98 protein-coding genes and 1 riboswitch (1 of these 99 running past the window's edge) are annotated in these 113,867 nt (G+C 70.4%); of the genes, 47 read left to right on the top strand and 51 right to left on the bottom strand.

Annotated features, from left to right (window positions below; genetic code table 11):
* The 6 genes from ABZX90_RS28910 to ABZX90_RS28885 all read right to left on the bottom strand — a co-directional run.
* Positions 1-1,298, bottom strand: the 5' portion of a protein-coding gene (locus ABZX90_RS28910) for a glycoside hydrolase N-terminal domain-containing protein (protein ID WP_355209515.1). 1,135 nt of this gene lie to the left of the window's left edge; the window shows 1,298 of its 2,433 coding nt (coding positions 1-1,298); it begins with the start codon at positions 1,296-1,298; its stop codon lies beyond the left edge, outside the window.
* Positions 1,299-1,417: 119 nt separating this feature from the next.
* Positions 1,418-3,235: a carbohydrate-binding protein gene (locus ABZX90_RS28905; RefSeq protein WP_355209513.1), complete on the bottom strand. Its 1,818-nt coding sequence runs from the start codon at positions 3,233-3,235 to the stop codon at positions 1,418-1,420.
* A gap of 36 nt (positions 3,236-3,271) precedes the next feature.
* A complete protein-coding gene (locus ABZX90_RS28900; protein WP_355209566.1) occupies positions 3,272-4,096 on the bottom strand; it encodes a carbohydrate ABC transporter permease in 825 nt (274 codons plus the stop codon).
* Positions 4,097-4,194: 98 nt separating this feature from the next.
* Positions 4,195-5,133, bottom strand: a complete 939-nt coding sequence (locus tag ABZX90_RS28895) for a sugar ABC transporter permease (RefSeq protein WP_355209510.1) — start codon at positions 5,131-5,133, stop codon at positions 4,195-4,197.
* A 26-nt stretch (positions 5,134-5,159) separates the two neighbouring features.
* Positions 5,160-6,473 (bottom strand): ABC transporter substrate-binding protein, encoded by a 1,314-nt coding sequence (locus tag ABZX90_RS28890; RefSeq protein WP_355209507.1) that lies wholly within the window; start codon positions 6,471-6,473, stop codon positions 5,160-5,162.
* A gap of 121 nt (positions 6,474-6,594) precedes the next feature.
* A complete protein-coding gene (locus ABZX90_RS28885; RefSeq protein ID WP_355209504.1) occupies positions 6,595-7,773 on the bottom strand; it encodes an ROK family transcriptional regulator in 1,179 nt (392 codons plus the stop codon).
* A gap of 183 nt (positions 7,774-7,956) precedes the next feature.
* Here ABZX90_RS28885 and ABZX90_RS28880 point away from each other — a divergent pair, with 183 nt between their 5' ends.
* Positions 7,957-10,068 carry an alpha-galactosidase gene (locus tag ABZX90_RS28880; protein ID WP_355209501.1) on the top strand — a complete coding sequence of 704 codons (2,112 nt, stop codon included), beginning with the start codon at positions 7,957-7,959 and terminating at the stop codon, positions 10,066-10,068.
* Between the two features lie 56 nt (positions 10,069-10,124).
* Here ABZX90_RS28880 and ABZX90_RS28875 read toward each other — a convergent pair whose 3' ends face one another.
* The 4 genes from ABZX90_RS28875 to ABZX90_RS28860 form a co-directional block, all read right to left on the bottom strand.
* On the bottom strand, positions 10,125-10,754 hold the full coding sequence (locus tag ABZX90_RS28875) for a hypothetical protein (protein WP_351123250.1): 630 nt from the start codon (positions 10,752-10,754) through the stop codon (positions 10,125-10,127).
* A gap of 131 nt (positions 10,755-10,885) precedes the next feature.
* Complete coding sequence (locus tag ABZX90_RS28870) at positions 10,886-12,730, bottom strand: GMC family oxidoreductase (RefSeq protein WP_355209498.1); 1,845 nt, start codon at positions 12,728-12,730, stop codon at positions 10,886-10,888.
* Complete coding sequence (locus tag ABZX90_RS28865) at positions 12,727-14,109, bottom strand: hypothetical protein (protein WP_355209495.1); 1,383 nt, start codon at positions 14,107-14,109, stop codon at positions 12,727-12,729. The genes ABZX90_RS28870 and ABZX90_RS28865 overlap by 4 nt, the downstream gene beginning before the upstream one ends.
* Positions 14,106-14,792 carry a GntR family transcriptional regulator gene (locus ABZX90_RS28860; RefSeq protein WP_355209492.1) on the bottom strand — a complete coding sequence of 229 codons (687 nt, stop codon included), beginning with the start codon at positions 14,790-14,792 and terminating at the stop codon, positions 14,106-14,108. The genes ABZX90_RS28865 and ABZX90_RS28860 overlap by 4 nt, the downstream gene beginning before the upstream one ends.
* Before the next feature lie 355 nt (positions 14,793-15,147).
* Between ABZX90_RS28860 and ABZX90_RS28855 the strand changes: the two genes are divergently transcribed.
* A complete protein-coding gene (locus ABZX90_RS28855) occupies positions 15,148-16,311 on the top strand; it encodes a glycoside hydrolase family 64 protein (RefSeq protein WP_351123364.1) in 1,164 nt (387 codons plus the stop codon).
* Between the two features lie 134 nt (positions 16,312-16,445).
* Here ABZX90_RS28855 and ABZX90_RS28850 read toward each other — a convergent pair whose 3' ends face one another.
* Together ABZX90_RS28850 and ABZX90_RS28845 are read right to left on the bottom strand one after the other, a co-directional pair.
* Entirely contained in the window at positions 16,446-17,573 is a 1,128-nt protein-coding gene (locus tag ABZX90_RS28850) for a sulfite oxidase (protein ID WP_355209489.1), read from the bottom strand.
* Between the two features lie 219 nt (positions 17,574-17,792).
* Positions 17,793-18,455, bottom strand: coding sequence for a TetR/AcrR family transcriptional regulator (locus ABZX90_RS28845; protein WP_355209486.1), 663 nt, complete (start codon positions 18,453-18,455; stop codon positions 17,793-17,795).
* A 158-nt stretch (positions 18,456-18,613) separates the two neighbouring features.
* Here ABZX90_RS28845 and ABZX90_RS28840 point away from each other — a divergent pair, with 158 nt between their 5' ends.
* Together ABZX90_RS28840 and ABZX90_RS28835 are read left to right on the top strand one after the other, a co-directional pair.
* Positions 18,614-19,177, top strand: coding sequence for an NAD(P)H-dependent oxidoreductase (locus ABZX90_RS28840; protein ID WP_351123234.1), 564 nt, complete (start codon positions 18,614-18,616; stop codon positions 19,175-19,177).
* Between the two features lie 125 nt (positions 19,178-19,302).
* The gene (locus ABZX90_RS28835) at positions 19,303-19,980 is read left to right on the top strand and encodes an AIM24 family protein (protein WP_351123232.1); all 678 of its coding nucleotides are present in this window, start codon (positions 19,303-19,305) and stop codon (positions 19,978-19,980) included.
* Positions 19,981-20,038: 58 nt separating this feature from the next.
* Here the strand turns inward: ABZX90_RS28835 and ABZX90_RS28830 are convergent, their stop codons facing one another.
* The 3 genes from ABZX90_RS28830 to ABZX90_RS28820 form a co-directional block, all read right to left on the bottom strand.
* On the bottom strand, positions 20,039-21,814 hold the full coding sequence (locus ABZX90_RS28830; RefSeq protein WP_355209482.1) for a M4 family metallopeptidase: 1,776 nt from the start codon (positions 21,812-21,814) through the stop codon (positions 20,039-20,041).
* 350 nt (positions 21,815-22,164) lie between these two features.
* Positions 22,165-23,229, bottom strand: coding sequence for a polyprenyl synthetase family protein (locus ABZX90_RS28825; protein ID WP_355209479.1), 1,065 nt, complete (start codon positions 23,227-23,229; stop codon positions 22,165-22,167).
* Positions 23,229-24,281, bottom strand: a complete 1,053-nt coding sequence (locus ABZX90_RS28820) for a hypothetical protein (RefSeq protein ID WP_351123361.1) — start codon at positions 24,279-24,281, stop codon at positions 23,229-23,231. Before ABZX90_RS28820 ends, ABZX90_RS28825 begins: the two co-directional genes overlap by 1 nt.
* 326 nt (positions 24,282-24,607) lie before the next feature.
* Between ABZX90_RS28820 and ABZX90_RS28815 the strand changes: the two genes are divergently transcribed.
* Entirely contained in the window at positions 24,608-25,495 is an 888-nt protein-coding gene (locus tag ABZX90_RS28815) for an aminoglycoside phosphotransferase family protein (protein ID WP_355209476.1), read from the top strand.
* 77 nt (positions 25,496-25,572) lie between these two features.
* On the opposite strand, the gene ABZX90_RS28810 is transcribed toward ABZX90_RS28815, so the two are convergent.
* Positions 25,573-26,412 (bottom strand): helix-turn-helix transcriptional regulator, encoded by an 840-nt coding sequence (locus tag ABZX90_RS28810; protein WP_351123221.1) that lies wholly within the window; start codon positions 26,410-26,412, stop codon positions 25,573-25,575.
* Positions 26,413-26,514: 102 nt separating this feature from the next.
* Here ABZX90_RS28810 and ABZX90_RS28805 point away from each other — a divergent pair, with 102 nt between their 5' ends.
* Both ABZX90_RS28805 and ABZX90_RS28800 read left to right on the top strand, forming a co-directional pair.
* Positions 26,515-27,222 carry an SDR family NAD(P)-dependent oxidoreductase gene (locus ABZX90_RS28805; RefSeq protein ID WP_355209473.1) on the top strand — a complete coding sequence of 236 codons (708 nt, stop codon included), beginning with the start codon at positions 26,515-26,517 and terminating at the stop codon, positions 27,220-27,222.
* Between the two features lie 57 nt (positions 27,223-27,279).
* A complete protein-coding gene (locus tag ABZX90_RS28800; protein ID WP_355209470.1) occupies positions 27,280-27,906 on the top strand; it encodes an alpha-ketoglutarate-dependent dioxygenase AlkB in 627 nt (208 codons plus the stop codon).
* 26 nt (positions 27,907-27,932) lie between these two features.
* On the opposite strand, the gene ABZX90_RS28795 is transcribed toward ABZX90_RS28800, so the two are convergent.
* From ABZX90_RS28795 to ABZX90_RS28785, 3 genes are all read right to left on the bottom strand, one after another.
* A complete protein-coding gene (locus ABZX90_RS28795) occupies positions 27,933-28,655 on the bottom strand; it encodes a TetR family transcriptional regulator (protein ID WP_355209468.1) in 723 nt (240 codons plus the stop codon).
* Positions 28,652-30,097 carry an MFS transporter gene (locus ABZX90_RS28790; RefSeq protein ID WP_351123209.1) on the bottom strand — a complete coding sequence of 482 codons (1,446 nt, stop codon included), beginning with the start codon at positions 30,095-30,097 and terminating at the stop codon, positions 28,652-28,654. Before ABZX90_RS28790 ends, ABZX90_RS28795 begins: the two co-directional genes overlap by 4 nt.
* Positions 30,098-30,208: 111 nt before the next feature.
* Entirely contained in the window at positions 30,209-31,411 is a 1,203-nt protein-coding gene (locus tag ABZX90_RS28785; RefSeq protein ID WP_351123206.1) for an FAD-dependent monooxygenase, read from the bottom strand.
* Positions 31,412-31,749: 338 nt separating this feature from the next.
* Between ABZX90_RS28785 and ABZX90_RS28780 the strand changes: the two genes are divergently transcribed.
* Positions 31,750-32,154: a tyrosinase cofactor gene (locus ABZX90_RS28780; protein WP_351123203.1), complete on the top strand. Its 405-nt coding sequence runs from the start codon at positions 31,750-31,752 to the stop codon at positions 32,152-32,154.
* Between the two features lie 32 nt (positions 32,155-32,186).
* A complete protein-coding gene (locus tag ABZX90_RS28775) occupies positions 32,187-33,011 on the top strand; it encodes a tyrosinase family protein (protein ID WP_351123201.1) in 825 nt (274 codons plus the stop codon).
* 172 nt (positions 33,012-33,183) lie between these two features.
* On the opposite strand, the gene ABZX90_RS28770 is transcribed toward ABZX90_RS28775, so the two are convergent.
* The 4 genes from ABZX90_RS28770 to ABZX90_RS28755 form a co-directional block, all read right to left on the bottom strand.
* Positions 33,184-35,190 carry a serine/threonine-protein kinase gene (locus tag ABZX90_RS28770; RefSeq protein WP_351123198.1) on the bottom strand — a complete coding sequence of 669 codons (2,007 nt, stop codon included), beginning with the start codon at positions 35,188-35,190 and terminating at the stop codon, positions 33,184-33,186.
* A 283-nt stretch (positions 35,191-35,473) separates the two neighbouring features.
* On the bottom strand, positions 35,474-36,181 hold the full coding sequence (locus ABZX90_RS28765) for a ribonuclease H (protein WP_351123196.1): 708 nt from the start codon (positions 36,179-36,181) through the stop codon (positions 35,474-35,476).
* A 39-nt stretch (positions 36,182-36,220) separates the two neighbouring features.
* On the bottom strand, positions 36,221-37,219 hold the full coding sequence (locus ABZX90_RS28760) for a helix-turn-helix domain-containing protein (RefSeq protein WP_351123193.1): 999 nt from the start codon (positions 37,217-37,219) through the stop codon (positions 36,221-36,223).
* A 111-nt stretch (positions 37,220-37,330) separates the two neighbouring features.
* On the bottom strand, positions 37,331-38,128 hold the full coding sequence (locus ABZX90_RS28755) for a VOC family protein (protein WP_351123190.1): 798 nt from the start codon (positions 38,126-38,128) through the stop codon (positions 37,331-37,333).
* Positions 38,129-38,272: 144 nt separating this feature from the next.
* Between ABZX90_RS28755 and ABZX90_RS28750 the strand changes: the two genes are divergently transcribed.
* Together ABZX90_RS28750 and ABZX90_RS28745 are read left to right on the top strand one after the other, a co-directional pair.
* A complete protein-coding gene (locus ABZX90_RS28750) occupies positions 38,273-39,289 on the top strand; it encodes a zinc-binding alcohol dehydrogenase family protein (protein WP_351123358.1) in 1,017 nt (338 codons plus the stop codon).
* Positions 39,290-39,350: 61 nt separating this feature from the next.
* Positions 39,351-40,574 carry a GAF domain-containing SpoIIE family protein phosphatase gene (locus ABZX90_RS28745; RefSeq protein WP_351123187.1) on the top strand — a complete coding sequence of 408 codons (1,224 nt, stop codon included), beginning with the start codon at positions 39,351-39,353 and terminating at the stop codon, positions 40,572-40,574.
* 58 nt (positions 40,575-40,632) lie between these two features.
* On the opposite strand, the gene ABZX90_RS28740 is transcribed toward ABZX90_RS28745, so the two are convergent.
* Together ABZX90_RS28740 and ABZX90_RS28735 are read right to left on the bottom strand one after the other, a co-directional pair.
* Entirely contained in the window at positions 40,633-41,028 is a 396-nt protein-coding gene (locus tag ABZX90_RS28740) for a nitroreductase/quinone reductase family protein (RefSeq protein ID WP_351123184.1), read from the bottom strand.
* 122 nt (positions 41,029-41,150) lie between these two features.
* The gene (locus ABZX90_RS28735) at positions 41,151-41,633 is read right to left on the bottom strand and encodes a VOC family protein (protein ID WP_351123181.1); all 483 of its coding nucleotides are present in this window, start codon (positions 41,631-41,633) and stop codon (positions 41,151-41,153) included.
* A 209-nt stretch (positions 41,634-41,842) separates the two neighbouring features.
* Between ABZX90_RS28735 and ABZX90_RS28730 the strand changes: the two genes are divergently transcribed.
* The 3 genes from ABZX90_RS28730 (at position 41,843) to ABZX90_RS28720 (ending at position 44,479) form a co-directional block, all read left to right on the top strand.
* Positions 41,843-43,039 carry an epoxide hydrolase gene (locus ABZX90_RS28730; protein ID WP_351123179.1) on the top strand — a complete coding sequence of 399 codons (1,197 nt, stop codon included), beginning with the start codon at positions 41,843-41,845 and terminating at the stop codon, positions 43,037-43,039.
* A 182-nt stretch (positions 43,040-43,221) separates the two neighbouring features.
* On the top strand, positions 43,222-43,875 hold the full coding sequence (locus ABZX90_RS28725; RefSeq protein WP_351123176.1) for an ATP-dependent Clp protease proteolytic subunit: 654 nt from the start codon (positions 43,222-43,224) through the stop codon (positions 43,873-43,875).
* 1 nt (position 43,876) lies between these two features.
* A complete protein-coding gene (locus ABZX90_RS28720; protein WP_351123173.1) occupies positions 43,877-44,479 on the top strand; it encodes an ATP-dependent Clp protease proteolytic subunit in 603 nt (200 codons plus the stop codon).
* Between the two features lie 39 nt (positions 44,480-44,518).
* On the opposite strand, the gene ABZX90_RS28715 is transcribed toward ABZX90_RS28720, so the two are convergent.
* Both ABZX90_RS28715 and ABZX90_RS28710 read right to left on the bottom strand, forming a co-directional pair.
* The gene (locus tag ABZX90_RS28715; protein ID WP_351123170.1) at positions 44,519-45,013 is read right to left on the bottom strand and encodes a helix-turn-helix transcriptional regulator; all 495 of its coding nucleotides are present in this window, start codon (positions 45,011-45,013) and stop codon (positions 44,519-44,521) included.
* Between the two features lie 123 nt (positions 45,014-45,136).
* Positions 45,137-46,495 (bottom strand): DUF6777 domain-containing protein, encoded by a 1,359-nt coding sequence (locus tag ABZX90_RS28710; RefSeq protein WP_351123167.1) that lies wholly within the window; start codon positions 46,493-46,495, stop codon positions 45,137-45,139.
* Positions 46,496-46,657: 162 nt separating this feature from the next.
* Between ABZX90_RS28710 and ABZX90_RS28705 the strand changes: the two genes are divergently transcribed.
* Positions 46,658-47,950, top strand: coding sequence for a streptophobe family protein (locus ABZX90_RS28705; protein WP_351123165.1), 1,293 nt, complete (start codon positions 46,658-46,660; stop codon positions 47,948-47,950).
* Between the two features lie 33 nt (positions 47,951-47,983).
* Here the strand turns inward: ABZX90_RS28705 and ABZX90_RS28700 are convergent, their stop codons facing one another.
* From ABZX90_RS28700 to ABZX90_RS28685, 4 genes are all read right to left on the bottom strand, one after another.
* Positions 47,984-48,988 (bottom strand): serine/threonine-protein kinase, encoded by a 1,005-nt coding sequence (locus ABZX90_RS28700; RefSeq protein WP_351123162.1) that lies wholly within the window; start codon positions 48,986-48,988, stop codon positions 47,984-47,986.
* Positions 48,989-49,022: 34 nt separating this feature from the next.
* The gene (locus tag ABZX90_RS28695; protein ID WP_351123159.1) at positions 49,023-49,760 is read right to left on the bottom strand and encodes a hypothetical protein; all 738 of its coding nucleotides are present in this window, start codon (positions 49,758-49,760) and stop codon (positions 49,023-49,025) included.
* Positions 49,761-49,766: 6 nt separating this feature from the next.
* Positions 49,767-52,109, bottom strand: a complete 2,343-nt coding sequence (locus ABZX90_RS28690; RefSeq protein ID WP_351123156.1) for an FHA domain-containing protein — start codon at positions 52,107-52,109, stop codon at positions 49,767-49,769.
* Positions 52,110-52,177: 68 nt separating this feature from the next.
* Entirely contained in the window at positions 52,178-52,588 is a 411-nt protein-coding gene (locus ABZX90_RS28685) for a hypothetical protein (protein ID WP_351123153.1), read from the bottom strand.
* Positions 52,589-52,943: 355 nt separating this feature from the next.
* On the opposite strand from ABZX90_RS28685, the gene ABZX90_RS28680 reads away from it, so the two are divergent.
* Entirely contained in the window at positions 52,944-53,321 is a 378-nt protein-coding gene (locus ABZX90_RS28680; RefSeq protein ID WP_351123151.1) for a nuclear transport factor 2 family protein, read from the top strand.
* A 129-nt stretch (positions 53,322-53,450) separates the two neighbouring features.
* Here the strand turns inward: ABZX90_RS28680 and mgrA are convergent, their stop codons facing one another.
* Complete coding sequence (gene mgrA, locus ABZX90_RS28675; RefSeq protein ID WP_351123148.1) at positions 53,451-54,443, bottom strand: L-glyceraldehyde 3-phosphate reductase; 993 nt, start codon at positions 54,441-54,443, stop codon at positions 53,451-53,453.
* A 145-nt stretch (positions 54,444-54,588) separates the two neighbouring features.
* On the opposite strand from mgrA, the gene ABZX90_RS28670 reads away from it, so the two are divergent.
* Together ABZX90_RS28670 and ABZX90_RS28665 are read left to right on the top strand one after the other, a co-directional pair.
* A complete protein-coding gene (locus ABZX90_RS28670; RefSeq protein WP_351123145.1) occupies positions 54,589-55,482 on the top strand; it encodes a LysR family transcriptional regulator in 894 nt (297 codons plus the stop codon).
* 79 nt (positions 55,483-55,561) lie between these two features.
* A complete protein-coding gene (locus ABZX90_RS28665; protein ID WP_351123142.1) occupies positions 55,562-56,071 on the top strand; it encodes a DUF664 domain-containing protein in 510 nt (169 codons plus the stop codon).
* Here the strand turns inward: ABZX90_RS28665 and ABZX90_RS28660 are convergent.
* Together ABZX90_RS28660 and ABZX90_RS28655 are read right to left on the bottom strand one after the other, a co-directional pair.
* On the bottom strand, positions 56,059-57,123 hold the full coding sequence (locus ABZX90_RS28660) for an adenosine deaminase (RefSeq protein WP_351123138.1): 1,065 nt from the start codon (positions 57,121-57,123) through the stop codon (positions 56,059-56,061). The two genes, ABZX90_RS28665 and ABZX90_RS28660, sit on opposite strands and share 13 nt — an antisense overlap.
* A 59-nt stretch (positions 57,124-57,182) precedes the next feature.
* On the bottom strand, positions 57,183-57,575 hold the full coding sequence (locus ABZX90_RS28655; protein ID WP_351123136.1) for a VOC family protein: 393 nt from the start codon (positions 57,573-57,575) through the stop codon (positions 57,183-57,185).
* Between the two features lie 281 nt (positions 57,576-57,856).
* Between ABZX90_RS28655 and ABZX90_RS28650 the strand changes: the two genes are divergently transcribed.
* From ABZX90_RS28650 to sph, 12 genes are all read left to right on the top strand, one after another.
* Positions 57,857-58,639, top strand: a complete 783-nt coding sequence (locus ABZX90_RS28650) for a phosphatase PAP2 family protein (protein ID WP_351123133.1) — start codon at positions 57,857-57,859, stop codon at positions 58,637-58,639.
* A gap of 321 nt (positions 58,640-58,960) precedes the next feature.
* On the top strand, positions 58,961-60,559 hold the full coding sequence (locus ABZX90_RS28645) for a recombinase family protein (protein WP_355209450.1): 1,599 nt from the start codon (positions 58,961-58,963) through the stop codon (positions 60,557-60,559).
* Positions 60,560-61,002: 443 nt separating this feature from the next.
* Complete coding sequence (locus ABZX90_RS28640; RefSeq protein ID WP_355209447.1) at positions 61,003-61,404, top strand: hypothetical protein; 402 nt, start codon at positions 61,003-61,005, stop codon at positions 61,402-61,404.
* Between the two features lie 1,183 nt (positions 61,405-62,587).
* The gene (locus ABZX90_RS28635) at positions 62,588-63,454 is read left to right on the top strand and encodes a hypothetical protein (RefSeq protein ID WP_355209444.1); all 867 of its coding nucleotides are present in this window, start codon (positions 62,588-62,590) and stop codon (positions 63,452-63,454) included.
* A 1-nt stretch (position 63,455) separates the two neighbouring features.
* Positions 63,456-63,968: a hypothetical protein gene (locus ABZX90_RS28630; protein WP_355209441.1), complete on the top strand. Its 513-nt coding sequence runs from the start codon at positions 63,456-63,458 to the stop codon at positions 63,966-63,968.
* A 524-nt stretch (positions 63,969-64,492) separates the two neighbouring features.
* Positions 64,493-64,897, top strand: coding sequence for a hypothetical protein (locus ABZX90_RS28625; protein ID WP_355209438.1), 405 nt, complete (start codon positions 64,493-64,495; stop codon positions 64,895-64,897).
* A gap of 663 nt (positions 64,898-65,560) precedes the next feature.
* Positions 65,561-70,354, top strand: a complete 4,794-nt coding sequence (locus ABZX90_RS28620; RefSeq protein ID WP_355209435.1) for a peptidoglycan DD-metalloendopeptidase family protein — start codon at positions 65,561-65,563, stop codon at positions 70,352-70,354.
* 563 nt (positions 70,355-70,917) lie between these two features.
* On the top strand, positions 70,918-71,442 hold the full coding sequence (locus ABZX90_RS28615; protein WP_355209432.1) for a DUF6879 family protein: 525 nt from the start codon (positions 70,918-70,920) through the stop codon (positions 71,440-71,442).
* A gap of 13 nt (positions 71,443-71,455) precedes the next feature.
* Positions 71,456-72,304, top strand: a complete 849-nt coding sequence (locus tag ABZX90_RS28610) for a helix-turn-helix transcriptional regulator (protein WP_355209429.1) — start codon at positions 71,456-71,458, stop codon at positions 72,302-72,304.
* A gap of 155 nt (positions 72,305-72,459) precedes the next feature.
* Complete coding sequence (locus tag ABZX90_RS28605; protein WP_355209426.1) at positions 72,460-72,612, top strand: hypothetical protein; 153 nt, start codon at positions 72,460-72,462, stop codon at positions 72,610-72,612.
* Positions 72,609-72,863 carry a hypothetical protein gene (locus ABZX90_RS28600; RefSeq protein ID WP_355209423.1) on the top strand — a complete coding sequence of 85 codons (255 nt, stop codon included), beginning with the start codon at positions 72,609-72,611 and terminating at the stop codon, positions 72,861-72,863. Before ABZX90_RS28605 ends, ABZX90_RS28600 begins: the two co-directional genes overlap by 4 nt.
* 289 nt (positions 72,864-73,152) lie before the next feature.
* Positions 73,153-73,992: a sphingomyelin phosphodiesterase gene (sph, locus tag ABZX90_RS28595; protein ID WP_355209420.1), complete on the top strand. Its 840-nt coding sequence runs from the start codon at positions 73,153-73,155 to the stop codon at positions 73,990-73,992.
* Between the two features lie 41 nt (positions 73,993-74,033).
* On the opposite strand, the gene ABZX90_RS28590 is transcribed toward sph, so the two are convergent.
* Positions 74,034-74,948, bottom strand: a complete 915-nt coding sequence (locus ABZX90_RS28590; RefSeq protein WP_351123127.1) for an aldo/keto reductase — start codon at positions 74,946-74,948, stop codon at positions 74,034-74,036.
* Positions 74,949-75,408: 460 nt separating this feature from the next.
* Here ABZX90_RS28590 and ABZX90_RS28585 point away from each other — a divergent pair, with 460 nt between their 5' ends.
* From ABZX90_RS28585 to ABZX90_RS28575, 3 genes are all read left to right on the top strand, one after another.
* Entirely contained in the window at positions 75,409-75,834 is a 426-nt protein-coding gene (locus ABZX90_RS28585) for an STAS domain-containing protein (RefSeq protein WP_351123124.1), read from the top strand.
* 70 nt (positions 75,835-75,904) lie between these two features.
* Positions 75,905-76,666, top strand: coding sequence for an ANTAR domain-containing protein (locus tag ABZX90_RS28580; RefSeq protein WP_351123122.1), 762 nt, complete (start codon positions 75,905-75,907; stop codon positions 76,664-76,666).
* A 170-nt stretch (positions 76,667-76,836) separates the two neighbouring features.
* The gene (locus ABZX90_RS28575; RefSeq protein WP_351123119.1) at positions 76,837-77,553 is read left to right on the top strand and encodes a GAF and ANTAR domain-containing protein; all 717 of its coding nucleotides are present in this window, start codon (positions 76,837-76,839) and stop codon (positions 77,551-77,553) included.
* A 464-nt stretch (positions 77,554-78,017) separates the two neighbouring features.
* Here ABZX90_RS28575 and ABZX90_RS28570 read toward each other — a convergent pair whose 3' ends face one another.
* Positions 78,018-78,293: a hypothetical protein gene (locus tag ABZX90_RS28570; RefSeq protein ID WP_351123116.1), complete on the bottom strand. Its 276-nt coding sequence runs from the start codon at positions 78,291-78,293 to the stop codon at positions 78,018-78,020.
* Positions 78,294-79,576: 1,283 nt separating this feature from the next.
* On the opposite strand from ABZX90_RS28570, the gene ABZX90_RS28565 reads away from it, so the two are divergent.
* Both ABZX90_RS28565 and ABZX90_RS28560 read left to right on the top strand, forming a co-directional pair.
* On the top strand, positions 79,577-80,194 hold the full coding sequence (locus tag ABZX90_RS28565; protein ID WP_355209414.1) for a DUF5994 family protein: 618 nt from the start codon (positions 79,577-79,579) through the stop codon (positions 80,192-80,194).
* A gap of 252 nt (positions 80,195-80,446) precedes the next feature.
* Positions 80,447-81,022 carry a DUF5994 family protein gene (locus ABZX90_RS28560; protein WP_351123112.1) on the top strand — a complete coding sequence of 192 codons (576 nt, stop codon included), beginning with the start codon at positions 80,447-80,449 and terminating at the stop codon, positions 81,020-81,022.
* 192 nt (positions 81,023-81,214) lie between these two features.
* Here the strand turns inward: ABZX90_RS28560 and ABZX90_RS28555 are convergent, their stop codons facing one another.
* From ABZX90_RS28555 to ABZX90_RS28545, 3 genes are all read right to left on the bottom strand, one after another.
* Entirely contained in the window at positions 81,215-81,610 is a 396-nt protein-coding gene (locus tag ABZX90_RS28555; RefSeq protein ID WP_351123110.1) for a DUF5994 family protein, read from the bottom strand.
* A 468-nt stretch (positions 81,611-82,078) separates the two neighbouring features.
* Complete coding sequence (locus tag ABZX90_RS28550; RefSeq protein ID WP_351123108.1) at positions 82,079-83,446, bottom strand: phospholipase; 1,368 nt, start codon at positions 83,444-83,446, stop codon at positions 82,079-82,081.
* A gap of 213 nt (positions 83,447-83,659) precedes the next feature.
* Positions 83,660-84,493, bottom strand: a complete 834-nt coding sequence (locus ABZX90_RS28545) for an alpha/beta hydrolase (RefSeq protein ID WP_351123105.1) — start codon at positions 84,491-84,493, stop codon at positions 83,660-83,662.
* Positions 84,494-84,712: 219 nt separating this feature from the next.
* A riboswitch (TPP riboswitch) is annotated at positions 84,713-84,807 on the top strand.
* Between ABZX90_RS28545 and ABZX90_RS28540 the strand changes: the two genes are divergently transcribed.
* From ABZX90_RS28540 to gndA, 3 genes are all read left to right on the top strand, one after another.
* Positions 84,799-86,199, top strand: coding sequence for a cytosine permease (locus tag ABZX90_RS28540; RefSeq protein WP_351123102.1), 1,401 nt, complete (start codon positions 84,799-84,801; stop codon positions 86,197-86,199). Its footprint overlaps the riboswitch before it by 9 nt.
* Before the next feature lie 161 nt (positions 86,200-86,360).
* Positions 86,361-87,158 (top strand): bifunctional hydroxymethylpyrimidine kinase/phosphomethylpyrimidine kinase, encoded by a 798-nt coding sequence (gene thiD / locus ABZX90_RS28535; RefSeq protein ID WP_351123100.1) that lies wholly within the window; start codon positions 86,361-86,363, stop codon positions 87,156-87,158.
* Positions 87,159-87,460: 302 nt separating this feature from the next.
* On the top strand, positions 87,461-88,903 hold the full coding sequence (gndA, locus tag ABZX90_RS28530; protein ID WP_351123097.1) for an NADP-dependent phosphogluconate dehydrogenase: 1,443 nt from the start codon (positions 87,461-87,463) through the stop codon (positions 88,901-88,903).
* A 119-nt stretch (positions 88,904-89,022) separates the two neighbouring features.
* Here gndA and ABZX90_RS28525 read toward each other — a convergent pair whose 3' ends face one another.
* The gene (locus ABZX90_RS28525; protein WP_351123094.1) at positions 89,023-89,460 is read right to left on the bottom strand and encodes a pyridoxamine 5'-phosphate oxidase family protein; all 438 of its coding nucleotides are present in this window, start codon (positions 89,458-89,460) and stop codon (positions 89,023-89,025) included.
* A gap of 567 nt (positions 89,461-90,027) precedes the next feature.
* On the opposite strand from ABZX90_RS28525, the gene ABZX90_RS28520 reads away from it, so the two are divergent.
* Complete coding sequence (locus ABZX90_RS28520) at positions 90,028-90,612, top strand: hypothetical protein (protein ID WP_351123091.1); 585 nt, start codon at positions 90,028-90,030, stop codon at positions 90,610-90,612.
* 37 nt (positions 90,613-90,649) lie between these two features.
* Complete coding sequence (locus ABZX90_RS28515) at positions 90,650-91,327, top strand: DUF4389 domain-containing protein (RefSeq protein ID WP_351123088.1); 678 nt, start codon at positions 90,650-90,652, stop codon at positions 91,325-91,327.
* A gap of 186 nt (positions 91,328-91,513) precedes the next feature.
* Here the strand turns inward: ABZX90_RS28515 and ABZX90_RS28510 are convergent, their stop codons facing one another.
* From ABZX90_RS28510 to ABZX90_RS28490, 5 genes are all read right to left on the bottom strand, one after another.
* A complete protein-coding gene (locus ABZX90_RS28510) occupies positions 91,514-92,398 on the bottom strand; it encodes a universal stress protein (protein WP_351123086.1) in 885 nt (294 codons plus the stop codon).
* Between the two features lie 319 nt (positions 92,399-92,717).
* Positions 92,718-93,341, bottom strand: coding sequence for a hypothetical protein (locus ABZX90_RS28505; RefSeq protein ID WP_351123083.1), 624 nt, complete (start codon positions 93,339-93,341; stop codon positions 92,718-92,720).
* 275 nt (positions 93,342-93,616) lie between these two features.
* Positions 93,617-94,402, bottom strand: a complete 786-nt coding sequence (locus ABZX90_RS28500) for a universal stress protein (protein ID WP_351123080.1) — start codon at positions 94,400-94,402, stop codon at positions 93,617-93,619.
* Between the two features lie 45 nt (positions 94,403-94,447).
* Positions 94,448-97,078: a pyruvate, phosphate dikinase gene (gene ppdK, locus ABZX90_RS28495; RefSeq protein ID WP_351123077.1), complete on the bottom strand. Its 2,631-nt coding sequence runs from the start codon at positions 97,076-97,078 to the stop codon at positions 94,448-94,450.
* 22 nt (positions 97,079-97,100) lie between these two features.
* Positions 97,101-98,009, bottom strand: a complete 909-nt coding sequence (locus ABZX90_RS28490; RefSeq protein ID WP_351123074.1) for a universal stress protein — start codon at positions 98,007-98,009, stop codon at positions 97,101-97,103.
* 262 nt (positions 98,010-98,271) lie between these two features.
* Between ABZX90_RS28490 and ABZX90_RS28485 the strand changes: the two genes are divergently transcribed.
* From ABZX90_RS28485 to ABZX90_RS28470, 4 genes are all read left to right on the top strand, one after another.
* Positions 98,272-98,736, top strand: coding sequence for a cyclic nucleotide-binding domain-containing protein (locus tag ABZX90_RS28485; RefSeq protein WP_351123072.1), 465 nt, complete (start codon positions 98,272-98,274; stop codon positions 98,734-98,736).
* A 206-nt stretch (positions 98,737-98,942) separates the two neighbouring features.
* On the top strand, positions 98,943-99,650 hold the full coding sequence (locus tag ABZX90_RS28480; protein WP_351123069.1) for a response regulator transcription factor: 708 nt from the start codon (positions 98,943-98,945) through the stop codon (positions 99,648-99,650).
* A 398-nt stretch (positions 99,651-100,048) separates the two neighbouring features.
* Positions 100,049-100,798 carry a dienelactone hydrolase family protein gene (locus ABZX90_RS28475; RefSeq protein ID WP_355209561.1) on the top strand — a complete coding sequence of 250 codons (750 nt, stop codon included), beginning with the start codon at positions 100,049-100,051 and terminating at the stop codon, positions 100,796-100,798.
* Between the two features lie 130 nt (positions 100,799-100,928).
* Positions 100,929-101,408: a universal stress protein gene (locus tag ABZX90_RS28470; protein ID WP_351123067.1), complete on the top strand. Its 480-nt coding sequence runs from the start codon at positions 100,929-100,931 to the stop codon at positions 101,406-101,408.
* Positions 101,409-101,520: 112 nt separating this feature from the next.
* On the opposite strand, the gene ABZX90_RS28465 is transcribed toward ABZX90_RS28470, so the two are convergent.
* Positions 101,521-103,899: a glycosyl hydrolase family 65 protein gene (locus ABZX90_RS28465; RefSeq protein ID WP_351123064.1), complete on the bottom strand. Its 2,379-nt coding sequence runs from the start codon at positions 103,897-103,899 to the stop codon at positions 101,521-101,523.
* Between the two features lie 76 nt (positions 103,900-103,975).
* Positions 103,976-106,360, bottom strand: a complete 2,385-nt coding sequence (locus ABZX90_RS28460) for a phosphoketolase family protein (protein WP_351123061.1) — start codon at positions 106,358-106,360, stop codon at positions 103,976-103,978.
* An 86-nt stretch (positions 106,361-106,446) separates the two neighbouring features.
* On the opposite strand from ABZX90_RS28460, the gene ppk2 reads away from it, so the two are divergent.
* Positions 106,447-107,250 (top strand): polyphosphate kinase 2, encoded by an 804-nt coding sequence (ppk2, locus tag ABZX90_RS28455; RefSeq protein ID WP_351123058.1) that lies wholly within the window; start codon positions 106,447-106,449, stop codon positions 107,248-107,250.
* A 47-nt stretch (positions 107,251-107,297) separates the two neighbouring features.
* On the opposite strand, the gene ABZX90_RS28450 is transcribed toward ppk2, so the two are convergent.
* The 4 genes from ABZX90_RS28450 to ABZX90_RS28435 form a co-directional block, all read right to left on the bottom strand.
* Positions 107,298-108,194 carry a universal stress protein gene (locus ABZX90_RS28450; RefSeq protein WP_351123352.1) on the bottom strand — a complete coding sequence of 299 codons (897 nt, stop codon included), beginning with the start codon at positions 108,192-108,194 and terminating at the stop codon, positions 107,298-107,300.
* Positions 108,191-109,213, bottom strand: a complete 1,023-nt coding sequence (locus tag ABZX90_RS28445) for a zinc-dependent alcohol dehydrogenase (RefSeq protein WP_351123056.1) — start codon at positions 109,211-109,213, stop codon at positions 108,191-108,193. The genes ABZX90_RS28450 and ABZX90_RS28445 overlap by 4 nt, the downstream gene beginning before the upstream one ends.
* A 64-nt stretch (positions 109,214-109,277) precedes the next feature.
* On the bottom strand, positions 109,278-110,183 hold the full coding sequence (locus ABZX90_RS28440) for a universal stress protein (protein ID WP_351123054.1): 906 nt from the start codon (positions 110,181-110,183) through the stop codon (positions 109,278-109,280).
* 446 nt (positions 110,184-110,629) lie between these two features.
* The gene (locus tag ABZX90_RS28435) at positions 110,630-111,076 is read right to left on the bottom strand and encodes a MarR family transcriptional regulator (RefSeq protein ID WP_355209400.1); all 447 of its coding nucleotides are present in this window, start codon (positions 111,074-111,076) and stop codon (positions 110,630-110,632) included.
* Positions 111,077-111,154: 78 nt separating this feature from the next.
* Here ABZX90_RS28435 and ABZX90_RS28430 point away from each other — a divergent pair, with 78 nt between their 5' ends.
* On the top strand, positions 111,155-112,267 hold the full coding sequence (locus ABZX90_RS28430; protein ID WP_355209397.1) for a substrate-binding domain-containing protein: 1,113 nt from the start codon (positions 111,155-111,157) through the stop codon (positions 112,265-112,267).
* 247 nt (positions 112,268-112,514) lie between these two features.
* Positions 112,515-113,771, top strand: coding sequence for an urea ABC transporter substrate-binding protein (urtA, locus tag ABZX90_RS28425; protein WP_351123046.1), 1,257 nt, complete (start codon positions 112,515-112,517; stop codon positions 113,769-113,771).
* The last annotated feature ends 96 nt before the right edge of the window (positions 113,772-113,867 follow it).

Here is a 113,867-nt window from a genome sequence, read left to right as displayed (position 1 = left end):
TCGGGCAACTGGACGAGGCAGTAGTCGGCGAAGGCGTCGAAGCAGTCGGACAGGCCCGCCCGGTCGGCCATCCAGTAGTTCATCTGGAGGTTCACGTCGGTGTGGTAGTCGGCCATCCAGTCCGGGTCGTTGCCGTCCAGCCAGGGGCCCTGGAGGCCCATCGGCAGGCTGCCCCGGGATCCGGAGATCATGAGGTAGCGGCCGAACTGCAGGTAGGCGGCCTCGAGTTCCGGGTCGGGGATGTCGTCCCGGTGGCGTGCCCGCAGCCGCTCCAAGGTGTCCAGTTCGCGCTGCGCGGCGGAGGACGTACCGAGGTCGATGTCCAGCTGTCCGAACACGGCCCGGAAGTCGGCGACATGTGTGTGCAGCAAGGTGCTCGCCGAGTGACCGGCGGCGTTCAGGACCTTGGTCCTGGCGAGGCGCTCCGGGGCCAGGGACGGGTCGCGGAACTTCGCCGCCGCGTCCGGCGCGTAGTTGGTACCGCCGCTGACGACGACGGTGAGGTCCTTGCAGCCGCTGAACGCGATCGACGTACCGTCGACGCGGACCCTGCCCGTGCCGCTGTACGCGGTGACGGCGGCGCCGTACTTCAGGCCGTTGGCCAAGGAGGCACCGAACGACGTGTAATGGCCCTCGCTGTTGGCGGTGGTGGACTCGCCGTGGGTGCCCGTGAGGGAGACGGTACCGGTGTAGGAGCCGCCGCCCTGCTGGGAGAAGTACAGGACGATGGCGTCATCGGGCCGGCTGGCGAAGATCTGCCGCCGGTAGGTGACGCCGGAGATGTCGTACGAGGTGCTGATCAGGCCCTGGGCCAGGTCGAGGGTGCGCCGGTAGTTGTTGACGTTGCCCAGGTCGTGGTCGGGGAGGGCGACGGTGAGTTCGGCCAGCATCGTCAGGGAGCCGAAGTCGTCCCGGCCGTACGGGAACTGCCCGTCGCTCTGCAGCTTGTCGTTGAGATCTCCGGTCCACAGGGTGGCGTCGGTGATCATCAGGAGTTCGGCGGCGGGGCCGTTGCTCGCGAGCACCCCGAGGCGCCCGTTCCCGACCGGCAGCCCCTGCTCGATCATCGACTTGGAGGAGCCGGGAGCCCCCCACCACAGCTGGTTCTTCGCGGCGTCGGCCGCGGACAGCATGGGCGACGCGGTGGGGCGCAGGGGGGCTGCCGAGGCGGTGAAGGCGGGCAGACCACCGAGTGCGGTGGCCGCGCCGGCTGCGGCGGCGAGGGCGAGGAAGCCTCTGCGGCTGGGGGTGTTGTCGCGTGATGCGGTGTGCTGAACGTCCACGGTTGTGCACTCCATATCCGGGAGCTGCTCATGCGGGAACGACGGCTGCGGACCGTCGGCGTGGGGCAGGTCCCCGCGGGGCCCGGGTCGTGTCACCGGGCCCCGCGGGAAGCGGGTCGGACGGACCGCTGAACTCAGACCGACTGCGGGACGACGATCCTGTCGATGTCGGGGGCGTATCCGCTGCCGCTGTCGAAGGTGATCGTGTTGGAGCCCGCCTTCAGCGCCAGTTGGACGCTGACCGTCTCGGCCGTGCTCCAGTCGCCCGTGGAGGGGAACTTCTCGCTGGTGCCGTTGCCGCTGTTGGAGAAGGCGGTCACCGAGCGGGGGTCGCCGCTGACGTAGGCGACCTGGACGGTGTAGATGCCGTCCTTCTTCACCGTGACGTCGTTGAACCGCAGCTTGCCGCCGGTGTAGAGGTTGCCGACCTTCTTGCCGCCGGAGCAGGCGTCGCAGTTGGCGACCGAGGCGTTGCCGGACAGTGTGTTGGCGGCGGACTCGGCCTCGTAGCTCGTGGTGGTCGGCGTGCCGCCGCCGGGCTTGACGGTGAACAGCCGCGAGCCGTGGGCGGGCAGCGCCTCGGTGATCTTGTTCTTGTAGGTCCCGAGGTTCGCCTTGTTCCACAGGTCGCGCACGGAGGCGTTTCCGGTGAATCCGAGGGAGGCCCACTGGGCGGTGACGGAGGCCGGCGAGTCGGCGAGGTTGAACAGGGCGACGGTGTAGCTGCCGTCGGCGTTCTTGGTGCCCCAGACCTGCTGGTCGCCGACGGTGGTGACCGGACGCGCGACGGGCGAGTCGTTCTGGTCGACGGCGATGACTTCCCTGTTGGTCAGCAGGGAGACCCCGTAGCTGTCCAGCTTGGTGAGGTCGTCACCGGTGAACAGCGGCGACTTGTTGATGGCCCACAGGGTCATGTAGCTCTGCCGCTCGGCCTTGGTGAGGCCGTCCATCTCGCCGTTGCCGACGTCGATGCCGTCCAGGTCGTTCCAGCCGCCCGGGCCCGCCTTGCGGCTCCACGCGGGGGCGTCGTCCCAGCGGTCGTTGACCGAGTTCTCCCAGGTGACGAGGGTGTTGCAGTAGCACTCGACGTCGGTGTCGATGCGCCAGCCGTTGGAGTACTTCTTCCAGTCGGCGGCGTGGCCGATGTCGAGCGACCAGGAGAGTTCGAGGTGGATCGGGCGCCCCGCTGCGGCGATGGCCTTCTGCCAGGCGGCGACGTCGGGGACGTTGTCGTAGTTGTCACCGGACTTGAAGGAGCCCGGGCCCACGCCGTCCAGCTTGAGGAAGTCGTAGCCCCAGTCGGCGAACTGCTGCGCCTGCGAGTCGATGTACTTCTGCGCGCAGGGGTTGTCGAAGTTCAGCTTGTAGGCGCTGTCCCAGCCGTTGGTGGTGCGCAGGTCCGAGTGGACGACGTCGGCGGTGGTGCAGCCGGGGGCGTTCCAGATCTGCGTCTTGCCGTCGCCGTACGCCCCCTTCTCCAGGCCGGCGGGCAGGTAGATGCCGGCTTTGAGGCCCTTGGAGTGGATGTGGTCGGCGACCGACTTCATGCCGTGGGGGAAACGGACCGGGTCGGGCGTCTGGCGACCGTACTGGTCGAAGCCCGTCTTCCAGGTCTTGTCCATCCACCAGCCGGCGTCGATGTTGACATGGTCGTAGCCGTAGTCCTTCAGCTTGGCCGCGAGGGCGTCCGTCTGCTTCAGGACGTTCGCCTCGGTGAGGTAGCTGTAGTCGCCGTCCGGGTTGAGGCCCGGGTACTTCGACGACTGCATGCTCCAACTCGACCAGCCCATGTACGGCTTGGCGGCGACCGGGGTGGTGGCGGGGGTCTCGCGCGGCACTGGGGTCTTGGCCTGTGCCGCCGGGACGGTCGCCGCGAGGCCTGCCGTGAGGGCTGACACCACCACGGTTCTCAGGATGCGTGCGGGCAGGACGGAATACGAGGATGACCGCATGGGTCGTGCCTCCTGTGGGTTCAGGGTTGGGGCGGCTCAGCCCTTGCCCGAGCCGATGGTGAGTCCGCTGATGAACTGGCGCTGGAGCGCGAAGTACACCAGGAGAGTGGGGATCGCGGTCATCAGGGCACCGGCCGCGATGAGGTTGGGATTGGTGAAGTACGCACCTTGGAGGTTGGCCAGGGCTGAGGTGATCGGGCGCTTGTCGCCGCTCTGGATCAGCGCGAGCGGCCAGAAGAAGTCGTTGTAGATCCAGATCGATTCGAGGGTCGCGAGGGCCGCGAACGCGGGGCGGCACAGCGGCAGGATGATCTGGAAGAACTGGCGCCAGACGGGGGCGCCGTCCACGAGCGCCGCCTCGGAGATCTCTTTCGGGATCGTCTTCATGTAGTTGCTGAGGACGAAGGTGCAGAACCCGGACTGGTAGGCGATGTGGATCGCGATGATGCCCCAGGCCGAGTTGTAGAGGAGGAGGGAGTCGCTCATCCACTGCGGCAGTGGGATGAGGAGGTAGAGGCGGTACAGGGGGGTGATGAGGACCTGTGCCGGGAGCAGGTTGCCCGCGGTGAACAGCATCAGCAGGACGATGTTCCAGCGGAAGTCGAAGCGGGAGACGAAGAAGGCGACCGCGGCCGAGAACAGCAGGGTGCACAGGACGGACGGCACCGTGATGAGGACGGAGTTCCAGAAGAAGTGCGGCATCCCGGACTGGTTCCAGGCGTCGCCGAAGTTGGCGAGGCTGAGACTGTGGGGCCAGGAGAGATAGCCGTGCTTCGCGGTGTCCGAATAGGGCCGCAGCGAGGTGTACATGGCCCACAGCAGCGGGACGAGCCACAGCAGGGCGATGCCGCCCAGCATCAGATGGCGGCCGGTCTGGCGGCGCGGCCCGGACGGGGTCTTCGGCGTCTGCTGCGCGCGCCGGGTCCGCGGTCGGGAGACCGGGCGCGGCACGGTCGTGGTCACTGGTCCTCCTTGCGGAAGTTCTGGACGAGGAAGGTCCCGATGGCGGCAAGGGAGACCACGAGCAGGACGACCGCGAGGGCGGACCCGTAACCGATGTGACTGGACTCGCCGATGATGTTGTCGGTGATGAGGAGGGACAGGAGCTCCATGCCCGGCTTGCTTCCGACGCCGCCGCCGAGGACGTAGACGACGTCGAAGGAGCGCAGGGACTCCATGACCGTGATGACCAGGATGATGACGTTGACCGGTTTCAGGGCCGGGAAGACCACCCGCAGGAAGGTCTGGCGTCCGTTGGCGCCGTCGAGCGCGGCGGCCTCCTTGAGCGCCGGGTCGAAGCCCTTCAGGCCGGCCAGGTAGAGGATCATGATGTATCCGGTGTGCCGCCAGCTGGAAGCGACCAGGACGGCCCACAGGTTGAGGTCGGGGTTACCCAGCCAGTCGATGTGGTGGCTCGATCCGGCGGCGCCCAGGATGCCGTTGAGGAGCCCGGTGTCGGGGTTGTAGATGATCTCCCAGATGAAGCCGACGACGGCCAGGGAGAGCACCATCGGCAAGAAGACGGCGGTCTGGTAGATCCTCGTGAAGCGGATCTTCCGGTCGAGCTGGTAGGCGAGGAAGATGCCGAACGGGGTCGGCAGCAGTGACGTGAACAGCAGCCAGATCACGTTGTGCCGCACCGCGGGCCAGAACGGCGGGTAGTTGGTGAAGATCTCCTTGTAGTTGTCCAGGCCGATCCAGTGGATGTCGGCCAGGTCGATGCCGTCCCAGGTGGTGAACGACAGCCCCAGGGAGGCCAGTGCGGGCAGCCAGACGAAGAAGAGCAGGGCCGCCAGCGGGATGCCGATGATGACGGTGAGGAAGATCCGGTCGCCGGTGCCGAGGCGGCGCGGGCGGGCTCCCCGCGGGGCGGGGGGTGTGGTGGGCGCGGAGGACACGGTGCGTGCGACCTTTCCGGTCCTGGTCAGGCCGTGAAGAAGCGCGAACGCTGGGACTCGATCTTCTTCAGCGTTCCCGAGCCGTCGTCGGGGTGGCCGAGCCACTCGGTCAGGCCGGGGAGTACGACGGTGGAGATGAAGCCGGGGTCGCTGTCGCGGTCCGCGAACTGGCTGATGTGCTTGGCGGAGGCGATGAGGTCGGCGGACTTCTTCTGGAGCGCGTTGTACGAGCCGGTGCTCGCCTTCTCGTTGACGGCGAGGTTGCTCGGGTCGACGCCCATGTACAGCTCCTCGGCGTGGGCTCCGCCGAGGAACTCCAGGAACTTCTTGGCACCAGCCTCGTTCTTGGGCCGGCGGCTGAGCATGAAGCCGTCGGTGGGTGCCTCGACGGCGTCCTGACCGTGCGCGGCGTCGATCTCTGGAAAGGGGAAGAAGTCGATGTCGGCGCGTATCTTCTCGTCGGTGATCTGTTGTCCGAGGAAGAGGCCGATGACGGCCATCCCGGACTTCTTGTCGAGCAGCGACTGGGCGGCGTCCTGCCAGGAACGGCCGGCGGCATCCTGCTGGTAGTAGGGGGCGAGTTCGCGCCAGTGGTCGAGAGTGGCGAGAGCGCGCTTGTCGGTCCAGGAGACCTTGCCGCGCATCAGGGACATGTGGAAGTCGTAACCGTTGGTCCGCAGGTTCACGTAGTCGAAGGCGCCGAGGATGCTCCAGCTGTCGCCGCCGCCGTATCCGGAGGCGATCGGGGAGAGCCCGTCCTTCTTCGTCCGCTTCGCGAGCGCGATGAACTCGCTCCACTTCTGCGGGACTTGGTAGCCGCGCTCCTTGAAGAGGCTCTTGCGGTAGAAGACGGCCCACGGGTAGTTGTACAGCGGCACGAAGTAGTACTTGCCGTCCTCGCCGCGGGAGAGCTGCTTGGTGGCGTCGCTGAAATCGGCGCCTATCTTGTCCCACACGTCGTCGAGGGGGCTGCAGAGCTTCTTCTTGGCGAAGTACTGCATGCGGTAGCCGGCGAACCAGGTGAAGACGTCGTCGGGGGTGCCCTGCAGATAGGTGGAGATGCTCTTCTGGAAGGTGTCGTGGTCGACGGTGTTCGTCTTCACCGTCAGACCGCTGTCCTTGGCGAACGCATCGGTGGCGGAGGCGTATGCCTTCTTGGGGGTGGCGTCGGCGCCGTTGGATCCGAAGGTGACCGTCTTCGGGTCGGCCCCCGCTCCCCCGCCGCAAGCGGTCAGAACGGGCGCGGCCAGTGCGGCGGCGCCGAGTCCGAACAGTCCGCCGACGACTCTGCGGCGGCCCGGGTCACGCGCAGCCAGGGGATTGCGGCTCTGCTGCGTCATTGTTGCTCCTCACGCGTGTCCGTACATGACTGATCTTCAGTAGGTGGCTGTTCTTCAGTACGTGCTGGTCGGTGCGTGTGCGCTGTTCAGCGCGCGCTCGCCCCTCAGGGCGTGGTGCTCTTCAGCGCGCTTCCGAGGTGATGAAGGACTGGATCGCGGTGGCCGCCGCCCCGCGCGCCCACTCCTCGAAGGGCAGCGGCCGGGTCTGTACGTCGCAGTCGGCGGCCGAGCCGAAGGCAGCCGCGGCGAACGCGTCACGGATCTGCTCGGCGAACAGGTCGTAGGCGGCCAGGCCCTCGCCGGAGATGATCACGCGCTCGGGGCCGAGGAGGTTGGCCACGGTCGCGATGCCGCGGCCGATCGCCGCTCCCGCCCGGGCGTACACCTCCCGGGCGCCGGGGTCGCCGTCGTGGGCGAGGGCCAGGGCCTCGGTGGCGTCGGCGACGCTCACGCCGGTGACTTCCCGGATCCGGCCGACGATCGCGGGGTCCGCGGCGATCGCCTCGACGCAGCCTCGGTTGCCGCAGTGGCAGCGGGGACCGGCCGGGTCGATCGCCACGTGCCCGATCTCACCGGCCACGCCGTGCGCTCCCGCCACCACCTGTCCGTGCACCACCAGACCGCAGCCGATGCCCGCGCCGACGGTCACCAGCGCGAAGTCGGACAGCCCCACCCCGGCCCCGAACCACTGCTCGGCCACCGTCAGCGCCCGAACGTCGTTGTCGAGGGTGACCGGCAGTCCGGTCGTGGTCGCGGCCAGTTCGGCGAGGGGAACGTCGCGCCACTCCAGGAACGGCGAGTAGCGCACCACCCCGGCCGCCCGGTCCACGTCACCTGAGACGGCGATGCCGAGCCCTCGGACCTGCACCCCGAAGCCGTCCGCCTCCGTCAGCAGTTCCTGTACGAGCCCCGCGACGGAGGTCAGTACCGCCTTGGGGTGGCGGGAGGTGAGCGGAACGCGCCGGGCGACCCGGATGCGGCAGCACAGGTCGGTGAGTACGGCGATGAGCTCGTCGCCCGTCACCTTGATCCCCAGGAACAGGGCCCTCCCGCCGTCGACCCGCACCGGGTTGGCGGGCCGCCCGAGGACGGGCTGCCGTGCGTCCTCGGCGATGTCCTCCACGAGGTAGCCGGCCTCGATCAGCGGCCGGACCGCCTTGGTGACCGCCGCCGCCGAAAGCCGGGTCCGCCCCGCTATCTCCGACCGCGTGAGCGGGCCGTGGGACAGCACGGTGGTGAAGATCTGGGACGCGGCCGGCGTGTGGGCCGGGAACGCCTCGGTGAGAGAGGTCGAGCGCATGGCCGGAACCTATGACCCTTATTTTCTGCTGTCAATGAAAGAAACAGGAATCTCTTGAGGATGCTCCATGAGGCACCTACTACCTGTGAATTACAGAATGCGACCAGCCATTGACACGTGATCCAAGGTCAGGGTTGGCTTTTCCTTGTCTCGTACGTGAGTACCACTCGAACGCGAGGATCCATGTCGCCGATCTCCTTCGCCCCGGACACCGGGGTCTGGCTGCTGTCCACGCCGCGCACCTCGTACGCGCTGCGGATCGACGAGACCGGAGCGCCCTGCCATGTCGCGTGGGGCCCACGACTGACGCCGGCGGAGGCCGAGGAGCTCGCCGTGCCACTCGCGCCCGAGGCCAGCAGCTTCGAGGGCAGACCGCCCGTCGGGGAGGAGCTGCCCGTCGACGGCGGCACGCGCTACGGACCGCCGTCACTGCAGGTGCGGTTCGCGGACGGCTCCCGCGCCTTCGAGTGGCGGCCGACCGGCCACCACACCGACGAGGGCGAGCTGACCCTGTCGTTCCGCGACCGCCGCTACCCGTTGCGGGTGGCGCTCCACTACCGGGTACACGAGGACACGGACGTCATCGAGCGCTGGACCGTCGTCCGCAACGACGGCGACGAGCCCGTCACCCTGCTCCGTGCCGACTCCGCCGCCTGGACCCTGCCGCCGCTGCGGGACTACCGGCTCAGCCATGTCACGGGCCAGTGGTCCGCCGAGAGCCAGTTGCGACGCGACCGACTGCCGTACGGCGAGACCGTGTTGACCAGCCGTCGCGGGATCACCAGCCACCACGCGAACCCGTGGCTGATGCTCGACGCGGGTGAGGCGACGGAGGAGCACGGGCGGGTGTGGAGCGCCGCCCTCGCATGGAGCGGGAGTTGGCGCGTCACCGTGCAGCGCACCCCCGACGGGCGGGCGGGATTCACCGGCGGCCCCGGCCAGGACGGCACGACCGTGCCGCTCGCGCCGGGCGAGGAGTTCGCCACTCCCCCGTTCGCGGGACTGTGCACCGACGGCGGCTTCGGCGCGGCCAGCCGCGCCTGGCACGCGTACATCCTGGCCCATGTCCTGCCCCATGCCGACGAGTTCGCCCCGGTGCTCTACAACTCCTGGGAGGCGACCGGCTTCGACGTCGACGAGGTCGGGCAGAAGGCGCTCGCCGATCGGGCGGCGGCGCTCGGGGTGGAGCTCTACGTCGTCGACGACGGCTGGTTCGGGGCGCGCCGCAGCGACCGGGCGGGCCTGGGCGACTGGACACCGGCGCCCGACCGCTTCCCGGACGGGCTGGGCCCGCTGGTCCGCGCGGTGCACAGGCTCGGGATGCGCTTCGGCCTCTGGGTGGAGCCCGAGATGGTGAACCCGGACAGCGACCTGTACCGCGAACACCCCGACTGGGTCCTGCACTTCCCCGGCCGCCCCCGCTCCGAGCTGCGCAACCAGCTGGTCCTCAACTTCGCCCGTCGCGACGTCGCCGACTGGGCCTACGGCTGGCTGACCCGGCTGGTCGGCGACCACGGCATCGACTTCCTCAAGTGGGACATGAACCGCGCGTTCAGCGAGGCCGGCTGGCCCGACCGGCAGGACGGCGCCGACCGCCTCGGCCCCGCGTACGTGCGCAATCTCTACGGCGTCCTCGACCGTCTGCGAGCGGACCGTCCGGCGCTGCGGATCGAGACGTGCAGCGGTGGCGGCGGCCGGGTCGACCTGGGCATTCTGGCCCGCACGGACCAGGCGTGGGCGTCGGACAACACCGACGCCGCCGACCGGATGGGGATCCAGCAGGGCTACGGCCAGATCTACCCCGCCCGCACGATGGGCGCCTGGGTGACCGACGTACCCAACCAGCTCACCGGCCGTACGGTCCCGCTGCGCTTCCGCTTCCACGTCGCGATGGCCGGGGCGCTCGGCATCGGCGGCGATCTCACCCGCTGGTCCGAGGAGGAACTGCGGGAGGGGGCCGACCTGGTCGCCACGTACAAGAAGGTCCGCCATCTCGTCCAGCACGGCAGGCCGGACCGGCTGTCGCCGCCCGCCGAGGACTCGGTCTGCGTGGTGCAGTACACCGCCGCGGACGCCTCGGAGACGCTGCTGCTCGCCTACCGTCGCGTCTCCCGCCACGGCGCGCCGAGGCTGCCGGTCCGTCCGCGCGGTCTGGCCCCCGGGAGCCGCTACCGCGACGCCCGCACCGGCGCCGTGCACCACTCCACGGTGCTCGGCGAGTACGGGCTCGACCTCGACCTGCCGGCGGGCGACTGGTCCAGCACGGCGGTGCACCTCGTCCGGGAGGAGGACTGACACTCCGTCAATGCGCCGGTGGGCGCCCGATGTCGCTCTCGCGCGTCGGGCACCCGTCAGTACCGCTGGGCCTTGGCCAGCACGGGAGTGAGCTGGGGTTCCGCGGGCTGCCTGCTGATCACGACCGGCTGCGCCTTCTTCCCCGGCTCAAGGTTCTCCTTCCCGACGAACGCCGTCTCCACGACCTTCCCGTCGGGGTTCTTGAAGTCGACCTGCACGGCGTACGACGCCGTCTTGTCGGTGTTGTTGGTGATGGTGACGACCACGGCGCGCAGCCCACCGGTCTCCGCCGTGGGCAGACCGGTCATGCTGACGTCCGACGTCGCGTTGCCGCTGCCCTTGACGTTCTTCAGCTGCTTCTCGGCGGTGGCGGCGGCGCGGGCGGTGTCGGCGGAGACCGACGCCGCGAACTCGGACGCCCTGGCCGAGACGGAGGCGGCCGCCGACGAGGCCCGCCCGGTCGCCGACTCGATGATCGAGGAGGCGGCCGAGGCGATGGCGGAGGGCGCCGTCCCCGTGAAGTTGGACGCGTTCGGCGGGGTGGGCCGCGGGCTGACGGAGCCCGAACTGCTGTCGCCGCCGCTGTCCGTGCTGCACGAGACGAGAACGGAGCCGCACGCGATCGCGGACAGCAGGGCAGCGATACGCCGTGATCCGCTTCGGCCGTGGAGAACGCGTCTGCTCATGGGGGCTCGCCTCTTCCTCCCGTACAGGGCACGGGGGCTCGTCCTCTTTCTGCCGTACGGGCTCCCTCATGCTCCGTGCCTCACCCGGCGACGGCGAACCGCGGGGGCCCATTGGGGTGGTTCGGGGCGGCTCAGCGCCCCTGCCGTGTTCCGTCGAGCCACGCGTCCGAGATCGCCAGGGCCGCGGCCATGATGCTCACCTGCGGGTTGACCTCCGGGCAACTCGGCAGGACCGAGCCGTCCGCGACCAGGACTCCGTGGACGCCGCGGAGCCTGCCTTCAGGGTCGGCGGGCGCCCGCTGCGGATCGGCGCCCGCGGCCACCGTGCCGGTCGGGTGGAACGCCGACAGGTGCAGATCGCGGGCGCGCACCGAGGTGAGCTGTTCGTCGAGCGCGTCCAGCGAGCGGGCGCGGGGCGCGGCCGGGACTCCGGTGAGGACCTCCTCGGCCCCGGCCGCGAAGAGCAGACGGCCCATGGCGCGTACGGCGGTCATCAGACGGTCGCCGTCGCGGGGGTCGAGGTCGTAGCGGACGAGCGTCCGGTCCCGGCCCCGGACCTGTCCGGAGGGGCGGTCGGCGATCATGGCGCCGAGGGTCGCCAGGTGGTCCGCGCCCTCCAGTTCGCGGCGCAGTTCCCGGCCGAGGCCGGGCAGGACGAAGCTGCCCATGCCGGGCGGGCTGGCGGTCGCCTCGACGAGGACCCCGCGCGCGTGCAGTTCCTCGACCCCGACGCTCTGCAGCACGCCCCGCCAGGCCGTCACCGGCTCTGCGAAGCGCCCGGCGACGCTGGTGGCCGGGTGCACGCTGAGGTTGCGGCCGAGGCGGGGGTGTCCACCGAGGCCGGAGCGGCGCAGCAGGGGCGGTGTCTGCAGGGTCCCGGCCGCCGTCACGACGAGGGGGCTGAGGATCTCCAGTTCGCTGCCGTCACTGCGGCGGGCCCGGACTCCGGCGGCGCGGGGCGGGCCCGGCACGTCCTGGTCCAGCAGGATGCGGCGGACCTGAACGCCGGTGACGATCCGGGCGCCGGCGGCGCAGGCGTCGGGCAGGACGGAGAGCTGCACGCTCTGTTTGGCGCCGGTGGGGCAGCCCACCACGCACTGGCACGAGCCCTTGCAGCCGGGGGCGTTGCGGCGCAGCGGGGCGGCCCGCCAGCCGAGCCGTTCGGCGCCGGTGAGGGCGAGCAGCCCGTTGTTGCCGAGGACGTCGAGGGGCTGGGGCGCCACCCTGAGGGTGCGCTCGACCTCGTCGAGGAGAGGGCCGAACCCGTCGGCGAGCCCGAACCCGAACACGCTGCTCCAGCGGGCCCGTACATGGTCCGGAGTCCGGTAGCAGGTACCGGAGTTGACCAGGGTGGTGCCGCCGACTGCGCGGCCGACCGGCAGCAGGATCGGCGGATTTCCGACGGCCACCGTGGCGCCGCCGTCCCGGTACAGCTCGGCGAACCGGTCCAGCGGTGCCCGTCGCCCGAAGGATTCCGTCGTGTGGTGCCGGCCCTCCTCCAGGACGACCACGCTCAGTCCGGCGCGCGCGAAGGTCCGCGCGGCCATCGCGCCGCCCGCGCCCGATCCGACGACGACCACGTCGGCGGTGCTGCGGGCCGGCCACTCCTCGGCCGGAGTGCAGTCGAGGGGCGGATCCGTCGGCGCGGGCGTGGGCGCGGGCGCGACCGGCATCCTTTCGGTGCCCGCGGCCAGCAGCACGGGAACCTTGAGGAGGTCCAGCAGCGGGGCGAGCCGGGGTCGTGCGGCCAGGGAGCGGAGCACGTTCTCGCGTTCGTCGGGGCCGAGGGCCGCCAGCCGTCTGCCGGTGCGCAGCACGGTGTACGTCTCCAGGGCGGCGACGGCGGTGTGCACTCCGGCGCGGGCGGGCCGGGGCAGTGCGGCGAGGACCGAGTCGAGGCGGTGCGGCACACGGGCGGGCCAGTCGGTGTCTCCGTCGTCGGCGAGCAGCGCGGCGACGAACCCCTCGGCGGTCATCGTTCGCCCGCCTCGGCGTGCGCGGTGCCGTCCAGCACCCAGGTGGCCTCCGGGCGCCAGCGGCCCCACCAGCGTTCCAGGACGACTCGGGCGTCGGCGGACTCGCTGTTGCGGCACACCGCGCGGGCGCCGTCCGGGTCGCGGTACTCGAGGGTGAGGGTCCGCTCGGCGGGCTGGTTCACCTCGACGCGGATGCGGCGGAGCGCCGTCCGGCCGGTGACCGTCCACTCGGGCAGGCCGAACGCGGCCCGGAAGCGTCCGATCCCCATGCGCCCGATCGCGGAGCGTTCCGCTCGCCGCGGCCAGACGCGGCCGTCGCGGCGCAGGCGCAGGAATACGAGCGGGGGCAGCCGTCGCAGGGCCGGCCGGGTGGAGACGGCCGCGACGATCTCCAGGACGTCGCCGTCGCCGAGTTCCGCGTGCAGCCAGGTCCACCGGTGCGCGTTGCCGTGCCCGTAGATCCGGGCCGAGGCGCCGGGAGCGCCGCGCAGGTTCAAGGTCGTTTCTCCGTACGAGAATTCGCCCTCGTACGTGGCTCGGGCGGCCGGGAGCATCTGGGCGGCTGGCAGCAGGGGACGGCGCCAGGACCAGCGAGGGAAGGTGAACAGCGGTGGCGCCTGGGCGTGTTCGGTGAGCTTCCAGCGGAAGTCGCCCGCGTTGCCGGTCAGTTGCCCGGCCGTACAGGCCACGCCGTCGGTCGCGAATCCGTCCGTCGGCCGGGTCCAGGGGACGGGTCCGAAGCGGGCGTGCGTCACCTCGCCGTGGCGGGGGAACACCGCTGCCCATCCATGGGCGAACGGCTCGGATCCGTCGGTGGGTGCGGTGAGTTCGTGGTGCAGCCAGACTCCGGTGCCGCTCGCCGGATCGGTGAGGGTGGTGTACCAGACCTCGGTGCGGCCGGGGACGCCGTTCCATCGCGGGGCCATGTGGTCCGCGGGGTTCTCGCGGCGCGGGAAGCGGAAACTGAGCAGGAAGGGCGCGAGGCCGGTGGCCACCGGGAAGCGCAGGACTCCCTCGCCCACCCGCGCGTCGCCCTCGTACAGGGTGAACGGCAGCACGGTCATCGACGCGAGCGGGCGGCGCGGGGTCACCGACTTCCAGCCGTCGAGGGTGAGGCGGCGCCCGTCGGCGGTGAAGGTGAGGCGGTAGCGGATGCGCCGCCGGGCGATCGGCGACACCTCCAACTCGCCTTCCGCGTGGGGGTCGTCGGCGCGTCCGGTGATCCGCACCCGGCCGGTCAGACGCGCCCGCGTCGTCCGGTGCGGGAGCAGTACCCGGTCGGCCGCGGCGCGCAGGTCGAGCCGGATGCGCCGCTCCCCCGGCTCGCTGTCGAGGCGGACCGTGCCGAGCATCGTCTCCGTGAACAGCGTGCCCCTCACGCGAGGCCGTCCAGCATGATGCGCTCGGTGACCCGCAGATAGGTGTCGGCCGCCGCGTGCGCCCGCGGGGCGTCCCCGGCGATCACCGCGTCGACCACGGGTACGAGGCGCTCGTGGGCCGCCACCGGTTCGGTGAAGGGTCCCTTCAGCAGGGAGCGGACCGGCAGGTAGGCGTTGAAGAGCGTGTTGGTCAGCAGGACGTAGACGCGGTTGCCGGTGGCCCGGGCCAGCGCGCGGTGCACCTCGACGTCGGCCAGCTGCACCGCGTCGGCTCCCTCGGCCCGCCGTACGGCCGCGAGCAGGGCGCTCAGCTCGGCCCGCTGGGCGCGGGTGGCGCGCGCGGCGGCCCGCTCGGCGATCAACGCGCCCACCCCGCGCCGCACTTCGAAGACCTCGTGCACCCAGGTGGCGTCGTGCCGCACGAGCATGGGCAGGAGATCCGCTCCGCCGAGCCGGGCGTAGTCCCGCACCCGGGTGCCGACTCCGTGCCGGGTCTCCAGCAGTCCCGCCTGGACGAGCCGGCCGAAGGCGTGCTTGAGCGTGGTGCGCGTGACACCGTACCCGTCGGCCAGCCGTCGCTCCGGCGGAAGGTAACTCCCCGCCGGATGACGGCCGTCGAGTATGTCCGTGCGCAGTCTGTCCTCCAGGACGTCCACGATGGTCTCGCGGGGCAGAGCCTCCACGTTTCCCCCTCCGGGCAAGTGGCTGAGTGGATGAGCCACTGAACCAGTGGATGGCTTCCACGGTCAACCCCCGCGTCCGCGAAGGGTTGTTGACGACACCGCGAACGAACCGCCCAGGACGCGCGCGGGGTCGGGGCGCGGCGAACCGGGTCAGGCGGGCCAACCCGCCCCAGGGAAAGGCAACTTGGACCAGACCAACTTTGCGTGAATCGTTGACATGTACGTAACCTGGCGCAATTCTGAGAGCGCTCTCAAAGGGAAGCGGACGGGCCCCGTCCGCGCTGATCCACCTCGCTGAACCCCCACATCAAGGAGGCAGAGAGTGCGCGTAACAACCAGATGGCCGGCTTGGGCGCTGGCCTCGGCCACGCTCACGGCGGCGCTGCTCACCTTCGGCGCGCCCTCCCGCGCCGAGGCCGCGGTCCCGTCGACCATCCCGCTCACGTTCACCAACAACTCGGGCCGCAGCGAGCCGGTATACATCTACGACCTCGGCACACAGCTCTCGACGGGACAGCAGGGCTGGGCCGACGCGAACGGCACCTTCCACGCGTGGCCCGCGGGCGGCAACCCGCCGACCCCCGCGCCCGACGCGTCGATAGCGGGACCGGCCAACGGCCAGTCGAAGACGATCCGGCTTCCCAAGTTCTCCGGACGGATCTACTTCTCCTTCGGGCAGAAGCTCGACTTCCGGCTGACGACCGGCGGTCTCGTGCAGCCGGCCGTGCAGAACCCGAGCGACCCGAACCGCAACATCCTCTTCAACTGGTCCGAGTACACGCTCAACGACTCCGGTCTGTGGATCAACAGCACCCAGGTCGACATGTTCTCCGCTCCGTACGCCGTCGGCGTCAAGCTCGCCGACGGCAGCACGAAGAACACCGGTCACCTCAAGCCGGGTGGCTACAACGGCTTCTTCAACGCACTGCGGGGTCAGCCGGGCGGCTGGGCCAACCTGATCCAGACCCGGTCCGACGGCACCGTTCTGCGGGCACTCGCCCCGGGGCACGGCATCGAGGCTGGCGCGCTGCCGGCCACCGTCATGGACGACTACGTCAACCGCGTCTGGCAGAAGTACAGTTCGTCGACGCTGACGGTCCAGCCCTTCGGCGACCAGCCCAACACCAAGTACTTCGGCCGGGTCTCCGGCAACGTCATGAACTTCACCAACAGCGCCGGAGCGGTCGTCACCAGCTTCCAGAAGCCGGACTCGGACAGCATCTTCGGCTGCTACAAGCGGCTCGACGCGCCCAACGACCTGGTGCGCGGCCCGATCTCACGCACGCTGTGCGCGGGCTTCAACCGCTCCACACTCCTGACGAACCCCAACCAGCCCGACACCAGTTCCGCGAACTTCTACGTGGACACGGTGACCAACCAGTACGCCCGCAAGATCCACGCGCAGATGGCCGACGGCAAGGCCTACGCGTTCGCTTTCGACGACGTCGGCAACTACGAGTCCCTCGTCCACGACGGCAATCCGCAGCAAGCGTTCGTCACGCTGGATCCGTTCAGCTGACGGAAGGGGAAGCGGGAGCGGGGGTCCCCGGCCGGGGCCGCCCCCGTTCCCGCGTCCGTCCCAGGCCCTCGTCGGTGTCACCTGGCCTGGTCGGCGGCACAGGTTCTCGTGGGCGTCACAGGTTCTCGTCGGCGTCACAGGTTGTCGTCGGGATCCAGGCACAGCACGGGGACCCGCTGGACGAGGTTGTTCGCGAAGCCGCCGCGGTTCCACGGCTGGTCGAGCGGCTGGGTGTGCCCTTCGGCGTCGGTGGCGCGCGCGCTGAGCACATGGTGGCCCGGGGTGGCCGTCCAGACGAAGCGCCACGCGTGCCAGGACCAGCGACGACCGCTCGCCCGGTCCAGTTCGGCCGGGCGCCAGGAGCGCCCTTCGTCCGTGCTGACCTCGACCCCGGTCACCGGCGCGCGCCCGGACCAGGCCCGCCCCTCCAGGGTGACGGTGCCCGGCCGGACCGCCCGTGCCCGTGACATGAAGTCGGGGAAGCCCGGCGGGATCAGCAGGGCGCGCGGGGCGATCCGGGTGACCGGTTCACCCGCGTCGCCGGCGTCCTGCCGGAGCCGGTAGGCCACAGCCTGCTGGAATCCCCGGAACGGCGTCTCGGTCACCGTGATGTCGCGCAGCCACTTCACGTGCGCCATGCCGTACCAGCCGGGCACCACGAGCCGCAGGGGATGTCCGTGCTGCGGCGGCAGCGGAGCACCGTTCATCGCGTACGCCACCAGGACCTCGGGCTCGTCGCCCCGCGCCACGTCCAGCGGAAGGGCACGCTGGTAGTCCTGCTCGACCCCGCGTTCGATCCCGTGATCCGCGCCGGTGAACACCACGTCCACCGCGTCCTGTTCGACCTCGGCCTCGGCGAGCAGCACCCGCAGCGGCACGCCCGTCCACTCGGCCGTCCCGACCGCCTCCACCAGCCACGGCTGGCTCACCGGCCGGGGCGTCAGCAGGGCGCGCCCGTTGCCCGCGCACTCCATGGTCACCCGCTGTCTGACCGCGGGATACGCCTTCAGTTCGTCGACGCCGAGCAGCAGCGGGCGCCGTACCCGCCCGCCGAGAACGAGCCGCCAGGAGGCCTCTTCCGTATACGGGATGTCGTAGTGCGTGAGCACATAGTGCAGCCCCGGCGGGGTGACCTCGTACCGCAGTGCCTCCAGCGGCAGCCCGTGGTTCCGGGCGGCGAGAGCCAGCTCCTGGACGCTGATGCCCTCGTCCGGGCCGGCCAGCCGGGCGGGTCCGCTCATGTCGTCAAGACGATGCCCCATGGGCGCATTGTCCGCCCGTTCGGGGAGGCGGCGCTAGGGCTGTCGTTTGGATCAGGTCGCAGGGCACAGAGGGCGCCTTGTCAACAAGGGTGAGCGGGGGCTGGTGCGTGCGACTGCAAGGCGGAGGAGGGAGTCGACGCGGAGCGTCGGCGACTGACGACAACGCCGCAGACGTGCGTGCCAGCCCCCGCGTCTGCGGCATGATCCAAACGGCAGCCCCTAGGCGAGGCGTGGGCCGACGGTCCGGTCCACCAGGTCGCGCCAGCCGGATTCGAGGCGCTCCGGTGGCATAGCGCGCTGGCGGGTCAGATGACCGATCAGGGCGGGGTCCAGGTATCCCATCAGCGTCTGGGCGACGAGCTCGATGTCCGTGCCGGAGCCCGAACTCGCCTGACGCAGCAGCATGCACACGTGCATGAAGCGGACCCGGTAGGGCGCGGAGGTGAAGCGGCGGGAGGCATCGGGCTCGGCGGCGAGGTAGAGGTCGAGCTGTTCGGAGGTCTGGCGCAGGGCGTGGCTTCCGAAGGCGTGCAGGCGCTCCACCGGTGACGCGCCGGGGCCCAGGGGGGCCGAACCGCTGATGAAGGCGGCCTGGAAGCGCTGCTCGGTGTGGTCGAGCAGCGCCATGAGCAGGCCGGTTCGGTCGCCGAAGCGCCGGAAAACGGTTCCCTTGCCCACCGCGGCCGCGATGGCGACGCCTTCCATCGTGAGCTTGGCCACTCCCTGCTCCTCGACCAGCCGGGCGGCCGCCTCCAGCAGGCGCGCGCGGTTGCGGGCGGCGTCGGCGCGCAGCGGGGCGTCATCGGGGGCGGTGAGCTCCATGAGAACGGGCTCGTCGGACGATTCCTGTCGCTTCGGGAACGGCGGGAGTGGGGTGGACATGAAGCCAGCGTAACGGCAACCGAGGACAACTGGACTGCGGTCCGCTTCGGTGGTACACCTTTAAGCGGACCTCGGTCCGTTTTGTTGCCGCAGTGTTTCATCGGTCATCGGTTCGATCGGTTTCATCGGTTCAGCGTTTCCAGTTTCGGGAGATATCCATGTCCGTACGCATCCTCGCGCTCGTCGGCAGTCTGCGCGCCGGTTCCCACAACCGTCAGCTCGCCGAGGCGGCCGTCAAGCTCGCCCCGGAGGGTGCCGAGGTCGAGCTCTTCGAGGGCCTGGCCGAGGTCCCCTTCTACAACGAGGACATCGACGTCGAGGGCAGCGTGCCCGCCCCCGCCGCCCGGCTGCGCGCCGCGGCCTCCGCCGCCGACGCCTTCCTGCTCTTCTCGCCCGAGTACAACGGCACCATTCCGGCCGTCCTGAAGAACGCCATCGACTGGCTGTCCCGTCCGTTCGGCGCCGGCGCCTTCACCGGCAAGCCGGTCGTCGTGGTCGGCACCGCGTACGGCCAGTTCGGCGGCGTCTGGGCGCAGGACGAGGCCCGCAAGGCCGTGGGCATCGCCGGCGGCACCGTACTGGAGGACGTCAAGCTCTCCGTCCCCGGCTCCGTGGTCCGCTTCGCGGAGACCCACCCGGTCGACGACGCCGAGGTCGCCGCTCAGATCGCCGAGGTCGTGAACCGGCTGCACAACCACGTCGGCGCCACCGAAGCCGCCTGACAACTCCCTTGTGGGCCGGTCCGGTTGACCCGGGCCGGCCTTCGGCGTGTCGCAGCTCCGTCACCACCTGTCGCACGATCGCCACGCCTCTGGCGGAGCCACATCCTCCGCGACAGGATGCCCGCATGAAGAGTGATCTCTTTTCCAGTGACCACATGGTGCAGCCCGCCGTCGCGGCGGGCATGACCGTCCAGAACGCCAAGTCCATCAAGTACGCCGTCCAGGGCGAGATGTTCGCGCGCCAGGGCGCGATGGTCGCCTACCGGGGCAATCTCCAGTTCGAGCGCAAGGGCCAGGGCGTGGGCGGCATGCTCAAGCGGGCGGTCACCGGTGAGGGACTTCCGCTGATGACCGTCCGCGGCCAGGGCGAGGCCTGGTTCGCGCACGAGGCTCAGAACTGCTTCATCGTGGGCATCGAACCCGGCGACGTGTTCACGGTCAACGGCCGCAACGTCCTGTGTTTCGACGCGTCGTTGGCGTACGAGATAAAGACCGTGAAGGGCGCGGGCATCACCGGCGGCGGCCTGTTCAACAGCGTCTTCACCGGTCACGGCAGCCTGGGGCTGATATGCGAGGGCAACCCGCTGGTCATTCCCGTATCCCAGCAGCAGCCGGTGTTCGTCGACACGGACGCGGTCGTCGGCTGGACGGCGCACCTGCGCACCTCTCTGCACCGCTCGCAGTCGATCGGCTCGATGATCCGCGGTGGCTCCGGAGAGGCCGTACAGCTGAAGCTGGAGGGCGAGGGATACGTCGTCGTACGCCCGAGTGAGGCCACACCGCAGAAGACGCAGCAGCACTGACCCGGGGAAACGTCAGGAGGGTGCCCCGCCGCGTGGCGGAGCACCCTCCTGACATGCGTCAGTGGCCCGCGGCCGGGGTGTTGGCGGCGGTGACGTTGACGGCGGCCCAGGCCTTGCCCACCGCCTTGTACTCGGCGCTGCTCGACCCGTACATGTCGGCGGCGGCCTTGAGCGTGGCCTTGCGCGCGTCATGGAAGTCGGTCGTGGAGACCATGTAACGGGTGAGCGCCCGGTAGAAGATGGCGGTGGCCTTGGTACGGCCGATGCCGGTCACCCGCGCACCGTCGTAGGTCGGCGAGTCGTACGTGACGCTGCCGACCGTCTTGCGGCCGCTGCCCTCGGCGAGCAGGTAGTACGCGTGCGAGGACACACCGGAGCCGGCGTGCACCTCGGTGTCGTAGGCGGCGGGCGACCAGTAGTCGATCGCCTCCTCCAGCAGGTCGAGGGACGGGTGGTCGAGGCGGCGCAGGAACTTCTGGTCGAGGCCCAGCTTCTCGCCGACTAGGTAGTTCGGCGGGTTCTTCGGGTTGTTGGCCGAGAACTCGACGTTCGAGCCGAAGATGTCGGCGAGCGACTCGTTGAGGGCGCCCGGCTCGCCGTACTGGTTGCCGTCCTCGTCCACGCGGGTGGGTTCGAGGGCCGCGGTCGCGTCGACGACGCCGTGCGTCAGCTCGTGGCCGGTGACGTCGAGGACGACGAGCGGCTTCTTGAACCACTGGCCGTCGCCGTCGCCGTACAGCATGCAGCCGCACATCGAGTCCCAGAAGGCGTTGCCGACCTTGTTGCCGAAGTGGACCATGCCCCGGGCACCGGCGCTGTTGTTCTTGATGCCCTTGCGGCCGAAGGTCTTCTTGTAGAAGTCCAGGGTCTTGGTGATGCCGTACTGGGCGTCGACCGCAGCGGTGGCCCGGCTGGAAGTGGTGCCGGTGCCCCACTTGTTGTCGCCGTCCGTGAACTTCTTGCCCCGCGCGAAGGACTCCAGCTCCTGGCCCTTGGCGTCCCGCGTCTCGGTGTTCCACCGGGTCGGGTCCTTGAGGAGATAGCTGGTCCGCGCGGTCCGGGTGGTGGTCAGCGCCACCTTGCCGGCGAAGAGGGAGGCCCCGCTCCCGGTGGCCGTGGCCGGGTATCGGCCCGCGGCGGCGGTGCTCGTGAGACCGGCAAACCCCGTGGCCGTACCGGTCTGCGGGCTCACGTGCTCGCCCCGCTCGCGCAGGGTGTCCGCGAGGGACGGCGAGATGAACTCGTCGCTGTCCGGGGTGTTGCTGCGGATCCGGCCGCTGCGGGCGTCCACGACGACCGTGCGGGAGCCGCCGGCCTCCGTGGTGTCGCTGTCCGTCACGAGCACCTGGTAGGCGAGGGCGGCGGCGCCGTCGCGGGCGTCCACGACGAGCCGGGCGCTGCCCGCTTCGCCCTTGGCGGCGTCCGCGGCCTTCCGCTCCGCCTGCTGGGGCGTCAACTTCGCCTCGACGGTGGACGGTTCGACCACGTGGTCGGCGGCCCGGGTCACGCCCAGGTACTGCGCCCGCTCGCCAAGGTGGACGACCAGGTCGCCACCGATGACCGGAAGGCCCCGGTGTGTACGGACGAAGCGGACGTGCTGCTTTCCGTCCGGGTCCGTCATCACGTCCTTGGCCTGAAGGGTGTCGCCCTGGGAGACACCGGTGGCCGAGGCGTGCGCGAACGCCGCCGCCCTGGCGGCGGCCACCGGGGACGAGGCCGAGGCCGCCGCGCGGGCGGGCCCGTTGGGGGCCGCCGCGAAGGCGGGGCCCTGGAGCGTGGCGGCCGTCGTCACCGCGACGGCGATCGCCACGCGGCGTATGTGGGGTCTACGCACTGAGTTCCTTTGCACAGGGGCGGCCGGGATCGCCGACCGCCTTACGGCGCAGCGCCGTTGGGCGCCGCGGGGGCTGTCGGGCCCCGAGTCGCCACCCTCACCGATTCCTCATGTACATGTAAAGGAGAAAGATCCCTTTTCTTGCTTTTGAGGGCATCTCTTTACAAATGCTTGCTTCGCGGTGATCACTGAGTGGCCAACAGTGCACCGACCGGACAGATGTGAAGGGCCATGAGGCGGTTGCCTGGCGAGGCAGGTCGACAGGCGTATGTGACGCATGTCGCATGACCCCGGCCCGGAGCGGACGGGCCCGAGGTACGCGTGCGGGGAGTCGAGGAGTCGGGAAGGGGTCAGATCGTGCGGTCGGCGAGGGCGGACAGCACCGTGCGCAGTTCCGCCACGGGCCCCGGGGCGAGGGGCACGCCCGTGAGCAGCGCGTCCGCCGCGGCCAGATGGCGGCGCGCCTCGCGCACGGCCGTCGTGCGACCACCGGCACGCTCGACGAGGGCCGCCGCGCGGCGAAGGCCCCCGCCGTCGAGCGCGTGCGAGGCCGCGAGGAGTTCGGCGAGTTCGGAGTGCCCGGGCGCACTGAGGGCCGCGAGGACCGGCAGGGTCTTCTTCCCCTGCCGCAGGTCGCCGTGGACCGGCTTGCCGGTGACCGCCGGATCACCCCAGATGCCCAGCACGTCGTCGGCGATCTGGAAGGCGACGCCGAGATGGCGTCCGGCGCGGTCCAGCACGGTCACGGTCCGGCCGGGCGCTCCCGCCAGCCGGGCGCCGAGTGCCAGCGCGCAGCCGAGCAGCGCGCCGGTCTTGCCCTCGGCCATCGTCTCGTACTCCCGCACGCCCACCGCCTCGGGCCCGCTCCAGGGCCGGTCGGCGAACAGCAGGTCGTCCGCCTGACCGCGGACCAGGTCGCCGAGGGCGGTGGTCAACTGCCGTACGGTGAAACCGGCGTGGGGAGCAAGGGCGAGGGTCTCCACGCCCAGCGCGAACAGCGCGTCGCCCGCGAGGACGGCGGGGCCGGTGCCGTACGCCTTCCACAGCGCGGGGCGGCCCCGGCGCAGTGCGTCGCCGTCCATGATGTCGTCGTGGAGCAGCGAGAAGGTGTGGACGAGCTCCACCGCGACGGCCCCCGGCACGCCCGCCCCGGCGGGGCCCGAGACGATTTCCGCCCCGAGGACGGCCAGCGCCTGCCGTACGCCCTTGCCCTGACTGTGGTCCGCGGGGGCGCCGCCGACCTCGCAGCGGCCGAGCGCGTATCCGGCCATCTCGGCGACCCAGGGGTGCAGCCCGTCGACCGCCTCCGCCAGGGCGGGAGCGGCGAGTTCGCGGCAGCGGCGCAGAATCCGCGCGGCGGTGGGCGGCGCCGGGACGGTCGAGGCCGTCGAGCGCTGCAGGGCGGTCGAGGTCATCACGCGGCCTCCGCCTCGCCGGTCCCGGGCGTCAACCCGAGCTCGGTCCGTGCCTGTTCGACCATCCGCCGGGCGTGCCGCAGCCCGATGCTCTCCAGCGCCACGGCCAACTCGCCCAGGTCTGCGGCGGTTTCGGCGCGGTCGCGGCCGAGGCGGGAGAGGGACTTGACCAGTCCGAGCCGCGACAGCGCACGGCCGCGCGGCTCGCTCATCGCCTCGAACTCGGCGAGCGCCTGCGCGTAGAGGTCACGGGCCTGCTCGTAACGCCCGGCGCGGTAGAGGACATTGCCGCGCATCTTGTGGTTGTAGGCGAGCGCGCCGGACAGCTTCATCGCGCGGCAGGACACCTCCGCCTCGCTCAGCAGCTCCAGCGCGCGGTCCACGTCGCCGTCGCGCACGGAGACGATGTCCGCGAGGCCCCGCAGCGCCCAGGCGTGGCCCCGCCGGTCCTCGGCACCGGCGGCGATCCCGGCCGCCTCCTCGAACATGGCGTACGCGCTCTCGTACGCGCCGGTGTTGCGGTGGATCTGGGCGATGCCCTCCAGAGCCCACACCGTGTGCCGGGCCTCGCCGCGCTTGCGGGCCTCGGCCAGCAACTGCTCGTGCAGGGCGGTCACGGCCGCGTAGTCGCCCTGGATGCGGCCGGTCTCCGCCATTCCGGCCAAGGAGTAGCCGCGCACCACCACATCCCCTGCCTGGCCGCCGAGTTCGGCGGCCAGCCGCAGCAGTCGCCACGCCAGCGGGAACGCTCCGCGCTGCCGGGCGAGTGTGCCACCGCTCCACAGGGCCCACGCCATCGCGGCGCCGTCACCAGCCTCACGAGCGGTGCGGTAACTCGCCTTCCACGCCCGGTCGGCGTCCGCCACCTGCCCGAGCCGGCGGTGCGCCTCGGCGACCGCGAGACCCGACCGGGCCGCCTCGGCGCGAGCGCCCGTGCGCTCGGCGGCGCGCAGTTGCTCGGTGCCCGCCGCGAGGACGTCGGTCAGTGAGGAGTTCACGGACAGGGTGGTCAAAGCGCCCTGGTACTCCGGGGCGAAGGCCTTGCCGTACATGAGTGCCTTTCCGTCTGCCACCGGACGTCCGCATGCGCTCACGGCCCGGCGGTGATGCTGTAGCTGGCTCCTTCGGGGCGTTGACGTGCGACGACACCGCTACACACTCGACGTATACACGGCATGTATACGCAAGGGGTATAGTGCGTCCGATTTCCACCAGGGAATCTCTGCTGCTGTAGGTCGACGCGCCATCCGCCCGTTGCCGATCAAGACGACGATCGCGTCCGCGAGGTTGCCTGGCCGCCCGAAACGCGTTGCGGGGCGGCCCGAACGGGACGCAGGATGGCGGAAGTCGACCTTCTCCCCACGGAAAGCAGGCGCCCATGCCCGCAGGCCCGATGCACGCCGACGAGGCGCGGATCGACGGTTCGCTCGTACGACGCCTGCTGGCCGAGCAGTTCCGGCAGTGGGCCGAACTGCCCCTGAAGCGCGTGGAGTCGGCCGGGACCGTCAACGCCCTCTACCGTCTCGGCGACGACATGGCCGTCCGGCTCCCGCGCATCGCGGACGGCGCCGACGACGTGACCAAGGAACACGCGTGGCTGCCGCGGCTCGCCCCGATGCTCCCGTTCCCGGTGCCTGAGATCCTGGGGCTCGGCACCCCCGCGGCGGGCTATCCGTGGCACTGGGCCGTACTGCGCTGGCTCGACGGCGACCTTCCGGCGCCCGACGCCCTCACCGACGCGGACGGGCTGGCCGCCGACCTCGGCGCGTTCGTCGCCGCACTGCGCGGGATCGACCTGCCCGGCGGGCCGACCGCCTATCGCGGGGTCGCCCTGGCCACGGTGGACGCCGAGACGCGCTCGGCGATCGGTGAACTCCGCGGCGCGATCGACACGTTGGCCGCGACGGCGGCCTGGGAGGAAGCGCTCGCGGCGCCGTCGTGGACGGGCCCGCCGCTGTGGCTCCACTCGGACCTGATGCCGATGAACCTCCTCACCCGCCAGGGCCGCCTCACTGCCGTCCTCGACTTCGGCACCCTCGGCACCGGCGATCCGGCCTGCGACTTCATCCCGGCCTGGAACCTCCTGCCGGCCGAAGCGCGGTCCGTCTTCCGGGATGCCGCGGGTGCCGACGACGCCGGCTGGGCGCGCGGCCGCGGCTGGGCCCTGTCCATGGCCCTGGTCCAACTCCCGTACTACCGCACCACGAACCCGGTGATCGCCGGCAACGCCGAGCACGTGATCCGCGAAGTGCTGGCCGAGTTCTAGAGGCTGTGCCCGCGAACAGTCCGAACTATGGCCCCGAAGGCCCTGCCACCCAGGTCACTCGACCCCCGCCGGTCCGGTCACTCCACGAGAGCCTGCGTGCCGAGAACGCCGAGGAGGTCGAGGCGTTCGGCGTCCTCCGTGCCGGGCTCGGCCGTGTAGACCATGATCCGCAGGTCGCTGCCGGCGACGCTGAGTACGTCGCAGTCCAGTGTCACGGCGCCGACCTGGGGATGATCGATGGTCTTGCGGGACGCCTCGTGGCGGCCCACGGTTCCCGAGTCCCACAGCTCCGCGAACCGCACGCTGTTCGCGCACAGGTCGTCGATCAGCTGCGTCAAGCGCCGGTCCGTCGGATACCGGCTCGCGGTCGCGCGCAGGTCGGCGGCGAGCGTCGCCTCGAAAGCACGCCGCTCCCGCGGGGTGTGACGCACCCGGCTGCCGGGGCCCACGAAGTTGCGCCAGACGCCGTTGCGTTCATTGCCGCGCCACCCCGAGGGATCACCCAGCAGGGCCGCGTACAGCGGGTTGGCCAGCAGCAGCGTCCACGCCGCGTCGTAGACCGCCACAGGTGTGCCGTTCAGCCGGTCGAGCAGCCGGTGAACGCCCGGGGTGATGTGGGCGGGCACTATGCCCTTGCCCGGCGGCACCAGCCCGGCCACCTGGAAGAGGTGCTCGCGCTCGGTTCCGGAAAGCCGCAGCGCCCGGCCCAGGGCCTCGACGACCTGCTCCGAGGGGTGGGCCGCCCGGCCTTGTTCGAGGCGGGTGACGTAGTCGACCGAGATACCCGCGAGCAGGGCCAGCTCCTCACGGCGCAGCCCGGCCGCGCGCCGCTGCCCGCCACCGGGCAGCCCGGCCGCCTCCGGTGAGACCCGGTCGCGCCAGCGCCGCACCGTCCGCCCGAACTCCGTGTTCGCCATGCCCCCAACTGTGCACCTGCGCGCGCGGACCTGCCTGGTACCCGCGGTCCCAGGAACACCGGACTCCTGGTTGTCGGCACCAGGCTGCCGGACTCTGGACGCATGACCACAACACTCATCACCGGAGCGAACAAGGGCCTCGGCTTCGAGACCGCCCGTCGGCTCGTCGCGGCAGGCCACACCGTCTTCATGGGCAGCCGGGACCCGGAGCGCGGGCGGCACGCCGCCCAGGAACTCGGGGCGCGCGCGGTCGTCATCGACGTCACCGACGACGCGTCCGTCGCCGCCGCGGCGAAGACCGTCGAGGCCGGGGGCGGCCTGGACGTCCTGATCAACAACGCCGGCGTCGAGGGGCGCGGCGAGGGAAACAGCGTGATCGGCGCGGCGGACGTGACCGGCGACATGATGCGCGAGCTGTTCGAGACGAACGTCTTCGGCGTCGTCCGGGTCACCCACGCCTTCCTGCCCCTGCTCCAGAAGTCCGCCGCCCCGGTCGTGGTGAACCTCAGCAGCGGCCTGGCCTCACTGGCCCGGATCACCGAACCCGCGACCCCGTCCCACGCCTACCCGGGCGTCGCCTATCCGGCGTCCAAAACGGCCGTCAACATGATCACCGTGCAGTACGCGAAGGCCTTCCCCGGCATCCGGATCAACGCGGTGGAACCCGGCTACACCGCCACCGACCTGAACGGCAACACCGGAACGCAGACCGTGGAGCAGGGCGCCGAGATCATCGTCCGCATGGCGCGGATCGGCCGGGACGGACCGACCGGCGGCTTCTTCGACGCGACGGGCCCGGTCCCCTGGTGACCACGCCACCGACCCACCGATGGAACACATATTCGATTACGGGGGTACGCTGGCCGTATGGCCACGCACCTCCAGGGCTCGCTCTTCGACCAGACCGACGAGCTCCGCCTCGGTCCGCTGCACGGGATGCGCCGCACCGCGCTGGGCGACGGGGCGTGGATCGACCTGTCGCCCGGCTGGCTGAGCGGGGCCGACGAGCTCTTCGCCCGGCTCGCCGCCGAGGTGCCGTGGCGGGCCGAACGGCGCCAGATGTACGAGCAGGTGGTGGACGTACCCCGGCTGCTCGCCTACTTTCGCGCGGACGATCCGCTGCCGCATCCGATCCTGGACGAGGCCCGGGACGCACTGTCCGCGCACTACGCCGACGAGCTGGGCGAGCCGTTCACCACGGCCGGGCTCTGCTACTACCGGGACGGCCGCGACAGCGTGGCCTGGCACGGGGACAAGATCGGCCGGGGCGCCCGCGAGGACACCATGGTCGCCATCATCTCCGTGGGCGCCCCGCGCGATCTCCTGCTGCGGCCTCGCGGTGGCGGGGACACCGTGCGGCGCCCGCTGGGCCACGGCGACCTCATCGTGATGGGCGGCTCCTGCCAGCGCACCTGGGAACACGCGATCCCCAAGACGGCACGGGCGGCGGGACCCCGGATCAGCGTCCAGTTCCGCCCCGACGGGGTGAACTGACCTTGCGGCCGCGGGAAACTCCCGGCTCAGGGTGCGAGCTGGGCCTGAACCGCCGGCGCGTACCGGTCGACGATGTCCTCGATCGTGGTGGCGCGCAGGTGCGGGCCCCGGGCGATGCCGTACATCACGCCGAGGCCGAGCAGGGTGCTCACGGCGAGCTCCGCGCGCAGGCCCGAATCCGGTCCGCTCAGGCGCTCGGCGAGCCGGTCACTGACCTGGGCGCGGAAGTTGGCGCGCAGTATGTCGCCCTGTTCCCCCTGGAGCGGCGCGAAGACGATGCGCAGGACGGGGTCGGCGCCCCGCTGGGTCTGGCCTTCGAGGAGGTGGCGGACCATGTGCCGGCCGAGCTCGTCCAGGGGTGCGTCCAGCAGGGCGTCGGCGTCGGACTCGAAGGACATGACGCGGGCGAACAGCGCGTCCTTGTTGCCGAAGTACTTGAGGATCAGCGGCGCGCTCACCCCCGCCCGGTCGGCCACCGCTTTGAGCGTGATGTCCGCGTGGGCGTGCCGGGCCAGCAGATACCGGGCCGCGCGCAGGATCGCCGCCTTGGTCGCCTCCGCGTCGCGGCGGGGTGCGGCGGGAGCGTCGGGTACGGCGGGAGCAGCGGGTGCGGGAGCAGCGGGTGCGGGAGCAGCGGGAGCGGCTTCCCCGTCCTGGTGCGGTGGAGCGGAAGCGGCCGGCTGCTCACCGGGCCCCGGGACGGGCGGGGACGCCGTGAGACCGGTGTGCGGGGTGGTCACGGTGCTCATGCTCCTTCGAGTGCCTCGTCGCGGGGTGCGCCGGTACGGCGGCCGGTGCGCGGGGTCTCGCGGGAGGCGGGGTCGGCGGGTATCGACAGGGCGGCCGCGCAGGCCACCAGTGCGACCGTACCCGCCATGACGAAGGCCAGCAGATATCCGTGCAGGGTCGGCACGGGTGCACCGCCGACGAGGCTCGTGTGGTGCACCAGGATGGCGGCCACGGCGGCGCTGCACACGGCCTGCCCGATGGTGCGCATCAGGACGTTGACGCCGTTGGCGGACGCGGTCTGCCCTGCGGGCACCGCGCGCAGGATCAGGGTGGGCAGGGCGGAGTAGGCGAAGGTGGTGCCGATCGCGCAGACCGTGGCACCCAGGATGATCATCCAGAGGTCACGGCTGTCCACGATCCGCAGCACATAGCCGGAGGCGATGATCGCCGTGCCGAGGGCCAGCGTCACCCGGGGACCGCGGACCGCCGAGATGCGCGCCGAGACGGGCGAGAGCAGCAGCATGGTCACGCCGCCGGGCAGCAGACACAGGCCGGTCGCCACGATGGACAGGCCGAGCCCGTAGCCGGTGGCCGTGGGCGCCTGCACGAGCTGCGCCGTGACCAGTGAGTTGCCGTAGAACGCGAAGCCGGTCAGGAGCGCGGCGACGTGCGGCAGGGCGACGCGCGGGCGGGCGGCCAACCTCAGGTCGACGAGGGGGCGTTCGGCGCGCAGCTGCTGTCGCCACCACAGCGTGAGGACGACGGCGCAGCCGGCGAACAGGCCCAGGATCGCGGGGCTGCTCCAGCCCCAGGTGCCGCCCTGCGACACGGCGAGCAGCAGACACACCAGTCCGGCGGCCAGGCCCAGCGCGCCGACCGTGTCGAAGCGGCCCGGCTCCCGGACGGGCGACTCGCGCACCGCCCACCAGGCCAGCGACACCCCGACGACGCCGAGCGCGGTCGTCGCCCAGAACATGACGTGCCAGTTGGCGTACTGCACCACGAGGGCGGCGAGAGGGAGGCCGAGGGCGGCGCCGATCCCCACGGTGGAACTCATCAGCGAGACGGCTGAACCCGTGCGCTCCGGCGGCAGTTCGTCGCGCAGGATGCTGATCGACAGCGGGACCACGGCGGCCGCCGCGCCCTGCAGCGCCCGCGCCACGATCAGGACGCCGATGTCCGAGGTGAGCGCGCACATCAGGGAGCCGAGCGTCATCAGCCCGAGGGCCATGAGCAGCACGCGCCGCTTGCCGTACATGTCTCCCGCGCGGCCCAGCACGGGGGTCAGCACCGCTCCGGCGAGGAGGGTCGCCGTCACCATCCAGGACACCGCGCCCGCCGAGGCGCCGGTCAGCCGGGGCAGGTCGGGCAGCAACGGGACGACGACCGTCTGCATGACGGCCATGAGAATCCCGCCGAACGCCAGGACAGGGATCGCGAGCCGCTCGCGCAGAGCCGCCATCGGCACTCCAGAAGTAGACACGAAGACAGAGGTGAATGACAATTCACCATAGCGGTGAATTGTCATTCACCTCAAACGCCGTCCGCTTCTCGCGAGGGGGCCGAGAGGTATCTACCGGTGCGCGCGGGCCTGCACACCGCGGGCCAGTTTCGGCCCGAGCCAGCGCTTGAGGCGGCGCAGCGCCTCCAGCCGCCCGGCCGCGCGGTCGATCCGGTAGTAGAGCTGCGGCGGGATGTACGGCAGCAGTGGCGAGTGCCGCTGCCCGAGCAGGGCGAACATCTGCGCGGGCGGAAGGCCGATGTAGCGCGGCAGGTTCTCGTACCACTGCGCGCTGTGGCGGGCCGCGCTCTGCACGGACAGGAGCTGCGCCTTGCGCTCCCGCTCGTAGTGGGTGAGGGCGGCTTCGAGGTCCGTGTGCTCCCGCAGCGCTCCGGCCAGGGAGATGGCGTCCTCCAGGGCGAGGGTGGTGCCCGCGCCGATCGAGTAGTGGGTGGTGTGGGCGGCGTCGCCGAGCAGGACGAGGTTGCCGCGGTGCCAGGTCCGGTTGGTCAGGGTGCGGAAGGTGAGCCACTGCGCGGTTCCGTCGGCCTGCGCCCGGCCGATCAGCTCGTGCCCGTCCAGCAGGTCGGCGAAGAGCTTCTCCAGCAGCGCGAGACCGTCGGACTCACTCGCCGCGTCGAGCCCGAGGCCGGACCAGGTCCGCGGGGAGCACTCGACGACGAGGGTGCTCCGGTCGTCGCCGAACCGGTAGGCGTAGCACCAGATCCAGCCGTGGTCCGTCTCGACGAAGGAGAAGGTGAACGAGTCGAAGACCTTGGTGGTGCCGAGCCAGACGTAGTAGTTGCGCCCGAGGCTGATCTCGCTGCCGAAGTGGCCGGCGTGGCGCTCGCGCAGGGCGCTGTTGACTCCGTCCCCGGCGACGACGAGGTCGGCGTCGGGCAGCCGGTCGGCCTCGATCTCCCGCTCGTACTCGACGCGGACCCCCAGCGAGCGGGCCCGCTCGGCGAGCAGGTCGAGCATCCGGCGGCGGCCGATACCGAATCCCTCGTCACCGGGGTGCACGGTCGTGCGGTCGCCGACATGGGCGACCCCGTCGCTCCAGGACACCGAGTTCTCGCTGACGGCGAGCGCGGACACGGGGTCGCCCTCGCGCAGCTTGTCGAGCAGGCCCGCCCAGTAGGTCACTCCCCAGCCGTAGGTCGAACCGGCCGGGTTCTTCTCATGGACGGTGATGTCATGGGACGGGTCCTGGAGCTTCATCAGGATCGAGAAGTACAGGCTTGCGGGTCCGCCACCGACGCACGCGATCTTCACGCGCACTCCCCTATGTTGCACAAAGCGGTCAGTTGATCACGAAGGGTAGCAGGGGGTGTCATCCCCGGAGTTCACGCCAGATCGCGGGCGTGACCCGCGCCACCGGCCGCGGGCCTCGGCCGCAAGATCATCGGCGCCGAGCCTCCCGACGGGAGGATTTCCGCCCCCGGTCCACCGCGAACACCTCCCGACAGCAAGATCATCTTCGTTCAACCTTGCACGACATATCCACGATTGTCCGGATCACAGCCAACCGACATTCGGCGATTTCTCCCGTTGTTTGACGACCCGATAGGCATATCGGGTCATCAACACAGCTGATCACAGGAGGTCTTCGCATGCCGGAGCTCACTCGTCGCCGTGCCCTCGGGGCCGCTGCCGCGCTGGTCGCGGCCGCCGGGGCCCAGACCCTTGCCGCGTCCGCCGCGTCCGCGTCGCCGGAACGGCCGCCCACCCCGCGGTCGTCCATGGCCGACCACCACCACGGCGGCCCGGAAGCCTTCGACGAGGTCTACCAGGGGCGCCGCATAGAAGGCCGCCCGGTCACCGGGGGCGGTCACCATCACGGCGGCGGATACGCCGTGTTCATCGACGGCAAGGAACTGCACGTGATGACCAACGCGGACGGCAGCTGGATCAGCGTCGTCAGCCACTACGACCCCGTGCCCACCCCGCGCGCCGCCGCCCGCGCCGCCGTCGTGGAGCTGCAGGGGGCGCCACTCGTGCCCTTCGCCGCCAACTGAACCACCCGCAAGCAGATCGTGGAGTCCCGCACATGACCGTACGCAAGAACCAGGCGAGCCTGACCGCCGACGAGAAGAGGCGTTTCGTCGACGCGCTGCTTCAGCTCAAGCGCAGTGGAAAGTACGACGCCTTCGTCACGACGCACAACGCCTTCATCCTCGGCGACACCGACAACGGCGAGCGGACGGGCCACCGTTCACCGTCGTTCCTGCCCTGGCACCGCAGATTCCTTCTCGAGTTCGAGCGGGCCCTCCAGTCCGTCGACCCCTCGGTGGCCCTGCCCTACTGGGACTGGAGCAGCGACCGCACGGCGCGCTCGTCCCTGTGGGCGCCCGACTTCCTCGGCGGCACCGGACGCAGCCTGGACGGCCGTGTGATGGACGGCCCGTTCGCCGCCGCCGCGGGCAACTGGCCGATCAATGTGCGCGTCGACAGCCGTACGTATCTGCGCAGATCGCTCGGCAGCGGGGTGCGGGAACTGCCCACCCGCGCCGAGGTGGACTCCGTGCTCGCCATGGAGACGTACGACATGGCGCCCTGGAACAGCGGCTCGGACGGTTTCCGCAATCACCTCGAAGGCTGGCGGGGCGTCAATCTGCACAACCGGGTGCACGTCTGGGTGGGCGGCCAGATGGCCACCGGCGTCTCCCCCAACGACCCGGTCTTCTGGCTCCACCACGCCTTCATAGACAAGCTGTGGGCGGACTGGCAGCACCGTCACCCCCGCTCCGGCTATCTGCCGCTCAACGGCACCCCGAACGTCATCGACCTGGGCGAGACGATGAAGCCGTGGAACGACACACGGCCCGCCGACCTGCTCGACCACACCACGTTCTACACCTTCGACGCCGCCTGATCCCCCCGCCCGCACCCGGCCGGCCCGTACCGGCGGCCCCCGCCCCGGGGCCGACCGGGTGCGGAGACCGGGTGCGGAGACCGGGTGCGGAATCCTGACGGGTGCGGAAACCGACCGGTCGCCGGGGTCGACCGGATGCGGATCGGACTCGTGTCCGTGCCCGGCCTGCGTTCTAGGTCGCCACCGCGTGCAGGTAGCCGTTCTCGCTGCTCACGAAAGCCACCCCGTCCGCCACGGCCGGGGACGAGTACACGGGCGCACCGGTGTCGAACGTCCAGCGTGCTTCACCGGTGTCGGCGTTCACCGCGTACAGGTGGTGATCGGTGGCGCCGATGTAGACGGTCCCGCCGGCCACGACGGGCGAGGCGAGGCCGTTCTTGCGGGTCGAGAACTTCCACCGTCCGTGACCGTCGGTGTCCACCGCGCGCAGCTTGCCGTCGGCCGTGCCGGCGTAGACGACGTCGTCGGCCACGGCCGGCGCCGAGAACGCGGTGCCGACGTCGGGCGACGTCCATCGCCGCTCACCGTCCGCGGCACGCACCGCGTAGAGGGTGCCTTTGTCGCCGCCGGCGTAGACCACGCCGTCCACCACGGCCGGAGCCCCGAACACGGTCTCTTCGGTCGTGAGGCTCCAGCGCCGTTCGCCGGTGGCCGCGTCCAACGCGTACAGACTGCCGCGGCTCGCCGCGTAGACCACCGCGTCGGCCACGACCGGCCGCGCGGACACGAATCCGTCGGCGTGGTGCACCCAATGCTGCCTGCCCGTCAAGGCGTCCACCGCGTGCAGGCCGCCGTCCGCCCCGCCGACGTAGGCGACGCCGTCGGCCACGGCCGGTGAACCGGGTCCCCCGGCGAGGACCCGCCATCGCTGTTCACCGGTGGCGCCGTCCAGGGCGTAGAGATGGTCGTCCACGCTGTTGAGGTAGACGACACCGTCATCGACGACGGGCGACCCGAGGCCGACGCCGGTGAGCGGGCGCTTCCAGCGTGCTCGGCCGGAGGAGACCTCCACCGCGCACAGGTTGCGCGAACCGCTGATGTACACCGTGCCGTCGGCGACCGCGGGCGACGCGTAGACGAGCCCTCCGACAGGGAATCGCCACAGCCGTTCACCCGCGATGGCCCGGGGTCTCCGGTCGGAGGACCCCAGGTCGTGGATGTTCCAGCCGGCCAGGACGAGGCCGGTGACACCGGCGCCGAAACCGAGTACCTGCCGGCGGGAGGGGCCGCGTTCGGGCCTCGCGGTCTCTTCCGCGGCCCCGGAAGCGGGCGGCGGTGTCCGCTCCGTCCGCGCGCGGAGCATGGTGGTGACCGGATCCGGGAGCCAACCGGGCCCTGTGGGCGCGGGGTTGGCTCCCGGATCGCTCTCGGGGTCCACCGCGAGCCGCTCCAGCAGTTCGGCCACCGTGGGCCGCGCCTGCGGTTCCTTGGCCAGGCAGTCGGCCACCAACGTCCTCAAGAGGGGCGGGAGTCGGTCGAGTTCAGGTTCCTCGTGGACGATCCGGAAGCTCAGAGCGTGCGACGAGCCGCTGCCGAACGGTCCGGATCCGGTCGCCGTGTACGCCAGGACCACGCCCAGCGAGAAGACATCGCTCGCCGCTCCCACAGACTTGCCGGTGAGCTGCTCGGGGGACATGAAGCCCGGGGTGCCGACGGCGCCACCGGTGCGGGTCAGCGCACTGGCCTCCGCGGCGACGGAGATCCCGAAGTCGATCACACGCGGTCCGTCCGCCGCCAGCAGGATGTTCGACGGCTTGAGGTCGCGGTGGACCACGCCGGCCGCGTGGATCGCCTCCAGCGCCTCGGCGAGACCCGCTCCGAGCGCCCGTACCGGCCCCTCCGCCCAGGGACCGTGCACCGCCAGGGCCTCGCCCAACGCGACCCCGGGCACGTACGCCGTCGCGAGCCACGCGGGCGAGCCGTCCGGATCGGCGTCGACGACGCCCGCGGTGAAGACTCCGTTGACGCGTCGGGCGGCGGTGACCTCCCGGGCGAACCGGCGGCGGAACTCACCGTCCTCCGCGAGTTCGGGGCGCACCAGCTTGACCGCCACCGCGCGTCCTCCGGGCGACCGCCCGAGGTACACGCGTCCCATCCCGCCCGCCCCGAGCCGCGCCACGATCCGGTAGCGCCCGACCTGCCGCGGGTCCCCCGCGTCCAGCGCCTCTGATGCCTTCACACAGCCCCCGCCCGTGCCCCGCGTCCCACGCCCCGGCGTCCGCCGAAGATCCCTCATCCTCCCCGACACCCATCGTCTTCGCACTACCGTCCGGATACGACGTCGCGATCCGTCCGGGAGGGTCAACGGGCGGACCGCGCAAGGTGATCGGGGCGGGAAGCCGCGGCAGGGAGGAAGCCTCGGCGGTACCGGGAGGCCCGGACCCCGGCGGTCCGGGAACGCCCCGGCGCAGGCGGGCGGTGGTGTCGGAGAGCCCGGGCCGCCGGGGGGGGACGCCGGAGCGTCAGGCGCCGCCCGACTCCTCGGTCCGGCACTCCGGGTGGCCCCAGCCCTGGGCGTTCTTGGCGATGGGCTCGCCCGCCGCGTAGGAGCGGCCGCACATGCACCGGCCGGGGAACTTGGCGTTGATGGTGCGGCTCGACGTGCCCTGCCGGGGTGCCTTGGCCGCGGGGCGGCGGCGGGAGGCTCCGGAGGGGGCGGGGGTGTCGGGTGACGCCGGCGGTTCCGCGGACCCGAGGTCGCTGCCCGCGGGCTGCTGCACGATCGCGGCCTGGCTGGCGGCACGGTCGGCGAAGTCGTTCAGCCGGTCGCCGTCGATCTGGTGGGCGGGGACGTAGCGGAACTCCACCGTGCGGCCGGTGAGGAGTTCGTCGATACGGGCGACCAGTTCCTGGTTGGCGACGGGCTTGCCCGCGGCCGTCTTCCAGCCCTTGCGCTTCCAGCCCGGCAGCCAGGTCGTGACGGCCTTCATCGCGTACTGGGAGTCCATCCGGATCTCCAGCGGCACGTCCGGGGCGATCGCCGTCAACAGGCGTTCCAGCGCGGTCAGTTCGGCGACGTTGTTGGTCGCGGTGCCCAGCGGTCCCGCCTCCCAGCGGGTCGGGGTCTCGTCCCCGTCGGCGACGACCCAGGCCCATCCGGCGGGTCCCGGGTTTCCCTTCGAAGCCCCGTCACAGGCGGCCACAACGCGTTCAGGCATGACCCCGATCATGCCACGCCCGGTCGAGGGCGCCGCGCACGGGGCGAGAGCTCACCGCGCCCCGGAGAAGCCCGCGGTGTCCAGCAGGCGCAGACCGAGCGGCGTGGCAGCGTGCAGCACGTACTTCCCGTCGCGATGGCTGGCCACCAGTCCCCCGTCGCGCAGGACGCCGATCTGGTAGCTGACGCTCGGCATCGCGATCCCCACGGCCCGGGCGACCTCGGAGGTGGTGCGGGAGCCGCCGAACGCCACCTCGGTCAGAACGGCGGTCCGGGTGCGGCCCAGCAGGCGTTCGATCCCGTCGTCCGTGTTCCGCGCGACGGTCAGCGGGGCCTTGGCCACCGGGTAGACCAGCACGGGATCGAGCCCCGGGTCGGCGAGCGCGGTCGGGCGGCGCCAGCAGAAGAACGAGGGGACGAGGAGCAGCCCGCGCCCCTCCAGGTACAGATCCCGCTCGGTGGGATAGTCCACTTCGAGCACCGGGGCCCGCCACCGCGCGAGCGGCCGCAGCCCCTCCAGCAGCGCCTGCGTACCGCCGTCCAGGAGGGTCCGGGAACGCAGGTCGACATCGTTGCCGACCGCCGTGCGGACGTGCGGCCAATACGGCTCCAGCAGGGTACGGAAAGAGGCGGCGAGGGCGCCTGTCAGGGAGGTGAGCGTGTCGTTGCCGGGGCGGCCCAGCGAGGTCGTCCAGGCGGGCAGCGGACGGGACTCGGCCAGCCGCGTCAGCTCACGCGTCAACCGCTCCCTCGGGGTACGCCGTAACTCGTCGAGCCCGGCCGCGAGCCCACCGCCGGTGACCGGCGGGGTGAGGAAGTCCGGGATGTAGCCGGCCGCCGGGATCAGCGCCCGCAGCGGGCCCAGCGCGCGGCCCGCGACCGCGTCCTTGGAGAGACGGTCGCGGGCCGCACGCCTCCAGTGCCCGAAGTCCAGCGGCCCCTGTCCGGTCTCCAGCCGGCAGACGCTGCAGATCAGTTCCCACAGCGGATCCGGCTGCCGGGCCACACGGAGGTTCTGCAGATCGTGCGAGGTGAAGTGAATGCGCAGCATGCGGTCTCTTTCGCTCGCCGTCCTGGTGAGGGATGCGGCCACCCGAGGGTGCCACGGCCACAGGAAGGGACGAATACCGCAAGCGCGTGGTTGCCCGTGCGCGGGAACGCGTCAGGACACGTCCGACATCTTGGGCATCTCGCCGTGCGTCGTCGTCATGTCGATGACGGAGAACGCGGCGCCCTGCGGGTCGCTGAGCGCCGCGAACCGGCCGAACGGGCTGTCCATCGGCCCGAAGCGCAGGATCGCACCGCGCTCGGTCGCCTTCGCGACCGCCTCGTCGCAGTTCCCGACGGTGAAGTACACGTTGACGTACGACGGCACCTCGGGCGGGAAGTCGTCCGTCATCTTCATCCGGCCGAGGACCGGCTTCTCGGCGAGGCTGAAGATGCGGAAGTCGACGTTGTCGTCCTCCACCTGCTGGGCGCTGAAGGGGAAGACGGCCGGGAAGAACGGGTCGGACTTCTCGGGCTCGCGGGTGAAGACCTCGGCCCAGGCGTACGCGCCGGGCTCACCGATCGACTCGAAGCCCTCGTGGACGCCCGCCTCCCAGACGCCGAACACGGCTCCACTGGGGTCCCGGGCCAGCGTCATGGTGCCGAAATCGCCGACCTGCATCGGCTCCATCAGCACCTCGCCGCCGTTGTCCTTGATCTTCGCGGCGGTCGCGGCGGAGTCGGGCGAGGCGAAGTACAGGCACCAGGCGGACTGCCCCTCCTGGCCCGGCATCGGCGGCACGACGGCGGCCACCGCGTTGCCGTTGGAGTAGGCCTGCGTGTAGTTGCCGTACTCCGAGGACGCCTCGCCGAACGTCCAGCCGAGGACGTCCCCGTAGAAACTCTTGGCCCCTTCGACATCGCTGAACATCGCGTCCGCCCAACAGGGCGTTCCTTCAGGCTGTACGGCCATGACTCGACCTTCTCCGGTTCGGTGAACGGTTGCGCTGTTCACGCTAGCCAGCCTTCGCCCGGGTCGCGCGCCGAAGCGCGGGCGCTGCACGACACTGGAGTGCGGGGCGACCTGGTCGTCGACGGGACGGGGCACGGAATGATGATGCGGGCGTGGGAAGTGATCCGGCCGGGGCCGATCGAGGGGGAGCCGTTGCGCCTCGTCGGGAAACCGGTGCCGACGCCGGGACCCGACGAGTTGCTGGTGCACGTCCGCGCCTGCGGGGTGTGCCGCACCGATCTCCATGTCGTCGAGGGCGACCTGCCCGTGCGCCGTCCCGGGGTGACGCCGGGCCACGAGATCGTGGGCGTCGTGGCGGCGTCGGGCGACGGAGTGAGCGGCTTCGCCCTGGGCGACCGGGTGGGCGTCGCCTGGCTGCGCCGTACGGACGGCACCTGCGGCTACTGCGCGCGCGGGGCCGAGAACCTCTGCCCGGCGTCCGAGTACACCGGCTGGGACGCCGACGGCGGTTACGCGGAATACACGACTGTCCCGGCCGCCTTCGCCTACCGGCTGCCCGACGGGGTGGACGACGTCGCCCTGGCGCCGCTGCTGTGCGCGGGCATCATCGGCTACCGGGCGCTGCGCAGGGCGGCGCTGCCGCGCGGTGGCCGGCTCGGCCTGTACGGCTTCGGGGGCAGCGCCCATCTCTGCGCGCAGCTCGCGCTCGCGCAGGGCGCCACCGTGCACGTGCTGACGCGGGATCCGGCCGCGCGTCGGCTCGCTCTCGCCCTGGGGGCCGCGTCGGCCCGCGGGGCGTACGACGAGCCGCCCGAGCGGCTGGACAGCGCGATCCTGTTCGCGCCGGTCGGTGATCTGGTCCCGGTCGCCCTGCGGGCTCTGGACCGGGGCGGTGTGCTGTCGGTCGCGGGTATCCATCTGAGCGACGTGCCGCCCCTGCGCTACGAGAGCGACCTGTTCTACGAGAAGGAACTGCGCAGCGTCACCTCCAATACGCGCGAGGACGGACGGGAGTTCCTGGCACTCGCGGCCCGCCACGGCATCCGCGCCACGACACACGCCTATCCCCTGGCGGAGGCGCGGCAGGCCCTGCGGGATCTCAAGGCGAGCCGCTTCGACGGGGCGGCGGTGCTGGTGAACGACCGCCCGCCGCAGAGCTGAGCATGCGGGCGGGCCGCCCCCGTGCGTGGATGGACCCAGGCGGTGCTGCGGTGGAGGTGCGATGGCGGGCCTGGGCGGTGACGACACTGCGGGTGCGGGGGTGCCGTTCGGCGCCATGGAGGACGCCATCGAGTCGATCGGCACCACGCTCGACGAGCGGACCACCTGCGAGGAACTCGCCGCGTTCGTCCACCAGCACTTCTGCGACGCCACCGCGGTGGACCTGCTGCCTACGGATGTCGCGGCCGACCACCACTCCTCGGCGCCGGACCTCTCACGCGTCGCCGCGGCCGGCGACACCCGGCTGCTCACTCCGTCGGGCGGTCCGCGCCCCCTGTCCGTCCGGGCGCTCGACGAGGGGCATCCGATCGCCGCCGCGATCGACCTGTCCGGGCGGATCCCGCGGCAGGTCATGACCGTGCCGCTGCTCGCGCACGGACGCCTCTACGGGGTGCTGCTGGCCGTCCGGCGGGGAGCGGCGTTCTCCGACGCGGCCATGTCGGGCACGCACTACGCGGCGCGCCTCGCGGCCGTCCACCTCGGTCACTCCCGCCGGCACAACGCCGTCCGCAGCACGGTCCTGGACCTCCAGCGGGCGCTGCTCGCCGAACCGGGCCGGCCGCATCCGAACCTCGACCTCGCCACCCGCTATCTGCCGGCCGGGGGCAGCACCCTGGTGGGCGGGGACTGGTTCGAGACCGTACGGCTGCACTTCGGGCGGACCCTGCTGGTCGTGGGCGACGTGATGGGCCACGGCCTGGACGCGGCGGTGGACATGAACGCTTACCGCTCGATGCTGCGCTATGTCGCCTCCACGGATCTGCCGCCCCACCGGGTGCTGCGCCGTCTGGACGCGGCGGTCGCCGAGGACGGCACCCGGCGTCCGGCCACCTGTCTGCTCGTCCGGGCCGATCCGGCGCGCGGCACCGCGGCGATCGCGAGCGCCGGGCATCTGCCCCCTGTGGTGTTCGCCGGGGACGGCTCCGGCGAACTGCTGTCGCTGCCGGTCGGCCCGCCGCTGGGCACGGGGGTGGGCGGCTATGAGCAGGCCACCCGCGCACTGGCCCCCGACGACACCCTGGTGATGTTCACCGACGGTCTCGTGGAGCGCCGCGAGGAGGACATCGACGAGTCGCTGGCGAGGCTGGCCGCGCTGCGTCTGCCGCCGGGTGCGGGAGTCGACGACCTGCTCGACGAGGTGCTCGTCAAGCTCGACGCCCGGCACGCGGAGGACGACGTGGCGGTACTGGCGGCCCGGATCCGGCCGCGGAACCACCCGGCGTGAGAACGCTCGGGATCTGCTCTTCCGGCCTGGACCGGCGCGGTCGGTGCGGCCGGCCCGTTCAGTCGGTGAGGTCGACGCGGACCGTGGTGAGAGCGGCGCCGACCATCCGGACGGCGGCACTGTTGAACCGGGGCAGACTCTTCAGCCGGGCGCGGGCGTCGTCGCCGTGCAGTACGTGGGCGGTGCCCGTGTGCCAGCGCCCCTTGACGCGCACCCGGACTCTCGGATCGGCCAGGATGTTGCGCACGTACTGCGACCGCTCGCCGTACTCGGAGACGAACCAGAACTCCCGCCCGACCAGCCGGCCACCGATCGGCGTCCGGCGCGCCAGACCCGAAGTGCGTCCGGTGGTCTCGATCAGCGTCTGCACCGGCAGCCGCTTGAGGACGGGATTGCCGATCCGCCGCTGGAACGCCGTGACCGTGCGGTACTTCAACTCGTGGTGGCGCGACATGAGTGATCCTCCCCTGGGCCGTGGAACGCCATTCTGCGGGCGCCGGGACTGCGCCACCGCACCGCCCCTGCCGCTCCCTACGACATCCGGCCGCGCAATCCCTCCGCCACCACGTGCGGGGGCTACTCCCCGGCGTACACCTTCGTCAGGGCCGCGATGTCCAGCTTGGACATCTGGAGCATCGCCTGGAACGTGCGGGCCGCCTTCTCCTGATCCGAGTCGCCGATCATGTCGATGAGCCCGGCGGGGACGACCTGCCAGGAGAGTCCGTACTTGTCCTTGATCCAGCCGCACTGGCCCGCCTCACCGCCGTCCTCGGTGAACTTGTTCCAGTAGTGGTCCACCTCTTCCTGATCGGCGCAGTCGATCTGGAACGAGATCGCCTCGTCGAAGGTGAACTGCGGGCCCCCGTTCAGCGCGACGAACTTCTGGCCGTTGGCCACGAACTCGGCGGCCAGCACCGAACCCGCGGGTCCGGGCCCGCCCTCCGGGTAGCGGCCGATCCTGCCGAGCTTGGAGTTCTTGAAGATCGAGACGTAGTAGTGGGCGGCCTCCTCGGCCTGGCCGTCGAACCACAGACAGGTGGTGAAACCGTCGGCGGGCATGTGTACCTCCTCGGGCGGAAAACGTCGTCACTTCTGTCGACTGATCCTCGTCCGAAAACTCATCTGTCGCGCGCCCACGATTGCGCCCGCGAAGGCCCGGAGCTGTCGCGTCATCGGACCTACCGACCGGTAGCGGCGAGCGGCAGCGCTTCCGGCGCCGGGAAAAATCCCCGCCCGACGCGACGCGCGCGGAGTTAGCATCCGCGGACATGACCTTCACCGACACCCCCGGCGTCCATCCGTTCCGCATCGACTTCCCGCAGAGCGACCTGGACGACCTGCACCGACGTCTCGACCGCACCCGCTGGCCCGACGAACTGCCCGGAGTGGGCTGGGCCTACGGAGTCCCGAAGGACTACCTCCAGGACCTCGTACGGTATTGGCGGCACACCTACGACTGGCGCGCCGCGCAGGAACGCCTCAACGCGTGGCCGCAGTTCACCACCGAGATCGACGGCGCGCGTCTGCACTTCGCGCACATCCGCTCGCCGGAACCCGGGGCGACCCCGCTGATCATCACGCACGGCTGGCCCGGTTCGATCGTCGAGTTCACCGAGGTCGTGGGGCCGTTGACCGATCCACGCGCGCACGGCGGCGATCCGGCCGACGCCTTTCATCTGGTCGTGCCGAGCATTCCCGGATTCGGGCTGTCGGGGCCGACCCGGGACACCGGCTGGGAGTTCACCCGGGTGGCCGCCGCGTTCGCCGAGCTGATGGAGCGTCTCGGCTACCGGCGCTACGGCACACAGGGCGGGGACTGGGGCGGGGCCATCTCGCGCGAACTGGGGCGCGCCCACCCCGAGCGGGTGATCGGCGTGCACCTCAACCTGCTGCCCGGCTCGTCCGCCGTCACCGAGCCGACCGCCGGGGAACTCGCCGCGCTGACCCCGGTCGAACGCGAGCGGACCCTCGTCTCCTGGCGGCGGGGTCAGGAATGGAACCGCGACGAAGCGGGTTACGCCGCGCTCCAGTCGACCCGGCCGCAGACGCTCGCGTACGCCCTCACGGACTCGCCCGTCGGCCAACTCGCCTGGATCGCCGAGAAGTTCCGGCAGTGGACGGACTCACAGGACCGTCCCGAGGACGCCGTCGACCGGGATCTGCTGCTCACCAACGTGATGCTCTACTGGCTGACCGGCACAGCCGGTTCGTCCGCGCGGATCTACTACGAGCGTGCCCACGCCGCCTATTGGGGCACTCCGCCCGAACCGTCGACCGCTCCGACCGCGCTCGCGGTCTTTCCCGAGGAGAACTTCGTCGCGCTGCGCCATGTCGCGGAACGCACCGACAGAATCGTCCGCTGGACCGAATTCGACCGCGGAGGCCATTTCGCCGCGATGGAGGAACCGGATCTGCTGGTCGCGGACATCCGGGCGTTCTTCCGTGAACTCCGCGGCACCGCCTGAGAAAGCGCCGGACCACCTTCGCTCGCTCGCGGTCGTCGGGCGGTCCGGGTACAGGACCGCCAGTCTCTCCCGCTCTGCCCACGGCGAATCTGCTGCCGGCCGAGAAGGCCGTTCCGGCACCACCACCGGACCGAGAGTGGAGTCAGCGGCGACGCCCGCCGCGTCACGACGAAGGAGGACCCATGGCTCCCCTGACCACCGGCTGGGATCCGGCCCGCTCGCCGCGGGCCGAGGAGGGCGACACCCCCGCGACCCGCTTCGACGACCATCTGGCGGCGCAGTTGCTCGCCCAGCGGATCGTCTTCCTCGGCACCCAGGTCGACGAGGTCTCCGCGAACCGGGTCTGCGCGCAGTTGCTCGTGCTGTCGGCGGAGGACGCGCGCACCGACATCAGCCTGTACATCAACAGTCCGGGCGGATCGGTGACCGCGGGCCTCGCCATCTACGACACCATGCGGCTGATCCCCAACGACGTCTCCACGCTCGCGATGGGATTCGCCGCGAGCATGGGGCAGTTCCTGCTCAGCGTGGGGACGCGCGGCAAGCGCTTCGCGCTGCCGAACGCGCGGATCATGATGCACCAGCCCTCCGCGGGCATCGGCGGCACGACCGCCGACATCGAGATCCAGGCACAGAACCACGAGTTCACCAAGCGGGCCATCGAACGCATCACCGCGGAACACACCGGCCAGAGCGAGGAGACGATCTCCAGGGACGGCGACCGCGACCGCTGGTTCACGGCCGAACAGGCCATGGAGTACGGCATGGTGGACCGGGTCGTGGAGTCGCTCGACGACGTCCGCCCGGCCGCGTCACGGCGACGGATGGGACTCTGACATGGGTACGTACACGATTCCGAACATCGTCGAGCGCACCCCGCAGGGTGAACGGTCGTACGACGTGTTCAGCAAGCTGCTCTCCGAGCGGATCATCTTCCTCGGCACGGAGATCGACGACGGCGTCGCCAACGTCGTCATCGCACAGCTCCTCCACCTCGAGTCGTCGAGCCCGGAGAGCGAGATCGCGATCTACATCAACTCGCCCGGCGGCTCGTTCACCTCGCTCATGGCGATCTACGACACGATGACCTTCGTGCAGGCGCCGATCTCGACGTTCTGCGTCGGACAGGCCGCCTCCACGGCCGCGGTTCTGCTGGCCGGGGGTGATCCCGGACGGCGGTTCGTCCTGGAGCACGCGCGCGTCCTGCTCGGCCAGCCGGCGAGCGGCGGGCATCAGGGCACGGTGTCGGACCTCAGCGTGCAGGCCAAGGAGATGCTCCGTATCCGCGCGCAGGTCGAGGAGGTCCTCTCCCGGCACACCCACCACGACATCGCCACCCTGCGCGCGGACATGGACCGCGACAAGATCTTCACCGCGCAGGACGCCGTGGCGTACGGGCTCGCGGACGAGGTCCTGAGCCGCCGCCTCGCCGTGGTCTGACCGGCTGACCACCCTGCCCGCCGCCGGGGCCGGCCGAGGTCAGGCGGCGAGGCACATCCCGTCGTACCGCGAGGCCGACGTCCGGGTCACGGCGGAGCGGCCCCGGCGGGACGCGGCCCGGGTGGGCCGGGTCAGCTCGTGCTGGGCCAGCGACAGGAGATCCGTGAGGCCGAGGCCGAGGGCGCGGGCGGCGGCCGCGAGGACTTCGGAGGAGGCCTCCTTGCGGCCGCGCTCCACCTCGGAGAGGTAGGGCATGGAGATACGGGCCGCGTCGGCCACGTCTTTGAGCGTGCGCTCCTGCGCCAGGCGCTCGCGACGCAGGACGTCACCGACGAGGTCGCGCCACAACGGCTCCCTTTCCGTGGGACCGGGTGCCGCGGGGGCCGTCGGTCCCGGGCGCGGCGCGAGGTCCGGCCTGGTCCGCTGCGGTGCTCGTGCCCGGGCGTCGGCCCCCGCGGGGGTCCGGGAGGGCTCCGGTGCTGCCGCCGGGCGCAGGGGGATGACGCGGGCTTCGTTCGGCACGTGGTTGCTCACCCCTTCAGCCTAGAAGCGCCGGGCCGTACCGGAAGGGACCGGCGTTCCGCTCTCGGTGAATCCGGCGGAACGCCACCGGGCCGGGCGGCTCCCGGCGGTGTTTCCCGGCGTCGCGACGGCGCATCAGAGTTCGGGGGACATCGTCCGGGAGCGCGGGGCTCCGTTGGTCGAGACGGACGAGGAGACGGCCGAGGAGGAGGCGGCGGAGGAGGAGGCCGCCGAGGACGACTGCGTCGTCCCGCTGTCGGACGCCGAACCGGACGACGGGGCCGACTCCGTCACTGTCGACGGGGGCTCGCTGGACGGGGTCCCCGGTTTCGAGGAGGACGGCGAGGAGGAGGACGACGAAGAGGGCGACGAGCTCTCGGGCGACGGCGAGGTCGGCGGGCACGGACTGGGTGCCGACGACGGCGTACCGCCGGGCGAGGAGGCGCACGGGGACGGGGAGTTCGAGACACTCACCGACGGAGAGGGGTTCACCGGGGGATGCGTCTTCTTGTCCTGGTGTGTGTTGTCGCCCTTGTGCCGGGCGATCCACTCGTCGTGGTCCGGGTCGAAGATGACGAACACGTTGATGATCGTGGTCGAGGGCGCGACGACCACGACGTTCTGCGAGCTGTACGACGGCCACGAGTCGCCGGTCGGCTTGGGTGTGCCCTTCTGCGGGACCGGCGCGAGCAACGGGTTGCCGCACGCGCAGCGCACCCGGGGCACGCCGCGGGCGTCCACGAGGACGGCGGTACCGGCCTGCAGGACCGCCTGGTAGCTGGTGGGCGCGCCGTTGCGGTAGCCGTGGTTGGTGACGCGGGTGTCCATGCGCAGCTGTACGGGGGTCAGGGAGCGCAGATACGCGGGGACCGCGTCCGGCTGGATGCCCTCCACCGAGGCGAACGCCTTGTTCTTCGCGGGGTCCGCCTGGAGCGCGCTGATCTGCTTCTCCACATCGCAGCTGGAGACGTTGCGGGTGCCGCCGTAGAGGCCGGGCGCGGAGCCGCTCACGGCGCGTGTCGCGTTGGCGGGTGCCGAAGCTGCCGGGCTCGCGGGGGTCTGGGGTTCGGTGGAACTGTCGTTGGCGGTCGACTCGGTGAACGGGTCGGGCCCCGTCTTGTTCGCGGACTGCAGGAAGACCTCACTGCCGGCGTTCTTGGTGCCGCTGTTGCTGGTGGTGAAGACCAGGCCCAGGATCACCGCCGCCGCTACGACACCGGTGATCAGGGCGACCCGCGGCGCCGACCGCCACCAGGGGCGCTCGGGTCCGCCGCCCGGTTGTCCCGGTCCGGTGGCTCCACCGCCGGGTCCGGAAGGGCCACCCGTACCACCGTCTCCCCCACCACCGGCTCCGCCTCCCGCGCCGGACGCGCCGCCGGGCGGTCCGGCGGGCGGGCTGCCGATGGGCTGGGTCGGGCTCGGCTGCGTAGGACCCGAGAGCGGGCCCGAAGGCGGTCCGGTGGGGCGGCCGGAGGACGGCGGTTCGACGCTCACGAGCTCTTCTTCCCGACGGAGGGATGTCGCGGCACTGGTGCGCTTTGTGCCGCTTTCTTCCACAGCGTCCCCATTGTGTGCTCCGGTCCGGCCGTGCCCGCAAGCTGACGCGGTCGGCCCTCCCGAGGGGCGGACCGTGTCGGCGCTGCTTAGCGTGGCAGCGTGAGTCCCCCGACACCGTCCGACCAGCCGGCCGACCGCCGCGGTGCGCGTCCGGCCGCCCGTCACGGCTGGATCCAGGCCCTCGTGACCGTCCTGGCCGGGCTGGTGGTCATGGGAGTGGTCGCCGCGCTCGGGCTCTGGGCGTCCGGCGCCACCGACCTTCCCGACAACGCCTATCCGCGCGTGGTCGCCGCGACCGTCGTGACGGCGGTCGGCGGCACGATCGAGTTCACGGGAGACGCGGGAGCGATCGCCGAGACCAAGGCGGGCCTGACGGTGATTCCGCTGTCCGTGACCCTGGCCGGAGCACTGGTGCTCGGGGCGGGATTCCTGCGGCCGCTGCGGCATCGCGCCGTCGCCGGCGCACCGGAACTGGCCGGCTGGGCCGGACGGATCGCCGTCCTGTGGCTGCTCGCCCTGATCGGGCCGGCACTCGCGGCCCGGCAGAACTTCACCGTCGACCTCGGAGACGGCACCATCGGCGCGATCGGCGACCTGTTCGGCGCAACGCCCGAGGTGGGTTTCAAGGCCGCCGTGGCGCAGACCCTGGTCTTCGGAGTCCTGTGGCTCCTGGGCGTGCTCGTGATCGGCCTGCTGGTCTCGCGGAGTGCGCCGCTCCCCGCCCGGCTGCTGCGTTTCCAGGAGTCGGTGCGCCCGGCCGCGTACGCCATGGTGGTCCTGCTGCTCACGTGCGTCGGCATCGGCGCGGTCATCGGCCTGGTGGTGGCGGCGACCCGCGGGCATGCGGCCGAGACGTTCGCCGTGATGCTCCTCGGTCTGCCCAACGTCGTCTGGCTCGCGTTCACGATCGGGCTGGGCGCCACCTGGAACGGGCGCGTGGACGGGCCGTTCGGGCTGCCGATGCCTCATGTGCTCGACGAGGTGCTGCGTACCCCGGACGTCTCCGCCGTCAATCTCCGCAGCCTCGCCGACTACGACGGCAGGATCTGGTGGCTGGTGGTCGTCGACGCCGTACTGCTGCTCGGTGCCGCGTTCCTGATGGCGGCCCGCTCACCGGCCCGGATGCGCGCCTGGCAGCACGCCGTCCATATGGCGGTCGCGCTCGCGTTGACCGTGCTCATGATCTGTCTCCTCGGCCGGATCTCGGCGCACTACGGCCTGTCGATCCTCGGTCTCGGCGACGTGGGAGGCGGCCTGAACGGGGAGCTCTTCCTGAAGCCCCAGGTGTGGGGTGCCCTGGGCTTCGCCGTGCTGTGGGGGCTGGTCACCGGCTTCCTCGGCGCGCTCCTGGCCAGGGGCGTCCACCGCAAGGGCGAGGTCGAATCCCGCTGAGGTCCGCCGAGGCCGGTCGAAGGGGTGGGACGGTCAGCGCCTGAACACCGGCCGGGCCCAGTCCGGGGGCTCGGGCGGCGGCCCCGGGTGACCGGATTCCGGCGTGTCCTCGGCGTCCGCCCGCGAGCGGGTGCCGCCTCCTGTCGTGGGACCCCGTGCGGCGATCCGCAGCGCGCTCACGAAGCTCAGGCACGAGTCGTACCGGTCGTCGGGGCTCTTGGCCAGCGCCTTCGCGAGGACGGCGTCGACCGCGTCCGGGATGTCGGGGCGCTTCGTGGTCAGGGCCGGTGGCTGGTCGTACTGGTGGGCCCACAGCAGGGCCATGTCGTCGTCGCGCTGGAAGGGCGGCTTGCCCGCCATCGTCTCGTAGACGACGCAGCCGAGGCTGTAGACGTCGCAGCGGCCGTCGACCGGCTTGCCGGAGATCTGCTCCGGCGCCACGTAGTCGAGGGTGCCGACGAACTGTCCGACGCTCGTGAACCCGGTCAGCGACAGGGACTTCTTGGTCAGCCCGAAGTCCGTGAGATAGACGTGTTCGGGGTGGTCGCTGTCGGTGCCCTGGGCGACCAGGATGTTGCCGGGTTTCACGTCCCGGTGCACCAGGCCGTGGTCGTGGGCCGCGTCGAGGGCCGAGGCGACCTGGAGCGCGATCCGGGCGGCGACCGTGACCGGCAACGGCCCCTCGCGGTCGAGCAGATGACGCAGATCGCGCCCTGCGACGTAGCGCATGGCGATGTAGAGAACGCCGTCCGTCTCGCCCGCCTCGAAGACCGGCACGATGTGCGGGTGGTCGATCGCGGCGGCCACCCGTGACTCGTGGGTGAAGCGGCCGCGGAAGGTGTCGTTGCGGGCCAGTTCCGGAGCGAGCAGTTTGAGGGCGACGGTGCGGTCCAGGCGCAGGTCCTTGGCCCGGTAGACGACGGCCATCCCGCCGCGGCCGATCTCCCGCTCGATCCGGTAGCCCGCGATCTGCCGTCCGATCAGATCGGAGGGCCGCCCCGAGAACGGGCTGGTGTCGCGCCGGGACCCGTCGTCCATCAGCCGTCACCCCGGTCGCGACCGGCGCCGTCCATCAGTCCTCGCCCCGGTCGTCTCTGTCGAAGGTGACCAGACGGGTGGGTTCGTGTCCGCCGGGAGCGACTTCCTTCACGACCCTCGTCGGCTCCTGCTCGTGCTCCCGGGCCTTCCTCCGCGCCCGCGCCGCCTCCGGCTCCGGCTCCTGGCGCCGGTCCCGCTCCGGCTCCCGTGCCCTGTCCATGTCCACGTCCTGGTCCTGCTCCCGCTCCTGCTCCTGGGGCCGCCGAGCCCTCTGCGGTGGCGCGGTCGCGGGGGTGCGTTCTGCCGCGAAGGTGCTCAGCCGCGTTCCGTCGCAGTACACCCACCGCTCGTGCTCGCCGTCGTACAGCCACAGCGACTCGCCGTCGACGACCACCCCGATCCGGCTGCCCTGTGTCCGGGCGCGGAAGGCCTCGGTGTCGAGCTGACCGGACGCCAGTTCCTCGGCCGCCTTCCGGTAGCCGGCGAGGGCCTCCTCGACGCGGGCCAGCAGCGGGCGGGGATCGGCCGTGCGGGCGAGCGGACTGGTCGCCGCGGGCGGTACCTGCGGTACGGCGATCAGCAGGCGGCCGTCGACCCAGGCCGACCAGCCGTTCGCGCACAGGACCCGTCCCCAGTCCCCGAGCCTGTCGAGGAGCTGGACCGGCAGCAGCGCGTCGAGGGGGACCGTGGGCCGGGAGGGGTCCGGCGTCTCCCAGGCGGGCAGCCCGTCCTGCGGAACGACATGCGTGGGGCGGAAGCCGGGGCTCGTCATAAGCGGCTACTTCCGCATGACCGCGGGCTCGTGCCGCCGCAGCAGACGGGCGACCAGCCAGCCGAAGACGACGGAGAGCACGATCAGCATCCCCATGTTGAGCAGCCAGACGCCGGTCGAATGCTTGAACAGCGGGTCACCGGTCAGTTCGCCGGGGACGATCCGGGCGAGGCCGACGGTCCCGGCCATCGCGCCCAGGGCCCAGCGGGAGGGCACCAGCCAGGACAACTGTTCGATGCCGGGCACGCCGTGCAGTTTCAGCAGGGCGCCGCAGAACACCACCTGGACGATGGCCAGCAGCACCAGCAGCGGCATCGTCACCTCCTCCTTGCGCACCAGGGCGGAGACGAGGAGGCCGAGCATCATCGCGGTGAAGGCGAGCAGCGCCACCGCCAGCGTGATCTCCACGAGCGGCGGCATCAGAACCCCTTCGCCGCCGGGCGCGTTCAGGTCGACACCGAACAGCGCGACGAGGGTGAGCACGACGGCCTGGAGCACGGTGATGGCGCCGAGGACGACGACCTTGGACATCAGGTACGCCGATCTGGAGAGGCCGACGGCCCGTTCTCGCTGGTAGATCGTCCGTTCCTTGACCAGTTCCCGCACGGCGTTGGCCGCGCCGGTGAGCACACCGCCGACGCACAGGATGAGCAGCGCGTTCATCGCCGTCTCCTGGGTCAGCTTGCTGCCGGCCAGCGCCCGCGCCATCGCGCCCATCACGAACGGCAGGGCGATCATGATGGCGAGGAAGGTCCGGTCGGCACCGAGCGCGGCCGCGTACCGGCGGACCAGCGTGCGCAGCTGGGAGCCCCAGCTCTGGGCCTTGGGCGGCGGTCCGACGAGCGCCCCGGTGGCGGCGTCCGGCATCCTCGGCTGCGAGGTGGACTTGTCGATGTATTGACGGTGGAACGGCGAGTCCTGGTACTCACCCGCCCAGTCCCGGTCGGTGTCGCGTTCGAAGGCCTCGAAGGCCTCGGGCCACTGCCGGTAGCCGAAGAAGGCGAGGGTGTCGTCGGGCGGCCCGTAGTAGGCGACCTTGCCGCCGGGCGCGAGGACCAGGAGCCGGTCGCAGACGTCGAGGCTGAGCACGCTGTGGGTGACCACGATGACGGTACGGCCGTCGTCGGCGAGGCCGCGCAGCATGTGCATCACCGAGCGGTCCATGCCCGGGTCGAGACCGGAGGTCGGCTCGTCGAGGAAGAGCAGGGACGGCTTGGTCAGCAGCTCCAGGGCCACACTGACGCGCTTGCGCTGTCCGCCCGACAGGCTGTGGATGGGCTGGTCGGCCCGCTGATCGAGGCCCAGCTCGCCGATCACCTCGTCGACCCGCGCCTGGCGCTCCGCCTTGGCCGTGTCCTGCGGAAAGCGCAGTTCGGCGGCGTAGGTGAGCGCGCGGCGGACGGTCAGCTGGGCGTGCAGGATGTCGTCCTGCGGGACGAGGCCGATGCGCTGGCGCAGCTCGGCGTAGTCGCGGTAGAGGTCACGGCCGTCGTAGAGCACCGTGCCGTGGTCGGCGGGCCGCTGTCCGGTGAGCGCGTTCAGGAGCGTGGACTTTCCGGCACCGCTCGGGCCGACGACGGCGAGCAGGCATTTCTCGCCGACGGGAAAGGACACCTTGTCCAGGAGCGTCTTGTTGCCCCGGTCCACCTCGACGGTGAGGTCCTGGACGTCGAGGGAGACCTCGCCGCTGTCGACGTACTCCTGCAGCTGGTCGCCGACGAGACAGAACGCGGAGTGCCCGATGCCGACGATGTCACCGGGTGTGACCGGGGCGCGGGCGACCGGCTGGCCGTTGAGGAACGTGCCGTTGTGGCTGCCGAGGTCGACGATCTCGTACGTCCCGTCGGGCTGGGCCAGCAGTTCGGCGTGGTGCCGGGAGACGATCAGGTCGTCGATGACCAGGTCGTTGTCGCCGCCGCGGCCGATGCGGACGGTGCGGGAGGGCAGCGGCCGTACGGTGGTCGGCTGTCTGAAGGTGCCGGTGGCGGCCGGCATGGAGACGGCCGAGGGACGCTCCGCGGCAGGTGGCGGGCGTCGCACGAGAACGGCGCGCGGGCCGTCGGCGGGACTTCCGAAGCGGATGACGCTGCCGGGTCCGACGCCCCACTCGTGGACGCGCCGGCCGTCGGCGTACGTGCCGTTCGTGCTGTTCTCGTCCTCCAGCGTCCAATGGTCGGCGTCGGGCCGGAGCACCGCGTGGTGCCACGAGACCCGTACGTCGTCGATCACGACGTCGCACAGGGGATCGCGCCCGACGTGGTAGTCGTGATTCGGACTCATCACCGTCGAGCCCGCCTCGGTTTCGAGGACGAGCTCGGGTGCAGTCGCCGCGACCGGCCTCTGTGCCATGCCAGAATTCTAGCGATTCGCCCACATGTGTGCCTGATCAGCGCTGCCCGGCGGGACCGCGCGAACGGTCAGGCGGCGGAGATGCCCAGTACCGTGGCGGTGCGGTGCATGCGCAGCGCGTCCACCGATTCCGCGAGCAGTTCGTATTCGGTGGTGTCGTCGTTGGTGGAGACCCGGACGAGCTTTCCCGCGGCCAATTCATCGGCCACCAGCTCCTGTTGCTCCGAGTCACCGCACCAGGCGCGCAGCATCGTCGGTACGTCGGGGACGCTCTCCCCCACCGGGGCGATCGAGTTGGGCGGAAAGGTGGGATCCTCCGGCTGCGGATCGAGCCGTTCGGCCATCCAGATCGCCCGGTCCCGCATCCACCACAGGGCGAGTGCGAGGGTCGGCGCGCGATAGGTGCCCAGGGGTACGCCGACTCGCTGACCGCCGCAGATGCCGTACGCGGTGACATGGCACAGGAATTCGTCGTGCACGATCTGCCCCCATTGGCGTCGCTCGTCGCCGGTCCGGCCTCACTTCCCTGCGGCTCATGTGCGGTGCACCGTGCTGGTGCGCGGGCGTGGCTGAATTGCCCTAGTGATTGAGTATCGTCACTACTGACACACTGTCACCATGTGATTCCAGCCAGTCTCTTGGCATATTCACCGTCGACGATGGCCGAAACGGCACCGACGCCGTCCGGGCCCCCGGGCCGGTGCATTACCCGCGAGGTAATCGACGCTCCCGGCGGCGCCCGGCAGGGTGGTCGTATCGCATCCCGGAGCGGCACGACAGCTCGGGATACGGACCCCGACCATGAATACGTCCCTCGATGGAGGCTGGTTCACCATGTCCGCGAACACCGACCGCTACGAGACCGCCGTCACCCGCTACTTCGAGGCCTGGAACGCGGGCGGGCGGGACACGCTGACGAAAGCGGTGGCCGCCGCCTGGACCGCGGACGGCAGCTATACCGACCCGCTCGCCGACGTCCGCGGGCACGAGCAGATCGCGGCCGTGATCACGGCGGCGCACGAGCAGTTCCCGGGCTTCGCCTTTCGCCTGCTGGGCGCAATCGACGGACACCACGACACGGCCCGGTTCGGCTGGGAGCTGTTCCACACGGCGGACGGATCGGCGCCCGTCGCCGGATTCGACGTGATCGTCCTGGACGGCGAGGGGCGGATCCGGAGCGTGCACGGATTCCTGGACCGCGTTCCGGCCTGAGCAGGCACGGTGCGTCCGCGTGAATGGGCCGGGCACGTGAGCGCGCAGACGGCCGCCGTTCGCGAGGGCAGGAGGCGGCCGCCTCCTGCCCTCGCGAACGGTGCGGCGGCCCGCTGACCGCCGGGGGCTCTACGCCTTGACCACCGCGTCGATCCGGGCGAGCTCGTCCTCGGTGAACTCCAGGTTGCCGATGGCCGCGACGCTGTCCTCCAACTGCCGCGGGCTGCTCGCGCCGATCAGGGCGGAGGTGACCCGGCCGCCGCGCAGCACCCAGGCCAGCGCCAGCTGGGCCAGCGACTGGCCGCGGGACTTGGCGATCTCGTCGAGGGTCCGCAGCCGGCCCACGAGGTCCTCGGTGACCGTGTCCGCGCTCAGGAACGGACTGTCGCTCGCGGCCCGCGAGTCGTCCGGGATGCCGTCGAGGTAGCGGCCGGTGAGCAGTCCCTGCTCCAGCGGCGAGTACGCGATGGAACCCACCTGGAGCTCGTCGAGCGTGTCCAGCAGGCCCTCGTCCTCCGGGCGGCGGTCGAGCATCGAGTAGCGCGGCTGGTGGATGAGCAGCGGAGTGCCCAGTTCGGCCAGGATCCGGGCGGCTTCGCGGGTCTGCTCCGCCGAGTAGTTCGAGACGCCGACGTACAGCGCCTTGCCCTGCTGGACCGCCGAGTGCAGGGCGCCCATCGTCTCCTCCAGGGGAGTCTCCGGGTCGGGGCGGTGCGAGTAGAAAATGTCGACGTAGTCGAGGCCCATCCGGCCCAGGCTCTGGTCGAGCGAGGACAGCAGGTACTTGCGCGAGCCCCATTCGCCGTACGGGCCCGGCCACATCAGGTATCCGGCCTTGGTGGAGACGATCAGCTCGTCCCGGTGGTGCGCGAAGTCGGCCTTCAGGGCGTCGCCGAGGGCGGACTCTGCCGCGCCGGGCGGCGGGCCGTAGTTGTTCGCCAGGTCGAAGTGGGTGACGCCGAGGTCGAAGGCGCGGCGCAGGATCGCGCGCTGGATGTCCACGGGCCGGTCGGGGCCGAAGTTGTGCCACAGGCCGAGCGACAGCGCGGGAAGCTTCAGGCCGCTGCGTCCGGTGCGCCGGTAGGGCATGTCCGCGTAACGGTCGGGGTGTGCGGTGTACAACGCGTGCTCCTGGGGGCCGGGGAAACAGGCTTCCACTCTGGCGCGCCCCGGGGCAGCGGTCCAACGGGAGGATCGGATGGCATTGAACGATCCGGCTTCTCAATCGGTACGGGCGCCCCTGCCTCGGCGTCTACGCTTGCGCCTCATGGAACTGCGCCATCTTCAGCACTTCGTCGCCGTCGCCGAGGACCGGCACTTCACCCGGGCGGCGGAGCGGCTGATGGTGTCGCAGTCGGGCCTGTCGTCGTCGATCCGCGCGCTGGAGCGGGAGCTGCGGGCGCCGCTGTTCGTCCGTACGACCCGCCGGGTCACCCTCACGGAGGCCGGTCGCGCCCTGCTCGTGGAGGCGGAGCGGATCCTCGCACAGGTGCGTTCGGCGCACGACGCCGTGGCCGCCGTGCAGGGTGTGCTGCGCGGCACTCTCTCCCTCGGCACCGAACAGTGCATCGCGGGCGTGCACTGCGCCACGCTGCTCGCCGCGTTCCGGCGGCGTCATCCGGACGTCGAGATCCGGCTGCGCCAGGCGGGCTCCGAAGCGCTCGCGGAGGACGTCGCGGCGGGCCGGCTCGACCTGGCCTTCGCCGTGCGCACACGGGCCGACTCCGAGCAGTTGCGGTCGGTCCCGCTGGCCGCCGAGCCGATGACCGTGCTCTGCCACCCGGAGCACCACCTGGCGACCGCCGCCGTGGTGACGCCCGAGGACCTGGGCGGGGAGGCCTTCGTCGACTTCCACCCCGACTGGGGTCCGCGGCGCACCACCGACGCGGCGTTCGCCGCGGCGGGCGTGCAACGGACCGTGACGCTGGAGGTCAACGACGTCCACAGCCTTCTGGAGCTCGTCCACGAGGGCCTCGGAATCGCCGTCGTACCACGCCACTTCGGTCTCAAGCGCGAGGCCCGCGACCTCACCGCGCTCCCCTTCAAGGGCGCCTCGGAAGGGTCGTACGAGACCGTCGCCATGCTCCCGCCGCCGGAGGCCACGAGCCCGGCCGCGCGGGCCCTGATGCTGCTCCTCGACACCTCTCGGGAAGGCGTCTGACACCACCCGGATACGGTCGGCGGGCCTGACGTGCGGGGTTCCGGGCGCAGGGACGGGCGCGATGCGCGATGGTGGATCCATGCTTGCGAAGGACATACTCATCGACGCGTTCGGCCGCATCCGGGAAGAAGTCCATGCCACCGTCGACGGCCTCCCGCCGGACGACCTCAATGCCCGTCCCAGCGAAGCCGCCAACTCGATCTCATGGCTGGTCTGGCATCTCACCCGCGTCCAGGACGACCATGTCGCCGACGCCGCCGGGACCGAACAGGTCTGGCTCACCGAGGACTGGGCCAAGCGCTTCGGGCTCGATCTGCCACGACGTGACACCGGTTATGGCCACACGTCCGCGAAGGTCGCCCGGGTACGGGTGGAGTCGGGTGACCTGCTGGTCGGCTACTACGACGCCGTTCACGAGCGGACCCTCGCGTTCATCGGCGGTCTGGCCGCCACGGACTTCGAGCGCGTCGTGGACGAACGCTGGGACCCGCCGGTCACCCTGGGCGTACGCCTGATCAGCGTCCTGTCCGACGATCTCCAGCACGTCGGACAGGCCGCCTACGTACGCGGACTGCTTCAGCAGGCGTAGCCGGGAAGCACGACGTCCTCGATGAGGGCCTTGCGCTCGTCGAAGGGGATGAACGCGCTCTTGACCGCGTTCACCGTGACGGTGCGCAGGTCGTCAAGGCCCCAGCCCGCCTCCTCGACGAGCAGCGACATCTCCCGGGTCATCGTCGTACCCGACACCAGACGGTTGTCGGTGTTGAGGGTGACTCGGAAGCCCAGGTCGCGCAGGGCGGTGATGGGGTGCTCGGCGATGGACGTGGCCGCGCCGGTCTGGAGGTTGGAGGTCGGGCACATCTCCAGGGCGACGCGGCGGTCGCGCACCCAGCCGGCGAGGCGGCCGAGCTTGCCGTCCACGATGTCCTCGGTGATGCGGACGCCATGGCCGATGCGCTGGGCGCCGCACACCTGGAGGGCCTGGTGGATGCTGGGCAGACCGTGGGCCTCACCGGCGTGGATGGTGAACGGGACGCTCTCGCGGCGCAGGTGCTCGAAGGCGGCCAGGTGGTCGGCGGGCGGGAAGCCGTCCTCGGCGCCCGCGATGTCGAAGCCGAGGACTCCGCCGTCCCGGAACGCCACCGCGAGGTCGGAGATCTCCCGGGTCCGGTCGAACATCCGCATGCCGCACAGCAGGGTGCCGACGCGCACCGGGGTGCCCGCGGCGGCGGCCTTGGCCATGCCCGCCGCGAGGCCCTCCTGCACGGTCTCGACGACCTCGGGCAGGGTCAGCCCGCCGTTCACCATGAGCTCGGGCGCGTACCGCACCTCGCCGTAGACGACCCCGTCCTCGGCGAGGTCGAGGACGTACTCCTCGGCCGTGCGCAGCAGACCCTCGCGGGACTGCATCACGGCGAGGGTGTGCTCGAAGGTGGCTATGTAGCGCACCAGGTCACCGGAGTTGGCGGCCTCGTAGTACCAGTCGGCCAGCGCCTCCGGGTCCGTGGTGGGCAGGGTGTGGCCGACCGTCTCCGCGAGCTCGACCAGGGTGGCCGGGCGCAGACCGCCGTCGAGGTGGTCGTGCAGGACCGCCTTGGGCAGGCGGCGGATGGTGTCGATGTCGATGCGGGGCGCGGTCATGTGCGGTGTTCCTCGGCAGGTCGATTCGGGTCGGGAAGGTGTGGAGAGGTGCGGGGCCGTCAGTCGGCGGGCTGGAGCAGGTCCCAGCGGTTGCCGTACAGATCCTGGAAGACGACGACCGAGCCGTACGGCTCGTGGCGCGGCTCCTCCAGGAAGGTGACGCCCGCGGCGCGCATCCGGGCGTGGTCGCGGGCGAAGTCGTCGGTGTGCAGGAAGAAGCCGACGCGGCCGCCGGTCTGGTCGCCGACCCGGCCGCGCTGGGCCTCGTTCTTGGCGCGGGCCAGCAGCAGTCCGCTTCCGCCGGCGTCCGTGCCCGGCTCGACGACGACCCAGCGGGAGCCGTCGGGCCTCGGGGTGTCCTCGACGAGGCGGAAACCGAGGGCTTCGGTGTAGTGGCGGATCGCCTCGTCGTAGTCGTCGACGACGAGGGTGACCAGGGCGATGCGTCTCATCGGACCTCTCCAGGGTTATACGTAACACGTAGCGTACGTCATCCGGTCAAGCGGCCCTGCGGCGATCTCCGCGCGGCGGCACGGGCACGATTCCCGCAGGCTGATACGGGAACGATTCCGCCCTCGATCGTCTACAGTTGTGTAGACGGATTGCGGAAACGCAGTCGGCGCCCGCGCGGCCTCCTGCCGTGTGCGCGCCTGCCACCGAAGGGACCCACACCCATGTCCGCAGCCCCGGGCGGCGCGCCCGCGCGCGAGGCCGACGCCCCTCGGGCCCAGCCGTGAAGCGCGCGGACACCGGCGTCGTCGCCGGTGCGACGGCGGCGGGAAGCCTGGTCGCGTTCGTCCTGCTGACGCTCATCGTGACCGGCCACGACGGTGCCCCCTTGTTCGGCGACACGGCACTCACCTCCTGGTCCCTCGCACACCGCCCGGACGTGGCACTCGCCCTGGCACGCGGCGTCACCTACACCGGCACGGGAGTCGTCCCGTACACGCTGGTCGTCGTGGCGGGCCTCGTTCTCGGGCGGACGGCGCGGCAGCGGGTCCGCACCGTCACCGCGTGCGTCTGCTGTCTGGCCGCCGCGCAGGCCGTCCGGTACGCCGTGATGTCGCTGGTCGCCCGCCCCCGTCCTCCCATGGCGGACTGGGCCACCCACGCCTCGGGCTGGTCCTTCCCCTCCGGACACGCCACCACCTCCGCCGTCACCGGCGGACTGCTCATCCTCGCGGTGCTCGCCCGGGCCCCGCGGCGCAACAGGACTCTCGTCCTGGTCATCGGCGGCTGGGCCGTGCTGGTCGGCCTCTCACGCGTCTACCTGGGCGTTCACTGGTTCTCCGACGTCCTGGGCGGCTGGCTGTTCGCGATCTGCTGGCTGAGCCTGTTCACGTATGTCGGCGCGCGATACCTCCCCCGCGCCCCCACCGCGTCGGCGGCGCCCCCTCTCCGCCCGGTCCCCACGGCGGAAGAGCGCCACGACGGACCCGACGACCGTCGCGACCTCCCCCCTGACTCCGCTTCGAGGAACGCGCGGGCACCACGTTCACCCCGGCCCGCGGGATGAACCACGGAAGCGCCGGGGCCGCCTCCGGACGTACTTGTCGGCGACATCCTTTCCGTGCACGGGAGTTACCTGACAGTAATCGTGGGTGATTTGATATGCGGCGCCACTCACCCCCCTCACTCACAGGGAGACCCAGTGCCGCTCTCCTCACCGCGCCGTACGCAGGGCGCAGCCATGCTTGTTCTGTCTCTGACCGCGGCGGGGCTCGTCGGAGCCTCGCCGGCGTCGGCGGCCGAAGCGACAACGCCTTCGATGAGGGTGCTGACGTACAACGTCTTCCTCATCTGTACTATGGGCTAACTGTAGTCGCGAGGGGGCGGAATGAGTCGGGCGGAAGAGCGGCCGTACGACGGGTGCGGGAAGTGCTTCGTCGGCGTGCGTCGGCTGTCGCGAAAGCCAGATGCGACCTGGTCACCTGCCCGACAGAAGGAGAACGTCCTGTCGGCCGTTGCCAGCGTAGGCGGTCACGTCATCGCGTGGGCGGACGACTGGGAAGTCTCCGGAGCCGTCAACCCCCTCGACCGTCCAGGGCTTGGCCCGTGGCTCCGCGGAGAGAAGGGTCTTTACTCAGGTATCGCAGGCGCGTCGGTTGACAGGATCGGCCGAACGCTCGCCGACTGCCTCAACACGGGCGCCATGATGCGCGACGAGGGGAAGCTACTCGTCACGTACGGGCACGACGGCCCATGGGATCTGTCTGACCCCGTCGACGAGAACCGCTTCACAGTGGAGGCGTGGGGCGCACAGCTAGAGCTACGTGCGACACAGTCCCGGAACCGGGACGAGACGTTGAAGGCTCGCGATCAGGGACGCAAGCGCGGGAAGCACGCGTATGGCTATCGGTATGTGCGTCTCCACCCGAAGGCATCCATTGATCATGTCGCCCTGGACCGCGGAGAGGAGATGCCGCCCGACGTCGGCGAGCGGGAGAACGCTGCCGAAGTAATCCGCGACGTCGCACATCGCATCCTCGCCGACGAGACCGGGGAGGTAACCGAGCACAGCGAAGCCGCGCGCCTCACGCGAGCCAGCGTCTACTCACCTGCCGACCACGAACGCGTGATGAGCGGCAAGGCTCCGCGCGGTGGGCCGTGGGACGGCGCCGCACTCGCGAAGATGCTTCGTTCGGAGGCGGCACTCGGGTACCTCATGCACAAGGGTCGCCCCGTTGTTGATGAAAAGGGCATGCCTACCCGCGTTGCCCCGCCTCTTTGGAACCGCGCCACGCACGACGCGCTTGTGCGGAAGCTAGCGCCGGTTAAGCCTTACGGCAAGCGTGCCCAGTCGGGAACTCATCTCGTCTCCTCACTGGTTTTCTGTGGCGTCTGCGGATTCCGGCTGTATCGCACTGGACGACCGGTCGCTATGACGTGCGTGTCACGACGTAAGGGGCTTTCGGACTGCAAGCCGTCTCCGACGATGTACGTCGAGTACCTGGAGGAGAACGTCACGGGCTGGTTCCTTACGACGTTCGGGGATCACATGTTCATGGAGACCATCTACGACCCCGGAAACGGCATTGAGGAAGCTCTAGCTGAGAAGTTGGCGGCACGAAACCGCCTGCGCGACGACCGGACCGCAGGGCTTTATCAGGACGAGGACGATGCGTCCTGGTACCGAGAGCGCTACGGCGAACTCACGGCCGACATAAAGCGTCTGCGAGAGACGCCCGTCCGCCCCGCGGGCATGGTCACACGTCCCACAGGCGAAACGGTCGCGTCGAAGTGGGCTGCGGCGGCTGACGACGGCGCTCGCCGTCAACTCCTCCACGAGTTCGGCGTCACCGTGCAGGTGTGGCCCGAAGGACACACGCCCCGGTGGTTGCCGCTCGTCGACGGTAAGGACGTGGACGCGGGCATCGCGGAGTCGCTCCAGATGATCCGTCAGCGCTCGCACGCGCCGGAGACTGCGAACGCGTAGGCACACGGCACACGAGAGCCCCCGTCATGTCGACGGGGGCTCTGTTATTCCTTGGTAGCTTCGCTCCAGTGGCCGGCTGGGGGACGTTCAGGGAGCTTGGCTCCTGGCCTGCGCAGATACCAGCGGATGAACTCTCGAATGACCTGTGTGCGGGGGCTGCGGCCGACGGGACGCATCGCCTTGGCTGCGTCGCCGAACGGCGCCCACTCGTCTTGTGTGGGGACGCGAATGCTCTTGGGTGGCTCGTCGCTGCTCTGACTCGTCATGCCGTGAGGCTACGAGGTTTGTACCTACGAAGCAACCCAAGTTGTAGGTACGAGTGGGGTTGCGTTTGTAGGTACAACGGGTCTAGCTTCGTACCTACAAAGACGCGGCAAGCGAAAACCCCGCCGGTCCGGGAAGACAGTGACGGGGTTCTCGCTCCTGTAAAAGGAGTCACCAGCATGGCACAGCCCACTCTCCTCGTCGTCGGCAACACCTCCACCCCCGCCGCCCTGGCGGATCTCACCGCATTCGGTTTCGACTGTGCGGATCGCCTCGGTCTCCCCGCCCGCATCGCCGTCGGCCGCGACTACGACGTCACACAGTTCGCCGGCGTGGTCCTGGCTGACTCCTGGCTCGACTCCGTCAGCTCCGTCGTCCTCGGCATCGAGGCGCAGGAGGCGGACATGTTCGTCATCGACGCTGACGCCCTCTATACGTTCCCCATCGACGAGCGCTGCGGGCACTGCTTCGAGGATGGCGACGCGGCGCCGGTGCTCGTCGGCGACACATGGACGACGAGCGTGCACGCTTCCTGTGTCGCTGAAGGCGCCCGCGTGCAGGCTCTCGGCCTCACTGCGTAAGTAACCCTCCGTGACGGAAGGCCCGCCCCGGCTTCGGCTGGAGACGGGCCTCCGCACGTCTCGGGGGCACCGCGAACGAGAGGGCGGGTGAGCGTTACGCGTAGTTTATGGTGTATAGGTGGTTCGCCCTATTCGTCGCCTCCACCTCCACGGCGATTTTGGCCAGATCGCGCAACGCTGTGACCTGCGGATATTCCAGACTGGTCAAACTAGACCCTATTTCCTAACTCTCCTTAACGCGTGTTAGAGAGAAGTGAAAATGCCGGTTAGTTTGACACTTTGGACCAACCTGCGTCCGCGACCCCTCGTCGACGTCGAGAGCGCGGGCGGACGGAGGGGTGTGGGGCGGACGAGGCGCGAGAGTGCCCGTAACGGCCCCTCTCGCGACCTCCCGTGATCCTCTGGCACCCAGGGGCCGCCGGAAGCCTTACGTGCCCCTGGCGGGCATGCAGGGCCCGACATGGCGAAGTTACTCAGCGTAGCGAACGGTGGATCCGCCTCGGGCTATTCGTCTCGGTATGTGGGCATTAGGTATCTATTGGGTAACAGCCAGGTGTCGCAATGCCCGAGATGGCAGGGAAAGCGGCGGATGCACCCTCACGTGCGCCCCATAACCCAGTAAGAGGAAGTTTTCGCGAGCTGTTGGCCGCGACTCCTCCGCTTACGGCGCCGCTCCTTCCTCTCGGCGGCGCTAGGTCGGTGGCGTTGAGCCGCGTCCGTGTTGAGTGACGAACTCTCCTCCGTCGTGCTCCACGGCTACGTGCTCCGCCACCGACCTTCTAACTCAATTGCGGCGCTGCCTCCGGGTGGCGCCTTTTCTATTTGCCCCGCTCTAGACAGGTAGACAGGAAGGAGACGCCATGTCGACTTGCGACGTCCCATCACGCCCGCCGGAGGATCCGTGCCCGGTGTGCCGACGTCAGCTCCCCCGAAATAGCACCTACTACCACCGCGACGCGATGGGAGCGCAGGGACTGAAGCGGCGCTGCCGCGACTGCATCAACGCCGCGGAACGCCGACGATACGCATCCTCGTCCGACGCCGTGCGCGAGCGCGTGAAGCAGCGACGAGCCACGCGCACGGAGTTGTTCCGAGACTCCCCACAGTGGCGTTCGACGCCACGGCATCAGGCCGTTGACCAACTCGGGTCAGCGGCCGTTCGTGTACCCCCAGAGAGGCAAGCATGAGGACGAGCACAAACCCCGAACTCACCGCAGCGTGGGCGACGGTGCCCGACGTCGCGAAGGCGCAGGGGCGCCATGCAGAGGCCGTCAGGCTGCGTCGCGCGTTCCCGTCCGGAGTCGCGCCCGCGCAAGCCCTGACGGCCGTCCAGGACACGGCCATTGCGACGCTCACCGCTACGGGGAAGTGGCCGGCGAACTTCGCGAAGGACGCCGCGAAGGCTCACGCCGAAGCCGTGGTGTGGGAGGCCGAAGTCGTCGCCCTCCGACGCGCGGAAGACGTGCTGAAGTACGCCGCGGAGGACACGCGCGACTCGATGGCGCCTGACGTCCTCGCACACCTGGGTAGCCGACTCGACGAGATCCTGACGGCCGCGAAGGACGCCAGTACGGCCCTGGGCGACGTCACGACAGCGGACGAAGCGATCGATGCTGGCGGGGATGCTCTGAACGCGTGGAGGCGCCTCACGACGCTTCTGGGCGATCTACGCAACGTGCGTGCTGCGCAGTGGGACGTGTTGCGCGGTGTGTCCGGTGACGACGAGCGCGCACAGATGCGCACGTGGATTGCGCAGGGGCACGGAGAGGTCCGCGGCATCCGCCTGGACGACGTCCCCGCGCACGTCAGGGACGCAATGCGCACGCAGACCTACTCCATTGCGCAGCTCGTATGGGTTGCGCACTCGGAGGCTGGCTACGTCCCGACGTCGTTCGATGAACTGAGGGCGACCGTCGAGGCCGCGACGGAGCCCGTCACCTACGACGACCTCGGCCCCCTGCGGGACTACAGCCCCCGCATAACCCCGATCCCAACGCCGCCCGCTCCCGCACTGACGGGCGCGGAGCGCACTCCCGAACTGAGGTATTGAGATGACCGAGCAGAACCCCGAGCAGCCGCATCCTGCAGTCCTCGAACTTGCCAGGCTGCACGCCGGACTTGCCGCGGGACTGACCGTCGAGCAGTCCGCCCGACTCAACGGCGCCACTCCCGAGGAGCTGACGGCCGACGCCACCGCCTACGCGGCGGAGATGAGTGCCGTCAACTCCGTTACTCCTACGACCGGTTCAGGCGGCGACCGCGGAGGCAACGTCGGCGCCACTGCGGGATCACTCGCGGCCGGCGTCGCGGAGTACCGCGCGAAGCACGGCCTGGACGACGAGCGACGCCCCACGACGAACGAAGCCAACCGCAACCCCTTCGCGGAGCGCGCTGCACCGTTGCGGTGCATGTCGTTGAGGTCCCTGCGAGGAGACCATGAAACGGGTCGAGATCTCGCGACGGCTTCGTCGCCTTATGTTGGCCCGCACGCGAGTGCAATTCGTGTGCCCGGAAGCCACGCCCGTCACGGACGAAGCGCCGATGTAGATCGAACCTCTGCGTGAGGTCGTCCCAGTTTGGTCACCCTGGGTGGCAGCGTTGACCATCGCGGTCTCAACGTCGCCAGGATAGCAGCACCTACGGCCCCAGGGGGGTGACCCCCTGCCGGCCACCTTGCCGACCGAAGAGGTGCTGGGCCTCGCGCTCTGTACGGGTCTGGGGGATGTGGCGGAGGACGCCGCAGGCGCCCCCTGGAGGCTCGAACGCCGCCCAGCCGGACTGACCCGGACCCCGAAACGGGAGGCGGGCGCTCAGCGTCTCGCGCACAGGTCAGTCTAGAAAGCCGCAGCTCACACCTTGTTTTACCGTTACACGCCGCCCTAGAATGGGACCCATGAACACACGGAAATGCGAGTGGTGCACAGAGCACCTGGGAGCGCGGCACTCACACCGCGCCCGGTTCTGCTCCACTCGTTGCCGTGTTGCTGCGCATCGCGCGGCGAAGAACGACGCAACTCCCCGTGAGCTGACGATCCGCGACAGGTGGATCCGACGCAGCGCGACGAAGGTCCCCCTGACGACCGGCGGCATGCCGGCCTCGTCGACGGACCCGCGGACGTGGAGCACGCACAAGGACGCCGCAGCCTCGTCGGCCGGCGTCGGTCTGGGCTTCGTCCTCTCCGACGAGGACGACATCGTGTGCGTCGACCTGGACCACTGCTTGAACCCGCTCACTGGGCAACTCGCCCCGTGGGCATCCGCCATCGTCCGCGACGCGGGGACCACCTACGTAGAGGTCTCCCCGTCCGGCGACGGATTGCACATCTGGGGCTACGCGACTATCCGACAGGGACGCCGCATCCGACGCCCCGACGGCACGGCCGTGGAGATTTACGGGACCGGCCGGTACATCGCAATGACGGGGCGCCGGCATGGCTCTTCCCCGTCCATCCTCGCGGACCTCTCCGCGGTGGTTTCGAAGTTCACGGCGTAGTCGCACCACTTCCGGACAAAGCCCCGAGGGACTCCCTCGGGGCTTTGTTGTATCCCGATCCTGGAGGAGTCATGACCACACCCGCACCGCAGTGCGCCCGCAACGGCTGCACCCTGCCCCGCGGTTGGCGCAACGCGCCTGGCGGCCGTCAACGGCCGCGGAAGCACTGCAGTCACGCGTGTCTCGTCTGGGAGTCGCGAGCGCGCCGCGCAGTGCTCTCCGGTGACGTCGACGAGGCGCAGGAGTTGATGGCGCTCGCGACGAAGCTCGACGCGCGGACGCACCCTGGACAGACCGTCCCAGGCGTACTTCGGGATACCCGCAAGACTGCCTGACGCCGGAAAGCCCCATAAACCTCAGCCCCCAATGGACGCATTGGGGGCTTTCGCATGTCTGGAATTCCTATGACCCATGACCGAGCGTGGTGCCTCCGCCCCGAATGCCGTTTCGCGCCCTTGCCGGCGATGACGGATTCGGGAGGGCTGGAGGTGTTCGCCTATTGCAGCGTCGAATGTAAGGAGTGGGCGGAAGCAGCTCTGACCGTTGCGCAGTCAGAACACTCCCCAACGGTCGAGCGTTGGTCCGAGCAGCTCGACGTTTTGATGCGTTTGCTGGACCTTCGCGAACACCCCTCCGAGTTCAACGCGCCAACGGGGGTGTTCCGTGTCCGGTGACCTCGACATCGTCGGTGGAGCGGCCGTTGACGTCGTTCCTATCGTCCCCAACTTCCACCGCGACCTGAAAACGGCCGTCCTCCCCATCGCGGACAAGGTCGGCTTGGAAGCAGGCCGTAAGCTGGGCAAACGCATGTCGGAGGCCATGCGAGTCAGCTTGGCCGGCGACGGTCAACGCATCGGCAACGACCTTGGGGACGCCATCGGCGACGCGATGGCGCGGCGCATCGTCACGGCGCTGCCAAACGCCATCAACAACGGTGGACGAGTCGCCAGAACGGCGGCGTTGCGTCAGGGCAACGAGGTTGGCGGAGCGTTTGCGCGCTCGATCAAGAGCCGTCTTGAAGTTGCTTTCCGGTCCCTCCCAAAGGCGGACGTGCGGCTATCCGACGTCGGCTTTACCGCGGACCTTGCGCGCCTCCGGGCGCGAATGGAAACGCTGTCGAACAAGACAGTTGGCGTAGACCTCGACGCAGGCGCAGCGCTTGCCGAAATCCAGGCTATCGACGCGGAACTCGCGCGACTGGGCGCCAACCACGCCGACGTCAATGTCCGCGCGGACACCGCATCCGCGCGCGCAGAATTGGCAGCGGTCCAACATCAAATCAACGACGTGGACAGGGATGACGTCCGCGTACGAGTCACGGCCAACACAGCGCAGGCGAACGCTGCGCTCCTCCAACTGGCCATCTCACTAGGTGCCGTCGCTGCTCTCCCGCTCGTCCCCATCGCAGCGGCTGGCATTGGAGCCATTGCGGCGGCAGCCGTCGCCGCAGGCGCCGGGGTTGCCGCTCTAGCCCTTGCGGCCATCCCGGCAATCAAGGGCGTCACAACCGTCATCCAGGCGAAGAGCGCCGCGGAGAAGGAAGCGGCTACCGCGACGGACAGCTCCGCGGCTGCCAACGTCCGCGGAGCCCAACGGGCTATCCAGATGGCGAGCGCACAACAGGCACTCACCTCCGCTCACCGCAACGCCGCGCGGAGCATCGCGCAGGCCAACCGGCAGGTGGAGGACGCGGAACGTGCCGTCGCTCAGGCTGCGCAGCGCGCCGCGGATCAGCGTCGCCAGGCTGCGGAGAGTGTCGAACGTGCGGAGCGCTCCCTCTCCGACGCGAAGCGCCAGGCTCGCCAGGCGGAGGAAGACCTCACGCAGGCTCGTCGGGACGCGACACAGCAGCTCGCGGACCTGAACGACAAGCTCGAACAAGGCAAGCTCGACGAGCGTGACGCAACCCTCCGCGTCCGGGAGGCGCAGGAGGAACTCAACAGAGTTCAGGCGGAGTACGACGCTGGCCGCGCCACCGACCTCCAGCTAGAGCGTGCTCAGCTCGCCTATGACCAATCGGTCGAGGCAGCGAAGCAACAGCACAAGGACAGTGTCCAGCTTCAGGCAGACGCAGCGAAGGCACAGGCCGCGGGTGTCGACGGGAACGAGGCAGTCAAGAGCGCCACAGAGCAGCTCGCCGACGCTCAGCGCAACGTCCAGGATCAGGTAAAGGCCGTTGCCGACGCTCAGCGTGACGCCGCACGGGCGCAGGTCGAGGCCGCTCAGTCGGTCGTGGACGCTCAGCGTGGACTTTCCGACGCTGTGGCGAGCGCTGCGGACGCGCAGGTCCAGGCCGCGGAGTCCATCACGTCCGCTGAACGAGGCGTCGAGTCCGCTCGGCTATCCGGTATCGACACGACGACGCACGCCGTGACGAAGTCTGAGGAGTACCGCAAGGCACTCGCAAAGCTCACGCCAGACCAGCGCGACCTCTACGACTCCATTGCCGGCCCGAAGGGGCTGACGAAGGCCTTCAAGGACTGGTCGAAGTCGCTTCAGCCCGACGTCCTACCGCTCTTCACGCGCGGCGTGGACGGGGCGAAGGCATCGCTTCCGGGGCTGAGTCCGCTAGTCACGGCCGCTGCGGACGCCGTCGGGATCCTCATGGATAAGGCGTCCAAGGAACTGAAGTCGCCTTTCTGGCGAGGCTTCAAAAAGGACATCCGGGAGAACGTGAAGCCCGCGATCGTCGGCCTAGGCGTGGCTTTCGGGAACGTCTTCAAGGGAATCGCGGGCATCGTCGACGCCTTCCTTCCGCACATGGACGGCATCTCCGCCACGATGCAGCGGATCACTGAGCGGTTTGCCAACTGGGCGACGAACCTGAAGGGCTCTCCGGAGTTCGAGCGCTTCCTCCAATACGTCCACGAACACGGCCCGGTGGTCGCTGAGACCCTGGGGAAACTGGGAGGGGCGTTCTTCGGCGTCGCTAAGGCGCTGGAGCCGTTCACGGACGTAATCCTCGAACTCCTCGGGGATGTCGCGGACGGTATCAGTTGGGTCGCGGATAACGCACCATGGGCTATTCAGCTGATGTACGGTCTCTGGATTGCTACGCGTCTGTGGACGCTCGCGATGAACAGTAACCCCGTCGGACTGGTCATCCTGGGACTTATTGCGCTGGCTCTCGCGGTGAAATATGCGTGGGATCACTTCGAATGGTTCCGCGACGTCGTCACCGGAACGTGGGACGTCATCAAGGACGTCACGCTTGGCGTCTGGGAGCACGGGCTGAAGCCCGCGTTCGACGGAATCGTGTGGGCGCTAAAGGGCATCGGCGATATTAGCGTCTGGCTCTGGAAAGAGATCTTCGTTCCGGTCTGGAATGGCATTTGGCTCGTCATGCGGATTGCCATCGCGGTGATTCTGACGGTGCTGATTGCGCCCCTGGTCATCGCGTTTACCGGCGTGGGTCTGCTCCTCGGATGGCTCTGGACGGATTGCTTCAAGCCGACGTTTGACGCGATCGCATTCCTCGCTACGTGGCTCTGGGAAAACGTCCTGTCTCCCGTATTTACGGGAATCTGGGACGGGATCAAGTGGCTTGGCGATCAATTCGTATGGCTCTATGATCACGCAGTAAAGCCGACGTTCGGCGGAATAGCCACCCTGGCAACGTGGCTTTGGGACGAGGCGCTGAGCCCGACGTTCTCCGGGATCTGGGACGGCATCAAGTGGCTAGGCGGCCGATTCAAGTGGCTGTACGACCACGGAGTAAAGCCTCCGATGGAGTTCATTGCCGACATCGCCGGATGGCTCTACGACAAGGGTCTGAAGCCGGCGTTCGACAAGATGAAGACGGCAATCGGTCTGGTCAGCGACGCCTTCAAGGACGCTAAGAAGGCAATCAAGGAAGCCTGGTACGGCGTCGCAGGCATCGCCGCACGTCCCGTGAACTTCATCGTGGAGTGGGTTTACACAAAGGGCATCAAGGCCGTCTGGGACAAGGTGGCGGATTTCGTCCACCTCGACAAGCTCCCGAACGCTCCGAAGCTCCTGAGTGAAAACCCGAAATTCCTGGAGGCCGGCGGAACGGTCGGAAGCGGATGGGGCGTCGCTGCCCCGATGAAGACGAACAAGCCGACGGCAATCGTCGGTGAGGGAAACCCCCGCTACCCGGAATACGTCATCCCGACGGACCCGAAGTACCGGGACCGCGCTGTCGCGCTCCACCGTGACGCGGGGACACAACTCCTCGCCAAGGGCGGCGTTATCGGCGGCGCGTGGGACTGGACGAAGGATTCCGTAGGCGACGTCATCGGAACCGGCATCGACTGGGCGAAGACTGGCGCGGATCTCCTGAAGCACCCGGGCAAGGTCTGGGACAAGCTCCTGAAGCCCGTGTTCGGGAAGGTCTCGCAGGGCGTAGCCGTCGCCGGCAAGCTCGGTACTGCCGTCGGTAGGCTCCCGCTGAAGATGGGCTCCGGCCTGAAGAAAATGATCGTGGACGCTGCAACGTCCATGCTCTACGCATCCGAAGGCACCGGCGGACAGTGGATCAAGCCCGTCAACGTTCCTTTCGGAACGCGCTTCGGCGTCTCCGGAAAGATGTGGTCCAGCGGCCATCACACGGGCCTCGACTTCCCCGCGGCCGTCGGGACGCGGATCAACGCCGTGGACGATGGCAAGGTGTCGAGCGCTACCGGCGGAGGTCCGTACGGCAACCACGTGACGATCAGTCACGGCGGAGGCCTCTCCTCCCTGTACGCGCACATGAGCCGCATCCTGACGTCGGCCGGCCAGGTCGTGAAGCAAGGACAGGAGATCGGCAAGGTAGGCGCGACGGGCAACGTCACCGGCCCGCACCTCCACCTGGAGGCGCGAGTCAACGGACGAGCCACTGACCCGATGAAATACCTCACCGGAGGCGGAGGCTTCGCGGGCAACGCATCCGGCGCCGCTCAGAAGTACGCGAAGAGCATCCTCGGCAACTACGGATGGGGACCTGGCCAGTTCGGGCCGCTCCAAAAGCTGTGGACCGGCGAGTCGGGATGGCGCTGGAACGCGAAGAACCCATCCAGCGGCGCCTACGGAATCCCGCAGGCGCTCCCCGCGTCGAAGATGGCGTCCGCCGGCTCCGACTGGAGGACGAACGCCAGGACGCAGATCCGTTGGGGCCTGGACTACATCAAGCACCGCCCCGACTACGGCACTCCTGCCGCTGCGTACTCGAAGTGGCTCTCCCGCTCCCCGCACTGGTACGACGACGGCGGAATGATCCCTCCGGGGCTCTCCCTCGTCGCCAACGGAACGGGCAGGCCAGAGCCTGTCTTCACGTCCGGCCAATGGGAAGACATTCGAGCTAGCCGCCACGGCGGCGCTCCCGCGGTCGTTCAGGTCAAGGTCGACAGTCACACGTATCTCGACGGCCGCGAAGTTGGCGGCTACGTAGACCAGCGAATCGAAGCACACGACGCCGAAACGGGACGTGCCATCGACACGGGCCGTTGGGTCTGACGCACACTCCACGCACACACCGGGACGTCGCCGACATGGCGACGTCCCTCCCCGCGCCCCGCGGACCGACACGGACCGCGGGGCGATCCCATGAACTTGAGAGGACACCCCATGTTCGACACCACGAAGCCCGTCAAGGCCGGTCCTGTCACCTGCCCGCACTGTGGCTCTGACGTCGCGCAGACCCTTGGAGCGGGACGGGTGCGCCAGTACTGCACTCCGGAGCACGGGCGTAGTTGGCGCCGTCGAATGCGCCACGCAGGATGGCTCTAGGCGCCCTTGACGTTCCCACCCTCCGGCGTGATGGTTCATAGACATTCGTAGAACCCGCAGGAGGGTTGGAGCAGCCATGGCGCTACGGTTCATCGCACGGGATCCCAACACCGACGGAGCGAATTGCCCCACGGTGTGGGTGGACGTGGAACGGCAAGAGGTTGTCTTGCAGGGCTGGAAGACGGATGAGGAGACTCGCGCTGACTGTCTGACAACCGGTCCGATCCCTGACAGCGAAGAGGTCGTGCGGCTCCCCATGCGTATGGTGGCCGCCATTCGGGAGGCTTGTGATGTGGCGGAGCGCTCCACCGTTCGGTGAGCTGCTAGCAGACTGTCAGAGGTCGGCCGTGCATCTTGAGATGCGGGACCACTACGACGATCCCGACGAGGCGCCGCGGGTCGCAGCCTGGAAGGCCGGATACCGCCCGGACCCCGACGACAGGGCGTCATGGTGGCGCCCGTGGCTCGACATGGTGGCCGAGACCGTCGCCAGGGGTGTCGTCATCCGTCGGGCCCGTATCGTTTCCGAGCCCGTAAGTGAGTACACGCACTATTTGTACGACGGAACGTTCACCAATGTTGCGGCTGGCGAGGAAATCCGCTGGCTGCCGCGTCGGCAGGCTTCGGACATCGCGCTCCCCGGGAACGACTTTTGGATCTTCGACGACCGCATCGTCAGGTTCGGCTACTTCTCCGGGGAGGGTGCCTACCTCGGGGACGATGTAACCGACGAACCTGCGGTGGCCAAGCTCTGCGCCGATGCGTTCGAGAGCGTGTGGGCCAGGGCGACGCCGCACGCGGAGTACAGGATCTGACGGACTACTGCACATGCCCGCTTCCCCATCGTCCAGTGTTCAGGCGGCCCGCAGAGCTGTTGCGGACCGACTCCGGGAGATCCGTCGAGACGCCAACCTGACGGCATCAGACGTCGCCGAACGAACAGGTTGGTACAAGTCGAAGGTCTCCCGGCTGGAAAACGCAGTAACCCCGCCGTCGGACGACGACGTTCGTGCATGGTGCAGCGCGTGCGAGGCTGACGGGCTGGCCGCGGATCTGATCGCGGCCTCCCGCTCAGCCGACAGCATGTACGTCGAGTGGAGACGGCTCCAGCGGACTGGACTGCGACGGCTCCAGGAGTCCTACCTCCCGTTGTTCGAGCGCACGAAGGTCTTCCGCATCTACTGCTCAAACGTGGTCCCCGGGATGCTCCAGACCGAGGGATACGCGCGCGCTCTACTCGGCTCCATCGCGGCGTTCCGCGAGACCCCGAACGACGTGTCAGAGGCCGTAGCCGCCCGCGTCGAGCGCTCGCGGATCATCCGCGAAGGCAACCACCGCTTCGCCCTCCTGGTCGAGGAGTCCGTCCTACGCCATCGCGTGGGCGGCGCTGAGGTTATGGCCGGCCAACTGGGCTATCTCCTGTCAGTGATGGCGCTCCCGTCGGTATCGCTGGGCGTCATCCCGTTCTCTGCCGACCGGCGAATGTGGATGCTGGAGACCTTCAGCGTCTACGACGAGGTACAGGCCCAAGTCGAGCTGCTGACGGCGCAGGTCAATGTGTCCGCCCCGTCAGAGGTGGAGCAGTACCTCAAAGCCTTCACTGAGTTCTCAAAGTTGGCCGTATACGGAGCCGCTGCACGAGCCCGGATCACTGCGGCAATCGACGCCCTGGAGTGATTGCCGTAGAACTCTGTGGAACTAGCTGGAGCCTGCACTCCGAAGCTCCGTAGCGTCGTGGCATCGAAGTCCGCGGCGGAGGAGTGGCAATGGCATTAGAGAGGACGCTCAGGGCACCCATTACTCTCCTGGACCCTGCGCTCTATGTAGAACCCGTGCCGACGCCAGATTGTGACGTGTGCGGAGCGCTCGCGGGTCAGTTGCGGGACGCGCGGAACCCGAGCAGCCCGGATTACGACGAGTCGCGGGCGTCGGACATCGTCGTCGAGATGCGGCGCCATCAGGACGCGACGGAGGAGGGGGAGTGAAGAAGGAAGCCCGCTCCTACGCGTATCCCGCACTGACGCCGCGGATCTCAGTGGACGACCTTCCCGCCCGTCGGTGGGTGGAGTGCGCCTCGTGTATCGAGTTTCAGGCCATCGAGCACACCACCGAGGCGGAGGTTTGGGCCGTAGAGCACTTGCGGCACAACTCACACCACGACCGCTTCCGCATCGTCCGCCAGATCGGATGGAAGCTCACCCCGAGGGCAGTCGACTCCGAGTCCGTAACTGCCTGAACGGCCCCCATAGACCCGCCCGCTAGCCGCCTGTGCGGCCGGCGTGCGGAGGGCGCGGCGGGGGTTGGGTGCCGGGTGAGGCTGGCAGCCGCCCGACCCCCGCTAGCGTCCAGTACTCCCCGTCCTCCGCTGCCCATCACAACGCCCCGGAGGACGGGGCACCGTCCCGCCGTGGAGTCTCGGCCGACCGAGATTGCCCGGGGCGGTACGTCCCCGCTCACCTCTCCACCGCAGGAGGTGAGCGGGGCTTTTGTGTGCCCGCGCTGCCTACAGTTAGCCCGTCTTGCCGATGAGCAAGAACCTTTACCCGAACTGGGGACAGGACCACCGGGCCGCCGAGATACCGAAGACCTCGTTCTTCCGTGGGAACGACGTCGTCGTCCTGCAGGAAGCGTTCGACAACGCGGCGTCGGACGCCCTGAAGAGCGCGGCCGCGGCCGAGTATCCGTACCAGACCCCGGTCGTCGGGCGGAGCAAGAGCGGCTGGGACGCGACGGGCGGGGCGTACTCCTCGACCACGCCGGAGGACGGCGGGGTGACCGTGCTGAGCAAGTGGCCGATCGTCCACAAGGAGCAGTACGTGTACAAGGACGCGTGCGGCGCGGACTGGTGGTCCAACAAGGGCTTCGCCTATGTGGTCCTGAATGTGAACGGCACCAAGGTCCATGTGATCGGAACCCATGCGCAGTCCACCGACTCCGGGTGCGGCACCGGGGAGGCGGCGTCGATGCGCAGCCGCCAGTTCAAGGCGATCGACGCGTTCCTGGACGCCAGGAACATCCCGGCGGACGAACAGGTCCTGGTCGCCGGCGACCTCAACGTCGATTCACGCAGCACGGAGTACGCCTCGATGCTCGCGGACGCGGACCTGGTGGGGGCGAACGCGCGGACCGGTCACCCGTACTCCTTCGACACGCAGGAGAACTCGATCGCCCTGGACCGCTATCCGACCGACCCCCGCGAGGATCTCGACTACGTCCTCCACCGGGCCGGTCACGCGCGCCCGGCGGTCTGGAAGAACGAGGTCGTCAAGGAGCAGAGCGCGCCCTGGACGGTGTCCAGCTGGGGCACGGACTACACGTACACGAATCTCTCGGACCACTACCCGCTGAGCGCGTCCGGGGGCTGAGTGCGCAGGGCCCCCGCCCGTCCGGGCGGGGGCCCTCGGCCTCACTCTTCCCCGGTGTCCCGGGTGTGCAGCGCGTCGAGGCGGGCGAGCTGCGTGTCCGTCAGACGCAGGGCGCCCGCCGCGATGTTCTCGGCCAGGTGGTCCGGGTTGCCGGTGCCGGGGATGGCGAGCACGTGCGGGCCCTGGTGGAGGGTCCAGGCGAGGCGGATCTGGGTGGCCGTCGCGTCGTGCTCCTCGGCGACGGCGATCACCTCGGCCTCGTGGTCGTCCCCCGGGCCCAGCGCGCCACCGTTGCCCGCGATGGCGAAGAACGGCACGAAGGCGATGCCGTGTTCACCGCAGGCCCGCAGGACGGCGTCGCCCCCGGGCGACGGATGGTCGAGGCCGTACCGGTTCTGCACGGAGACCACCGGTGCGATGGCCCGGGCTTCTTCGAGGTGCCGGGTCTCGATGTCGGAGATGCCGAGGTGCCGGATCAGGCCGGCGTCGCGCAGGTCGGCCAGCGCTCCGAAGTGTTCGGCTATCGACTCCTGTCCCATGCGGCGGAGGTACACCAGGTCCAGGTGGTCGCGGCCGAGTTGACGGAGGTTCTCCTCGACGTGGGAGCGCAGTTGGTCGGGTCGTGCGGCGGCGCCCCACTCCCCCGCGTAGTCACGGAAGGGCCCGACCTTGGTGGCGATGACCAGGTCGTCCGCGTACGGCGCGAGCGCGCTGTTGATCAGTTCGTTCGCGGAGCGCAGCGAGGAGAAGTAGAAGGCGGCGGTGTCGATGTGGTCGACGCCCAGCTCGACCGCGCGCCGCAGCACGGCGATCGAGCGTGCGCGGTCGCTCGGCGTTCCGTGGTGGAACGCCGCGCTGCCGGTCAACCGCATCGCGCCGAACCCGACGCGGTTGACGGTGAGTTCGCCGAGTGTCCAGGTGCCCGCGGCTGCCGCGGTGATCGTTTCTGCGGTCATCGGGGAAGTTTCGCATGCCGTCCGCGGAGCCGTGGGGATCGGCCGTGACACACCCGACCGGTGCGGCTGGGGACTCAGTTCCGCGCGAGGTGGAGTTCCCAAGTACCGCGCCGCACAAAGGACATGCTCAATCACCACGCCTGGTACCGTCCGCATGCTGGGAATGAATCGAACCGACCCTTGGTCGCGCCGGACGAGGACTACCCTGCTGTGCAGACGTCCCAGACCCCGGCGGCATGTCGTTGCCGAGCACAGATCGTCGCGGGGAGCGGGCTCTTCGCCCGTCGCTCGGCACGTCCCTGGAGAAACCGGGTGGGTCCGCAGTCCTGCCGCAACGGCAGGTGAGTCGGCCGTCGCCCGACCTCCGCCGAATGTACTCCGCTGCCGGAAGTGGGCCGACGACGCCGGGATTCCGGCGCCACCGCATCCGCTGCCGGACGGGCTTCCGAACCGAGGCGTCATGCCCCTTCCGCCGCTCACCCTCTACCGTCACGACCGAAAGAATCGGGCACTGATCACGCTGGTCGGTGAGATCGACCTGGAGACGGCGCCCCTGCTGGGCGCGTCACTGGAAGGGTGCCTGCGCGACGGCATCCGAACCATCGACGTCGATCTCACGCTCGTGACCTTCTGCGACTGCAGCGGCCTCAACGCGTTCCTCCACGCCGCACAGCGCGTCACCGCGGCCGGGGGAACGCTCCGCCTGCACCATCCACCGCGGACGCTGGTTCTCATGGTCGACATCGTCGGCTGCGGTTTCCTGCTCGTGGGCCCGCCGTTCGGGCGTCGGTCGCCTCGTTCCAGGAACGCCCTGACCATGAGGCCTCCGGTCTCTCCACATCGTGCCGCTCCGCCCGTACCTGTCCTCTCGGGCGGTGTGGTGTGATTCCTCGGCCGCGTCAGGGACCGTCACGGCCGGCGGGTGTCGCGTACGAATCCCGGACCCGGTGGTCCGGGTGAGGTCCCGCAGCAGGTCGGCCCGGATCCAGACGCTGGTCGCCGAGCAGGCGGCCCGGCGGGGTGCCCGGGTCGGCGTGGTGGACGTGTGCACCGCGGCTGTTGCCGCGCTCCCGGTCGGCGGGGCCGGACTCTCCGCGATGTCCGGATCCGCGGCAAGCCATCCGTTGTGCAGCACCGATGATGTCAGCGAGCAGTTGGAGGAACTCCAGCTCACCTTGGGCGAGGGGCCGTGCGTGGATGCCTTCGCACAGGGCTCGGCCGTACTGACGCCCGATCTGCTCACCGCTGAAGTGCAGAACCGCTGGGCCGTGTTCGCCGACGCGGCCGCGAAGGCCGGGGCACGCGCGGTCTTCGCCTTCCCTCTGCAGATGGGGGCGATCAGCCCCGGAGTTCTGGACCTCTACTCCCAAGACCCGGGCCGGTTGAACGCGGAGGAACTGGCGGACGCGCTGGCCTTCGCCGACACCGCCACACTGGTCCTGCTCGACTCCCGGATCGACGGGGAAGCGGGCCTGGCGGACGAATGGTCGGCGAACGGTCGCTTCGAGGACCTGGGCGCGTACCGGGCGGAGATCGACCAGGCCACGGGCATGCTCACGGCCCAGCTCGGAGTCAGTGCCGAAGACGCCTTCGTCCGGCTGCGTGCCTACGCCTACGCCAGAGGACGCCGTCTCTCCGCGGTGGCCGCCGACGTGGTCGCCCATCGGCTCACCTTCCCCGCGGGCGCGGGCACGGATCGGGCCGACGATGAGGCCTGACGCCTTTGCCGGACCGAGGAACCGGACCAAGAGGCCGAACCCGGGTATCACGGCCAAGGCCAGACCGAAAACCGGCAACCGACAACCGATCCAAGAAACCTGACAAGAAGTGAGTTGCGCTTCCCGCCCCTGCATGCGGGCCGGATGAGAGTCGACGGAGGGTGTGCACGATGAACCAGCAACTCCTGGCCAAGACCTTCGTCGAGCTGGCGGACAACCTGGTCGCCGACTTCGACCTGATCGATTTCCTGCGCCTGCTGACCGACCGCTGTGTGGGCATGCTCGGAGCGAGTGCCGCAGGCGTGCTGCTCGCGGACCGCGACGGCGAACTCCGCGTCATGGCCGCCTCCGACGAGCAGGTGCGCCTGCTGGAGCTCTTCCAGTTGCAGAACGACGAGGGGCCCTGCCTGGACTGCTTCCGCACCGGCGCCCCGGTGATCGTCACCGATCTGAACGAGGAGGCAGACCGCTGGCCACGCTTCGTCGCGGCGGCCCACCGCAGCGGGTTCGGGTCGGTACAGGCCCTGCCGATGCGGCTACGTGACGAGGTCGTCGGAGCGCTGAACCTCTTTCGCACCGACCCCGGCCCCTTCGACCCGGACGCCATGCCACTCGCCCAGGCCCTGGCCGACGTCGCCACCATCAGTCTGCTGCAACAGCGCACCGCGCACCGCAGCACCGTCCTCAACGAGCAACTGCAGAACGCGCTGAACAGCCGCATCCTGATCGAACAGGCCAAGGGAAAGCTCGCCGAGCGCCAGGGCGTCGACATGGAGCAGGCCTTCACCACACTGCGGAGTTACGCCCGTGCTCACAACCGGCGCCTGTCCGACCTGGCCCGCGCGTTCATCGACGACTCCGAGCCCCTCCCCGGCCTGAGGTCCTGACCACGGCCAAGGCCACGGCCACGGCCTCAGCGATTCCCGGGCTGTGGTTCACAGACTCCGGTTCACGGGCCGGACGGCCGCCGTCGCTGGTGTGCGGCGGCGGCCGTGGTCGCGAGGACGCGAGGCCCCCCAGCCATCGTGTTCTCGCGCGTTGCCCTCCGAGGCGGCGGGGTTGCGGGAGCACCCCGAGTGGAATACGCCAGGAGGACGGAAGCTGGAGCCGCGTGCTCCGGCGATGCGGCTCCGGCCGGCCTCGATCGCGACTCGGGGGCTGGGAGCCTGGAGGGGGACCTGTCGGTTCCGTCGATACCCGACACGAAGTCCCGCCTGCACTGTTGGGAGCCTAGAGCAGGTGCAGGTCGAGCGGAACGGGGCGTGACGTACGCGTTCTCGCCTCGCGGCGGGTTCCGCACCTGCCAGTCACGGCCGCCAGAGGGTGTCCACACCGGCGGACACCGCCTCGGTCACCCACGGCGCCCGCGCTCTCGTCGGTCCTCGCGGTTCCACCGCGCCCGGTGCTGACGGCTGTAGCGGCGATCCCAGCGGTCCTGACGCTCCCGGCGGTCCCGGTAGTCCTGGTACTCGGCGAAGTCCGAGCCGCCACCACGGCGCCGGCGTCCGCCACCGCGGCCGTAACGGGTGGCTCCGAAGACCAACACAGCCGCGGCGACCCACCAGATGGGGTTCAGGAAGCCGAAGCCGAACAGGACCACGATCAGGACGAGAAGAAGAACGAACACAACGGGCCTCCCCGGGAGCGGAACACAGCATCGGTACCGGGGACTGGGGCCTCTCCCCACAGCGTAGTCCTGCCTGAAGACTGCCGATAGCGCACGACACATCGTCTATTGCCTGATGTCGATGGCCACTTGGCGCCGGTCTCGGAAATGCCGAAAGGGCCGGCTTGCGATGTGCCGCCCCGACCCCCTTCGCCCCAGCAGTCCCGGGCCGGTTCCGGGAACTCCCCAGTGCCGACATCGTGTTGACACCGGAGGGCACCGGGCGTTGACTGACAGCACGCGGCGTGAGGTCATGCCACTCCGGATCATTCGGGCGACGCATTTTCCCCTCCCCGCTCCGCCCTGCCCCCGCGGAACCACGAAGTCTTCCCGCGATCCGGAGGTTCGGCGGTGCCACGGATTCCTCTCCCTGCGCTGATCCGTTCCGACCGCGGCCGCGGGTAGTCCGCTTTCAACGACGAGGCCGACCATGAGTGTTGGACGAACCGTCAAGAACAGGACGCAGGAAATCAGGGGCCGGATCACCGAAGCGTTGGGCCGGGCCACCCACAACAGAGAACTGGAACGGCGGGGCAAGGTCGAAAGGGTCTCCGGCAATCTGAGGCAGGCGGGCGAGAAGGCGAGAAAGGCCTTCAGGCGGTGACCGTGAAGGCCTCGAGGTGGCGCCTCCGTCGCAGGCACACCGTCTTGTCGCCATCGACCTTGTCGCCATCGACGCGGAATTCTCCAGGAGGAATCGCGGAATGCAGCCGTGTTCATTGTCCTGATCACCGCCTTGATCATCCTCGTGACCGAACGGCGCAGGAATGAGAGCACGCATGGCCGCGTGTCGGCAACATCGCGAGGACGAGAGCGGTGATCGCCGTGACCGCCACCGCCGCGTTCCAGGCCGAGACCGCCACGAGGCCGACCGGGAAGATGCTCGAACCGCGCGGACCGCAGTACCGTTGGTTTTGGGTTGGTTCACTCTCACGTGCAACCGCCCGGAAGGGCGGCTCCGGCGTGTTTGCGCCGGAGCCGTTGACACATGCCTCGTGAGCGGGCCGCGCCTGGAAGGCGAACGCCGACTCGCGCGCCGCTGACCGACCGCGCCCTGTCCGGCCTGGGTCCTGTCCGACCCGGGCCGGTTCAAGCCCGCGCCAGGACACCCGGCTGTCGGACCCCTGCCAGGAGTAACCTGGGATTACCGAGGGTACTTCGTACACCGGCTTCGACGCCTGTGCCGTCCCCGGCGATTCACGACACCGGGCCGGTCATGGCCGGCCCGGGGCGAGGTCTCGGTCATGACCGCAACCACGTTGGACAAGCCGGCGGTCGAAGACCGTACGGCCACTTCCTCACCACCGCCTCCGCGGCTGCTGCTGGCGCCGCCCGGCACGGCCCCCGCCCTGATCGACGGCGCATGGTGGCCACGCTCGCGCGACCTGACGGCCGAACTTCCCGCGCTCACCACCGTTTTGGACCCGCTGTGGGGGCGGATCACCCACGTCACCGTGAACCCCACGTTCTGGCCGGTCATCCCCCGCAGGGTTCCCGTCCAGGGCCATGTGGTGAAGGTCGGCTGGTTCAAGGCCGAGCAGGACCCGCACAGTCTCCTGCTGCTCTCCTTCACCGCCGGGCGCTGGGACCTGCTGGTGATCCCACCCGAAACCGACGCCGTCACGGCCGCCCGGTTGATGATCACCGCCACCGATCCCGCGCGCAGCCTCACCGCGAGCGACCTGGTCAAGGAGGCCGGACGCTTCCGCGTCACCGCCGAGGCCGAGGCCGAGGCCGCATGGGATTCGGCCCGGGTGACGGTCTGGGATTCCGAAGGCGGACACGACGTCCGCCGCACCTCCCAGGGCGGCCCCACGGAGGCCGCCATCGGTCGCGTGCCGGTTCCGGCGACAGGAAGGTGACAGGCACGCAGTCGTCCCGACCGCCCCGGGCCGGACGTGGCTGAGCCGCCGGCGAGAAGTCGAGGTGGTGGTGCGGCACGCTGCGTGACGCGCGACCTTCAAAACCGGTGCCTCGGCAGGGCCCGTCCGACGTGTGGGAGTACCGTGGAGGCATCGAGAGTACTTCGCACACCGGCCACCATGCCTGTGTCGTTCTCGGCGAGTTACGACACCGGGCCGCCATCCCAGGCGGCCGGGAGACAGGTGCCCGCGATGTCCGCGACCACCGACCGAACCCCGCTGCGCATCGCGCCCTTCAGGGCTCCGACCGCTCGTCTCGCACTGAAAACCGTCAGCGCGTCCCGAGGCTCCCTCGACGGTGCCTGGTGGCCCCGCTCCCGGGACCTGACTGACGAGCTCTCCACTCTGGCCGACGTACTGGACCCCCTGTCCGGACGGATCACCCGGATCGCCGTCAACCCGACGTACTGGCCGGCCATCCCGGACAGCGTGCCTGTCAACGGTCACCTGGTGAAGGTCCGTTGGTTCACGACGGAGCTGGACCCCCACAGGATCCTGCTGCTTTCCCACACCACGGGCAGCTGGAACCTGCTGGTGGTACCACCGGAGACCGGCGCCCCGGCAGCCGACCGCCTGATGACCGCCGCTAGCGACAGCTCCGGCCCTCCGACGACCGCGAGCGCACTCATCGCGGCAGAAAACGCCCTCCACGGTGATTCCATGGCCGACCAGGACCAGGATTCCGAGGAAACCTGGGAGGACGGGGATGACGCCTCCTCCTACTGGACAGCCGACGCCCGGCCCAGCCTCCTGATCACGGCGAAGTGATGGTCTCTCCGCCCAACCCACCGTGGTCGACACCCGGCACGGCACCGAGGACTGCCGGGACGGCGTGAGGGGCACCGGCGCTCATGTTGCCGGCCCACCGCCGCGGTGACGTCGCCACGCGCCTGGGTGAGTGGCTGCCGGCCCGCCTCGACACCGATCCCGTGTGGCGTGGGCGGCCGGAGTCGGGGCTCGTCAGCGGACGCCGGCCGCCGCGGCCGCCATCAACGGCTCGGCGTCCGACGCGGCCACCTCCGGGGGCACGACCAGCAGGTCCCTTCGGCCCTGGGTCTGGCTGAGCAGGCTGATGGTGTGTCGGCCGTGCGACCCGGCCGACCTGCGCAGCAGCACGACGTGGTTGGCGACGAGCATGCGTCCGGGCGACATCGGCCACATCGCCGTGTTGACACTCACGGCGGTGATCTGTCCCCACATGCGGGGCAACGCGCCGATCAGAAGCGGGAGTTCGCCGAGGAGATCGCGCGAGCGGGGCCACCATGCCCCGTCGATGCGCCGTGGCAGGGCACTGTGCGGCGCCAGCCGCACGCGGGCGAGAGGCAGAGCGGGCAGGGGTTCGAGAACGGTGGCCATAAAAGCTCCTGTCTGGACGCGCGGGCCCTCAGGCGATGGCCCCGTTCTCGTTGCCGCTCTGCTCGTCGTGGACGACGCGTCGGCGAAATGCGCGGGCGGTTCGACGCTCCGCCTCAAAGGGGGCGTCGGCGGTTCGGTCCGTGTGTCCGCCCGCACGGCGCGGCTGGACCGGCCGCGTGGGTTCGACCGCCGTACAGCCGAGCGGAGGGCGAAGGGCTTCGACCGTCATGGGGCGGAACCTGCCCCGGGCGATGAGCACCCGGTGTTGTCCTGCGCCGGGGACGAGACCGGCGCGGTCACCGGCGTACGACGTGCCCTCGGTTCCCCCACCGTACAGCGCCCGCCGGAGAACGGGACTCCGCAGACCGCACGTCTTGCGGAACCGCTGCCCAGGGGTGTGCCGAAGGCTCCGTTCCTGGTCGGTTGTTCGTCGGCTCCCTCGATCCCGAGACTCGCGGTCCCCCCTGGTTAGGGGTAGACGTACGTGTTCAGCGTGTTCACCGCGGCTGCGGGGTCTCCCAGGTCGTAGCGGTCCACGGCGAGGAAGTTGGGCTTCTTGCGGGCGGCCGGCTGGCAGAAGCGGCGGGCCCGGTCGGTGAGTTTGGTGTTGTCCGTGCCGGCGGTCCCGGAGAGGGTGACGTCGCGGAAGTGGTCCATCACGAAGAGGGGGCGGAAGCCCGCCTCGGTGCGGGTGAGCGGGACGTTCGTGCCCGCGTCGTACCAGCGGCTGTAGCAGGACCAGTCGGAGGAGCCGAGGCCCGAGCCCATGGACCAGTAGTTCTCGACGGTCCATTCGCGCTGGTACATGACGCCGAAGCTGTCCCGGGTGAGTCCGGCGGACTCGTCGGAGGAACGGCTGTGGTCGGTGAAGATCAGCAGGCGTCGGCCGGCGGCGGTCAGGTCGGCGAGCTTCGGCCAGCCGTTCTGACGCACGCCGGTCAGGTCGGGGCGGTAGAGCACGTCGGACAGCCCGTTCACGCGGGCGAGTTCGGAGCGCAGGACGCCCGGGTCGACGTAGTCCTCCAGGAACACGGTGACGAACTGGTCGGGGTGCTGCTTGAGGAAGTCGACCATGCGCTGGAGGTCGACCCAGAGCGCGACCGGCCTGCTGACAAGGGTGCAGCTGTTGTGACAGAGGATCGCGCCGTCGGGGGTCTGGTGCAGGTCGAGCATGAACCCGCGTACGCCGTCGGCGAGTTGCCGGTTGATGCCGCGGGTCTGGTTGGGCACCAGATTGACGAAGGGCGGGGCGAATCCGCCGTCGACGCCGTTGGCGTAGGCGTTGTGGGCGGTGAGGAACGTGACCTGGTCCAGGGTGCGTTGGTCCTGGGGTGGCATGGGCCGGGTCTCGGGCGCGGCCGGGGTGAGGTACCAGGAGGCGAGGCCGCCCGACGAGCCGATCGCCAGTTGGGCGGGGTAGTTGGAGCCGGAGGGCTTGGCTCCGACCGTAAGGTAGCGGTCCGTTCCGGGGGTCTTGAGCGTGAACTGGTCGGCGCCGCTCGGCGTCACCTCCCAGGCTGCGTCCGCGCTCGTACACGCCACGGTCCGGGCCTGGTCGCCCGACCGGCCCAGACAACTCCCGGCGGTGTCGGCGCTTTCGAGGACGGCCGAGGAGCCGTTCGGGCGCAGGGTCCACTGCTGGTGGTCCTCGTTGCCCTTGGGGTTGTGCTGGACGACCGCGCCTGCGCTGTCGGCGGCGTTCAGTCCCGTGGTCGCGCTCTGGAGGTAATAGGTGCCCGCGGCCGGGACTTCGGCGGCGCCGGCGGGCCCGGGGGCGGCGAGGACGGTGCTCAGTACGGCGGTGGCGGCGAGCAGGGAGCGGCGGCTCGGTCTCATGGCACGTGATCCCTTCCTGTGGGGAGCATGAGCATGCCATGTGACGACGAATGTCAGAGGTACAGATCGCGTCAACAGTCGGTCTTTCGGGGCGCCTTGGATCCCCGCGCGCAGCCCCGCCCCGAGCACCGGCGTGGCGTTCGGGGCGGGGGCAGGACCCGGGGCTCACGTCCAGCGCGGTTCGGGCGCGCCGCCGTTCACTCTCGGGCGACGTCAGGCGGTGCCGTAAGGAGTGCCGGGGTGGGCGATCCCCGTGGCGAACGCGGCGATGTCGGCGACCACGCGTTCGGGCTGTTCCCAGTGCACGACATGGCCGGTGTTCTCGTACACGAGGAAGTCGGCGCCGTGGACGGCGTCCAGGATGGTCTGCTGGTCCTCGCGAGGCAGGAACTCGTCCTGGTCGCCCCAGATGACGAGGGTGGGCACCAGGATGCCCCCGAGTGTCGCGCCGAGATCGGTGTCGAGGAGACCGCGCACGGTCTCCGTCCAGACGTACACGGGGAGTTTGAGGCTCTCCTCGACCATGGTCTCGATGAACCCTCGCGCGATCGGGCGGGCCGCCGTGCCGGCCATGAAGTCCTCGACGAACTCTCGCGGCACGGGATCGGCGAGGCCCTCCAGTGTCTTCCGCATCCGGGCGGCCGCCGGCTTGTCCGCGAGGGTGCCGGGGACGCCGAGCAGAACGAGACCCGCGATGCGGTCGGGATGGCTCCCGGCGACGATCCGCGCCGGTACGCCGCCGCTGGACGCCCCGACCAGGATGGCGCGGGGGATGTCGGCCGCGTCGAGAAAGGCCACGAGGTCGGCGGCGAAGTCGTCGGGAGTGTAGCCCTCCGGAGGCCGCTCGGCATCGCCGTGCCCGCGCTGCGTGGGCGCGTAACCGTGCAGAGACGCCGGAAGGCGCCTCAGGAGGGGCTCGAAGGACCACCAGGAGTCGGCCAGACCGTGTACGAAGACGACCGGTGTGCCACTGGGGTAACCGGCTTCGGCGTACGGGAGGGTGAGCCCATCCCGCAGCTGCGCTGACTTCAGGGAGATCACGGTCACGGCACCCTGCCTCCTTCCGCCCGGCCACCGGGTCCGGGAACCCGGGAGCGGAGAGCGAGCGGCGATCACTTCCGACAGTACCGAGGGGCGGCGCGCGCCGCGCTGCGGGGAAGCCCGGCCGGGCCGCCCGGATGAAACGGAATGCGCGGCCGGGCCCTGCTCCAGGTGGGTGAGGGCTGCCGTACACAGATGCCAGGGGATGGCGTTAGTGTGTCCGTCGTACCGGACACGGGGTGCCCCGTCCGAGGGCTGAGATCACACCCGTCGAACCTGAACCAGTTCGTACTGGCGGAGGGATGTCTTCCATGCCATTGGCGCATGTTTCCAGCGGGGTGCCCGCCGACAGCCGGCCCGCCGTCTTCGACGGACGGATGCCCGCCGCACCCGGCGACCTGCGGGTGGAGGGGCACGGCATCGAGCCGGTCCCCGAGAACAACCGGTACGGCGGGGCCGGGCGCCTGTTCACCGTGTGGTTCGCCCCGAACCTGACGATGACGGGCGTGTTCACCGGCACCATCGGTATCGCGCTCGGCCTGGACTTCGGCACCGCGCTCGCGGCGGTCGTCCTCGGTACTGTGCTCGGCGCGCTGCCCACCGCCTACCTCAGCACCTGGGGCGGACTCACCGGCACCGGCCAACTACCCCTCGCACGGCTCGCGTTCGGCCGGGCGGTGGTGCTGCCCGGGATGCTCCAGTGGCTGTCCTCGGTCGCCTGGGACGCACTGATCGGCCTGTTCGGCGGGGATGCGCTGGCACGGCTGTGCGGCTGGCCGTTCTGGCTCGGCGTGCTCGTCATGATGGCGGCGCAGGGGGCACTCGGTGTCCTCGGCTACGAAGCGATCCACCGCCTCCAGATCGTCATGACGTTCGTGCTCGCCGTCGCCTTCGCGGTGATCGCCTGGCGGATGCTGGACGGCGTCCACCCCGCCGCGACCGGGGCCGCGACCGGCGCCGACCGCGCGGGCGCGTTCGTGCTCACCAGCACCATCGCGCTCAGCCTGTCGCTGTCCTGGGCGCCGTACGCCAGTGACTTCAGCCGCTATCTGCCGCGTGCCACCTCCCGCCCGCGGATGTTCTGGTGCACCCTGCTCGGCCTCGTCGTGTCCTTCGTCGCCGTTCAGGTCCTCGGGCTGTGGGGCGCGTCCGTGCTGACCGACCAGACCGCGGCGGGCGTGGACGAGTTGCTGGGCGGCGGGACGGCGGGCGCGTTCGGGCTGCTGGCCGTGGCACTGGCGGCGGTGTGCAGCAACGCGATGAACGACTACAGCGGTTCGCTGGCCCTGCAGACCCTGGGCGTGCGGATACCGCGTCCACTGGCCGCCGCCCTGGCCGCCGGGCTCGGCTTCCCGCTGGTCCTGTGGATGCACGCCGCCGACACGACGGCCCGCTTCCAGAACGTGCTGTTGTTCGTGGGATATTGGATCCCCGGGTTCGTCGCGATCGTCGTCGTCGACTGGATCGCCCGCGGGCGGGAGCGCGGCGGCGCGCCCCTCGACCTCGCCGTCGAGACCGCCCGCCCGCGCTCCGGTCGGCCGTCGCTACTGGCCTTCGTCGCCGCGTTCGGTGCGGCCGTGCCGTTCATGGACACCGGCCTGTACGTCGGTCCGGTGGCCGACGCGCTGCACGGCGCCGACCTCTCCTACTACGTGGCGTTCCTCGTCGCCCTCGCCCTCTACGCCCCCTCGCGGCTGCGCCGCCGCTCCTAGCACCTGCCGGCCCGGTCGAGCACGTCGGAGACGCGGGTGCGGGACGCGGACCTGGCGCGCTGCGGGGCCGTCCGTCCCTTCGCGATTCCAGAGGCCTCGCGCCCGAACTCGTACCCGGACCCGGACCCGGACCCGGACCCGCACCTGAGAGGAACCTTCGTATGACCACGCCACCCCGCGTCCTGACGATCGCCGGATCCGACTCCGGCGGTGGCGCCGGAATCCAGGCCGACCTGAAGACGATGCTGGCGCTGGGCGCGCATGGGATGAGCGTGCTCACCGCGGTGACCGCGCAGAACTCCGTGGGTGTGCAGGGCGCTTGGGAACTGTCCGAGGAAGCGGTACGCGCCCAGTACCGCAGCGTGGTCGACGACATCGGCGTCCAGGCCGTGAAGACGGGGATGCTCTCGTCGCCCGGCCTGGTCACGACGGTCGCCGAGTTGCTGTCCGACGTGGCCGCCCCGGTCGTCGTGGACCCGGTGAGCGTCTCCAAGCACGGGGACCGGCTGCTGGCCGACGACGCGCTGGACGCCGTACGGACCCGGTTGCTGCCTCGGGCGACGGTGGCCACCCCGAATCTCGACGAGGTCGCCCAGCTCACCGGGGTGAGGGTGAAGGACGAGGAGGGCATGCGCCGGGCCGCCGACCGACTGCTCGCGTTCGGCCCCCGTTGGGTGCTGGTCAAGGGGGGCCATCTGCCGGGACAGGCCGTCGATCTCCTCACCGACGGAACGGCGGAGCACTGGCTGCGCGCGCCGCGCCACGACAACCGGCACACGCACGGCACCGGGTGCACGCTCGCCTCGGCCGTCGCGGTGGGCCTGGCCGAGGGCCTTTCGGTGCCGGAGGCCGTACGGCGGGCGAAGGAGTACGTGACCGCCGCGATCGAGGCCGGTTTCGCGCTCGGCGCCGGCATCGGGCCGGTGGACCACGGCTGGCGACTGCGCCGGAACGGCTGACCCTCTGGTCGTCGGCCGGGGTTCCGAAGTTCCGGCGTTCTGGGGTTCTGGGGTTCCGGCGTCCGGGAGCATCGACGCCGCCCGGCCCGAACTCCCGGAATGGCCACGCCTGCCCGGGGCCCGGGGTTCCGGAGCGCGCGCCTCCGCACGTCGCCCGGAGACTCTGCCCGCGATCCGGCGCACCACGTGCCTCGGAAGGTGAACACCTCGGCCCCTGTCGTGCGTACTGATCGGCACAGCGACGTTCGTCTGCTCGCCCGTCAGGTACGCGGGGAGGCAGATCCGGATCCAAGGAGCACACCATGAAGGCGACCGCGCAGATCGGCGTCACAGGGCTCGCGGTGATGGGCCGCAACCTGGCCCGCAACTTCGCCCGGAACGGCTACACCGTCGCCGTCCACAACCGCACCCCCGCACGCACCAAGGCCCTGGTCGAGGAGTTCGGGCATGAGGGCGCCTTCGTGGCGGCCGAGTCGGCCGAGGAGTTCGTGGCGGCGCTGGAGCGTCCCCGCCGCCTGATGATCATGGTGCAGGCGGGTGCGGCCACAGACGCCGTCATCGAGGAGTTCGCCCCGCTGCTCGAGAACGGGGACATGATCATCGACGGCGGCAACGCCCACTTCACCGACACCCGGCGTCGTGAACAGTCGCTGCGCGAACGCGGCATCCACTTCGTCGGCGCGGGTGTGTCCGGCGGCGAGGAGGGCGCCCTCAACGGGCCGAGCATCATGCCCGGCGGCTCCCCGGAGTCGTACGCCTCGCTCGGCCCGATGTTCGAGTCGATCAGCGCCAAGGTGGACGGCGAGCCCTGCGCGACGCACATCGGCACGGACGGCGCCGGACACTTCGTCAAGATGGTGCACAACGGCATCGAGTACGCCGACATGCAGCTGATCGGCGAGGCCTACGACCTCCTCCGCCGCGTCGGCGGCTACACGCCGGCGCAGATCGCGGAGATCTTCCGGCGCTGGAACAAGGGCCGCCTCGACTCGTACCTGATCGAGATCACCGCCGAGGTCCTCGCGCACAAGGACGCCGCCACCGGGGAGCCGTTCGTGGACGTCGTGGTGGACGCCGCCGGGCAGAAGGGCACCGGCCGCTGGACCGTGCAGACCGCTCTCGACCTCGGCTCCCCGGTCACCGCCATCGCGCAGGCGACGTTCGCCCGCGCCGCCTCCAGCCAGGCCGGACTGCGCGACGCCTACCGCGGTCTGCCCGGCGGCACCCACTGGGACCTGTCGGGAACCGAGGCCGAGCGGTTCACCAGCCAGGTCGAACACGCCCTGTACGCATCGAAGTTGATCGCCTACGACCAGGGCTGGAAGATGATCCTGGACGCCGCCGCCGAGTACGGCTGGGACATCGACCTCGGCGAGGTGGCGAAGATCTGGCGCGGCGGCTGCATCATCCGCGCGGCGTTCCTCGACCGGATCCGCGCCGCTTACGCCGTCGATCCGGGCTTGGTCAGCCTGCTCTCCGACGCGGGGTTCGCCACCGAGATCAAGGACGCCCAGGTCCCGTGGCGCGAGGTCATCTCCACGGCCACCCGCCGAGGGGTCCCGGTGCCCGCGTTCTCCGCCGCCCTGTCGTACTACGACACCCTGCGCGCCGACCGGCTGCCCGCCGCCCTCACCCAGGGCCAGCGTGACTTCTTCGGCGCCCACACCTACCGGCGCACCGACCGCGAGGGCAGCTTCCACACGCTGTGGGGCGAGGCCGTACGCGAGGAGACCGAGGTCCTGTGACCCCCGTCCGGCGATGAGCCGGTGCGGGACAGGCCGGGCGTCCGCGGCGACGGATGCCCGGCCCGTTGACGGCCTCACCGAGTGCCAGACAGAGGCCCGGTTCGTCGGTACCGCGAAGCTCATGGGAGGTCCACCCCGTACAGCGTGCGGCCGCCGACGAGTTCCCGGCCGGTGACCAGTTCGGGCGCGATCCGAATGAAGACGTCGTGGGGCGAGGCCACCCAGGAAAGGGGTCCTGTCCGGCTCAACTGATCGTGTTCCGCGGAATCGTTCACCACCAGGGCGCGGCCCGTCACGACGACGCTCCAGCCGGAGTGCGCGGCCGCGTCCACCACGTCGGCCTCGAACGCCACCACCACACCGTCGATGGAGCGGGCCAGTTCCGAGTCGGCCGACGTCCGCAGCACGACGGCGGACTCCGCGTCGAGACAGAAATTGACCGGCAGGACCGCGGGCAGGGCGTCCCGCGTGTGGACGACCCTGCCGATGGGCACCCCGCCGAGCCGGTCCAGGCATTCCTGCCTGCCGAGTTCACGAAAACCGTCGTTGGGATTCATCACCGGAACCAACTCTCACCCGACGGAGCGACACATCAACAAAGCAGTACAGCGACATGTGCCGCAATACAGCGACATGAGGTTCAGGCTGCGGCGAAAGGTGAATCGGGGCCAGGGTCCATTGGTCCCCGGCGAACGGAGAGTGGCCGCTTCCCGGAGACGCCGCGGGCGTCAACCCGTACGGCGTCCGGATCACCACACGGCGATCCGGCGCCCGGTGATCCTGTCCTGGTCGATGCGTACCCACAGATCGGACATGACGCTTCGTGTCTGTTCGGACACGACCCAGGGGGTCTCGTGTCCGGACGATCAGGGCGTCGGCGGGTTCCTGGGCACCGGGGTCCGGCACGTCCTCCTGCGAGGGACCGTCCCGGACCGGGGATCACGCGTGCCTTTCTGACGGCCTTCTCAGCTCGTGACATGACCTGGCATTTCCAGCCTGACCGGGTCAGATGCGTCCCGCATGGGCCGGTCGGTCCCCACCGCGGGACCGGGCGGCCCCTGCCACCGCTCGCGCGTACCGCGATCCCCTTGCACTGTTGGGGTGTAACGAGGAGGTGCGGTGCCATGCGCGGAGCACAGGGTGCGAGGCAGTGGTGCTGGCGCTGGCGGAGGAATCCGCTGCGTCGCCGTGACGACGTCTTCGAGGCGTGGATCGTGCTGATCGTCTGGACGGTGATGGTGCTGGGAGGCACCCTCGCCGGCCTGGTGACGGCCCATGCCGCCGACACGTCCTTCAGCCGGCTGCGCCAGGACCGGCACGCCATCCCGGCCGTCCTGGTCGAGAGTTCGGGTTCGGCGGTACCCGCCGGAGAGGGCGCGGTCTACGACCACGTCCGCGCGACGGTCCGGTGGACCGCTCCGGACGGTTCCCCCCGTACCGGGCGGGCCCTGGTGGAGTCGGGGCACAAGGCCGGAGCGCACGTGGTGATCTGGATGGACGTGAACGGCCGCCTCACCGCGGCGCCGCCGAGCCCGGGCGCGGCGGCCACGGAGTCGAGCCTGCTGGGCATCGGCGCCGCTGTGGCACTCGGCGGGCTGGTCTTCGCCGCCGGCGGCTTCGCGCGGTGGCGGCTCGACCAGCGGCGCTACGACCGGTGGGGACGCGAATGGGAGCGACTCGGACCGCAGTGGGGGCACAAGACGCCGTGACTCGGCGCGCTGAGGCGCGCGGAAGGAGGAGATCACCATGGTCACTCCGATGAGACCACCGGACCGCCCTGTGAGGGTGAGCGCATATCTCGACACGCCGCTGTCGCGCTGGCTGTGGCTGGTGAAATGGATCCTCGCCATTCCGCACTACGTGGTGCTGTTCTTCCTCTGGATCGCCTTCACCGTGGTGAGCGTGATCGCCTTCTTCGCCATCCTCTTCACCGAGCGCTACCCCCGCGGGCTCTTCGACTTCAACGTCGGCGTGCTGCGGTGGAGTTGGCGGGTCGCCTACTACTCGTACGGCGCGCTCGGCACCGACCGGTATCCACCGTTCAGCCTCGGTGAGGAACCGGACTACCCGACGCGGCTCGACATCGCCTACCCGGAACGGCTCTCCCGTGGCCTGGTGCTGGTGAAGTGGTGGCTGCTGGCCATTCCGCAGTACATCGTCGTCGGCTTCTTCCTCGGCGGCTCCCACCTCGGCTGGTGGGAAGGCGGCCTCATCGGCGTGCTGACCATCTTCGTCGGCTTCGCCCTGGCCTTCACCGGCAAGTACCCGAGGGACCTGTACGCCCTGATCATGGGCCTCAACCGGTGGGTGCTGCGCGTGGCCGCCTACGCCGCCCTGATGACAGACGTCTATCCGCCGTTCCGCCTGGACATGGGTGGCTCGGAGGATAGCCCGGCGGAAACAGGGCCGCTGCAGGACAGGTGATCGGCGCCGGGGTGGCAGGCACCCCGGCGGGCTGCCGTGCTCGGTCGGATCCATCCGGGCTTCCTGGCCGCGAAGGGCCCCGGAATCCAGCGCCCCGGGGCCCTTCGTCGCTCGTCGGTGACCCGCGGTCGCGCGCCGTGAGCCACGCGGTCAGTCGCACGGTCAGTCGTGCTGTCAGTCGTGCGGTCAGTCGTGCGGGATGACCGCGACCGGTGCGGCGGAGTGGTGCAGTACCGCTTGGGTCACCGGTCCGATGTGGCTGCCGACCGGGTTCTGCCGGTTGCGGCGACCGACCACGACCAGCGCCGCGTTCCGCGACGCGTCCACCAGATGGGGGCCCGCGCCACCGATCACGGCTTGCTCGCGCACCTCGACGCCGGGGAACTTCTCGCGCCAGGGGTTCAGGACCTCGGTCAGCCGCTGCTGCGCCTCGGCGATCAGCTCCGCGTTGACCGCCGCGTCGGTGGCTCCGCTGTATCCGTAGTAGGGCGGCAGGCTCCAGCCGTGGACGACGCTCAGCTCCGAGCCTTTGCGGGCCGCCGCCCGGAAGGCGAATCCGAGCACGGAGGCGTCCGGATGCTCCAGGTCGAGACCGAGGACGACATCCTGCCTCCCGGACGCTTCCGCGGGCCGCGTTCCGGCTCGTACGAGAACGATCGGCCGCCTGCTCCGGGCCACCACGGCCTGCGCGACGGAACCCGTCAGGAAGCCGGCGACTCCGCTCAGGCCCTTGGACCCGAGCACCAGCAGTTCGGCGTCCTCGGCGGCGGCCAGCAGGGCGGTGACGGGCTGCTCGGCGACGCGCTCGGCGGTGACGGAAAGTCCGGGGTGATCCGCGACGAGCTTGGCCGCGGTCTCGCGCGGCAGGCGTTCGGCCCAGGCGCGCTGCGGGTCCTCCGACGGCGGTGGGACCGAGACGCCGGCCAGCGGGCCGTACACGTAGGGATGCCACAACCAGGCGTGCACGAGACGCAGATGCGCGTCCGTGAGCTGGGCTTCACGAGCTGCCCACTCGGCCGCTGCGAGACTCTCGGGCGAACCGTCCAGACCGACGACGATGGTGCGGGACATGTGCGGACCTCCTTCAGGGATACGTGATCAGTCTTGTGGTCGCACGGGCTCGGGAGGAGGGGCCGCTGGTCCTCGACAGGGGCCAACCGGCCTATGGGGTACGGGACTTTGGCCCCACAGCCGGGACGCTGCCTTGCGGCCGACCTGTCTCTGGGGCAACGCCTCCGACCGACTGTCCCCGGGGTAGCGGCCGGTCCTGGGCACAGGAACGCCGCCGTGCGGTGCGCCTCACCTGCGGGCGCTCCACACCTGCGGGGACGTGCCACGCGGCGAAGCGCCCCCGCACGCTCGCGAGGGCGCCCCGATCCGTGCCGTGCGGTCACCGCAGCCAGGGGTTGCGGCTCACGATCGGGAGTCGCTCCCAGAGTCGGCCCAGGCCCCAGGTGGCGCCGGCGCCCGCGGCGGCGAGAGCGATCAGGACGACCGCGTAGATCACGTGGTAGTCGGCGAAGGGGTTGGGCGACATGCTCGGCGAGCCGTCGGACAGATGCCGGGCCGGCGGCCATTCGGCGAGCCACATGAACGCCATCATCACCGTGCCGGCGACCGCGGCGAGCCGCAGGGCGACCCCGGCGACGAGGGCGATGCCGACGCCGAGCAGACCGGCCATGAACAGCCAGTCCACCCAGCCGGCACCCGCCCAGGAGTGGAACGTCGACTCCATCGGCCCGGCGGCGACCCCGCCGAGGAAACCCTTGGTGGGTGAGCCGCCGTCGATCCAGCCCTTCCCGGAGGGCGTGGCGTAGCCGAACCCGAATGTCTTGTCGAGGAATGCCCACAGGAAGACGAACCCCGTCAGCAGACGCAGACCGGCGAAGGCGTACGAGCGGACCGCCGTGGCCGACGCGGTCGCGGCCTCACCCGGCGTCCGTGTCGAACGGGTCCTGCGCAGCGACGGGAAGTGGAACCCGGTGTGCCGGTGGGGCTGCTCGTGGACTGCCATGATGCTGATCCCTCCCAGAGGTGTTCGACGTGGTCTTTCGTGGCTTCCGTTGCGCCTTCAATGTCTCGCGGCGGCAAGGGAGTTCGGAGGGGCCGCGAGTCCCTGCCGGGAGGGCCGAACGTCCCTCTCCGAGGGCCGGGCGGAGGCATGGGCGCATCGCCAACTGAGCTTTCCCACAGGGGAATTGGCGACTCGGCGCCGAGATGTTCGTGCCGCTGGGGTGCAAGGCGCCAACGGCTGCGCCGTTAACCGCCACCGACTCGTCGAGAACGCGGCTACTCCGGGGCGTCGGGGACGATCACGACCGGGCAGTGCGCGTGGCGGAGCAGAGCACGGGCGACAGGGCCCGGCCTGTGGCCGCGGTGCTGGACGCCGACCACGACGACGGCGGCCCCGCGAGTCGCCTCCAGGAGCGCGCGCACGGGACGGGAGGGCGGCAACGAACCCGGCCATGCGGGCGACTCGCCGCCCGGGCGGGACAGCGGCCGCTCGGCGCGCAGCGAACGGCAGGCGCCGTCGTCCGGCACCAGGGCCTGGCGACGGGCCTTCGCGTACCGGGAGGCCTCGGCACGCAGCACGCACAGGCGGGCTCCGCGACGCTCCGCCTCCGCGAAGGCGAACGCGGCCGCTTCCACGTCCCGCTCCCCCTCCGTCCAGAGCAACACCGCACCGCCCGGGGCTCCTTGCGCCCCCCTGACGACGAGCAACGGACCACGTGTGCGCGCGGCCAGTCGCCGGCTCACCGAGCCGGCCACCAGTCCGCCGAGTACGCCGGACCCGCGCCCGCCGACGACGGTGAGCTCGGCGCTCCGGCCGTGGTGCGCCAGTGCCCGGACCGGGCTTCCCGCGACGGCCAGGGCCGTGACGGCCAGACCGGGATGGCGCCCGCGGGCCCGTAAGACGGCGGTGGCGAGCACGGGTCCGGCGACGTCCACGTCGGGCACCGCGTACACGATGGTCAGGGCGGCGCCGCGCAGCGTCGCTTCCTCGGCGGCCCGGTCCAGCGCTCGCACGGCGATGACCGAGCCGTCGACACCGACCGTCACCTGACGGATCATCATGCCTGTTCCTCCCCTTGGCCGTTGCTGTACTGGTGGAGGCCGGCCCTAGGTCGCGGCGGACGCGCCGTCCCTGCCGTCGGCGAGCGAGGCCCGGCCCGCTTCGAGGCGGGCGACCGGGACGCGGAACGGCGAGCAGGAGACGTAGTCGAGGCCGATGTCGTGGAAGAAGTGGATGGAGTCGGGGTCGCCGCCGTGTTCGCCGCAGACGCCGATCTTCAGACCGGGGTGGGCGGCGCGGCCCTCCTCGACGGCCGTACGCACCAGACGTCCCACGCCCTCCCGGTCGAGGGTCTCGAACGGCGAGGCGGCGAAGACGCCCTGGGTCAGATAGGCCGGGAAGAAGGATGCTTCGACGTCGTCGCGGGACAGGCCCCAGGTCGTCTGGGTCAGGTCGTTGGTGCCGAAGGAGAAGAAGTCGGCGGCCTCGGCGATCCGGCCGGCGGTCAGCGCGGCCCGGGGCAGTTCGATCATCGTGCCGATGGGGCAGTCGACGGTGAGCCCGGAGTCCCGCGAGACCTCGGCGAGGATGCGCTCCGCCGCTGCGCGGACGATCCGCAGTTCCTCGACCGTGCCGACCAGAGGGACCATGATCTCCGCCCGGGGGTCTCCCCCGGCCCGCACGCGTTCGACCACCGCTTCGGCGATCGCCCGTACCTGCATCTCGACCAGTCCGGGGACGACGAGTGCGAGGCGGACCCCACGCAGTCCGAGCATGGGGTTGGACTCGTGCATGCGCTCGACCGCGGCGAGCAGACGGCGGTCGTGCTCGGTGGGCCGGGTGGCGACGCGGACGGCGAGCTCGGTGCGGTCCGGCAGGAACTCGTGAAGCGGCGGGTCGATGAGCCGGATCGTCACCGGGAGCCCGTCCATGGCGGCGAGGATTCCGGTGAAGTCGCCCCGTTGCAGGGGCAGGAGCGCGTCCAGGGCGGCGCGCCGTCCGGACTCGTCGTCGGCGAGGATCATCGTCTCGACCAGGCTCCGGCGCTCGCCGAGGAACATGTGCTCGGTGCGGCACAACCCGATGCCCTCTGCTCCGTAGCGGCGGGCGCGGGCGGCGTCCTCGGGGGTGTCGGCGTTGGCCCGCACGCCCAAGTGCCGTACGGAGTCGGCGTGCTGGAGGGTGCGGGCGACCGCGTCGGTCAGTGCGCCGTCGCCTTCTCCGGTGTCGAGGAAGTGCCCGACCGGGGAGTCGGTCAGCGGCAGGGCGCCGGGATGGACGGTGCCCGCCGTGCCGTCCACGGAGATCAGCGTGCCCTCGGTGAGCACGGTCCCGTCGGGTGCGGTGAGGGTACGGGCCTCGACGTCCACCGTCAGTTCCTCGGCGCCGCACACACAGACCTTGCCCATACCGCGGGCGACGACGGCCGCGTGACTGGTCTTTCCGCCCCGGCTGGTCAGCACGGCCTCGGCGGCGACCATCCCGGGCAGGTCGTCGGGCGTCGTCTCACGCCGCACGAGAACGACGTGCTCCCCCGCGTCCGCGCGCCGTACGGCCTCCGCCGAGTCGAAGACGATCGCGCCGACCGCGGCACCGGGCGAGGCGGGGACACCGTGCGCCAGCGGCGTCGCCTCGGCGTGCGCCGCGAACCGGGGAAACATCAACCGGGCCAGCTGCGTCCCGTCGACCCGGGCGAGCGCTTCGTCCTCGCCGATCAGTTTCTCGTCGACGAGCGCCTCCGCGATCCGGAACGCGGCCTCGGCGGTGCGCTTGCCGACCCGGGTCTGCAGCATCCAGAGCGTACCGCGCTCGACGGTGAACTCGATGTCGCACAGGTCGCGGTAGTGGTGCTCCAAGGTCTGCATGTTCTGCAGGAGTTGACGGTACGAGGCGGGGTCGAGGTGCTCCAGTTCGGCGAGCTGGACGGCGTTGCGGATGCCGGCGACGACGTCCTCGCCCTGGGCGTCGGGAAGGTAGTCACCGTAGACGCCCCGGGCGCCGGTGGCCGGGTCGCGGGTGAAGGCGACGCCCGTGCCGGAGTCCGGGCCGAGGTTGCCGAAGACCATGACCTGGATGTTGACGGCGGTTCCGAGGTCGTCGGGGATGTGTTCGCGGCGGCGGTAGAGGCAGGCGCGCTCGCCGTTCCAGGAGTCGAAGACGGCACGGATCGCCCGCTGGAGCTGTTCGGCCGGGTCCTGCGGGAACTCCTCGCCGGTCGCGTCGCGGATGACGTGCTTGAAGTGCTCGACGAGTACGGCGGGGTCGTCCCCGGCGGCGTGCCGGTCGAAGCGTTCCGGTGCGATGCCGAGGACGGTGCGGCCGTACATCTGGAGGAGCCTGCGATAGGAGTCCCACGCGAAGTGCTCGCGGCCGGTGGCCTTGGCGAGGCCGAGGACGGACTCGTCCCCGAGGCCGATGTCGAGGATGGTCTCCATCATCCCGGGCATCGAGAACTTGCTGCCCGAACGGACCGAGAGCAGCAGCGGGTTGTCCCGGCCGCCCAGCTCGCGCCCGGTACGTCGCTCCAACTCCACCAGCGCGTGGGCGACTTGTGCGCCCAGCTCGCCCGGCTCCTCGCCGGTGGCCAGGTACGCGCGGCAGGCTGTGGTGGTGACGGTGAAGCCGGGCGGGACGGGAAGTCCCAGCCGGGTCATCTCCGCGAGGTTGGCTCCCTTGCCGCCGAGCAGGTCCGCCATGTCACGGGAGCCCTCGGCGAATTCGTACACGTAGCGGGTCATGTCCTTCACCTTCCGGGTGTGTTCAGGCGTGCGGGACGACGGCCACGGAGCAGTCGGCGTGGTGCAGTACCGCGTGGGCGACCGGTCCGAGGTAGGTGCCGAAGCGGGTGTCCCGCTCCCTGCGGCCCACGACGGTCAGGGCGGCGCCCGCGGAGGCGCGGATGAGCTCGCCGGCCGGGCGGCCGTCCACCACGGTCTCGGCGACGGAAACCTCGGGGAACTTCTCGCACCAGGGACGCAGGGTGGCGACGACGGCGTGTTCGTGCTCGGCCAGCAGCTGCGGGCCGCTCACCTGGACGAGCCGGTCGGCGGCGCCGAAGGGGTGCGGGGCGCTGAAGGCGTGCAACACGCGCAACACAGCGCCACGGCGCCGGGCGGCGTCGAAGGCGAACTCGATCAGCTCGTCGCACGGCTGGTCGGTGTCGAGGCCGAGGACCACGTCGCGGTACGGGATCCGTGGTATCTCGTCCGGGGAGATGCCGTCCGGCGCCGCGAAGTGCTCGTCACAGGTGCTCCCGCCGGCGCGCACCAAGACCACCGGGACCGGTGACCTGGAGGCGATCCGCTGGGAGATCGAGCCCAGCAGGAATCCCGTGACTCCGCTCAGCCCGCGGGACCCGAGGACCAGCAGGCCGGCCTCGTCGGCCGCGGCGAGCAGAGCGGTGGGCGGCGTGTCCACGACGGACCGGTCGAGGACCCGCAGTCCGGGGTGCGCCGCACGCAGACCCTCCGAGACCCCTGTGATCAGCTCCTCGGCCCAGGCCCGTTGGGACATGTCGGCCGGCACGGCCGGGGCCGGCCGCGGATGCCACTCCCACGCGTGGACCAGAAGGAGCGTCGTGCCCCGGCGCAGGGCCTCACGGGCCGCCCAGTACGCGGCGGCCAGACTCTCCGGGGACCCGTCGATCCCCGCGGCGACCGGTCGAAGCATGATCCGCACCTCCAGCGTCGTGCGCTCGGCGGAGAGTCCACGGGCCGGGCGGCGGTCACCGCTGCCCGTGGAATCCCTTCTCCCGTCGAGCCTGGTACGGGGCGGAGCCCGCGCGCAGGGGCCGGGCAGTCCCCACGGCTGGGCCTTTCGGCCCAGGCCTGCGCCATGTGTCCCGCGGTCGGGGCCGGGTGGCCCATGGCGGCGGGCGGGGCTCGGGAAGAGATTGGGGGTGGAAGGGTCGCGCTCCAGGAAGAGGCAGATCATGAACACTTCCACCACGTCCACCATGCTACGGGCGCTGCCCGCCGAGCACCGGGAACAGCTGCTGCGGGTGGCCCGCGAGGTGTCGTTCCCCGAGGGCACCCGGCTGTTCGAGGAGGGCCGCCACGCGGACCGGTTCTGGATCATCCGGACCGGCACGGTGGCCCTCGACCTGCGGGTGCCGGGCCGCCGCTCGGCCGTCATCGAGATCCTCGGACACAACGAACTCGTCGGCTGGTCCTGGCTGTTCGCCCCGCACACCTGGCATCTGGGCGCCGAGGCGACCAGCCCGGTGCGCGCCTACGAATTCGACGCCGAGGTCGTCCGGGCGATCTGCCGGGAGGACCCCGTGCTGGGGATGGCCGTGACCCAGTGGGCGGGCGAGATCGTCGCCCACCGGCTGCAATCGGCCCGGACCCGGCTGCTCGACCTGTACGCCCCCTACGGCAGCGGCGACGCGCGCTGACCCGGCCGTCGCGCTGCCCCACCCCGGTCGACGAGAGTGGTGGACGTCGGCCTCGACCGCACCGGCCCGGAGCACCGCCAGGAGCGGTCGAGAGGGCCGCTAGGCTCGGATAGGGCCGGTCGGCCCTAGTGCCGCCCGGCCCGGAAGAGTGATGATCGTCGTCAGCGGGCTCACGGTCCGTAGTCCCTCACCGACAAGGGGTCGTCATGGCCGAGGCGCGTACGTTCTCCGAGCAGAACCCGATCCGGGTGTTCCTGCTGGACGACCACGAGGTGGTACGCCGGGGTCTGACGGACCTCCTGGACGCCGAGCCGGACATCTCGGTGATCGGCGACGCGGACAGTGTCGCGCACGCCCTGGTGCGCGGCCCCGCGCTGCGCCCGGACGTGGCCGTCCTCGACGTACGCCTGCCGGACGGCGACGGCATCAGCGTCTGCCGGGAACTGCGCAGCCAGATGCCGGAACTGTCCTGCCTGATGCTGACGTCGTTCGACGACGAGGAAGCCCTGCTCGACGCGATCATGGCCGGAGCGGCCGGCTACGTGCTGAAGCAGATCAAGGGGTCCGACCTGGTCTCGGCGGTCCGTACCGTCGCGTCCGGCCAGTCGATGCTGGACCCCACGACGACCGCCCGGCTGATGCGCAAGCTGCGCACGGACCCGGCCGAGGGACCGGCCCTGTCGCCCGAGCTCGCCAGTCTCTCGCCGCGCGAGCGGGACATCCTCGCGCTGATCGGCGAGGGGCTCACCAACCGCGAGATCGGCAAGAAGCTCTACCTGTCCGAGAAGACGGTGAAGAACCACATCTCCCGGCTGCTGGCCAAACTCGGCGTCCAGCGCCGCGTGCAGGCCGCGGTACTGGCCAACCACCTCGAACACCCCGAAGGGGCCGACCACCACCGCTCCACGCGCTGAGGGTCATCCAGGAAGTTCGCGTTCTCCACCCAACCGCCGGGAACGCCCCGAGAGAGCTGTTCCCGAGACGGTTCAGCCGTGATCGCCATCAGGGGATAGCGCCTCGGTGTGAGGTGCGGGCACACGACGCTGGTGGTCGGTGGAAATCTGCACCTGTCAGGGGCCGTTCATCCGCAGTGCGTGCGGGATTTGAACCCACGGTGGCATCGTTGCCACGACGCAGATCTTGCTCGACTCGCCCATGAAGAGTGCACCGACCGTGCCGGTGTGGGCAGACCCTAGGTCATCGGCCATGTCGGCGGTAGCTTGCCACCATCATCGCCGGGTCGATCTCTGATGGACCTCGACCCACATACCGGCTGTGCGCTGTTCATCAGTCCCAGGAAGGAAGATCCACCATTCCTACCAAGTCACTGCATATTCCCACCGCGGACGGCCAGGCCGACGCTTTAGCCGCCTTCCCCGACGGCGGTGAGCGACACCCGGGGGTGCTCTTGTACATGGACGCCTTCGGCGTGCGGCCCGTGTTGAGGGAGATGGCCCGCGAACTGGCCGAGCACGGGTATTACGTACTCGTCCCCAACCTCTTCTACCGGCACGGCCCGGCACCGGTGATCGATCTCCCCGAGCACATCGGACAGGAGATCCGGCCCGCGGTCTTCGCCCAGTTGATGCCCTTGATCGAGACGCACACCGTCGAACGTGCCCTGAGCGACGCCGACGCCTACCTCAGGTTCCTCACCACGCAGCCCGAGGTCAGCCCAAGGCCGGTCGCCGTGATCGGCTACTGCATGGGCGCCGACGTGGCGATGCGCACCGCGGCGGACCACCCCGGCCAGGTGGCCGCCCTCGCCGGATTCCACCCCAGCCCCTTGGTCACCGACGCGCCCGGCAGCCCGCACCGCCTCGTGTCCAAAATGACCGCCCAGGTCCACCTCGGCCTCGCCGAGAACGACATGCCGCCCAAGGCCGTCAGCGAGCTCAACCAGGCCCTGGATGCCGCAGGCGTCGACTACACCTGCGAGATCTACCCCGGCACCGTCCACGGCTTCACCATGTCCGACACGGACGCCTTCAACCCCTCCGCCCTGCAGCGCCATTGGGACCGCCTCCTCCCCCTCCTCGAAAGCGCCCTGGCCGACCGCTGAGGCGCCGACTCGACGCGCACCCCAACCTCCCTCCGGCCGCTTGGGGTCCGTCCGGCCCCTGTGCACGGCGGGCGGTTCGGGTGGACGGTGAAGGCGTTGCTTCCGGTAGGTACGAGGAGGGTGAACCGCCATGGCACATCCGATCGTTGGCGGTCACGACGAGCACGACAAGCACGACGAGCACGACCGGCACGACGGGCTCCGGCCGGTGGTGCTCGGCATCGACGCCCGTCGTCCGTGCGACGTCGTGACCGGCTTCGCCTTCGAGACCGCGCTGCGGTACGGCGCGTTGCTGCACGCCGTCCACGCCTGGCGCCTTCCCGCTCCCGACGGAGCGTCGCTGCCGGTCGCGCCGCCCGAGGAGGACCGGGGAGCCTGGGAGGACCAGGAGGTCCAGTTGCTGGCGGACGTCCTGCGGGCGTGGCGGGCGAAGTACCCGCGAGTACGCGTATACGAGGACGTCCGCCTCCAGAGCCCGGCGACCGCTCTCCTCCAGGCCTCGGACACGGCCGGCCTCCTGGTCGTCGGCCGCGGGGGCGCGGCACTCGGGCCCACGCTCCGGGCCGTACTCGCCCGCACCAGGTGCCCGGTGACGGTGGTCCCGCACTGACGTGGGCGGCCGCGGCCGTCGCCCGGTCACCGTCACCGTCACCGTCACCGTCACCGTCACCGTCACCGGCGGCAGATCACCGACCACCGGTCTCCGGCCACCCGTCACTGGCTCACTGGTCCGGCAGCGTCAGCGTGCAGGACTCGCCCGGGGCCACCGAGACGGTGCGGTCCGGCAGTGCGATGTCGATCGGGGCCTCGTCCGAGACCGGCACGCTGACACTCAACCGACCTGGACTCAGGCGCAGTCGTACGCCTCGATGGCCCCGGTAGCGGATCGTGAAGCCGTACTCGGAGAGCTCCGGCAGCGGGACCGGGTGGAGCCGTAGCGCTCCGCCGCGGGTCTCGAGACCTGTCAGACCGCGCTGGACGAGATCGAGCGTGCCCGCCATCGCGCCCAGGTGGATGCCCTCCCCCGTGGTGCCGCCCTGCAGGTCGGCGATGTCGCCCAGCAGAGCTTCGTGGACGTACGTCCACGCCTCGGCACGCCGTGCCCGGGCCAGAACCCAGCCGTGCACCAGGCTGCTCAGCGTCGAGCCGTGGCTCGTACGGCTGAGGTAGTGGTCGACGGTGTGCCGCCACGTGGTGTCGTCGACCTCGTGCCCGAGCCGGCGGAACAGGGCACCGAGTTCGGCGGGCGAGAAGAGATAGGCGAGCATCAGCACGTCCGCCTGCTTCGACGCCTGGTAGCGGTTGACGCTGTCGCCCTCGGCCTCCAGGATCCGGTCGAGCCGCCGGATGTCGCCGTACCGTTCGCGGTAGCCCGCCCAGTCGAGCTCCGCGAGGTCGCCGTAGCCCTCGAACTGGCTGATGACGCCGGCGTGGAAGGGCACATGCAGTCCGCGCGACACATCGTCCCAGCGGTCGAGTTCCGCGGAGTCGAGGCCGGTCCGCTCGACGAGGTCCCGGCGGACCGGTCCGGGCAGCTCGCGCAGCGCTTCGAGGGTGCGGGCGAGCACCCAGGCGGCCGTGACGTTGGTGTACGCGTTGTCGTCGAGCCCGGGTCCGTCGGCGCCCGGATAGGCGTCGTGGTACTCGTCGGGTCCGACGACACCGCGGATGCGGTAGCGGCCGAGTGTGCGGTCGTACACGGCGGAGCCGGCCCAGAAGCGGGCGATCTGCACGAGCATCTCGATGCCCTTGGTGTGCAGGAACTCGGTGTCGCCGCTCGCCTCGCAGTACTGCCACACGTTGTACGCGATCGCCGATCCGACGTGGTGCTGGAGCCGTGAGTGGTCGGGCAGCCAGCGCCCGGAGCGCGGGTTGAGGTGCAGTCGCTGTGTCTCCTCCCGTCCGTCGCTGCCGCTCTGCCACGGGTACATCGCGCCGGTCCGGCCGGCGTCCTGGGCAGCCCGGCGAGCCCGCTCCAGACGGCGGTGGCGATAGGTGAGCAGGGCGCGGGAGACCTCGGGGAAATGGAGGTTCAGATACGGCAGCACGAACAGTTCGTCCCAGAAGACGTGCCCCCGGTAGGCCTCGCCGTGCAGCCCGCGGGCCGGGACCCCGACGTCCAGCTCTGCGGTGTGCGGGGAGAGTGTCTGGAGCACATGGAAGAGGTGCAGGCGCAGGATCGGTCCCGCGCTGTCCGGCACGTCCGGTTCGGCGTCGCGCCACAGCTGCTGCCATGCCGTGCGGTGGGTGTCCAGCAGCGTCTCGAAGTCCGCGGCCCGGCGGACCCGGTCGACGGCCGCGTCCAGCGGGTCCTTGATCGCCGGATCATGGGAGGTGTGCAGGGCGACCGTCTTGTCCACGGTCACCGTCCGGCCGTCGGCCAGCGTGATCCGGAGCGACTGGGCGGCGCGTCCCGGGGTGTGCGCGTCCGTGGTCCCGGCGGGCACGTCGGTGACGGTCCGGGCGGCCAGCCCGACGCGGATCTCCGAGGTGGTGGTGCGGCAGCTCAGCCAGACCGTGTCCGGTGCGCGGGTGCCGGTCCGGACGTCCGTGAGATGGCGGGAGGCGAGGGAGCTGTAGCGCTCGACTCCGCTGTTGGTGACCGTCCCGTCGATCGCCGACTCGATCTCGACGGGGCCGGACCAGCCCTCGGCCGTCACCTCCGTGCGCAGCAGGGCGAGGTGCGGATCGGCCATGTGGACCAGGCGCAGCTGCCGCACGGCGAGGCGCCTGCCGTCCTCGTCCTCGTAGCGCGCGGTGCGTTCCAGGGTGCCCGCGCGCAGGTCGAGGCGCAGCCGGTGGTCGAGCAGCCGGTGGGAGTCGGGGGTGAGCCAGGTCCCGGTGGCGGTCCGCAGCCGGAGCGGCAGCCAGTTGGGGAGGTTGACCATGTCCTCGTTCTCGACCCGGCGCCCGGCCACCTCCGAGGTGAGGCGGTCGTAACAGCCGGCCGCGTATGTGCCCGGGTAGTGGACCGAGTCGGCGGCGCACTCCGGTGCGGCGCCGCGGGTCGCGAAGTAGCCGTTGCCGAGGGTGCACAGCGACTCGCGCAGGCGTTCCTGTGCCGGGTCGTAGCCCTCGTACTCCCAGGTGCCGTCGCGCATGCCTCCATCCTCCGGTACGGGCGCCTCGCCGTCCCCCGTTGCACGTGTGGGGGACGGCGGGCCTCTCCCGTGTCTGTCAGCCGGTCCAGGTCCAGTCCGCGACCTCGGGGAGGTCGGTGCCGTACTCGCGGATCCAGGTGTGGTGGCGGGAGCGGGCGTCGGCCATCTTCTGGCGGAGGGCGGCGGCGCGGACGCCGAGGCCGGGGACGCGGTCGATGACGTCCATGACGAGGCGGTAGCGGTCCAGGTCGTTGCGGACGACCATGTCGAAGGGGGTCGTGGTGGTGCCCATCTCCTTGTAACCGCGCACATGGAGGTTCTGGTGGCCGGTGCGGCGGTAGGCCAGGCGGTGGATGAGCCAGGGGTAGCCGTGGTAGGCGAAGATCACCGGCTTGTCCGTGGTGAACAGCCCGTCGTACTCGAAGTCGCTCATCCCGTGCGGGTGTTCCTCGCGCGGCAGCAGCCGGGTCATGTCGACGACGTTGACGACCCGGACGGCGAGCTCGGGCAGATGGCGGCGCAGCAGGTCGGAGGCGGCCAGGATCTCCAGGGTGGGGACGTCGCCGGCGCAGGCGAGGACGACGTCGGGGTCACGGTCCGCTTCGGCCGTCCCCGCCCAGTCCCAGATGCCGGCGCCGCGGGCGCAGTGGGCGCGGGCCTGGTCCATGGACAGCCAGTCGAAGCAGGGCTGTTTGCCGGCGACGACGACGTTCACGTAGTCGCGGCTGCGCAGCACGTGGTCCGCCACGGACAGGAGGGTGTTGGCGTCCGGCGGGAGGTAGACGCGCACGACTTCGGGGCTCTTGTTGAGGACGTGGTCGACGAAGCCGGGGTCCTGGTGCGAGAAGCCGTTGTGGTCCTGGCGCCACACGTGCGAGGTGAGCAGGTAGTTGAGGGAGGCGATCGGGGCGCGCCAGGGCAGTTCCCGTGAGGTCTTCAGCCACTTGATGTGCTGGTTGACCATGGAGTCGACGATGTGCACGAACGCCTCGTAGCAGGAGAACAGACCGTGCCGGCCGGTGAGGGTGTAGCCCTCCAGCCAGCCCTGGCAGAGGTGTTCGGAGAGGATCTCCATGACGCGGCCGTGCCGGTCCAGGTGTTCGTCCACCGGCAGGGTCTGTGCCTGCCAGGCCTTGCCGCTGGCGCCGAAGACGGCGCTCAGCCGGTTGGAGGCGGTCTCGTCGGGGCCGACCAGCCGGAAGTCGCGGCGGTGCGAGGTCTCCCTCATGACGTGTTCGAGGAGGTCGCCCAGCACCCGGGTCGGCTCGTGCAGGGTGCCGCCCGGCTTGTCGACGGGGACGGCGAAGCGCTCCAGGGGCGGGAGCGGCAGATCGCGGACGAGGAGGCCGCCGTTGGCGTGCGGGGTGGCGCCGAGGCGCCGGGAGCCGTCGGGGACGCAGGCCAGCACGTCGGCCACCGGCCGTCCCTCGGCGTCGAAGAGCTCCTCGGGGCGGTAGGAGCGCATCCAGGTCTCCAACTGCCGCAGGTGCTCCGGGTTTTCGCGGACTCCGGCCAGGGGCACCTGGTGGGCGCGCCAGGTGCCTTCGACGGGCTCGCCGTCGACCTCCGCGGGGCCGGTCCAGCCCTTCGGGGTGCGCAGCACGATCATGGGCCAGCGTGCTCGTTCGGCCACGCCTTCCTCGCGGGCCGTGCGCTGGATGAGCGCGATCCGGTCCAGTGCCTGGTCGAACGCGGCGGCCATGGCGCGGTGCACCTGCGACGGGTCGTCGCCGGTCACGTGGATCGGGTCGTGGCCGTATCCGCGCAGCAGTTCGTCGAGTTCGGGCTCCGGGATCCGGGAGAGCACGGTCGGGTTGGCGATCTTGTAGCCGTTGAGGTGCAGGACGGGCAGGACGGCGCCGTCGTGGACCGGGTCGAGGAACTTGTTGGAGTGCCAGGACGCGGCGAGCGGTCCCGTCTCCGCCTCGCCGTCGCCGATGACACAGGTCACCAGGAGTTCCGGGTTGTCGAAGGCGGCTCCGTATGCGTGGGCGAGGGAGTAGCCGAGCTCGCCGCCCTCGTGGATGGAGCCGGGTGTCTCGGGCGCGACATGGCTTGGCACCCCGCCGGGGAAGGAGAACTGCCGGAACAGTTTCCCCATGCCCTCCGTGTCGCGGGACACGGAGGGGTACGTCTCGCTGTAGGTGCCCTCCAGCCAGGAGTTCGCCAGCACGGCCGGACCGCCGTGCCCGGGGCCCCATACGCACAGCGCGTCCAGGCCGCGCGCCTTGACGACGCGGTTGAGGTGGGTGTGGACCAGGTTGAGGCCGGGCGAGGTACCCCAGTGGCCGAGCAGCCGGGGTTTGATGTGCGCGGGGGTCAGGGACTCGGTGAGCAGGGGGTTGGCGAGCAGATAGATCTGGCCCACGGCAAGGTAATTGGCGGCCCGCCAGTGGGCGTCCAGCGTGCGCAGTTCCTCGTCGGTCAGTACGGTGCTGTCCTGGTGTTCGACCTTGGGCATGGTGACTCCGTAAGTCATCGGGGTACGTCGTCGAGGCAGGTCATCGGGACGTTTCACAGGAGGCGTCATCGGGCGGAGGAGGCGGCATGGCCGACGGGAAGACGGCGAAGGTGCCGCTCGCGGCGTACGAGCGGGAGCTGTTGCGTCTGCAGACGGAGCTGGTCAAGCTTCAGGAGTGGGTGCGGACCGACGGCGCCCGCGTGGTGGTGGTCTTCGAGGGCCGCGACGCCGCGGGCAAGGGCGGCACGATCAAGCGGGTGGCGGAACATCTGAACCCGCGCGTCGCGCGGATCGTGGCGCTGCCCAAGCCGACCGAGCGTGAGCGCACCCAGTGGTACTTCCAACGGTACGTGGAGCATCTGCCGGCCGCCGGGGAGATCGTGCTGTTCGACCGGAGCTGGTACAACCGCGCCGGGGTCGAGCACGTCATGGGCTTCTGCACGCAGGAGGAGCACCAGCTCTTCCTGCGGCAGTGCCCGATCTTCGAGCGGATGCTGGTGGAGGAGGGCGTGCTGCTGCGCAAGTACTGGTTCTCGGTGAGCGACGCCGAGCAGCAGAAGCGGTTCCGGCGCCGGCTGAAGGACCCGACGCGGCGCTGGAAGCTCTCCCCCATGGACCTGGAGTCGATCACCCGTTGGGAGGCGTACTCCCGGGCGAAGGACCAGATGCTGGTGCACACGGACATCTCGGAGGCGCCGTGGTTCGTGGTCGAGAGCGACGACAAGCGGCGCGCCCGGCTGAACATGATCGCCCACCTGCTCGCCTCCGTTCCCTACAGCGAGGTGCCGCCGCCGGTCCTGGAGCTGCCTGCCCGGCCGCCGTCGACCGGCTACGTCCGCCCGCCGCGCGATCTGCAGACGTACGTCCCCGATCACGCGGCGAGCCTCTGAGGCGCTCATGCCCGCTGGGGTACGACGGGGGCGAGCCGCTGAGGCGCTCATCCCCGTAGGGGTACGACGGCGACGGGGCAGGACGCGTGGTGCAGGGCGGCGTGGGCGACCCGGCCGAGTTGCATCCCGACGTGCCCCTGGCTGTCGTGCCGCCGGACCCCGACGACGAGCAGATCGGCCTCGGTGGAGGCGTCCAGCAGCACTTTGCGGGCGGTTCCCTCGACGGTGCGCCGGTGCACGTCCACGGCCGGACGGTCCGCCGCGGCACCGCTCAGCGCCTCGTCCAGGATCTCCACCGCCCGCTGTTCGTGCAGCCGTGCGGGTTCGCCCGTCATCAGCAGGTGCTCGGTCGTCTCGTGGGCGGGGGTCCGCCAGGCCCGTACGGCTTCCAGTGGCACCGCGCGTTCCGCCGCCTCCTGGAAGGCGAAGCGGGTGGCCGCATCGCCGTGCGAGGGATCCCCGACCCCGAGGACGACCCGCCGGTAGCGTCCTGCCCTGGCCTGATTGTCGTGGCTGCCGCGCAGCACGATCACGGGGCAGTGCGCGCGGGCGGCGACCGTGAGGCTCACCGACCCGAGGAGCCTCTCGGCGATGCCGCTGCGGCCCCGCGATCCGAGCACCAGCGCGGTGGCGCCGAAGCCCTCCGTCAGCAGCATGCTCACCGCGTCCTCGGGCAGCACCTCGGCGGTGACCTTCGCCGAGGTGTCGCGACGGTGGGCGCGCTGGGCGGCGGCCTCGACGATCCTGTCGGCCATGATCTGCTCCGAGGACCTGCCCAGACCTTCGGCGAGGGCGGCGCCTTCGTAGCGTTCCCAGAGCGAGGCGTACACCAGGCGCAGCGGCAGACCGCGCAGGGCGGCCTCGTCCGTGGCCCAGTCCACGGCGCGCATGGCGGCCTCGGACCCGTCGACGCCCACGACGAGGGGAAGATCCACGACGGTCAGCTCCCTTCGCCGAAGTCGAAGACGATCCGGGCCTGGATCCGGCCGTGCAGCACCTCGTCCATGGACTCGTTGACGGAGCTGAGGGGCCGGGACTCGCGGATGACCCTCGTCCGGCCCGCGGCGTGCAGGTCGAACACCTCGGCCAGGTCCTGCCGGGTACCGACGATGGAGCCGATCACGGAGGTGCCGTTCAGCACGGTCTCGAAGATCGGGACCGGGATGGTGCCGTGCGCCGGCATCGCGACCATGACGAGCTTTCCGCCGCGCCGCAGCCCGGTGTAGACCGCGGAGAAGGCGGCCTCGTTCACCGCGAGCGCAAGCGCGGCGTGCGCTCCGCCGTGGCGTTTGAGGACCTCGCCGGGGTCCTCCTTGCGGGCGTCGATCACGATGTCGGCGCCGAGTTCCGCGGCGAGTTCGAGTTTGTCGTCGGTGACGTCGACGGCCGCCACGGTCGCGCCGGCGATCTTCGCGTACTGCACGGCCAGGTGGCCGAGTCCGCCCACCCCGGAGATGGCGACCAGCTGACTGGGCCTGACGTCGGCGACTTTCAGGGCCTTGTACGTGGTGACGCCGGCGCAGGTGAGCGGGGCCGCGTCGAGCGGGGAGATCCCCTCGGGCACCGGCTGGGCGAAGTCGGCCCGGGCGAGCATCTTCTCGGCGTAGCCGCCGTCGCACCCGTAGCCGGTGTTGATCTGCTGCTCGCACAGCGTCTCCCAGCCGGAGAGGCAGTGCTCGCAGCGTCCGCAGGCGCTTCCCAGCCAGGGCACCGCGACCCGCTGTCCCGTCGCGAGATGGGTGACGCCGTCGCCCAGCGCCTCGACCAGGCCGACGCCCTCGTGCCCGGGGACGAACGGCGGGCTCGGCTTGACCGGCCAGTCGCCGTTGGCGGCGTGGATGTCGGTGTGGCACAGCCCGGAGGCCTCCACCCGGATGCGGACCTGGCCGGGGCCCGGCTCGGGGTCGGGGCGCTCCTCGATGACGAGGGGCTCACCGAACGCTCGTACGACTGCTGCCTTCATCGGGATGTCTCTCCTTGCGCGATCGGGCCTCGATCACCACGCGGCCGGGGGCGGCCCGTGGTGTTCAGGGGTGCGGGACGACGGCGATGGGGGCGGTGGAGTGGTGGAGCACCGCGTGGGTGACGGGCCCGATGTGGGCGCCGAGCGCGGCGCGGCGGGTGCGACGGCCCACGACGACGAGCGAGGCCTCCCGGGAGGCGTCCACGAGGTGGTTGGCGGCCTTTCCGGACAGGGAGTCCTCGATGATCTCCACAGCCGGGTACTTCTCGCGCCAGGGCCGTAGTGCGTCCGTCACGGCGGCGGCGTCCTGCGCGGCGAGACGGGCGTTCAGCGCCAGGTCGGGGGGCATTCCGTACGCGATGTAGGGCGGCTCGTTCCACGCGTGGACGACCCGCAGCGCCGTGGCGCGCAGGAGTGCCGCCTCGAAGGCGAAGCCGATCAGCGTGTCGTCGGGGCCGCTGGTGTCGAGCCCGAGCACGACAGGCTTGAAGGGTGTCGCGGCGGACGGGATGCCCGACGGATCCATCAGATGTTCCTCCGCGGCCTGCTCACCGGCGCGTACGAACACGACGGGACGCTCGGCGTGCGCCGCGACGGCCAAGCCGACCGAGCCGACCATGAAACCGCCCACTCCGCTGAGTCCACGGGTGCCGAGGACCAGGAGTTCGGCGTCGTCCGCGGCCTTGAGCAGCACCTCGGCGGGCCGGCCGGTGAGCTGCTCCGCGGTGACGTCGATTCCGGGGTGGCGTGCCCGTATCCCTTCGGCCGCTTCGCGCGGGATCTTCTCGCTCCAGTGCTGGCGGGTCTCCGCGCCGAGCAACGGCGCCTGGGCGATGGGGTCCGGGACCGGTTCCGCCACGTTGACCAGCCGGACCGGCAGTGTGCGCAGCCGCGCCTCGCGGGCGGCCCATTCGGCGGCGGCGAGGCTCTCGGACGAACCGTCGAGACCTACGGTGACAGTGCGGGGCATGGTGTCCACCTCCTGATCGGGGGCCGGATTCCATCGTCGGGTCGAAACGGCTGCGTGGGGCAGGGGCCGCAGGTCCCCGATGGGGGCCGTTCGGCCCAAGGCGGCCCTCGCACGGGGAGGCGCGACCCCGACGGGTCTGTCCGGCGGCTCGCCGAGCACGTCGGTGCGCCCGTTCGTCGACCACCACCTCGTCCACGCCGCCGTCCTGATCGTCCGAGCCGGGCGGGCGGCCCTTCGGCGACCCGCGTCAGCCCCGTCATCACCGTGCCCGCAACCGCGGAGATTCGCAGCGCGATACCGCCGATCAGGGCGAGTCCCGCATCACGACGCCCCGCGCCGTGACACGAGCCCGGCGCTCGCCGGCCACAGCTGGATGCATATGCCAACCTTTCACGGGCTCCCCCGCTTTCCGGGCCCGTGTCACTACTTTCCGCGACCGATCCGGTTCAGAGCGTGGTCGACGTGCTCGCCGCGCCGAGCGTGTCCGCGAGCCGCCCCAGGAGCGACCGCAGCAGTTCGTCGTCCCCCTCGCTCAGCACCGGCCACCCCGCGCGGACCTCGCGGTCCAACCGACGCCAGTACGTCCGGCCGCGCGGGGTGAGGTGGGCGAGGATCCGGCGCCGGTCGTGCGGGTCGACGCGGCGGTAGAGCAGGTTCTGGTCCACGAGGTGGTCGACCAGCTTGGTGAGCGTGGCCGGCGGGAGGAAGACGGCCTCGGCGATCGCGGTCATGGAGTGGCCCTCCCCGTCGGAGAGGAGCGCGAGCACCCGCCAGGCGTCGAGGGAGCAGCCGTCCTCGTCCAGGACGGACTGGAGCCTCCGCGCCGCCAGTCGCTCGGCCCGCGTCAGCAACTGCATCAAGTCCTGGGGCTGACGCGGCGATGGGGTCGGCATCCTGCTCCTCGCTCCCGGGGGGTGTACATGCTACGAGACGGATTGGAGTTCACCGGCGGGACCCGGAATCATGACGCCATGTTCCGGCCCGCTTCGCCTGTGCCCGACTGGTTCACGGCAGACGACTCCGTGTTCGGCGTGGCCCTCGTCCTTCCCCTGCAGGGATCGGCGGGCATCTTCGGGCCCACCTGCGAACTGTGCGCGCGCCTGGCGGCGGAGGAGGTCAACCGCGCGGGCGGTGTGCTCGGCAGGGAGTTGCGGCTGCTGCCTGTGGACGGGGGTGGCACACCGCGCGAAGTCGCCGACCACGTCGAGGCGTTGGTGGACCTGGGGGCCGTGCAGGGGGTCACGGGCTGGCACATCTCCTCGGTGCGCCAGGCCCTCGCGCCGAGAATCGCGCATCGGGTTCCCTACGTCTACACCGCCCTGTACGAAGGCGGCGAGCACACCGCCGGGGTGTTCCTCACGAGCGAGACACCGCGCGACCAACTCCGTCCGGCGATGGGCCTGCTGGCGCACGAACGCGGGCTGCGCCGCTGGTTCGTGGTGGGCAACGACTATGTGTGGCCGCGCCGTACGGCCCGGGCCGCGCACGCCTATGCGCGCGAGTCCGGCGGCAGCGTCCAGGGGGAGGTGTATCTGCCGCTGGGCACCCATGACTTCGGGGCGGTCCTGCGCCGGATCGAGCGCACGGACGCGGACGCCGTCATCATGCTGCTGGTCGGCAGCGACGCGGTGCGCTTCAACCGGGCGTTCGCCGCGTCCGGCCTCGACACCCGCTGCCTCCGGCTGAGCACGCTGATGGACGAGAACATGCTGATGGCCAGCGGGCCTTCGGCCACGGCGGACCTCTACAGCACAGCCGGCTTCTTCGCCTCCCTCGCCAACCAGGACACCCTCGACTTCCACGGCCAGTACGCCGGGCGGTTCGGCGTCGAGGCGCCGGCCCTCGGCAGCCTCGGCGAATCCTGTTACGAGGGGGTGCTGTTGCTGGCCGCGCTGATCCGACGCGCCAAGGCCATCGACGTGTCCGCGATCGGGGCGGCCGCGGAGACCGTGTCGTACGAGGGGCCGCGCGGGCTGCTCCATCTGCGCGGCGGCCATGTGCGCCAACGCATCTACCTGGCACGGGCGGAGGGGCTGGACTTCGACGTGGTCGCCGAGCTCGACCTCGACGAACCCCGCTCTTGACAGCGGCTCTCCCGCGCCAAGATACTTCCCGCAGGAAGTAATCAGAATGCCTTGGGCGTGTCATGAATTCGGATGCCGAATTCCGCCCCGGGCATTTTTGGTTTCCCGGACGTTCCGCCGTGAATCCTTCATGAGAGCGGGAAGATACGGCCGGGAAAGTACCGCGAAACACCTTGGAAACAGCACGACTTGAGGCTGTGGACCGCACTTCAGGAGGTCGTCTCCTCCACAGCCCGAGGGGGTTCTATTGTCCAGTGGTTCCCGAATTCTCCGACGCCGGATCGCAGCCGGTGCCGCCGCGCTCGCGACCGTCGTCGCACTCGCCGCGTGCGGCGCCAAGACCGACGCGGGCGGTACGTCCGACAAAGCCGCGAAGGCGGACGTGAGCGGCGACACCGTCAAGGTGGGCCTGCTCAACTCGCTGTCGGGCACGATGGCGATCAGCGAGGTGACCGTACGCGACTCGCTCAAGCTGGCCATCGACGAGATCAACGCCTCGGGCGGAGTGCTCGGCAAGCAGATCAAGCCGATCAGCGAGGACGGCGCCTCCGACTGGCCGACGTTCGCCGAGAAGGCGAGCAAGCTGATCAGGGAGGACCGGGTCGCGGCCACCTTCGGCTGCTGGACCTCCGCGAGCCGCAAGGCGGTCAAGCCGGTCTTCGAGAAGAACAAGTCGCTGCTCTTCTACCCCGTGCAGTACGAGGGGCTGGAGCAGTCCCCGTACATCTTCTACACCGGCGCCACCACCAACCAGCAGATCGTCCCGGGCCTCGACTACCTCAAGTCCCAGGGCAAGAAGCGGATCTACCTGGTCGGCAGCGACTACGTCTTCCCGCGCACCGCCAACAAGGAGATCAAGGCGTACGCGAAGGCCAACGGCATGACCGTGCTCGGCGAGGACTACGCGCCGCTCGGCTCCACGGAGTTCAGCACGATCGCCAACAAGGTGAAGGCGTCGAAGGCGGACGCGGTCTTCAACACCCTCAACGGCGACTCGAACGTGGCCTTCTTCAAGGAGTACAAGTCCGCCGGGCTCACCGCCAAGGGCATGCCGGTGGTCTCGGTGTCGATCGCCGAGGAGGAGGTCAAGTCGATCGGGGCGCAGTACCTGGCGGGCCAGTTGACGGCCTGGAACTACTACCAGACCACGGCGGGGGCCGCGAACACCAAGTTCGTGAAGGCCTACAAGGCCAAGTACGGCCAGGACAAGCCGACCAGTGACCCGATGGAGGCCGCGTACACCTCCGTCTACCTGTGGAAGGCGATGGTCGAGAAGGCCAAGTCGTTCGACCCGGAGAAGGTCAAGGCGGCCTCCGACGGCATCACCTTCGACGCCCCCGAGGGCAAGGTCACGGTCGACGGGGCCACGCAGCACATCTACAAGACCGCCCGCATCGGCAGGATCGGCTCCGACGGGCTGATCAAGCAGGTCTGGGACTCCGGCAAGCCGATCAAGCCCGACCCGTACCTCAAGGGTTACGACTGGGCCTCCGGCCTCTCCTGACCACCGTCGCGGGGGGGGGGGGGGGCCCCCCCCCCCCCCCCCCCCCCCCCCCGCCCCCCCCCCCCCCCGGGGCCCCCCCCCGGCGGGTACCCCCGG

Source organism: Streptomyces sp. NPDC002935 (assembly GCF_040611295.1).
Lineage (GTDB): Bacteria > Actinomycetota > Actinomycetes > Streptomycetales > Streptomycetaceae > Streptomyces.
The sequence above is the reverse complement of the archived record's forward strand: the minus strand, read 5'-3'. Positions and strand labels throughout refer to the sequence as shown.

What these genes read in the sequence shown, in the direction of transcription:
- ABZX90_RS28905 (WP_355209513.1), bottom strand. Translation starts at nt 3,235, where the DNA reads ATGCGGTCATCCTCGTATTCCGTCCTGCCCGCACGCATCCTGAGAACC.
- ABZX90_RS28890 (WP_355209507.1), bottom strand. Translation starts at nt 6,473, where the DNA reads ATGACGCAGCAGAGCCGCAATCCCCTGGCTGCGCGTGACCCGGGCCGC.
- ABZX90_RS28885 (WP_355209504.1), bottom strand. Translation starts at nt 7,773, where the DNA reads ATGCGCTCGACCTCTCTCACCGAGGCGTTCCCGGCCCACACGCCGGCC.
- ABZX90_RS28880 (WP_355209501.1), top strand. Translation starts at nt 7,957, where the DNA reads ATGTCGCCGATCTCCTTCGCCCCGGACACCGGGGTCTGGCTGCTGTCC.
- ABZX90_RS28875 (WP_351123250.1), bottom strand. Translation starts at nt 10,754, where the DNA reads ATGAGCAGACGCGTTCTCCACGGCCGAAGCGGATCACGGCGTATCGCT.
- ABZX90_RS28870 (WP_355209498.1), bottom strand. Translation starts at nt 12,730, where the DNA reads ATGACCGCCGAGGGGTTCGTCGCCGCGCTGCTCGCCGACGACGGAGAC.
- ABZX90_RS28850 (WP_355209489.1), bottom strand. Translation starts at nt 17,573, where the DNA reads ATGGGGCATCGTCTTGACGACATGAGCGGACCCGCCCGGCTGGCCGGC.
- ABZX90_RS28845 (WP_355209486.1), bottom strand. Translation starts at nt 18,455, where the DNA reads ATGTCCACCCCACTCCCGCCGTTCCCGAAGCGACAGGAATCGTCCGAC.
- ABZX90_RS28840 (WP_351123234.1), top strand. Translation starts at nt 18,614, where the DNA reads ATGTCCGTACGCATCCTCGCGCTCGTCGGCAGTCTGCGCGCCGGTTCC.
- ABZX90_RS28835 (WP_351123232.1), top strand. Translation starts at nt 19,303, where the DNA reads ATGAAGAGTGATCTCTTTTCCAGTGACCACATGGTGCAGCCCGCCGTC.
- ABZX90_RS28825 (WP_355209479.1), bottom strand. Translation starts at nt 23,229, where the DNA reads ATGACCTCGACCGCCCTGCAGCGCTCGACGGCCTCGACCGTCCCGGCG.
- ABZX90_RS28820 (WP_351123361.1), bottom strand. Translation starts at nt 24,281, where the DNA reads ATGTACGGCAAGGCCTTCGCCCCGGAGTACCAGGGCGCTTTGACCACC.
- ABZX90_RS28815 (WP_355209476.1), top strand. Translation starts at nt 24,608, where the DNA reads ATGCCCGCAGGCCCGATGCACGCCGACGAGGCGCGGATCGACGGTTCG.
- ABZX90_RS28810 (WP_351123221.1), bottom strand. Translation starts at nt 26,412, where the DNA reads ATGGCGAACACGGAGTTCGGGCGGACGGTGCGGCGCTGGCGCGACCGG.
- ABZX90_RS28805 (WP_355209473.1), top strand. Translation starts at nt 26,515, where the DNA reads ATGACCACAACACTCATCACCGGAGCGAACAAGGGCCTCGGCTTCGAG.
- ABZX90_RS28800 (WP_355209470.1), top strand. Translation starts at nt 27,280, where the DNA reads ATGGCCACGCACCTCCAGGGCTCGCTCTTCGACCAGACCGACGAGCTC.
- ABZX90_RS28795 (WP_355209468.1), bottom strand. Translation starts at nt 28,655, where the DNA reads ATGAGCACCGTGACCACCCCGCACACCGGTCTCACGGCGTCCCCGCCC.
- ABZX90_RS28790 (WP_351123209.1), bottom strand. Translation starts at nt 30,097, where the DNA reads ATGGCGGCTCTGCGCGAGCGGCTCGCGATCCCTGTCCTGGCGTTCGGC.
- ABZX90_RS28780 (WP_351123203.1), top strand. Translation starts at nt 31,750, where the DNA reads ATGCCGGAGCTCACTCGTCGCCGTGCCCTCGGGGCCGCTGCCGCGCTG.
- ABZX90_RS28775 (WP_351123201.1), top strand. Translation starts at nt 32,187, where the DNA reads ATGACCGTACGCAAGAACCAGGCGAGCCTGACCGCCGACGAGAAGAGG.
- ABZX90_RS28765 (WP_351123196.1), bottom strand. Translation starts at nt 36,181, where the DNA reads ATGATCGGGGTCATGCCTGAACGCGTTGTGGCCGCCTGTGACGGGGCT.
- ABZX90_RS28760 (WP_351123193.1), bottom strand. Translation starts at nt 37,219, where the DNA reads ATGCTGCGCATTCACTTCACCTCGCACGATCTGCAGAACCTCCGTGTG.
- ABZX90_RS28755 (WP_351123190.1), bottom strand. Translation starts at nt 38,128, where the DNA reads ATGGCCGTACAGCCTGAAGGAACGCCCTGTTGGGCGGACGCGATGTTC.
- ABZX90_RS28750 (WP_351123358.1), top strand. Translation starts at nt 38,273, where the DNA reads ATGCGGGCGTGGGAAGTGATCCGGCCGGGGCCGATCGAGGGGGAGCCG.
- ABZX90_RS28745 (WP_351123187.1), top strand. Translation starts at nt 39,351, where the DNA reads ATGGCGGGCCTGGGCGGTGACGACACTGCGGGTGCGGGGGTGCCGTTC.
- ABZX90_RS28740 (WP_351123184.1), bottom strand. Translation starts at nt 41,028, where the DNA reads ATGTCGCGCCACCACGAGTTGAAGTACCGCACGGTCACGGCGTTCCAG.
- ABZX90_RS28735 (WP_351123181.1), bottom strand. Translation starts at nt 41,633, where the DNA reads ATGCCCGCCGACGGTTTCACCACCTGTCTGTGGTTCGACGGCCAGGCC.
- ABZX90_RS28730 (WP_351123179.1), top strand. Translation starts at nt 41,843, where the DNA reads ATGACCTTCACCGACACCCCCGGCGTCCATCCGTTCCGCATCGACTTC.
- ABZX90_RS28725 (WP_351123176.1), top strand. Translation starts at nt 43,222, where the DNA reads ATGGCTCCCCTGACCACCGGCTGGGATCCGGCCCGCTCGCCGCGGGCC.
- ABZX90_RS28720 (WP_351123173.1), top strand. Translation starts at nt 43,877, where the DNA reads ATGGGTACGTACACGATTCCGAACATCGTCGAGCGCACCCCGCAGGGT.
- ABZX90_RS28700 (WP_351123162.1), bottom strand. Translation starts at nt 48,988, where the DNA reads ATGGACGACGGGTCCCGGCGCGACACCAGCCCGTTCTCGGGGCGGCCC.
- ABZX90_RS28695 (WP_351123159.1), bottom strand. Translation starts at nt 49,760, where the DNA reads ATGACGAGCCCCGGCTTCCGCCCCACGCATGTCGTTCCGCAGGACGGG.
- ABZX90_RS28690 (WP_351123156.1), bottom strand. Translation starts at nt 52,109, where the DNA reads ATGGCACAGAGGCCGGTCGCGGCGACTGCACCCGAGCTCGTCCTCGAA.
- ABZX90_RS28680 (WP_351123151.1), top strand. Translation starts at nt 52,944, where the DNA reads ATGTCCGCGAACACCGACCGCTACGAGACCGCCGTCACCCGCTACTTC.
- ABZX90_RS28670 (WP_351123145.1), top strand. Translation starts at nt 54,589, where the DNA reads ATGGAACTGCGCCATCTTCAGCACTTCGTCGCCGTCGCCGAGGACCGG.
- ABZX90_RS28665 (WP_351123142.1), top strand. Translation starts at nt 55,562, where the DNA reads ATGCTTGCGAAGGACATACTCATCGACGCGTTCGGCCGCATCCGGGAA.
- ABZX90_RS28660 (WP_351123138.1), bottom strand. Translation starts at nt 57,123, where the DNA reads ATGACCGCGCCCCGCATCGACATCGACACCATCCGCCGCCTGCCCAAG.
- ABZX90_RS28655 (WP_351123136.1), bottom strand. Translation starts at nt 57,575, where the DNA reads ATGAGACGCATCGCCCTGGTCACCCTCGTCGTCGACGACTACGACGAG.
- ABZX90_RS28645 (WP_355209450.1), top strand. Translation starts at nt 58,961, where the DNA reads ATGAGTCGGGCGGAAGAGCGGCCGTACGACGGGTGCGGGAAGTGCTTC.
- ABZX90_RS28640 (WP_355209447.1), top strand. Translation starts at nt 61,003, where the DNA reads ATGGCACAGCCCACTCTCCTCGTCGTCGGCAACACCTCCACCCCCGCC.
- ABZX90_RS28635 (WP_355209444.1), top strand. Translation starts at nt 62,588, where the DNA reads ATGAGGACGAGCACAAACCCCGAACTCACCGCAGCGTGGGCGACGGTG.
- ABZX90_RS28630 (WP_355209441.1), top strand. Translation starts at nt 63,456, where the DNA reads ATGACCGAGCAGAACCCCGAGCAGCCGCATCCTGCAGTCCTCGAACTT.
- ABZX90_RS28625 (WP_355209438.1), top strand. Translation starts at nt 64,493, where the DNA reads ATGCCGGCCTCGTCGACGGACCCGCGGACGTGGAGCACGCACAAGGAC.
- ABZX90_RS28615 (WP_355209432.1), top strand. Translation starts at nt 70,918, where the DNA reads ATGTGGCGGAGCGCTCCACCGTTCGGTGAGCTGCTAGCAGACTGTCAG.
- ABZX90_RS28610 (WP_355209429.1), top strand. Translation starts at nt 71,456, where the DNA reads ATGCCCGCTTCCCCATCGTCCAGTGTTCAGGCGGCCCGCAGAGCTGTT.
- sph (WP_355209420.1), top strand. Translation starts at nt 73,153, where the DNA reads ATGAGCAAGAACCTTTACCCGAACTGGGGACAGGACCACCGGGCCGCC.
- ABZX90_RS28590 (WP_351123127.1), bottom strand. Translation starts at nt 74,948, where the DNA reads ATGACCGCAGAAACGATCACCGCGGCAGCCGCGGGCACCTGGACACTC.
- ABZX90_RS28585 (WP_351123124.1), top strand. Translation starts at nt 75,409, where the DNA reads ATGCCCCTTCCGCCGCTCACCCTCTACCGTCACGACCGAAAGAATCGG.
- ABZX90_RS28575 (WP_351123119.1), top strand. Translation starts at nt 76,837, where the DNA reads ATGAACCAGCAACTCCTGGCCAAGACCTTCGTCGAGCTGGCGGACAAC.
- ABZX90_RS28565 (WP_355209414.1), top strand. Translation starts at nt 79,577, where the DNA reads ATGACCGCAACCACGTTGGACAAGCCGGCGGTCGAAGACCGTACGGCC.
- ABZX90_RS28560 (WP_351123112.1), top strand. Translation starts at nt 80,447, where the DNA reads ATGTCCGCGACCACCGACCGAACCCCGCTGCGCATCGCGCCCTTCAGG.
- ABZX90_RS28555 (WP_351123110.1), bottom strand. Translation starts at nt 81,610, where the DNA reads ATGGCCACCGTTCTCGAACCCCTGCCCGCTCTGCCTCTCGCCCGCGTG.
- ABZX90_RS28550 (WP_351123108.1), bottom strand. Translation starts at nt 83,446, where the DNA reads ATGAGACCGAGCCGCCGCTCCCTGCTCGCCGCCACCGCCGTACTGAGC.
- ABZX90_RS28540 (WP_351123102.1), top strand. Translation starts at nt 84,799, where the DNA reads ATGCCATTGGCGCATGTTTCCAGCGGGGTGCCCGCCGACAGCCGGCCC.
- thiD (WP_351123100.1), top strand. Translation starts at nt 86,361, where the DNA reads ATGACCACGCCACCCCGCGTCCTGACGATCGCCGGATCCGACTCCGGC.
- gndA (WP_351123097.1), top strand. Translation starts at nt 87,461, where the DNA reads ATGAAGGCGACCGCGCAGATCGGCGTCACAGGGCTCGCGGTGATGGGC.
- ABZX90_RS28525 (WP_351123094.1), bottom strand. Translation starts at nt 89,460, where the DNA reads ATGAATCCCAACGACGGTTTTCGTGAACTCGGCAGGCAGGAATGCCTG.
- ABZX90_RS28520 (WP_351123091.1), top strand. Translation starts at nt 90,028, where the DNA reads ATGCGCGGAGCACAGGGTGCGAGGCAGTGGTGCTGGCGCTGGCGGAGG.
- ABZX90_RS28515 (WP_351123088.1), top strand. Translation starts at nt 90,650, where the DNA reads ATGGTCACTCCGATGAGACCACCGGACCGCCCTGTGAGGGTGAGCGCA.
- ABZX90_RS28510 (WP_351123086.1), bottom strand. Translation starts at nt 92,398, where the DNA reads ATGTCCCGCACCATCGTCGTCGGTCTGGACGGTTCGCCCGAGAGTCTC.
- ABZX90_RS28505 (WP_351123083.1), bottom strand. Translation starts at nt 93,341, where the DNA reads ATGGCAGTCCACGAGCAGCCCCACCGGCACACCGGGTTCCACTTCCCG.
- ABZX90_RS28500 (WP_351123080.1), bottom strand. Translation starts at nt 94,402, where the DNA reads ATGATGATCCGTCAGGTGACGGTCGGTGTCGACGGCTCGGTCATCGCC.
- ppdK (WP_351123077.1), bottom strand. Translation starts at nt 97,078, where the DNA reads ATGACCCGCTACGTGTACGAATTCGCCGAGGGCTCCCGTGACATGGCG.
- ABZX90_RS28490 (WP_351123074.1), bottom strand. Translation starts at nt 98,009, where the DNA reads ATGCTTCGACCGGTCGCCGCGGGGATCGACGGGTCCCCGGAGAGTCTG.
- ABZX90_RS28485 (WP_351123072.1), top strand. Translation starts at nt 98,272, where the DNA reads ATGAACACTTCCACCACGTCCACCATGCTACGGGCGCTGCCCGCCGAG.
- ABZX90_RS28480 (WP_351123069.1), top strand. Translation starts at nt 98,943, where the DNA reads ATGGCCGAGGCGCGTACGTTCTCCGAGCAGAACCCGATCCGGGTGTTC.
- ABZX90_RS28470 (WP_351123067.1), top strand. Translation starts at nt 100,929, where the DNA reads ATGGCACATCCGATCGTTGGCGGTCACGACGAGCACGACAAGCACGAC.
- ABZX90_RS28465 (WP_351123064.1), bottom strand. Translation starts at nt 103,899, where the DNA reads ATGCGCGACGGCACCTGGGAGTACGAGGGCTACGACCCGGCACAGGAA.
- ABZX90_RS28460 (WP_351123061.1), bottom strand. Translation starts at nt 106,360, where the DNA reads ATGCCCAAGGTCGAACACCAGGACAGCACCGTACTGACCGACGAGGAA.
- ppk2 (WP_351123058.1), top strand. Translation starts at nt 106,447, where the DNA reads ATGGCCGACGGGAAGACGGCGAAGGTGCCGCTCGCGGCGTACGAGCGG.
- ABZX90_RS28445 (WP_351123056.1), bottom strand. Translation starts at nt 109,213, where the DNA reads ATGAAGGCAGCAGTCGTACGAGCGTTCGGTGAGCCCCTCGTCATCGAG.
- ABZX90_RS28440 (WP_351123054.1), bottom strand. Translation starts at nt 110,183, where the DNA reads ATGCCCCGCACTGTCACCGTAGGTCTCGACGGTTCGTCCGAGAGCCTC.
- ABZX90_RS28435 (WP_355209400.1), bottom strand. Translation starts at nt 111,076, where the DNA reads ATGCCGACCCCATCGCCGCGTCAGCCCCAGGACTTGATGCAGTTGCTG.
- ABZX90_RS28430 (WP_355209397.1), top strand. Translation starts at nt 111,155, where the DNA reads ATGTTCCGGCCCGCTTCGCCTGTGCCCGACTGGTTCACGGCAGACGAC.